Here is a 115,343-nt window from a genome sequence, read left to right as displayed (position 1 = left end):
TCAGAAAATACCGTAAAAAAGCATATACAAAATATTAAAAAATGTCTAAATATCAGTTCTTCTGGTAGTGAATTTGTGTTTGAGATGTTAAGAGAGATTGAAAAAGTTAACCAGGCGCCTACTCTAAGTAGATGATTTTATACTCTTTTTGGAGTATGTACGATGAAATTGTGCGGTGTTACGATTGTATTCAATGATAATGATAATCATTAATAGGAGCAAGAAGGAGGCGAAAAAGATTCTTAAATCACATGCACCAATAAATTCCTTATCTATAAAGTCATCGATATTGGAATGTATAGGAGATACTCCGCTTGTCAGACTAAACAGATTGTTTACTGATCCTGATATTGAAGTGCTAGCGAAGCTTGAATGTATGAATCCTGGTGGAAGTATGAAAGATCGACCAGCTAGATATATTATCGAGCAAGGACTCAAAAATGGGACTATTCAATCCAATTCTCATATCGTAGAGAGTACATCTGGAAATTTGGGAATTGCACTTGCGATGATGGGGAGATTATACGGTCTTGCTGTTACTTGTGTAGTAGATCCTAAAGTTTCAGCTGTTAATTTAAAAATTATGAAGCAAATGGGTGCCAATATTGAAATGGTTACGGAAGCTGATGAGCAAGGAGGATACCTACTTACTCGCATTGCCCATGTGCAATATTTGCTTGGCAGCATTCCAAATAGTGTGTGGATTAATCAATATGCAAATTCTAATAACTGGAAGTCTCATTTTGAAGGCACTGGAACAGAAATTGCAGATGCGCTGGATGATCTCGATGTATTAATAGCAGGAGTAAGTACTTCTGGAAGTATTATGGGTATTGCCAGACGTTTAAGAGAGAAGTTTCCAGCATTACATGTCGTTGGTGTAGATGCAGTAGGTTCGATTATATTTGGTGGACCACCGGGATCTAGAGATTTGCCTGGAATCGGCGCAAGCCGAATTCCCGAATTGTTAAACAAAAGTGAAATTGATTCTGTTTACCACATTAATGATTTGGACTCTGCAAACGGGTGCCGTGCATTGCTTCGATATGAGGGTATATTCGCTGGCGGCTCTTCAGGTTCAGTTGTTGCGGCTGCACAGCAAGTAGTTGCAAAGATGAGAAAACCTATTGGTCGTCCACTTCGTGTCGTTATTATTTTGCCTGATCGTGGTGAGCGGTACATGGACAAAGTTTACGACGATGATTGGTATGCAATGGTGGAAGCTAAATGGCTAGCAGTTGAGGGGGAAGTTGTTCATGAGTAATGTATCTTTACGTTCAGAAAAAACATCTGAAGCAGAAACAATAGATATAGGAACTAGACTATTGTACTTAAGTAGAAGTCATATACAACAGGCGGGAGGAGCTTCCTCCAATATATATGTACAAGCAATTGAAAATGCACTTAAATTGCATGCGGAGGGATTGTTTGTTCAACCGCTGAAACCATATTTAAGAACAGCAGAAAGTGAGGGTCATATTGCAGATCGTATTATTGCAATGCCTGCGCATCTGTCGGGAAGTGAACCAATATCTGGAATTAAGTGGATCGGGAGCAAACATGACAATCCGAAAGAAAGAGGCCTTGAACGGGCGAGTGGATTAATAGTGTTAAATGATCCTGTTAGCAACTATCCGATTGCTGTTATGGAAGCAGGTTTTATTAGCAGTATGCGAACAGCAGCTATTACAGTTGTAGCAGCGAAACATTTGGCTAAAGCCGGTTTTGAACGATTAACATGTATCGGTTGCGGCTATATTGCGAAGGCTCAGTTGCTCTCGATGCTTCAGCATTTTGATTCGGTTAAAGATGTATTTTTATACGATGTCAAAAAAGAAGCAGCGCATGAACTGGCTCTGTACTTAAAGGAGTTATTCCCTGCGGTGAAAATGAATATAGTCGAAACTGCACGTGCAGGTGTAGAGGCAGCGGATGTCATTATAACATGTACGGTAACGGATAAGCCGTATTTACCTTATGAGTGGATTCCAAAGGGTGCATTTGTAAGCAATGTTTCCATTATGGATGTTCACAAGGATGTATTTCTGAAGGCTGACAAAGTAGTAGTGGATGATTGGGATCAGTGCAATCGGGAGAAAAAAATTATTAATCAGCTTGTTCTAGAAGGAACTTTCTCTAGAGAACAACTTCATGCAGAGCTCGGTGAAATAGTGAGTGGCAAAATAGCAGGTCGTGAAAATGACCAAGAAATTATTGTACTTAATCCAATGGGTATGGCAATTGAAGATGTCGCTTGTGCACAGTATGTGTATGAGGCAGCACGGCGTAAAGGGCTTGGCGTCTGGTTGGATATGTACAGATGAATGGGGTGAAATTGACGTTGAATAGGACGGGATATGCCGATACGATGTCAGAACGATCACAACGCGATAGTGTAGAATCAGCAATTTGCGGACCACAATATAAAAAAGTAAGACAACGTATTTTGCGACAACTGATCGAAGCACTGTTATTCGAAAAGGTACTTCCAGCTCAAAAAGTTCCATTAGAAAATAAAACACAATTCATCCTTGGAGTTACCGACCATAGAGGTAAAGAGATTACTTATATATGCAGCGGAAGCGAACGATACACGTTTGGAAGAATTCGTTTGGATGAAGGTCCTGTGTTTCGTATAGAAGACGATAAGAGAGCTGAAGTAGACTCGTTATCCTTATTTCTACTCGACGCGGCGAGTACGATCGGCGGGGATCAATCTCTAGTAATTGCTTTTATTCATGAACTAGAGCAAACCCTATTAAACGATGTATTGGCACAACAGACCCGTATGGAGGAGAGCGAATTACTGTCTGAATGCAGCTATGATGAACTTGAGGGCGCAGTAATGGACGGTCATCTCTATCATCCGAGTTATAAATCGCGACTTGGCTTTGATTTTGAGGAGCAATATCGTTATGGACCTGAATTTCGAGCAGAGATAAAGCCGATTTGGCTAGCTGTTCATAAACATAATGTGACTCTCTCAAGTTCCGCCAATAAGTCTCCTGATTGGATAGTAGAGGAGCTTGGTAGCCAGCAATTAAAAGTATTTTACAACGTATTAGATAGCCGTGGTTTAAAGCCAGAAAATTATGCCTTAATGCCTGTACATCCATGGCAATGGAAACACCGCATCATACCCTATTACCACACTGACATTCATAATGAGCTTATTGTAAAGCTTGGAGAGTCAGAGGATGGATATCGTCCCCAGCAATCTATTCGAACGTTAACAAACACCACTCATCCAGAGAAAGCATACCTCAAACTATCTATGAACATCATTAATACTTCAACGGGGAGAGTATTGGCGCCTCATACTGTGGCTAATGCACCTCTCATCTCTGACTGGCTTTCTTCTATTGTGGAAAGTGATCGTTATTTACATGATGAGCTAAAACTATCAATTTTAGAAGAATATATTGGCGCTTCTTATCAATCAACTGAACGCTCGGACCAGCTTGCTTCATTTACTTATGGATCACTTGGCTGCATATGGCGGACGAGCCTGCATACGAAACTTAGGAGTGGAGAAGAGGCATGTGCATTTACTGCTCTATGTGCCCTTAGTGCGGACGGGACACCTTTTATTCAAAAGTGGATCGGTATGTATGGTATAGATGTTTGGGTACAGCAGCTGCTGGAGAAAAGTATTGTTCCTATTATTCATTTGTTGTACGGACATGGTATCGCATTTGAATCGCATGCCCAAAACTTGATCCTCATTCATGAAGCGGGATTGCCGACTAGAATTGCGATGAAAGATTTTCATGATGGAATACGCTTCTCAAGAAAGCATTTGGCGAACCCTGAGGGCTGTCCAAATCTTCATGTTACACCAGACGCTCATACAAGAGTGAACCGTAATTCATTTATTGAAACAGAAGATACCGAAAATATTAAGGATCTTGTTCTGGGTGCATTTTTCTTTATTAATCTTGGAGAAATTGCGATATTTCTTGCAGATAAATACGGCTATTCGGAGCAGAAATTTTGGAAGCAAGCGCGAGCAATTATAATCCGTTATCAGGAACAATTTCCTAAGTGGAATGATCGTTACAACACCTTTAATTTATTGTCGCCAACCAATGAGTTAGAACAGTTAGCCAAACGTCGTTTGTTTGCTGACTCGGAGCTAAGAGTTCATCAAGTGCGCAACTCATTGTCATATAAAGAGTGAAGGGAGTGTAGTTAATGGAGCATACTAATTCCTATTATTTAAATTCGCAATCGATGAGAGAATCTAACGCACGATCCTATCCTCGCAAAATTCCAATTGCGATCACACATGCTCAAGGTGTGATGATTAAGGATGCGGACGGAAAAAGTTATATTGATTGTTTGGCAGGTGCTGGAACATTAGCATTGGGACATAATCATCCCGTTATGGTAGAAGCGATTCATAACACAATAAACAGCGGTCTTCCGCTTCATACACTTGATCTGACAACGCCACTGAAGGAGCAATTCGTTGAGGAACTTCTCAGCAGCTTGCCGTATGAGTTTGCTTCAAGAGCAAAAATTCAATTTTGTGGACCGTCAGGGGCAGATGCTGTTGAAGCAGCGGTAAAGTTAGTTAAGACTGCAACGGGCCGGAGAGGCATGATGTCTTTCCATGGTGGTTATCATGGCATGACGAATGGTGCTCTCAGCTTGACGGGAAACTTGAATCCGAAAAGTAAAGTAGCAGGCCTCATGCCGGATGTGCAGTTTATGCCTTATCCCTACGCTTATCGTTGTCCTTTTGGTATAGGGGAACAAGGACATAAGATTTCAAGCCGCTATATCGATCACGTATTAAGTGACCCTGAGAGCGGGTGCCTTAAACCTGCAGGCATGATTATGGAGCTTGTTCAAGGTGAAGGTGGAGTTATTCCTGCCCCAATTGAATGGGTGCGAAACATTAGGGAAGTTGCGACAAGGCAAGATGTTCCTCTCATTATAGATGAAGTACAAACGGGTTTGGGTCGAACAGGCAAGCTTTATGCCCTTGAGCACGCCGGCATTATGCCGGATGTTGTTGTATTGTCCAAAGCGATTGGCGGAAGTCTTCCGCTAGCGGTCATCGTTTATGATGAACGCTTAGATAGCTGGGAACCGGGTGCACATGCGGGTACTTTCCGTGGTCATCAGCTAGGAATGGCAACGGGCCTAGCGACAATTCGATTTGTAAGGGAGAACAGGCTGGAAGAACATGCAGAAGTGATGGGGAGCTATTTTAAACGTAAGCTTGAAGCAATACAAGTGAGCACAAGCTGCATTGGTGAAGTGAGAGGGTTAGGGTTAATGTTGGGTGCCGAAATTGTGAATAAGGATGTAGCTCCAGATCAATTAGGCAGCTACATCGCATATCCAGAGTTGGCCAAAAGAATTCAGCTGGAATGTGTTAAGCGAGGGCTCATCGTAGAGCTAGGTGGAAGACATGGAAGTGTCGTTCGTTTCTTACCGCCATTAATTATAACTGAGGAGCATGTGGAACAAATTTGTGAAAGATTCCATGATGCTGTGCTTGAGGCTGAGGCAGTTGTAATGAGCAAGCCGCAGGAGGTGCTCACATAATGAGGACCGAGCCGCTATTCCTAACCAGGAAGAGCGAAAGCGAAAAAAAATTTCGTGATTCTGTTCGGATGGCACAAGAGGCTATCATTCGCAGCTTTTCTTCATTGGACAAGCCCTACAGCGGCTTGTCCCCTGAACAAATAAGCGAACTATGGAGGGAAAACAACACGGTTCCCGAGTATGGTCAAAGTCTGGAAGCAGTGATAGAACGTGTTGCTTCAAATGTGCTTAGCCATTCGGCGGTCGTGACACATCCGACTTGTATTGCACACCTCCATTGCCCGCCTTTTATAGCAGCGATAGCGGCAGAGCTATTAATTGCAGCAACAAACCAATCTATGGATTCTTGGGACCAAAGTATGGCCGCAACATTCGTAGAGGAGCAACTAATACGCTGGTTATGCGAGTTGTTTGGTTATACGGAGTCTAGCGATGGCGTATTTACAAGCGGTGGAACACAGTCGAATTTAATGGGTCTGTTGCTGGCAAGAGATGCCGCAATCGCTCACCGATTTAATTGGAATGTTCAGCAACAAGGTTTGCCCCCGGAGGGGGGCAAGCTTCGTATTTTGTGCTCAGAAGCTGCACATTTCAGTATTGCACAATCTGCTGCTCTGCTTGGTCTTGGCCAGCAGGCGGTTGTAGCTGTAAAAACCGACGAAACTTATCGTATGTGCACAGTCGATCTGGAGCGAACACTTGATTCTTTAAAAGACCAGGGCTTAATTCCCTTTTTACTCGTTGCGACAGCGGGAACGACGGACTATGGAAGTATTGATCCGTTGCTATCGCTTAGGGCAATAGCAGATACTCGGCAGTTATGGCTGCATGTTGATGCTGCCTATGGCGGAGCTCTGATGCTGAGTAAACAACATCAATCGAAGCTGGCAGGGATTGAGTTGGCTGATTCGATCACAGTAGATTTCCACAAGCTGTTCTATCAGCCAATAAGCTGCGGAGCATTTATGCTAAAAGAGCGGCACAATTTCCGTTGGATGAAACTTCATGCAGATTATTTGAACCCTCATGATGAAGCTGAACATATACCTAATTTAGTTGGCAAGTCGTTGCAGACGACAAGACGATTTGATTCTTTAAAGTTGTATATGTCATTGCAGCATATCGGAACAAATGTTTTCGGGGAAATAATCGATTACACAATCGAGCTATCGGAACAATTTGCAAGACGATTGGAAGAGCATCAACAGTTCGAACTACTGCATGAGCCAGAGATAAATGCGGTAGTGTTTCGCTATGTTCCTTCCTATATACCAGATCACTATGATGCTGACACTTGGTCCGATGAGTTGAATGCCTATTTACGAGAGGAACTGTTAGGACAAGGTGTTGCTGTATTAGCACGAACGCGGAATAAAGGGAGAGCTTGTCTTAAAGTTACCTTGTTAAACCCGGAAACAACGATTGCCGATTTGCAATTCATCATCGATCAGATTATTACGATCGGTAGACAATATCATTTAGAGGAGGTTCGTTAAAGGGATGATAGATGCAAAGAAACTAGCGGAGCAAGTCTCTATTCAAAGCTTTTTAAATTGTTATTTACGAGAAACGGGACAGTGTGAACCAAGTACAGAGTTATCAACAAATATAGTATTCAAACTAAAAGAAGTCGTAATGGCAGATTCATATTTCATTTGCCATTTAAACCATTTGAATATAACACTGTATGCGGGTATCCAATATTATTCTTTAACAGGCAGACATAAGTTCCATTTCCCGATTATCGCAAGCGCAGGTAACGGAGATGAGCCATTTGAAGTAGATTATTTGTTTCTAGTAACAATGATTGCAAAGGATTTATTACTAGAAGCCAAATCAGAGCTTAGTTACGACGATTTAGTATTACGAGTTATCCAGAGCTGTCAGCAGATCCAATGTTTTATTGAAGGGCGTGACGGGGATGAGGATGAACTATATGGTGAGGAGATCAGTTTTTTACAGGCAGAGCAATCGTTGTTATTAGGGCATCTTATTCATCCTACCCCTAAGAGCCGTCAGGGTATATCTGATGAAGAGAGTGCTATTTATTCTCCAGAGTTAAAAGGCAGCTTCGAGCTCCATTACTTCCGAGCACATCAATCGATCGTTAAAGAAGATTGTGCATTACCTGGGCGATCAGCAACTTCATGGATTAAAGAAGAACTTGCTGGTGATGGCGTAACTGATGGAGCGTTTATATCGCAGTATTGCATGGATGACAATTATACGCTAATTCCGCTCCACCCGCTCCAAGCAAAACACGTACTTAAATCACTCCCGATACAGCAACTAATGAAAGAAGGTTTGTTACAAGATATTGGTACCGCTGGACGAGCATACAGTGCTACTTCATCACTTCGATCGGTGTATGAACCAAATTCAAGTTTTATGGTTAAGGGCTCGATACCTGTTAAAATTACAAATTCATTGCGGGTCAATAAATACAAAGAACTTGAACGCGGCGTTGAAGTGAAGCGGCTGCTGGATACTGAAATTGGCGAGCGATTAGCGGAGGCGTATCCATCCTTTGAAATTTTGTCTGATCCCGCTTTTGTAACGGTACATCTTCATGATGCGGAGGAGTCTGGGTTTGAAACGATTATGCGTGATAATCCATTCCGTGGAATAGATGCGAAAGATACGAATGTGACGGCATCGTTATTCCAAGATGCTGTATATGGCAACAAAACTCGTATTGAAACAATCATACGTAAAATAGCGGCTGAAGAAAATCTGTCTGTTGCCGAGGTGAGCCTAAAGTGGTTCCGATCATATTTAGATGTTTCTCTTAAGCCGATGGTATGGCTTTATTTGAACTATGGTATTGCTCTGGAGGCTCATCAACAAAATAGCGTTGTACGATTAGTTAATGGATATCCTGCTCATTTCTATTATCGGGATAATCAAGGCTACTACTTCTGCCAATCGACCTTTGATCAGTTAAACGAGTTATTGCCAGGTGTCAGCAGCAGCAGCCATACCGTATGCGAGGATCATGTAGCGGATGAAAGGTTCCGATATTATTTAATTTTTAACCATATGTTTGGAGTTATTAATGGATTGGGCTCGGCTGCTCTAATTAGTGAACAAGTATTGCTCAGCGAGCTTCGATCAACGTTGGAATATTTTGTAGAAATGGATCGGAAACCTTCACAGTTTTTGAGCAGCTTGCTGCATTCGGAATCATTACCGTGCAAGGCAAATTTATTGACGCGTCTTTATGATATGGATGAATTGGTTGGCGCTATGGAATCACAGTCCATTTATGTTCCGATACGTAATCCCCTGTTGGCAGTGGAGAAGGTGACGTATGTCTGATCGGAATAGTGCATCCAGTACTACATCATCGCCGCTTAGTGAAACCTCTCAGAGAATCGTCTACGAAAAATATGACAGTCGCATTGAAGCCGTTATTAGCTTTCGCCGTGTTAACTATGACGAAGACTTCGATCGATTGTACGAATGGCATCAACAGCCGCATGTTTCGCAGTATTGGAACCTGCAAATTTCTCGTGAGGCTTATAGCAGGCATCTGAAAGCTTTTCTCGCGGATAAGCATCAGACGTTATATATCGGCTTATTAGATGGTATCCCAATGAGTTATTGGGAATGTTACTGGGCCGCAGATGATGTAATTGCGGCTTGTTATGAAGCTAAGTCTACTGATCAAGGCGTTCATCTTCTTATTGGACCAACCTCATATATCGGAAAGGGCTATGCATTGCCGCTTTTGCAAGCGATGACAGACTATATGTTTCAGCATGAGGAAACTGATAAAGTAGTGGCGGAGCCTGATGCGATGAATAACAAGATGTTGTACATCTTTGAAAAATGCGGCTATCAATTCCAGCATTATATAGATCTGCCTGATAAGCGAGCAGCATTGTTATTTTGTGATCGCAAGAGTTGGAGGAGAAGCTAATTGCTACAGAATAATAAGCAAGTGTCATCTGGTGAGATATACGATGTTATTGGAATAGGAATCGGCCCCTTTAATTTAGGACTAGCAGCGTTACTTGATGGGATTGATGAGCTTAAGGCGCTATTTATCGAGTCAAAGACGCATTTTCATTGGCATGAAGGTATGTTGATTGATGGTACGACATTGCAAGTTCCTTTTATGGCGGACTTAGTAACAATGATCGACCCAACTAGCCCGTATAGTTTCTTAAATTATTTGAAGGAGCAGGGAAGGCTTTATTCATTTTATTTTTTCGAGAAGTTTCATATTCCGCGCAAGGAGTATAACCATTATTGCCAGTGGGCAGCAAGTAAGCTGAATAGTTGTCAATTCGGTCAAACAGTTGTAGATATTACGTTAGCTTGGCAGGATGGGAAAAGCGTATATGAAGTTACAGTTGTAGAGAATGAGAGTGGAAATAGATGCGCTTATTTAGCGAGAGATATTGTTGTAGGTATTGGAACAACTCCCCATATGCCTAGCTCAGTGCAGAATATAGCATCGGATACGATCTTTCACTCTTCACGCTATATGGAGCGGAGCGGGCATTGTAAAAAATCATCGTCCATTACGGTTGTAGGTTCGGGTCAGAGCGCAGCAGAAATTTTTTATGATTTGCTTAAGTCACAACGCGAGTTCGGTTATGAGCTGAGCTGGATGACAAGGTCAAGAGGATTTTTCCCGATGGAGTACTCGAAGCTTGGATTAGAACACTTCTCACCAGACTATAGTACTTATTTCTACGGGCTTCCAAAAGCGAGCAAAGATAAAATACTGGACAGCCAGCATTTGCTGTATAAGGGGATCAGTGCTGTGACTATTGCTGATATTTATGATGAACTCTATCATTTAACGGCATGTGGTGCAGGCAAAGAGATCTCGATGCTGCCGCTAACAAAAGTTCAGGAGATACAGGTAGGGAAAAGTAGGGGTAGTGTAGATGGCATCGGGATGGAAAATGACGAAAATCATGTTAGACATACGCTGTCATGTTTGCAATGGGAGCAAGAAAAGCCATTTCAGCATAAGAGTGAAGTTGTTATTTTGGCTACGGGCTATAAATATAACGTTCCTGCCTTCTTAAAAGGTATTCATCACACGATTAAGTGGGATGAGCAAGGTCGTTATGAAGTAGCGGAAAACTATCGTCTGCAAATGGTGGAGGATACTCTCCCGTCTAATCGTATCTATGTTCAGAATGGTGAGTTGCATACACACGGCATCGGTGCACCTGATCTTGGCTTAGGTGCATATCGCAATGCTGTTATTATTAACGATTTGTTAGGCAGAACTAAGTATGCAATCGGCTCACGTAATGTGTTCCAACGATTTGGAGTTCAGTAAGTCGGATGGGGAGCCGTACAAGTGCGCTTACACGACCCGTTTTGTTAGGCTGTGTTTTTTTAAGTATTTTTGGCGAAGTACTTTTGTCACCATTTTATCCGCAATTTTTTGCTAAAGTGTTTGGTGTTGAAGATTTGACCTATACCGGTTTTTATATTCTAGTGTGTCGTTTAACAGTCGTTCTTATTTCTCCGTTATGGGGGCTGCTTTCTCGTAAGTTTGCAGTTCAGCATCTACTGCTTGTTGGACAAGCAGGGACAGCAATTTGTACCGCAATGATGGCACTCGCAGGTAGTGTTGAGCAGTTTCTAGTCATTACGATAGCTCTTCTTGTATTCAAAAGCAGTTATATGTTTGTATATCCCTTGTTAGTAGAAGCAGCTGGAGTAGGGAAGATGGCGCTGTCTACTGGCAGCTATCATGTTGCCTATCATATGGCCATTATTTTATCTAGTCTTGCTGGGGCAGCGATGTTCTCTATGGAGAAACCTCTGCTCCTCTTTTTTTGGATTGCTGCAACAGATGTGCTTCAATTTCTATTCTGTTGGTTTATATGGCGAGGGATTAGAAGAAAGCGGACAGGGAGAGACCTACTCTCAACTGCTGAAGTAGCCGCAACCTCCGAAAGTAATAGTGGAAGTGGGAAGCTGCGCCGGATGATCTTAATATTAGCTTCAACGCTGCTTGCATTCCATCTAGCAATTCATATGATAAGACCATACTTTACCGTATATGTCGAGCAACACTTACAGCTTACGCTGGTGGCTGGAACTGCTCTTTATCTCATTCCAAATGGGATGGCAGTTTTATGTTTTTTTGCCGTTCAGCGGCTTACTACAGAGCGACGTTTGAGTATGGTACTAACCTGTGCATTACCTTTGCTTGCAGTAAGCCTAGTGTTACAAGGGATAGATGGTGGACTGACACTTATGATTGTAAGTCGTTGTTTATTCGGAATTGGGCTTGCCATTGCTCAAGCAAGTATGGAATTGTTGTTATTTAAATCAAGCGAGACAGGGCGAATGCATGTTAATTACAGCATGGCGATGGTCTTTCAGAATGGTGGGCAGTTGCTCGCACCACTTACCGCATCACTTCTTCTTGTGCCATTTGGAGGAGAAACTCTGTTTTTTGTTAGTGCATCGATTTGTTTATTATGTTTACTGCTGTTATGGTTCGCGTTGTTTCGACGGAAAATGATTTGGAGACAACCTGTCGCAACAAGCAGTAAATAATTTGTCATTTTTAAGCCGATCACGGTGAGAGAAAGCGAAGACACAAATGGACAAATAATGACATGACAATGATACAAAAAGACAAATAAGTGGATATATACGGATATTGTAGGGAAAGGATCATTCCTTTAAGCTTAACCATGATAACAATTATCATTATCATAAATGGAAAGGGAGCGGAAATGAAAATGCTAGTTCAGAAACATCGTTTTAGCTTATTTTTATCTATTATTGTTGCAGTTTCTCTCATTTTGTCAGGTTGTGCTGCTGACAAGGGATCGAATAAAGAGGGAGCAAAAGAAGGGACAAAAGAAGGAGAAACATATACTGTTAAGCATGCGATGGGTGAAACGAAAATTCCTGGAACGCCAAAGCGTATCGTTGTATTGACGAATGAAGGAACAGAAGCGGTATTGTCCCTTGGTATTACACCAGTAGGAATCGTTAAGGCATGGGGACTTGATCCTGTCTATCAGCATCTGACAGAGCAGTTGAAAGATGTGCCACAGCTAGGTGACGAGAATCAACCGAATCTTGAACTGATAGCATCTCTAAAACCTGATCTTATATTGGGTAATAAGTTTCGCCAAGAAAAAATTTACACACAATTATCTGACATCGCACCTACCGTTTTCTCAGAGCGTATAAGCGGCGATTGGAAGATCAACTATAAGGTGTATGCGGAAGCGTTGAACTTGAAAGAAAAAGGCGAAACGAACTTGGGTGATTTCGACAAAAAAGTTGAAACTCTCAAAACTGAACTTGGAGATAAAGTGAACTCTAAAGTGTCTATCGTTCGTTTCAATCCAGGTGGTATCGTTCGTATGTATTATAATGATACCTTCTCCGGTGTTATATTGAAGCAAGTTGGTTTGCAGCGTCCTGCAACACAGGATAAAGCCGAGTTTTCCGAAGATGTAGGTAAAGAGCGTATTCCAGAAATGGATGGCGATGTATTGTTCTACTTTACTTATGATAATGAAAAAGGCGAAGCGGTTAAAGCAGAACAAGAATGGCAGCAAGAAGAGTTGTGGAAAAATCTTAACGTCGCGAAGAATGGCAAAGTTCATAAAGTTTATGACGGTGTTTGGAATTCATCCGGCGGAATCATTTCTGCAAATTTAGTATTGGATGAACTAAAAACATACCTTGTTAGCAAATAAGTAGTAAGTTTGCAAGCAGTCCGAATACATTCGGACTGCTTTAAGTTCTAGAACGGGAGCTTGAGACGATGCTTTATAATAAACTTTTGAAAGTGACAGGATTAGTACTTCTCGCATTTATGGGCATCGTTTTGTTTGTGGCTAGCATTGTACTGGGTTACACGGATACGTCTTGGCGGATTGTAAAGGAAGCACTGAGCGGTTTCGATGGTTCCAATGCTCATCTAATTGTCCGTGAATTACGAATACCCCGTGCCATAACAGCAACGTTAGTAGGCGCTGCACTTGCCGTTTCAGGTGCGGTGATGCAAGCACTTACTCGTAACCCGATGGCCTCACCAGGCATTCTTGGTGTGAATGCTGGAGCGGGCTTCTTTATTGTGGCCGGTATCTCTTTTTTTGGATTACAATCGTCTATGAACATGGTTTGGCTTTCATTTGCAGGTGCGATTGTCGCAGCGCTTTCTGTTTATGGATTTGCCGCAGTTGGGAGAGAAGGGATAACCCCGCTTAAGCTAACATTAGCTGGTGCAACCATTGCAGCTCTATTCACATCTTTTATAACTGCTTTACTAATCGGGGACGAACAAACATTGGATACTGTTTTGTTCTGGCTAGCAGGCTCTGTTCAAGGACGCAGCATGGAACAAATAATGACGGTTCTTCCTTTTTTGCTGGGAGGATATATTGTCGTTATGTTTATGGGAAGGACACTTAATGTATTTGCGGTAGGGGAAGATATCGCTAAAGGTTTGGGACAGCGTATTATTCAATTTCAATTGCTAGCTTTGCTTATTGTTGTTATACTCGCTGGCAGCTCAGTAGCGATTGCGGGGCCAATCGGATTCGTTGGACTCATCATTCCACACATTGCGCGAGCGCTTGTTGGAATCGATAATCGTTGGGTCATTCCCTATTGCTTACTTCTAGGTGCTATTCTACTACTTGCAGCAGATCTATCTGCTAGATTTATAGCGTTTCCGAAGGAAGTGCCGGTAGGCGTCATGACGGCGCTTGTTGGAGCACCTTTCTTCATCTATATGGCTAGAAGGGAGTTGATGACGAAGTGAGGCCAGTAACTGTCATTAACCGACCGCAAGTCAAGAAGCCCCACTCTGGTAGAAAAAAGATAGTAGCAATACTGCTGCTAGTTTGGCTCGTGTTAGCCATAGTCAGTATTGGCATTGGTTCGTTATCTGTCTCGCCTATCCAGACACTCGAAATATTATTATTTAGCGGGAGCAATTCCGCTGAAGGAATTGTTATATGGAGCCTACGCTTACCGAGGTTGCTATTGGCAAGTCTTGCGGGGGCAGCACTCGCAATGGCTGGTACAGTACTGCAAGGCGTCGTTCGTAATCCACTCGCTTCACCTGATATTATTGGAGTCACGAGTGGGGCTTCGATGATGGCTGTTTTTTATTTGGCCTTTTTTAATGAGTCGATAGGCATTAGCTTTTTGCCTTTCTTTGCATTTGCTGGTGCGGCGTTGGTATCATTTTTTATTTATATGCTTGCTTGGAAGCGTGGGGTCTCGCCATTACGCATGATATTGGTAGGTCTTGGTGTAACCGCATTAATGGAAGCGTGCAAAACGTTATTTCTTATTTTCAGTCCGATCTTCTTAACAAGTCAAGCGCAATTATGGATCACTGGCACGATCTACGGAGCTACGTGGAGTAACGTATATTCCTTACTCCCATGGCTATGTGTATTGCTGCCGTTCTTATTGTATATGGTTCGTCATCTTGATATACAAGCGCTCGGCGATGATTTGACCGTATCATTAGGGGGACGTATTCAATTGCAACGGCTTACCCTTATTGGAGCAGCAGCAGCTCTTGCAGGTGCAGCAATATCGTTCGTTGGCGGGATTGGCTTTATTGGGCTAATGGCTCCTCATATCGCTCGCAAGCTGGTAGGAAGCTCACACCGTATGCTCATTATTTGTTCAGCAATTGTTGGTGCAATATTGCTGGTAACAGCTGATTTCATTGGACGTACATTATTTTCACCGCGTGACGTGGCTGCGGGAGTATTTACAGCGGCTATAGGTGCTCCGTTTTTCTTGCTCCTGTTAATGAAGGCAAAAAAACGCGATGCATAAGTGAGTAGCCAATTGATAATAAGAAAGTGGCTTAATACGTTGGCAGCAGGTTCTACATTTATAATTGAATAGGTAATGGAAAATTAGTCATACTAAATGGATTGGGGTAGTAATGGTAATAATTGAAACGACCTTCGAATTTAAACGTATTAAATCATTATATTATCGAATGCAAATATACGGGGGTGAATCCCTCAAATTGAGGGAACTAGTTGGACTTAACCATCATGATTAACTTATTACTGGTATTATTATTAATTGTGTTTACAGCCTTTTTTGTCGCATCAGAGTTCGCAGTTGTCAAAGTCAGAATGTCACGTATTGATCAGCTAATATCAGAAGGCAACAAAAAAGCAATCGCAGCCAAAAAATTGGTGACCGAACTCGATTACTATTTATCCGCCTGTCAATTAGGTATTACGGTTACTGCTTTAGGACTTGGTGCGCTTGGTGAACCAACGATTGAAAAAATATTGCATCCAATCTTCCACGCATGGGGGATTTCGGATGGATGGGCTACGCCGATCTCTTATATACTTGCGTTGTCACTGATGACATTTCTACATGTCGTATTTGGTGAACTAGCGCCTAAAACACTTGCGATCCAATATGCAGAGCGTATGACATTGTTGCTGGCAAGACCTCTGGTCTTGTTTGGTAAAGTGTTGTTCCCTCTCATTTGGTTGCTAAACGGTTCGGCACGAGTATTTTTGCGAATATTCGGAGTGCAGCCAACAGGACATGAACAAGCCCATTCCGAGGAAGAACTAAAGATCATTATGACACAGAGTTATAATAGCGGCGAGATTAACCAGACTGAGCTTTCTTATATGCAAAACATATTTGCATTTGATCAGCGTGTCGCAAAAGATATTATGGTGCCTCGTATGCAAGTTGTTGCGCTGGATGAGCTAATGGAGAAGGACGATATTTTAGATATTATAGATGCCAATCGTTACACGCGATATCCTGTTACACAAGATGGCGATAAAGATAAAATAATTGGTTTTCTTAATGCGAAAGAGCTAGCAATTAATTTAGTCTTGAAGCGACCGATGCATATGGCAAGCCACATTCATGAAATTGATGCCATCCATGAAACAGCTCCGTTACAGGATGTACTACTCAAGATGCAAAAGAAGGGTACACCTATTTCTCTTGTCATCGACGAGTACGGTGGTACGGCCGGTATTATAACGATGGAAGACATACTTGAAGAAATCGTTGGAGAAATTCGTGATGAATTCGACAATGATGAGATTGCAGATATTGTGAAAATAAAAGACAACGTATATCACTTTAATGGACGTGTTTTGTTAAGTGATATCGAATCGCAATTTGGCTTAACCTTTGCAAACAGCTACAACGTTGACACGATCGGCGGATGGCTGCAAATTCAGCTCATTTCACTTGACGATGAGCCGGAGCCTATTCATCAAGGTGAGCATGTATGGCGGATTATTAAGATGGACAACCATCAGATTCTGCAAGCCTCACTTATAATGAATGTAGGTAGTAATGAAGAAAGCTCAGTGAATGAAGACGTTCGAACGTAGTTTGTTGTTATGAAGAATGCCCACCCACTTGGTAAAAAGACTCCAATGTCTTGTCATCATCCGACTATTGGAAGTGCATTTCACTAGTTGGGTGGGTTGAATTTTTTGTGATTCTAAATTTTTTTAAATTGAGGGTTGCACATCGGTTCAAAATCGTGTAATATAAGTTTTGTTGTTAAATAAGCGCGTATGGCGGAATTGGCAGACGCACTAGACTTAGGATCTAGCGGGCGACCGTGGGGGTTCAAGTCCCTCTACGCGCACCATACATGAAAAAACCCTTCTGATAGAAGGGTTTTTTGTTGTCTATAGGGATGGTTGGGTAATGGATCTGTACTAACCGTCAATTATTACGCATTAACTTACGTTGAAAGAAATATCCCGTTCTCTTTTTAGGGAAGACAGACTCGGCTGTAACTAATATTGTGGCAGATGGTCTTGCTACGAATACACAATATGCTACAGTCGCAATTACATATGAACGTGATGCAAAAGGTAACCAGTAGCGTGGTGAAATGGTGTTATTAGCTGCATTAACTAGTGAAGCGGGATCTTGATGTAAATAGTGGGTAAGAGTCAGTATATAAAGATTTCGCAAAAGAACTTGCAATGGTCGCCAGCGTATGGTATATTATAGATCTAAAGCTTTTCACGCGCGTATGGCGGAATTGGCAGACGCACTAGACTTAGGATCTAGCGGGCGACCGTGGGGGTTCAAGTCCCTCTACGCGCACCATACATGAAAAAACCCTTCTGATAGAAGGGTTTTTTGCTGTTTATTGAGCATCAGGATGAAGCTTTCTCCCCATATATCCGTCATTCCAGCCATGATAATGAGTAATTTGCTCTTCGCCTTCCTTCCAGCAGAGAAGTACTTCTTCACCATCCATAATTGCGGGAAAGTCCAGCAGAGCGGGATGAATCATTTTTAATAGGACACCCTTGCGCGTAATATTATTCATATACAAACTAAATTCCATTTGCATGAAATCAAGTTTTCCTTCCAATTCAAATAAGGGATCATGAGACCCAGCGACATAATTTGCTTTCACTTTACGGTAAGAAATATATTGTTCCTCAAGCTGATTAGACATAAGCTGGAGCTGCTGCAATTCTTGTTTGATCTGTGGCAGCAATGCATTAGCTTCTTCAAGTGTAAATCTTTTGTTAGACAACGTTCATCCACTCCTTGCTACCAAGTGTACTAAATCAAAGACCCAAATTTCAAATAAAGTGAAAATCACTCACGAGATGGTAAATAGACCCAATTTTGTATTCGATAAAGATGGTAAACAACAATGTAATAAAAATCAATAGATGAGTCTGATTATACTTGGGCATTTTATTAAAATAACGCTTGTAGTTTAATGAATGTTACAAATGGAAGTATTTATTTGATTTTCTACAATTAATGACGTATAAAAGGATCATTTTGATTGACAATATATCTGAGAACGATTATCATTAAAGTGGATTTGATAATCGTTATCACCATTCTAGGATATATAGTCTGCGGAAGCGCAGCAGGAGGAGCGTGCTAGTTACATGATTCGTTTGACAACTTCTGAACTCGATATTGCATATGATGACCGTCTCATTGTCCAAAATCTTAATATTGCTATTCCCCAAGGTAAAATCACAGCACTCGTGGGAGCAAATGGTTCTGGTAAATCCACGATTTTGAAAACGATGGCTCGGATTATGAATCCTACTAAGGGCAATGTTTTGTTGGATGGCAAGTCGATTCATAAGCAATCAACGAAGGAAGTGGCGAAACAGCTCGCAATTCTGCCGCAAAATCCGACAGCTCCAGATGGACTAACTGTAGCGGAACTTGTCTCTTATGGTCGTTTTCCTTACCAAAAGGGCTTCGGTTCGATGACAAAAGAGGATCGTAGCATCGTCCAATGGTCAATTGAAGCAACAGGGATGGGTGAGTTTGCTGATCGTCCAGTCGATCATCTCTCTGGCGGTCAACGCCAGCGTGCTTGGATCGCTATGGCACTTGCTCAAGAAACGGACATCTTGTTCCTGGATGAGCCAACTACTTTCTTAGATATGGCCCATCAGCTTGAAGTGCTTCATCTTTTGCAGAAACTTAATGAGTTAAACAATAGAACAATTGTTATGGTCGTACATGACTTAAACCATGCAACTCGTTACGCTCAACATATGATTGCCATTAAGAATGGCAAGGTGAGTGGAGAAGGTACTCCAGTTGAGGTTGTTACACCAGATATTATGCGTGAAGTATTTAATATAGAGGCAGATATTGTTCCAGATCCTAGAACCGGTGTTCCTTTATGCTTGCCATTTGCATTAGCTGGAGCTCCGGTTGCGGAAAAAGTACTGGCGAATGTACCTTCCAAGAAGAGAGAACTTGCTGCTGCATCAGGTGCATAAGCGGTTATTCTGGCATACCAAAACCCGTATTCTCTAGTGAGAATGCGGGTTTTAAAAAAAGTTTAATTATTTTTGAAAAAAGAGTTGCAATGTGTTTTGAAAGGTGATATATTATTACTTGTCGCCGCAACAAACGACGAAATGAACGACATAAGAAATAATATGCGGAAGTGGCTCAGCGGTAGAGCATCGCCTTGCCAAGGCGAGGGTCGCGGGTTCGATTCCCGTCTTCCGCTCCATAAATTGTGCGGCCTTAGCTCAGCTGGATAGAGCGTTTGACTACGAATCAAAAGGCCAGGAGTTCGAATCTCTTAGGCCGCGCCATTTTCTTATCGGATACTTATAGCACATTTTTATTTCGGGATGTAGCTCAGCTTGGTAGAGCACCTGGTTTGGGACCAGGGGGTCGCATGTTCAAATCGTGTCATCCCGACCATTTATATTTGCGGGTGTAGTTCAATGGTAGAACTTTAGCCTTCCAAGCTAATAGCGTGGGTTCGATTCCCATCACCCGCTCCAGTATCTTAAGAGCCAAAGCCTTGCAGCGCAAGGCTTTTTTTGTTTTCTTCTTTCGACAATTGTTTGACTCCGTCCATAGTTTGGGGCGAAGGTGTCGTGGGAAGAGATAATGAGGACAAATCAAATCGATAAATGAAAAATGGAGCTGTCTCAAAAGTATAAATACTTACTTCATGAAACAGCTCGCATGATGAAAAATGGGAGAAAATAAGGAAATGGCGGTGCTAGGGAGGTTATCCCTGCACCGCCATTTCTGGCTTTTGGTCTATTGCCGCCTTCTTGAGCAGATTGTGGGCGAGCGAAAGCCACCCGACCTCAAGGCTTACTTTCGGCAGGCCTCGAAGCAGAAAACGCCGGAATCCCCGGTTGTTTTTCAGTTGTCCAAATACGCTTTCCGGTTCGATCATTCTTCGAACCGACAGCGCATACCCTTCCTCGCTCTTGAGTTTCTCGCGTATTTGTTTCTTGTAACGCAGATACTTCAGGCTCACGCTGATTTCTCGGTTTCCTTTGGCTTTTGTACAAGCCTCTTTGAGCGGACAGCCTTCGCAGTTTTCGCTTCGGTAGTGGCGCTTCCGTAACTCATATCCGCTTTCTGTCGTTTCCTTACTTTCATAGCGAAATAGTAGGTTACGCCCAGCAGCGCACGTCCATATGTCTTCGGCTTCGTCATACTGCCAGTTATCCAACTTACTGATATCTTGCTTCCACTTCTTCGATTTTTCCTTGTGGTATGTGCTGTACTTCACCACTGTTTCTAGTTGTTCGTTTTCCAAGTAAGCGTAATTTTCTTCCCCGCCGTATCCTGCGTCCGCGATAACTGTTTTCGGTATATTTCCCAGAGTTGCTTTTACCTTCTCTAAGTGGGGCTTGAGGCAACGTGTGTCTGTCGGGCGCTGGTGCAAACTGTAGCCGATAATGAACTGGTTTTCCGTTCCGATCTGTACATTGTAGCCAGGTTTGAGCTGGCCATTACGCATGTGATCTTCTTTCATTCGCATGAAAGTAGCGTCGGTATCGGTCTTGCTGAAGCTATTACGATCTCCGAGAATCTCCTGCTGTACTTCGTATTTTTGCAAGCGGGGGAGGAGGTCTTTGCGGATTGCCCGAACTGTTTTTTTCAATGGCTTGTCCTTAGGTTTCTCTTGTAGTTGCTCCTCTAGCTGCTTTACAGCCTCTTCCAGCTTTTCGCTGGTGATCTGTGTGGACTCGCCGAGTTCAGGAAGATCCCATCCGTGATGTTCTTGCTCTTCCTGACGCTCAGATTCTTCAATGGTAGCGAACAAAGTCTGGACTTTCTCCTGCAGCCTCGCCTTCTGTTTCACCACCGCTTTGCCCCAGACAAACGTATAGCGATTGGCGTTAGCTTCAATCTTGGTTCCGTCGACAAAGTAATGTTCAAGCCGCACGTATTTCTCCTCAGCCAGAAATTGTAGAACGGCGGTGAAGACGGTCTCGAGCACCGTCTTCATACGTTCAGAACGGAAACGGTTGATGGTGCGAAAGTCCGGCTGTTGTCTGCCTGCAATCCACATAAACATGACGTTTTCACGGACCGCTTTAGCGATTTGTCGAGACGAGTAGATCCGCTGGGTGTAGGCATAAACAATAACTTTGGTGAGCATTTTGGGGTGGTAGCTATCTCGGCCGCCACCAGGGTATGCGGAGGCAAAGATCCTGTCGCTAAGTCGGTTCACAGCGGCATTTACAATACGCACGAGGTGATTTTGAGGAATGTCATCCTCCAAATCCATTGGCAGGGTAAGTTGGTCCATGGTATATTGAATGTACAAAGAAATCGCTCCTTTTGGAATGGTTGGGTGGTACCTCCATTTTACCAAAAAGCGATTTCTTTTTGTTTATTCAGAACAAAAAAAGCTGTCCCTCAGGTCACTTTATGACCTTTTGGGACAGCCCCATATTAAACTTCACAATCTATTTGGCAGTGATATCAATGCCTACCTCTTGTTTAGCTTCAATAATGTATGCCGTCCCGCGAAGGATGAAGTTATCGGACATTTCGATTTCGTCCTTAAACGTTGACATATGACTTGGTTTCTGATCATCTAAGTATTCCAGGACTGCTTCAAACGCTTTCTTTTTAGAGTAGAACGCTGTAGAAATTTCTGATCTACCGGATTCTAATGCTTTTTTGGCTTTTTTCGGAAGAGTATCAGGTACATCAACATTGCTTATTTTTAACCGCATAGTATTAGAAGCATCCCTTGCTTTCTCGGTGGCTTCGTAAGCGGTGAAAATATCAACAGATCCGTCTGCAAGCCCATTCAAAGCAGTGTAATAATTGTCCAAAGTTGGTTCTAAAGATTCTTCGAGTGTACTTATAGTTTTTTCAAATGCTAAGACATCAGATTGATTTTTCTTTATTCGTTCTTTTTCAGCTTTAGCTTTTTCTTGTTCATCAGCCTTTTTCTTTGCCTCAGAATCATCCACTTTTTTAGACTTATCGGGCTCGGATGTTTTAACAGTCTGAGCTGTTCCAGGACTCGTAGTTTGTAGATTCGTATCAGTTTCTACCCTACTTCCAATGAAAGCAATAAGTAAAATCACAACCCAAGTAGTCCCCAATGCTTTTCCTGGCTTTTTTAAATTTTTCCATGATACAAAAATCATGATATACGGGACAAAAATCCATCCAATTGCTTTTAAAACTTTCATTCTTTTAACCCCCTATAATATAATGCTTAATTACTACATATTACCTCATAATTAAATGTTTTTCGACAAATTTCTTCTATAAGATGGAGATGCAAGTAGTATATTTCCTGCTTTTTATTGTTCTATTCCAAATATAGGACGTTGTTCAGGGCGTGCATCGTGCTGACGAATCAATTTGTTAAGCAGACAATTGACAAGTAACAATCATGATGAAGCCCACCAACCGTAATGATTAGTGGGCTCCCCTATATCCGATATGTTAAAACAGATCTTCAACTTTCAATCTTTTTTCATAGCTGTTTTCGATGAGCTTTATTTGAACAAGACCAGTACAAGTCTAATTAATCTCATTCATTCAATAATAAAACAAAGAATGTTCCAGCTAACACAGACACATTTTTTGAAAGAAAGATATTGTTACTTTAGCTCATCAATTTCTACGTACATCTCTCGTTTTAGCTGACTTGCTAATTCTTCATTTTCCATAATGAAATTAGGTTCTCTCTTGTAGTAATTAATGATACAAATAGTTAATCATAACTCCTAAATTAAATGAGATAACGATACATGCAATACTTTGATCGATACGATCATTTTTAGAATTAAAATAGTCAGAATAATGTGAAGTATCGCACTGCAGGGCTTCAACGTGGTGGCTTTTTGTAGTATGATGGTAGGAGTGATTACGCCATTAACTGAAACTGAGAGTAACCTTACAAAGTTGAATTAGGCATATGCGTGAAGGATTAGCGGATGCTTTCAAAGTGAGTTTGCTGTACAGATCTGTAGGAGGAACGGTATGTCAGAACAATCTGTTTCATTAACAGCTGCTAGTCGAACAGGATCAAACAATTTGCTTAGACGAGATGTGCGTTTCCTAGGAAACATTTTAGGTGAAGTGTTGGTCCATCAGGGTGGACGCGAGCTGCTTGAAATTGTAGAACAAATTCGTGAACAGAGCAAGGCGTTGCGGGCTGAATTTGTGCCTGAATTATTCGAACAATTTAAGTCTACGGTATCATCTTTAAACCCTGATATTCGTCATCAAGTTATTCGTGCATTCGCGCTTTATTTCCAATTGGTTAACATTGCAGAGCAGAACCATCGGATTCGGCGGAAGCGGGATTACGAGGTTTCAACTGGTGAGGCTATTCAGCGTGGTTCGATCGAAAGCGCAATTCAAGATTTGAAGGAACGCCGAATCGATATTAATGATGTTCAAGACATTCTAGGCGGTATTTCGCTTGAGCTCGTTATGACTGCGCATCCAACGGAAGCAACACGCCGTGCGGTACTTGATATTCATAAAAGGATTGCAGAAGATGTTATGCTGCTCGACAACCCTACACTTACGTATCGTGAACGCGAGAAGTTGAAGGAAAAATTGATGAACGAAGTACTTATTCTTTGGCAGACGGATGAGCTTCGCGACCGGAAACCGACTGTTATCGACGAAGTTCGAAACGGCTTATATTATTTCGATGAAACTTTGTTTGAAGTATTGCCTAATGTCTATGAAGAGCTTGAGCGTTGCTTGAACAAATATTACCCGGCAGAGCACTGGCATGTGCCTGATTATCTTCGCTTTGGCTCATGGATTGGCGGTGACCGTGATGGTAATCCATCCGTTAAAGCTAATGTAACATGGGAAACGCTACAGCTTCATCGTCAACTAGCTTTGCGTAAATATGAAGAGAAGCTAAATGGTTTGATGGATCTGCTCAGCTTTAGTACTAATCTCGTTACTGTATCGGATGAATTGATTGAATCCATCCGTATAGATCGTGAGCATGTAGAGCTTAAGTGTGTGGAGCTATGGCGCAACACGAAGGAACCATACCGGATTAAGCTTGGATTTATGCTAGAGAAGCTTGCGAATACGCGCGATGAATCGCTTAAGGGCACACCGATGCGTTATAACAATCCGAATGAGCTGCGTGATGACTTGTTAGTTATTGATCGCAGTCTTCGCCATCACTATGCCAATTATGTAGCAGATACAGATTTGGCTAAGCTCGTTCGTCAGGTGGAGTTGTTCGGCTTCCATCTGATGGCGTTAGATATTCGCCAGCATAGTAAGGAACATGAGAATGCGATGGCTGAAATTTTGGCCAAAATGCATATTGTCGAAGATTATGCGTCTTTATCTGAGCCAGAGAAAACGGAGCTGCTTCACAAACTTCTTAATGATCCTCGTCCACTTACGTCGAGTCATTTGGATTACTCAGAAGCGACGCGTGAATGTTTGGATGTGTATCATACAATTTATCGTGCCCAAGGGGAGTTTGGCGAAAATTGTATTAACAGCTACCTGATTAGTATGACGCAAGCTGCAAGCGACTTGCTGGAAGTAATGGTATTCGCCAAAGAAGTAGGATTATTCCGCCAAGAAGCGAGTGGTACTGTTCGTTGCACGCTTCAATCTGTTCCGTTATTCGAAACAATTGACGATCTTCATGCAGCGCCCGGTATTATGACGGAGCTATTCGAGCTTCCTGTCTACCGCAAAGCTGTCGAAGCAAGAGGTGACTTGCATGAAATTATGCTTGGTTATTCCGACAGCAACAAAGACGGCGGTGTTGTGACTGCAAACTGGGAGCTGCGTGTAGCACTTAAGGAGATTACAGCTGCAGCTAAAGCATACGGTGTGAAGCTGAAGTTTTTCCATGGCCGCGGCGGAGCACTAGGTCGTGGCGGTATGCCGCTGAATCGTAGTATTCTTGCGCAGCCACCGCATACAATTGGCGGGGGAATCAAGATTACAGAGCAAGGTGAAGTACTTTCCTCTCGTTATTCCATGCAAGGTATTGCGTACCGCAGCTTGGAACAAGCGACATGGGCTCTTATTACCGCAGCTCGTATGGCAAAATATCCAGAGCAGGAGTCCGCATCGGAGGCAGAGTGGGATGCAATTGCACGTTCCATCTCAGAGACGGCACTGAATAAATATCAAGATTTAATCTTCCGTGATCCGGACTTTTTACAGTTCTTTAGAGAATCAACGCCGCTGCCTGAAGTTGGTGAGCTTAATATCGGCTCGCGTCCTTCAAAACGGAAAAATAGTGATCGCTTTGAAGATTTGCGAGCAATACCATGGGTATTCGCTTGGACACAAAGCCGCTATTTGCTTCCAGCATGGTATGCAGCTGGTACAGCACTTCAGCAGTACGTATTGGATCAGCCGGAGAAGATGGATACACTGAAAACGATGTATGAGCATTTCCCATTCTTTAGGTCGTTAATTGATAACCTGCAGATGGCGCTTGCCAAATCAGATTTGATCATCGCTAAGGAATATGCGACTATGATCAAGGATCAAAGCATCCGTGATCGAATCTTCTCACAGATTGAAGAAGAATATGCTTTAACATCGAAATTGATTTTGGATATTACGGGTCAAGAAGAAATTTTGGATAATGTACCAGTCATCCAAGAATCGATTCGCCTGCGGAATCCTTACGTCGATCCGCTCAGCTATATGCAAGTACAGTTGCTTACTGAGCTTCGTGAGCTTCGTGACAATGACCAAGATGATCCTGAGCTGCTTCGTGAGGTGCTGCTTACAATCAATGGTATTGCTGCGGGTCTTCGTAACACGGGCTAATAAACGAATTATCGATAGAAATAGGTCAGCCATGGATAATAATCCGCGGCTGACTTTTTTATTTGCATTTTTTCTCGAAAAATAACATTGTCTGCTTGTTTTATGTTTCTTTTACCCCAGCTTAAGTTTACTTTAAGGTACAGGCCCCATTATAGAGATATCAAATACATGACTTGATCATGCATGAGAGGATGTTGACAAATGAGCAACAACACACATGACTTTGGAACAGGAAATACACAAGAAGGCACGAATAGGAGCCAGCTACCGGCAGCACCGCAGTTCGAAGCTTATTATAAAGAAGTGGGGCAATCACGTCCTAAACGACCTAAAAGTAACCCACTAATCCCGATGTTTGCAGCATTTTTAACGGGGGCTCTCGTAATCGGAGGAGTAGCTTATACTGCGGACCGAGGCAACCTGTTCACGGGAGGCGTTAAGGAAGAACGTGCGGCAAGTGGAAGCTTGGCAAATGGTGTAGCAGGCAAGGATGCAGGGCTAACAACAGCTTCACTGAGCACAAGTGAAGATATTGCAACCATTTATGAAGAGGCTAGTCCAGCAGTCGTTAAAATTGAAAATTATAAGGAACCGCAGCAGCCTACCATGATGGGTGATGAGTGGCTACGTCACTTTATGGGAGGTCAAGGAGCTGAGAGTGGACGTAATGGAAATGAAGGGCAGCAAAGTGCTACTGGTGAGTTAGCGTTAAAGGGTGCAGGTACGGGATTCTTTTTTGACAAAGAAGGATACATTCTGACCAATGAACATGTTATCTCTGGTGCGTCTGAGGTAAGAGTTACAGTGAGTGGAAGTGGCGAGCCGCTTGTAGCACAGGTGCTTGGAACAAGCAAAGAGCTCGATTTAGCTGTACTGAAAGTGGCTAATGCGGATGGTAAAGACTTCCCTGCACTTAAGTTAGGCAACTCCAACGATACGAATATCGGTGATTGGGTAATCGCTATTGGTAACCCATACGGCTTCGATCAGTCGCTAACGATGGGTGTGCTGAGTGCGAAGGAACGACCGATTACGATTCAAGATGAACAAGGCGTGGAACGTTCCTTTGAACATTTGCTTCAGACAGATGCAGCTATAAACCCTGGTAACTCTGGCGGTCCGCTGCTTAATGCTGAAGGCGAGGTAATTGGGATCAATACCGCTGTTAACGCACAGGCACAAGGCATGGGGTTTGCAATTCCAACGACAACAATCGAAAAAGTACTTGATGGGCTGAAGTCGAACACCCTTTAATCGATGGGGAAATGATAGAAAAAAAAGGATTTGAACCTCTTTAGAGGATCAGATCCTTTTTTTGTGTAAAAATAACTTCTATTATTAAAGACTTCTTGCTCATTGTTCTTGCTTTTTAGGTGAAGGTCGATTACCATTTTTTTATGTAGCTTTTTACATGATTATTATTGTCGCAGATACGGCGATTATATATAGAAGGATGATAGGAACGTTTGGAGGAGTAAAAAAGTGAACGTGGTGGAGAACGGGCTTGCTCGATTAGCTCTTAAGGGCGATCAAGGGGCATTTGCTAAGCTGGTAGACATATATCAAGACAAGCTCTTTCATATGGCTTACCGAATGTTGAACAATCGACAGGAAGCAGAGGATGTCGTACAAGACACCTTTCTTCGAGTACACAAAAATTTAGACCGCTTTGATGAAGCATTGAAGTTTTCAACTTGGATTTACCGCATAGCTACGAATTTATGTATTGATCGTCTGAGGAAACGAAAACCAACGTATTCTCTTGATGCAGAATCTAATGATTATGATGGATTAGACGGTTATTCGATGATTCCAAGTGATAATCGGACTCCAGAGTCGGAGCTCATTCTTTCGGATACGCAGCGTATTATTCATCAAGCAATGGAATCGCTGCCCCCAAAATATAAAACCGTAATGATGCTTAGATACATACAGGACATGTCGTTACAAGAGGTTGGGGACATCTTAGATATGCCCGTGACGACGATTAAGACGCGTGTTCATCGCGGACGTGAGTTTTTGCGCAAGAAGTTGGAGCACCGTTTATAAAGGTCCAACAGTTGATTTAAAAAATTTGAAACATCCCTCATTCTATTACGTATCCTACTATTACGTACCCCAAAACGAGAATAATGCGAACGCACAAGCAACGGAAGAAAGGAATGGCTGCTATGGAATGTAAAGTCGCCATCGTCAAGATTCATGATTATCTAGACGGCGAGCTGCCACGTGAAGAAATATCTACATTACAAACGCATATGAACGCCTGCCCTGCTTGCCGCATTCGATTTGAACAGCTCGAGAAGACAGACGCTGCGGCGTTCGTCGCCTTAGAAGCGGTCAAGCCAACCGCGCGTTTTGACACTGCGGCTTCCCAGCAATTGAAGGAACGTATTATGTCGCAGCTACCGAAACAAAAGAGTAAAGAACGGAGTTCATTTGTTCGTTTCCTCTATCGCTATCCTGGTATAACAGCTGCAGCAGTATTCCTGCTCGTTATGATGGGCAGCTTCTTCGCTTCATGGGAAGAGGATGCCAAGATGATTGTATCTGGCGAGGATTTGCAGCATGTTGTTATTAACGGCGATACGGTCATCGTGCCAGCAGGAGTAGAGATCGTTGGTAATTTGACAGTTGAGAATGGAAAGCTTGAAGTACAAGGCTCCGTAGACGGTGATGTTACAGTCATCGATGGTACGATGGTTCTTGCTTCGACAGGTCATATTGCAGGGCAAAGTCGAACGATTGATCAAGCGCTCGATTGGTTCTGGTACAAGGTGACATCCACTTTCGGCGGTGTAGTTTCACAATAATCATAGCTGCTTCCCTCCCAAAGGGAAGCATTTTTTTTACTTTTTCTCAGCTTCTTAACTTTTTCTTAAAATATTTTTAAAATAAAGGATTTCCAATCCCATTTATAGAAAATAATAAAGTTGAAATGCGATTATAGAGATAGTACGTGATCTGCAGTTGGGGGTTGGCGCATGAGTTATTTTACAGATTCGACTTGGCAAGATTGGTTAAAGGATATTATTGATGTCGGTATCGTAAGTTATATTATTTACAAAATGATTCTGTTAGTGCGGGGCACGCGTGCGGTACAGCTGCTTAAAGGTATTTTCGTGCTGGTTGCAACTTGGGCTATTAGTACGTGGTTTAATTTATATACGCTCAAATGGCTTATGAATCAAATGTTCACATTTGGTATTGTAACGGTACTTATTATTTTCCAGCCTGAGCTTAGGCGTGTACTGGAACAATTGGGCCGTGGCAATCTGTTTTCTCGTACCTACTCACAAGAAAGAAATGCCGTTAGCGAGCAAATCGAGGAGGTTATTCGCGCGGTTCAAAATATGTCTAAGCGTAAAGTCGGCGCACTAATTGTGTTTGAGCGCAAGACTGGAATTACTGAACTGATCGAGTCTGGTATTGCGATGGAATCTCGGATTACGTCCGAACTGCTCATTAATATTTTCACACCAAATTCGCCGCTCCACGATGGAGCAGTTATTATAAGAAGTAATCAAATCATGGCAGCTGGCTGCTATTTGCCGCTCTCAGAAAATCCATTTATCAGCAAGGAGCTAGGAACTCGTCATCGTGCGGCAATTGGTGTTAGTGAGGTTAGTGATGCATTGTCGGTTGTTGTGTCTGAAGAGACAGGACAAGTATCCTTATCCATTAATGGCATGATCGTAAGAGATATTAACGAAGAATCGCTTATTTCCAAATTATTTGAAGAGCTGACTCTCAAAAGTAGTGGAAATGGCAAAGTCAAAAGCTCAAAGATTGCGTTTTGGAAGCGGAAGGGAGAATGACATGGATAAATGGCTGAGTCATCCTACTGCGCTAAAAATCATATCCGTCATTCTTGGATTGCTTCTATGGGCAGTTGTACATATTGATCCGCAAACATCACCACAGCAAATAACGTCAAATATTGATACGAAGGTTATCGAAGCTGCAACAATTGTTCCAATAGGACTTGATGAAAAAAAGTATGTGCTGACGGCTATGGAGCCAACAGTGGCACGTATTGTCGTGGAAGGTCGAATAACAAACTTATATGCAGCAACGAATGAAGATTATGTTGTAAATGTTGATTTAACTAACGCAAGAGCAGGTATACAAGTGATTCCACTTACTGTGAAGATGCCAAGAGGCATTAAAGAGGTCGAATTGTCTCCAAGGAAAGTGACTGTGCGATTAGAAGAAATCGTGAGCAAATCGTTTGACGTGCAGGTCATAACAGAGGGTAAGCCGGCACCGGGATATGTACTTGGAACGCCAGAGATTTTATCCGAGAACAGTGATGTTGTACAGGTGACATTGCCTAAGGATGATATGCTGAAGGTCGGTGTTGTGGCAGTTAAAGTAAATGTCGAAGGCGAAAATAAAACAATGTTGAACAAAAAGGCGAAAATAGTCGTCTATGATACTGAGGGGCAAGAAATTGAAAATGCGAAGGTAGAACCTTCGACTCTGCAGGTGGAGACGAAGATTACACTTCCATTCAAGCAAGTACCGCTGCAAGTAAGGTACACGGGTAGTTTGCCGCAAAATTTGGGTCTCGTCTCAGTGACGCCGGTGACGGATGAAGTTACTGTCTATGCTGAGCAAAATATATTGGACAACCTCCAAATCTTTGACGGGGTTGTACTTGATCTAACGAAAGTGAAGCAGTCGGGTAGGTTCAAGGTGAAGGCAAGTCCTATTGATGGCATTCAATCTGTAGCACCTGATGAAATTGAATTGGATGTCGTTGTGGAGACTGCTACTACACGAGTGTTGAAAGGTATTCCTATTCTCATAAATGGAACCACCGGAGGAATGAGCGCTCAAGTAGTGACTCCCGACACTGGAACGTTGGATCTTGAGATTAGTGGTGCATCGGCTGCTCTAGCCAAAGTGAAACTTACCGATATCACTATTGTTGCTCAAGTTGCGGGACTCGCAGCAGGTACGCATACAGTTCCTTTAGAACTGGAGCTGCCTCCACATGTTCAGCCGGTATTAACCGGTGGACAACCATTAACTGTTACGGTTGAAATAAAAGATGACTCTACTTCTACGGAGCAAGGCAATGGCGGAGAGGATACTGGGGTGGGCGGTACACCAACACCAACACCAACACCAACAGATCCTCCTGAAGGCAATACGGAACAAGGCGAGGGATCTGGCAACAACGGTGGGGCGTCGAATGGAGCTGAGAATGCGACTCCTAGCCCAAGCAATCAGAGCGGGAATGCAAGAAACAGCTCGTATCGTAACAATGCAATAACCATTTATGACATTAGGAATATGTTATATCCAATCATCTAATGCACTTATTTAATCAATCAATTTTTAACTATTTATATTAAAAGGGGATAATCGATTATGGGGAAATATTTCGGTACGGACGGTGTCCGTGGTGTTGCAAATAAGGAGCTTACGCCTGAGCTAGCATACAAAATTGGTCGCGCAGGAGGGTATGTACTAACTAGATCAGCAAGCAAGCCGAAAGTTGTTATCGGACTGGACACTCGTATATCAGGTCCAATGCTAGAAGCTTCGCTAATTGCTGGACTGCTATCAATTGGTGCAAGCGTTGTACGTCTTGGCGTAGTATCTACACCAGCTGTAGCTTATTTGACTAGAGAACTAGGGGCTGACGCAGGCGTCATGATATCAGCTTCTCACAACCCAGTTGAAGATAACGGCATTAAGTTCTTTGCCGGAGATGGATTCAAGCTATCTGATGATACAGAGCTTGAGATTGAAGCTCTTATTGATGCAGAAATAGACGAGTTGCCACGTCCAGTAGGCGGAGATATCGGTGTTGTATCGAGCTTTGCGGATGCGAAGAAGAAGTACTTAGACTATCTAAAAACAACAATTACTGGTCAATTTAGCGGTTTGAAAATCGTCTTGGATTGCGCGAACGGATCTGCTTATGAGCTTGCTCCGACAGTGTTCCGTGAGTTAGGCGCTGACATCATTACGGTAGGCGCTGAGCCGGACGGACGCAATATTAACGCTGGTGTGGGCTCTACACATCCAGAATATCTTCGCGAGAAGGTGTTGGAGCATGGCGCAGATTTGGGATTAAGCTTTGATGGCGATGCAGATCGTTTGATTGCGATAGATGAAAATGGTGAAGAGGTGGATGGAGACTTCATCCTCTGCATTATTGGTGACCGTATGAAGCGGGAAGGCAAGCTGAACCATGATACCGTTGTAACAACGGTTATGGCGAATATCGGCTTCTTTAAAGGTACGGAGAAGATTGGTTTGAAGACAGCACAAACAGCAGTAGGTGACCGTTACGTAATGGAAGAAATGCGTCGTGGCGGCTATAACCTGGGCGGAGAACAATCCGGACATGTTATTTTCCTAGACCATATTACGACTGGTGATGGCATATTGTCAGCGCTGCAACTCGTGGAAACTGTTGCTTTGTCAGGTAAGAAGCTGGGTGAGCTGAAGAAATTGATGCGCAAATACCCGCAAAAGCTTGTTAACGTTCGTGTAGCAGACAAAAGTTTGTATAACGGCAATGCAGCAATTGAACAGGCTGTTAAGCAAGTGGAAGAGGAGCTTGGCGATAACGGTCGTGTACTTGTACGTCCTTCCGGCACAGAATCTCTTATTCGCGTAATGGCAGAGGGACCAGAAAAAGAGCAAGTAGAAGCGTACGTAGATCAGATTGCTGCTGTAGTTAAACATGAACTAGGTTAATGGTAGGCGAGGTTAACTAATGAAATGGCTATACAGAGTGCTGTCATTCTGTATAGCTTTTTTTGCGTTATTTCGTACATACTTTGTTGATTTATGAGGGAATCTAACAAAATAGTTATCACATAAATCAAATTTCAACCATTTGTCCAAAGAGGTTGCATCGAGGGGTGAAAATGAATATGATAGGACATAGCATTCAAGAAGGAAAGCGAGGATAGAGGTTATACGAGATTCAAAAAGCGCCAGAGCTTGCGTGATGAATGGATGAATAGCAGCTTCTAATGTAGGGCTATTATTTGACATTCATACGGGAAGCTGACGAGGTGAAGGTGTTCGAAACATTCGGCGGGGACCTTCCGGTATTTAGCAAGCCATCCGTAAGCCGTTACGTAAATTGGTTGGGTGACCGATCGGACAATCGTACGGCAGGCTTCTGCAAAAGAATAACTCCCATATGTCCACGATGTCGCCTGAGGGGTTGGCACGGGGAGAAGGGTTACGTTTTTCGCAATAATAAGAATCATGTGACAACTTCATATTTGCTTGTGCTGCGCAGAGCTGACATTCGTATGGACGGGAAATACACCGTTGACGGAGGTCTATTACATTATGTGTGGAATTGTAGGATATATTGGTAAACGCGACTCACAGGACATTTTGCTAGAAGGATTGAAGAAGCTTGAGTACCGGGGATATGACTCCGCTGGTATTGCTGTATTTACAAATGATGGTCTTGAAGTTACGAAGTCTAAGGGGCGTCTTGCTGTACTTGCAGATAAGCTTAAAGATGAGCCGCTTACTGGTTTTGTCGGAATCGGTCATACACGCTGGGCAACACATGGCAAGCCATCTGACGTCAATTCGCATCCTCATACGGATAATTCAGCTAAGTTTTCGGTTGTACACAACGGTATTATCGAAAATTACTTGGATCTGAAGGATGAGCTTATCGCAAAAGGTCGTGTAATCGTATCGGAAACAGACACGGAGATCATCGCGCATCTTGTCGCTGACGAATACGACGGAGATATTGTCAAAGCTGTTCAAAAAGCTGTAAAACGTATGCGTGGTGCATTCGCACTTGGCGTATTGACGGAATACGAGCCAGAACGACTCGTAGCAGTACGTTTCGCTAGCCCGCTTGTTATCGGTGTTGGCGATGGTGAGAACTTTATTGGGTCGGATATTCCCGCTATTTTGGAGCACACGCGGGATGTGTATATATTGGACGACGGCGAAATGGCAGTCTTGACACGTAATGGTGTCGAACTAATGACGACCGACGGCGAAATTATTTCCAAGGAAATATTCCATGTCGATTGGGATCTAGTGACAGCAGAGAAGGCCGGATTTGATCATTTTATGCTGAAAGAAATTTACGAACAGCCGAAAGCTTATCGTGAAACGATGCTTGGACGCATCGCTGACGATGGGAAATCTGTAAAATTGAAGGAACTTACGATGACGGACGACTATATCCAGTCGATTCGTAAGGTGCATATTGTCGCATGTGGTACGGCGTATCATGCCGGACTTGTCGGCAAGTCGGTAATTGAATCATTGGCACGGATTCCAGTCGAAAATGATGTCGCTTCGGAGTACCGTTATCGTTCACCGATTATTACTCCGGATACACTTGTTATCGTTGTAAGCCAATCAGGTGAAACAGCAGATACGTTAGCAGCACTTCGTGAAGCAAGACGAAACGGCGCTCGCGTACTAGCGATCACAAATGTTGTCGGAAGCTCCGTAGCTCGTGAAGCTGATGATGTACTCGTTACTTGGGCAGGCCCAGAAATTGCTGTCGCTTCGACCAAGGCTTATACGTCGCAACTGATTGCGTTCTACTTGTTAGGCATGCATCTTGCACGTGTATTAGGCACACAAGAACAGTCGGCAGTAGAAGAGATGGTAGCTGGTCTTCTAGCGTTGCCTGAGCAAGTTGAAAGTATTTTGGAGCAATCCGCTGTACTTAAGCAAGTTGCAGAATCAATCTCACATCATAAGAGTTTGTTCTTCATTGGACGCGGCGTTGATTATGCAGTCGTTCAGGAAGGCTCGCTTAAGTTGAAAGAAATTTCGTATATCCATTCTGAAGCTTATGCAGCTGGGGAATTGAAACATGGCACATTGGCGCTTATCGAAGAAGGCGTGCCTGTTATTGCGCTAGTGACGCAGGAGGCGCTGTATGAGAAAACACTTAGCAACATTAAAGAAGTGAAGGCACGTGGCGCTCACGTCCTTGCAATCACTAACAACGGTTTAGAGGTTGAGGTTGCAAAGTCCGTCGACGAAATCTTCGCAATTCCGAAGACGTTGCCGATCCTCTCGCCAGCTCTTGCTGTCGTGCCGCTACAATTGCTGTCATACTACGCTTCACTGGCGCTAGGACACGATGTGGATAAGCCGAGGAACTTGGCGAAGAGTGTGACTGTGGAGTAGGGGATAGATGCGTTAGTGTTAGATTGTTCGGTGACATTAAAGTTGTTGACTAGACATTATAGTTGTTGATTTAACAATATAGTATGTGATTTTACATTATAGTTTGTGATCATGTTCTACTGAGCATGTCCAAAGCTGTAGTATAGAACCATTGATAAGTACTTCCTAACCGATTAAAGAGTCCCGATGATCAAGTATAAATCATCGGGATTTATTTTTAATTATATGGTTATCGACTTTGTAATGGCTGTCAGAAGAAAATAAAGTTCTAGATTGAAAAATAAAGTATTAGACTGTCAATGCTTTATCCTAACGGGCAGATATCTTTAACTATAAGTTAAGAGCCACAATTGGCCTTAACGAACAAAGATGAATAAATACACTTGACATTGGGGATTTTTTTAGAGACAGTGTAATATGTACATAAATTCTCTGCAGCATTGCTCATAGATGTTGGGCAGTGTATGATGCGTCAGAATTGAGATGTGTTCAAAATGATGAAAATATGCAAGGTACATCGATTGCGATGGTACCTTGCTATTTCAATATTTGACATTGACTCACTCTTCTGATGAATCAGAAGAGTTTTTTATGTGCAATTTAATCCGATTAAAGAGGAGAGAATGCACATGGTAGAAATGAATGTCAAGAAAGCGGTCATGGCAGTAAAAGGGAAGGGGAATCCCATTGTTTTTACGGGAACGACTAAGAGTGGCAAGACTACAGGAATGTCCGCATGTGCGAAGAATGAGGGGGTTCAAGAATTTCTAAGTTTACGTGAGGCCAATGGAAAAGGAGGAACATCTGAGGTTGAATTAATCGCCACTGATTGTATCGCGATTCCGGAAGATAGCCTAATAGTAAGTGCGAAGCTGGGGCTGCAGAAAATTTCTGATTGCAGTGATGACAACGAACTGTTAGGGAGTATTCTATATTCCGCGGCCAAAGATTTTTCAAAACAGCAGGATCCTGAAGGATTTAAAAATAAGATTCAAAAAACGCTTCAAAACACGTTGCAACATCCGTCTAATGACTCGCTAGGTTATAAAATCAAAGGAATTACGGAGCAACATATCAACCGAGTGCTCGAATTGTTAAATCAGTTTCCTATTGATGAAGTCATGAACGTATATAATGAAATGATTGCGAAAACCCCAAAAAAGGGCCAGCAGGGGATTCGGATTTTTATTGAACTAATTTCAAGTAAACCGAGTTTTTCGTATCTTATTGAGGCTTTTTGGAATTTGATAGTGGAGATTATCAACCAAGATGTGAAAGAGCTAAGGGACGATCTTGTGCAAAGCGGAGCAGACTTTGAGGCAGATGGCGAAGATTTCATCATTGTGTTAAATCAATCGAATAAAGACAACAAACTCGTTAAAACGCTATTACAAAGTGAAGATGGCTCCAAGGAATATCTCATATCTGAGTTCTCTTTGATTTTTAGAGGGGCTGAAGGCCTCTATCAAGGGTCAAACCGTCATCTATTGACGGTTGTAGAATATAACGGACAGAATATCAGATGCTTACGTCTTATTGACACACAAGGCCTCTTCCATGCGACAGGGGTGAAATCAAAGGAAGAATCTGAACGGATTATTGATATGCTATCGCAATATCACAGCAATAAACTTGTCATTGTCATAAATTCGCACATCACAGACACGGTAAAGGATGGATACGAAGCGATTCGTATGATGCTTCAGGAGACGAACCGCGAGATTGAAATATACCTTTTGTACACCCACTGGGATGAGTACCTCAAAACGTACAGTCAGCAAAGACGTGGAGCAGGTAAATTTGATAGGGGTCAAGAAACGGTAGACTGGGAACAAAAATTTAAAACTGCACTAGCTGATCAGGAAGAAATGATTGAAATGTTACGAGCAAGTTTGGAATTGAATCAAGCTAAGAAAAAACCTAAATTAATGGGGGTCTATCGTGCGGCCATTCTGACTGACCCAGATAATAAAATGGAGGATTTCTTAGAAGCTAAAGATTTCGTCTATCCAGAGGCACTGAATCGGCTGCTGAATGACCTGTTGAATGAACAAGCGAAGCATGGATCAAAACCGAAGGTAACTGAAGGGATCGAACGTTGTATTCAGGTAGATTTGAGTCAGGTATCCAAATCAAATATCAGCAGCTTGTATAACAACTTAGTTGTCGATTGTAAAGGATTAAAACTGTATGCATCCACAGTGAGAGCGTGCATTAGAAAGTGGTGTAAATCTGGAACGAAACATAAATCTAATGTAGTAGTACCCAATGATTATGGCTATGCGCATATCGAAACAGAATTCGTTCAAGAAATTCGAAATTACACGTTGAACATGTTGAAAAATCGATTTCAAATTGATGCAATTTCTTATATTCCTGATGAAACAGATCGGGAGAAATTTAGGGAAGAACTCACCAGATATCTATTTAATTCACAGGAAGTAGGTCGTGAGGTTGCGGAGTTGATCGGAAAAGAAGCTCATACTAATGGGTTCGAGAAAAATAAAGGGTTCGCTTATCAGTATGATCGGTTTAAGGATATGCTCCAGCACACACAGGATCAATATTTTAATAATCCTATTATTGATCCTACTCCAGCATTCGATTCCATTCTAAACCGAGCGTTACAAAATTGTGTGCGTCAATATGTCGATGCAAATTGCATAATGGTCTTTTGATGATGGTCATGGGCTAGGATTAATTGAATCAGAACCCACTTTAATGAAACACATAAGGCATGCATTCAGAATTGAGTGCATGCCTTCCCATATGCCTTACACCATCGAACAGATCTTAAACTAAAGGGCAGAAAAGTTTAACCGTTTAGCGAATGTTATTAACAGAATCAACTTGCTGAGTCGAAATCAAACAATTCGTGTTGACGGGAGAGAAATACATGATTAAACGTTTCTTCAAGGACGATAAAGGCTACGAGAATTGGTTCACGAAGAATCCAGACGGCTTCGTGTTGAACATGTATGAAGAAAACGCAACGTCGGACAAGATGCACTTGGCTAACTGTTTTTTTTCTTCGATCGGAGGGCGATGAGAGGCGCCGTACTAACTCATACGAAAAGGTTTGCTCCGACAGCCTTGAGGAATTGTCTGATGAAGCTGCCGAGGTCGGCAAGAAACGTAATAAAATTTGGGCATGGTGTCCGTTTTGCAAGAAGAAGGTTGACGAGAAGGAAACGAGATTCTAAACATTATATTATTGCACGTCTGTAAAAAATGATATTATGAGGGAAATTGTACATAGGAGTACGTTTCCTAACACACGGCGTTCTGTTCTTCTTCGTTGTCAGCCGCCTGAGCGTGACGTTCCCGCCTCACACGCAGCCTTTTTGTTCGCTGTCTCTTGAATTCTAAGGACATCAGAAGAAAGAGCCCGCTTCTGATGGAAGCGGGTCAAGTATCCGGAATTTATGAGTTCAGTGTAGATGGATAGTTTGTATTTACTTCTGGGGCAGCTGCTTCGGGGACTAAAGTTGCTGAAGCATTAGGAACTACAACCTGATCGGCACCACCAAGTAAGTTATCAATGAAACTGTAAATTAAAAGCGTGTTGGTCTTTCGGCCCAATGAATTTATCCCAAGCTGGATCTGCCCCCACGTATATTCGAAAGGATCTACCCCCGCTGGACAGACATCCATGTGAGCTTCTAAGAGAGCCTTAATCTCTGCCGCATTATGTGTCTCGACGTATTCTTTCATTAAGTCATCCTTTTCCTTCAGGCTCAAATTTCGAAGGTTAAAAACGACATGATCGGTGTTAGAAGACATAAAGAAATGGGCATATGGCAAATCTTTATTCGATATTGTTAATTTACTGATTTGAATCATTTTGCGGTGGTTTTCAGATTTATCTCGGTTTCGCTCCTCCATATGACCTTTCTGCGTATCATTAACTACGAGAATGTGTGTATCCGAATATCGCTTTTTTTCCGTTACGGATACTTCACCGTTTACAATAATATGGTCATCAGGAATGAAGGTTCCATCCGTATCCCCAATATGAACAATCCCAATAACATGAACTGGGCTTATCTGCTGCCGCTCTAACTCCCGCTTTACGAAATCCCGAATCTTTTCTCGAATATTTTTATCATGGCGCTCTTTAAAAAAGACGTCGCCTCTATACTGAAATATCTTTATTCCCTTTGGTTCATAATGATCCCGCAATGCGGCAGCAAATAAGTCTTCATCCGTTTGACCTTCGACGATCACAACAAGAGCCTTTAATTTCTTTTTACTCAAGTGATCGTCCCACCTTCCAAAAAGCCCTCTTAATTGTAGACTTATTAGTTTCGGTATAAACGGACTCACTCATGCCGCCTAATTGGATCGCCTCGTAGTATCTTCTACGAATATTATTGGTTGTGCTGGTATACTTCATCTGAATATAGCGCTTCTCTGGGTTTGTCGTTGTGAACCAGATATTTTGTACGGGTAAGACCTCGAGCGCACGAAGATTATGGGAAGTAAATATAAGTTGTCCCTTCCCTGTTTCGCTAAAGATGCTGAGAATCTCCCCCAGGAGGAACTCAAATACACCGGAGTCGAATTCGTCAATGACGACACATGTATTGGGATTGATATTAAATGCAATTAGCGCACTGGTAATCGCGAAAATTTTCAATGTGCCTGCTGACTCCGCCCGGAGCGGTAAGGACCGGCCCTCTTTTTTAATCAGCAACTCAATCCGCTTACCGGGTTCCCCATCATCTAATGATTCACTATGAAGCTCGTGTACAACAACTTCGGCGCCAGGTATTAAACATCTGAACACGATGTTTTTTAATTCGACGGCCTTTTTTAGTTCATCAAGAATATCAAGCGGAACCACAAATGAACGAAGCACATTAAAGTTATATTCTGCGATTCGCTTAGAAAACGGCATGAAATATTTTGAACTAAATTCTCCATGCTGAATGTTCGGGATTACAACGAGATTCTTAGCGAAGGTTTCCGTTATCAGGTGGAGGATCTTGCCTTCTTCGGAGCTTAGGATTTGCTTTAAGTGATTCTGAATCTCCTTATGAAAAACAACCGATTTCTCAGAGTGGATAGCGATGATTTTACTTGCAATGGCCTTCTGGTTTTTGCTCGTGAAGAAGATTTTCTTCCCCCGGTACAGCTCCTTGTCTCGGTAGTTCAGAAGATTCTTATATCTAACACCAGGAATATTCTCTTTATAGAATAGATTTTCACTAATGACCTTCATGTTCTCTTCGCCGTACGCAAGCTCTACGTCGTATTTGATTAGAAATGTCTTAGTGTCTGCTACCGCAGCGAATTCGAAAGATAACGTACAGGACAGTTGTCCATCCAAGATTAAGTTTTCCGATTTATTAGGCAGTGAGGCCTCTCTGCCCAGCAGACAGCCCAGAATTCGAAAAGATTCAAAAACAGCGGTCTTCCCCGATCCATTTTGACCATAGAAACCGAGGATGTCTGCGTTTAGATTTTTGTCATTCATGTATTGCTCAAGCTGCAGCTCAAACTCTTCCTTGAAGTTTCGTTTTGCCGACTCGTCACCCGAGGTTGGTTGGGGAGGCAAAACGCCGGCGATATTATCGTACATCTGATTTCCAGTGAATTCGCCAGCTTGGACATTCTTGATATTTTCAAGTCTCACCCGATTTATTCGAATGATTGATTGCATCACAGTCCCACCTTTCATTTCCATATTTATAGTATAACACGCATTATGATAATTAAAATGAATTTTTGAATAAAATATATGAAAATTTCATTTAAGATTACTGGAATTTAAAGTGTCCACATTGGAATCTCAATGAAGAGTCAGGCCGTAAACGAGGTAGCCATTACGCGCACTGGCTACTAGATAAGGGATTACATGTGGTCATGGTTAACCCGGCCACAACGAAGAGAAACAAAGAAAATCGAGATAATAGTCCATCAAAAAATGATCCCAAAGATGCCCTGGTCATCGCAGACGCGGTCAGTAGAGGCTTTTACACGAATATACGCGTCAGTCGCTTGTGTTCCAGCGATTACTGACGATGATGAGCGATCGAGAATTTTGGGTGTCGAATAGTGTACGGCTGCAGAATCGGATCGTGCGTTGGCTGGACATCCGCTTTCCCGAATATCCTTCAGTATTCAAAGACTGGACATGTAAGCGATCATTGGCGACCCTTAAAACGTTTCCTTGTCCGCAAGATCTGGAGAGTTATACCGTGACGGACGTAATCGATGCCTGGAGAGTCCATATGCAGCGCGCTGGAGGTTCTACGGGTACTGAGAAGGCTGCACTACTCATTGCCAGGGCAAAGAACAGTGTCGGGGAACGAGCGGCTGTTGAAGAAGAAAAGGCAGATTTGCAACGGCTTATTGAAGAATATGAGCGAGGGAGTATCATGCTTGAAGAAATTGAATCAACAATCGAGACTCTACTCTCTGAGATTCCAATGGCGGAACACCTTCGCACAATAAAGGGTCTCGGAAAGATCTTTACAGCGGCCATATTAGCCGGTACAGGAGACTTAAGACAGTACGCGCATGGACGTCAGGTATTGCGGAAAGCTGGCCTAAACTTGGCAGAAAGCACGTCAGGAAAGCGAAAAGGTCGAATTGTTCTTTCGAAGCGAGGAGACTAAGCTTTGCGAAAATATCTTTATCTGGCGACGGTTCAGCTCGTATGGAACAACCCAGTGTTCCGCCATCTTCATGAACATAATGTACAAGAAAAGAAGATGAAAAAGCAGCAATCCATATTTAAGTTAATAGGTAAGCTGGCACGAATTCTAGTTGGAATTGTACAACGGGGACAACAGTTCACACCAGAAAAAACAGTCCTTACATGGTCAGAAGCAGCTTAAGTTAGCAGCAATCACGTATACTGACTCATTCGCAGGATTTCCACAAAGAAATCACGGAGGACCGAGTTCGTCTCCCTTAAGAGCTCAGACCCGTCCGCTAAACGCTATCGGTCTCCACACCTTGGACAAGTATAACGAAGGAATGTAAGGGCAATGACCCGTTGAGTCGTGGGAGGGTGAACCCCAAGGAATTAGTGGAGTATGCGTGCAGTAGAGATGAATTTGGGGACTATTTCCTAACGATTCCTCTATTTCCGCATGCCCAACCGACTGCCTCAACCGGTATTGTCTACAGTCAGTTCTAAGATTTATCTGACCGAAGGTGATGGAATCCTGCGAATGAGTAAGTATATGTGAGATAATTCTTAAAAACGAGGGACGGAGACTATAGTTTAAACACCACAGCGGCTGTCTAAGACTTTATTTTTAAGTCTTGGTCCGCCGCTGTTTCTTTTAAGGATCACTCTAATTCTTATTTTCTAAATGCTACAGATCCTTCAATTCAGAAACCCAGGTAATTTAACGACTCCAGTCTAATACTTTATTTTCAACTGACAATAGTATAGTGCTATTCGTTTTTTTATTTTTAGGTGTTGAAAACACAAATGTAAGCGATCTTAAAATCGGACAGTGTTATTCCGACATATGATCAGTTTTCAGGTCATGTAACCGCTTTTATACTTAATACATCAGGAGGTGCTACAACATGAAAGAATTAACTACCGTCGGCCGAGCGAATGCCGCGGTGATGCTCAAGCGACAAACGCTAGGACGCAGATTCCGCAAACAGGTATCCCTTCAAACTTTCGTTTTGTTAGGAATGGCGTTCCTGCTGGTATTCTCATTTGCCCCACTATTTGGAATTCAGATGGCTTTCAAAGATTACACCATCAGTAGCGGCATAAAGGGGATCTTTACAAGTGAATGGGTGGGACTGCGTTATTTTCATGAGATGACAAACGACTATATGTTTCCGACCTTGGTGCGAAATACGATCGCCATCAGCTTGCTGAAGCTCGTTATTTCGTTCCCCGTTCCTATTCTTCTGGCGATCATGATTAATGAAGTTAGGCATTCATTCATGAAGAGGTTCGTGCAGACAGTCAGCTACTTACCCCATTTTATCTCGTGGGTCGTCGTGGTAGGTATGTCATATGCATTCTTCTCGACGGAATACGGGCTCGTCAACAATGCACTTATGTCTCTAGTCCCATATAAAAAAGATACATTTTAAAGCTTACGACCTATTCAATCGGAGTTAGGTTAATGTGGTTAAGGCCGTTTTGAAGACAGATTAGGACAAAGAGATGTAAAAAACAAGTTCAATGAAAGTTTCAATAGTGATGAGCCCGTCTTCGAACCGTTTGGAGTGGGAAGTGAAATCAGTAATGGTCTTACTGGCAAATATCTATAGCAAAGAAGTGACATAGCGAACCTTTTCGTATAGAACACCAACCCTATAGTAAGGGGAATGTTGGATGGAAGCTATTTTACTTACGCATAAGCATGTTAGATGATTGGTGCAAACTATCCGTATTAGAATAACGAGGGTCATATATGGATAAAATAGAAATACTATGGAATCATTGATAAAAGGATTAAAGCTTATACCCAATGAAAGGGATGGTAGCATGGTTTTTGAAATTACTGAATTAATGGAACAAAAAATAAAGGAATGGGATTCATGTACTGCAAGAGATGTTTCAGGAGCTCAATTTGCATACACGTTTATTCCAACGGGACTTGGATTAATCATTACAGTCAAATGCGATGTTTGTGAAAGAACTCTAGATCTAACCGAAGACTAGGGATAATAATTCAATTGATCAGAAATTCATTTGAAACCCTAAATATTTCATGTGAAATCAAAATTATATATATATTACGTCATATTATATGATGTGAGATGATAATATTTTAACTTTAAAACTCTTATTGACATACATAATGTGCTAATTTAACATTTTATATAAGAAGGGCATTAGATAGTGTTTTTGCTCATTTTTACGCAGGTGAAACTTGAATATTCCACTCAGGGAGGTGAGGAAATGTCTCTTAGAGGTTCGCGAATAACAAAGCTACATACGAATTATATCAAGAAAGGAAGAGGCCAAGGTTCTGGGAAAGATTATAAGCCATTCATACAAGCGCATGATAATAAGACGGCTTCAGAAGGATGGCTTACTCGACATAAAGGGTGGAAAACTGCGCGTATTCATCATACGTTATCTGAACATGAGAGGAAGTTTCTATACCTTTGTGAGTGGTCTGATAGGATAATAGACATCCGTGAGCAATGGCCACTGTTACCCATTCAAAAAACAATTGAAATCGCGGAACAACTTGGAATTACACATGCAAATGTGGATGGTACACCAGTAACAATGACTACAGATTTTAAATTAACTGTTCTTACTAAAAACGAGGCAGTTGATGAAATCGTAACGGTCAAGCCGAATTCGAAGCTCGATGAACGTACTCTTGAGCTTTTTGAAATTGAACGTAGATATTTTGCAGAACAAGGAACCGCCTGGAGAATCATCACGGAGGATGAAATTCCCGAGATATTGGTGACTAATGTCGAGTGGCTTGTAGAAGCAAAATATTTAAATACAAGACCTGGTATGGATGATGAAATACTATCACTAGTTTCGGAAGAGCTATATGCTTTCATCGTGTATGATGCTGGACAATCAGCAATAAGTAAATTATGCTTACGCGCGGATAAATCGTTTGGCTTACAGCAAGGGACAAGCTTATTTATACTACAACATATGCTTGCCAATAAGCGATGGGTAACAGATATGCATACAAAAAAGATTAAAGAGTTTGAACCACTAGTAATTCAACTAAATAGCCAAGTAATGACATCAACTAGCTCTATTCATTTTGCTTAGAGAAAGAGGTGTTTTTTTGCATATTATTATAAACTCTATCATTGAACGATTAAATGTGAGTCTTGAAACGGAAGCTCTATTACGAGTTCTTTGGATTTCTGATGATATGAAAAACGTTGTTGTTGTAAACGTTAATGACCATCGGAAAATGACACTCCCGTTTTTTCTTAATTATGAGGATATTTTAGAGGAATTAGAGCAAGGGATGACCAGAATACTAGAGCACGAGAGTGATATGCAACTCCTGTCTCCAGAAGATGGTTACCTCACTAAATATAAAGAAAACCGTAACCGAAGATGGGCAATTATTAAGGACATTGCACGAAGAGAACCTGAAATTTATATATCAGAGTTGAGGGGGAAACTCATCACGGAGGCTCATCTCAATTCTAAAGTCTCAAAGCAAATGATCAGAAGATACTTACAAAAATATTGGTTTCATGGTAAGTCCGTTAATGGACTACTTGATAATTATTTTGATTGTGGAGTTTCAAGTGAAAGGAGGAACTATAAAAAAAAATCAGGGCCTGTCTCCGATAACCGTTACCTCATTACGGATTCCGATAAAATAATCTTTAGTACGGCAATTAAGTTGTTTCATATACGCCAAGGGATGAATATAAGAACAACTCATGAACGAATGTGCGAAACGTATTATAAACGTGGTTTTTATAGGAAGTATGGAGTGAGAGTACCCATAGTAAACCCGGATTTTGCCCCAACTCTTCGTCAATTTAGATATTGGTATACTCAAAACTCAACCCTTTTTTCGAGATATTCAAACAAGCATGGAAAGCGACGGGCTTCAATTGACGTAAGATCGATGCATGGAAACTCTTCGGAAAGAGCATCTTGTGTAGGTGCTTTATTTGAGATTGATGCTACTCGCACGGATGTTTTACTTGTGTCATTTGATAGAAAGACAATTCTCGGAAAGCCTACTCTCTATATAGTAATTGATGTTTTTAGTAGATTGGTGGTCGGATATCATGTGAGTCTAGCTTCGGAATCGTGGCTAGAAGCGATGATTGCGATGGAGCATGCAGCAACTAGCAAAGTTGAAAACTGTAAAAAGTTTGGAATCGATATAGCCGAGGAAGAATGGCCATGTCATGCTTTGCCGAAATATTTAGTCGCAGATCGTGGTGAGCTAAAGGCGCAGTATACAGAGAGGTTTGTAAATTTAGAAGTGGATGTGTTGAATGCACCCTCCTATCGTGGTGATTTAAAACCATTTGTTGAATCACGATTTCATATTACGAATGAAACCATTCGACAATTATTGCCTGGATCCACAGAGGCTAATCCTAGAGTTAGAGGTGATCGTGATCCAGCACGGGATGCTGTTCTAACCATTGAAGAGTTTAATCGATTTTTAATTGTATTTTTTTTGACCTATAACAAAAGCGCGGTTAGCAATGATTTTAAGCCAACAAAAGAAATGTTCGAGGAGAAGGTAGAACTAACACCGCTAAAGATTTGGTCCTGGGGAAAAGGGAAGAGATTGCTACACGAAAAAACGAGAAGTGAGATTCGGTATAACTTATTGCCTCGTGAACAGGGGAAGGTAACACGATTTGGAATTGAGTTTAAATACATGTACTACACATGTGACATTGGTATAAAAGAAGGATGGTTTGAAGGAGAAGGAAGAATAAACGGTCAAAAGCACATTGAAGTTAGTTATGACCCAAGGAACTGCAGCACCATCTTTTTTAAATATAAGAAGGGACTGATTCAATGCAGATTGGTAGGTCAATCTATGGAATACGAAGGGCTTCACTTTGAGGAAATCGCTAAAATTATGGAGTACAGAAATGAAGAGATTAAACAAAAGGAAAAAAGCGAAAAACAACATAAAGCTGAACTGCATGCTTATGCACAACAACTGAATAAAGTAGCAATTGAGGAAACAGCAAAAGCCATTAACAATAAGAGTTTCTATTCTAGAAACCAAAATAAACGCCAAAAGCGACATGAAGATAGTCGAACCTGGGGTGCACAGAATGCATGGTCTAGTCCTGAGATAGACCTATCTGCAAATGGTGGGGAACCATCCCAAGTTATATCTTTTCCTAAGAGTGAAACTGAAGATCATTTGTTGACTGAACTACACGCTAATGATATTCAAGCATTGTTTTCAGCTAAAAATAAAGATCGAAGGAGGAAACCTAGAGATGATTGACTACTTTGCGACCCTAGAAGGCTCACATTGCATGGCCCAATATAAACAGCAGCTAATCCCCCAAAATCAAGGCAATCCCTTTATTGAAGCCATTCCGGATCGGGTAACGATTGAACAATTTATTGACCTCTTATCGAGTACACCATCTGTATTACCTGAGTATATGAAGTTACCGGTGGAAGACCGCTTAGAATTTGTACAGCAAATTAAACCTCATTTTTGGCTTACACTCCCCTCACACTTCGACAAATATAGAAATATATATTATATGATTAAAATTGGATATCAATCACGAAACCCTCTTAATGCCGCTTATAATAGACAATTTGCCATTGGAGTAGATAAGATCTTTCAAGGAGGTATTGATCAGAACGGTGCTAATATTGCAGGTGTAGTACAAACAGCCCAAAGCCATGTGGAGATCGCAATTAGTGGATGGGGGAAGTCTCAAGTTTATGAACGAATGTTGCTGAGATTGTTCCCGCAAGTCATTCACCATAGCGAATACAGTGGTAGGAAAATTCCTGTTACTCAAGTAACATGGTTAAAGGTTGAATGTCCCTTTAATAAGTCAGTCGGTGCCTTCTGTAAAAATGTTTATGCAGAAGTCGACCGAATATTGGGGACGGATTTCTATGAGAGATTCGGCGAAAAACCCGGTAAGCTCGATACACTTGCAAGAAGGCTAATCAAAGTGGTTGCTCAGATAAATTTAGGTGTCCTTGTAATTGATGAAATTCAAAAGATTCAAAAAGCATATTCCGGCGGTGCAGAGGATATGATCGACTTTATTACAGAGCTTGTAAATACAATTGGCATTCCAGTAGTAATGCTGGGCTCATATAAAGCACTGTACCTATTTAAAGATTCACTTGCGAATACACGCAGAGGAATTGCAAATGGATTTACTGAAAACATTTCGGGATATATGGTTGAAGATAGCTGGGAGTGGAACGAGTTTATTGATAACTTGTGGGATATTCAGTACACAAAGAAATACACAGAAATCACTGATGAAATTAAAAAAGCACTGTATGAGAATTCTCTTGGTATCCCTGATTTGGCTGTAAAATTATTTATGCACGCACAATCAAGCGCTATTGTAAGTGGTGGGGATGAAAAAATAACAGCTTTTCTTATTAAGGATGTAGCCAGTAAGAGTATGAAATTGGTACAGCCTATTTTCAAAAAAATGAAGTCTGGTGATACCGCAGCCTTTGCAGCATTGGATGACATAAAGCCTGATTGGGTTGCCTTAAACGGATATATTAGGGAAGCAGAGCACCGAGTTGCAATTAGTGGAAACTTAGCAGGGGACCATTCTAGAGCTTTGCAACAAAAGGATAAATACGCGATATTAAAGAAGCTAAATGATTTTGCCGCATGCTTAGGCATTTCGTCTACGAAAGCGGAGAGCCTTTCAAACCAGGTATATGATTCAAGTGGAGGAATGGGAGATTTAGAAAGTATGTTTGCCCAATTGGCCCAATTAGCCTTGGGAAATGCGACATTAAACTTTGGTGACCAAGAGCATAATACTGAAGGGCTATCAAAGAAGAGATATTCAAAAAAAGTTAAACCTGCATTAGAAGAACAGGACATTCGTTACATTGTCCAGATGGGCCATCGTCAGGGAGAAACAACGGGAGAAGCATTAAAGAAAAGTGGGCTCATTAGAGGAATTGATGACTTATTAGGGATTAGATAGGGGGATTTGATGACATCAATTATTAGTTTTCCGGAGCCGTTTCCAGATGAAGATTTTCGAAGTATTGTGTTTAGGTACCATTTACGATCGGCCAACAAAGAATTCAATGAGAGTCGACTCGAGTTGTTTGGTACACAGTCATATAAACTACCACTATTCCCTAAAAATTTAAATCATCTAGTTAATAAGCTTCCTAAAGGACATAGATTCTCTATAAATGGGTTGCTCTTTGATCACACATGGTTTGGGTTATACAAAGTGTTTTTGTCTGCTGATAGGCAAATGAGAGTATTTAGTAATATTCGATACGGTACGAACACCCAGCACGGGCACCCCCCAGTGAAAGAGTTGTCAGTTTTAACATTGACGATAAAATATTGTCCATTATGCATGCAAAACGACGAGTATGAATATGGTGAAGTTTTCATTCATCGAATGCATCAATTATCATTTCTTGAGGTATGTCCAAAGCATAAAGTAAGATTGTTATCTAATTGCCCAATTTGTAAGAATCATTTAACTAACCCTGACCAAGGTGTACTGCTTAAATTAATGGAATGCAATAATGGTCATAGATTACCTGTGGAATACATAGTCGAGAAAGAGGAGTTCGTTAAAACTCAAATTTCACTAGCAGAGGAATTAATTACGCTTCGAGATCGTCACTACGAATTATCTAATGAGATAATTCGTGATGAATTGTTAGCTCAGTTATATAGAAGAGGGTACATTACTCCGGCTGGTTTAATTCTAAAAAAGCAACTTTTTTCTGATTTTAACAGAAAAATATCTTCAGATATAAGAAACGCATTAAACTTAACCAATCATAGTTTATGGTTCATTAACAATATCTTTAAAAAGGAGTACATGGTTAGTTATATAGGATTCTACCTTCTCCTTACTCGATTACTTGGAAATACATTGGTGGATGTATTGAAACCAAACGCGCTGATAAGTGAAAAGATTTTTTTAAAACAAGAGCTTTCCCAGAGAAATCAAAATCAAAAAGAACTAGTTACTAAGGGAATGAGTGAAATTATACAAGCACGTCAACAAATTGGTGCATCAATAGAAATTGATGAAAAGAAGGATAAGATGCGACAAAGGATGAGCGTTTTATTATTAGATAATGATTTTAAAACTCGTTCAGAAATAAGAAGAAAAAAAGGTTATTTATTCAATTGGTTGCTTATAAATGATACTCAATGGTTGGAGGAAAGAATTCCACGAAAAATAGATTCAAAATGGAGAAAACTAGACTTTGAGGACATGGATGAGGATCTACAACAAAAAATTCATATAGCAGGCATTAGTATTGACTCAAATTATCCATTACCAATCAGACAATCGACACTTCTCCAATTATTAAATGCATATGATAGAAATCATTATAAGACTTATGTGAATGAGTTTTTGCCTAAGGCAAAAGAAGAAATTTCAAAATTTGTTGAAACCCCAAAGCAATTCTTAATTCGTAGCATTCCAAGAAATTATGAAAAATTATTACGCCAAGGGATGACCTCAACCACTGTCGTGAGATTTAAGAATGCTGCTTCAGTTTCATATTATTTAAATGGGGATGAGGAAGTTGATGAGCACATAGCGAATTTTTTGAGAGAAAAGGGTTCATTAATTGAATAGTAGTAAGTTGAATCGTTTAAAATTAACCTAGAAGGAAATAATAATCATATAGCCAAGTCACCTGAATTGGAGTGAGGCATATGATTTTTTTTCCTTCTTTATTTGAGGACGAGCTTTTCTATAGCGCTCAAGCTAGATATCACTTCTATACGGGGAACGAAAACCCTAGAATGTCCATGAAAGAAATGTTTGGCTCGTCAAATATTTGCGCCACACTATTATTCCCTTCACAGTTATCTAGTTTTTGCAGGCATTTACCTGTTGCCCACACTTATACAAGCAATGAGTTGATTCAAAATCATTCATTTCTTCCCTATTTTTCTCCCTTTATTCCTAAAGAAAGAACGATGAAATTGATAGATTTAATGAAGAATGGGAACGGCACTTCTATATATATGCTGTTAGGCTTAACAGCTAGTGAAATTAGAAGAGCTCCATTATTGAAATTTTGCCCTAAGTGTGTTGTTGAAGACGAGGATAGATTCGGAGAAGAGTATTGGCATAGATCTCATCAAGCCTTTGGGGTTAGCGTCTGTTATAAACATATGTGTGGATTAGTGGATTCTGATATTGAGGTTGATCAGAGGCATAAGCACGAAATGTTTACGTTGAATAATTATCTCAGAAGGAGGGGGTATTCGTTAAATACTGTTGTTGCTACGCCTGATATAAAGCAAGAATTTTTTATTGCTCAGCAGTCATACGTTCTACTAAATAATAGTTTTCTGTCACAGGGGATTGATCAGATTAGAAAATATTATGTAACCAGACTCCAGGCAAAGGGCTTAGCCACGGAATCCGGGCGAATTAGATGGTTAGAATTTCTTCCGCTTTTTAATCAATATTACGGTCGTGACTTCCTTTTGAAATTCTCTAGCTACGTTCAATCCGGTGATGAGGATACCTGGCTGCACAAGCTGCTACGCTCACCAAGAGTGACATGCCATCCTTTAAGGCATATTCTTTTTTTGGGCTTCGTAAATGAATCGGTAAGTTCTTTGTGTAGTGTTGAGAATTATAAAACTGAGCAGCCAGTTTTTTTAAAAGAGAACCGGTCTGATGCGAAGTTGGTATTAAAAAAAGAAATTTCGAATAATCGGATAAATTGGCCTCGTCGTGATATAGAGATTTCTGATGAAATACGGAAGGTTGCCAGTAATATTGTTGATAACGAGACAAAGTTGGTGAGGATTACCAGAACGAAAATAGGAAGAACGCTAAGGGTTCAATCACTGTTAATAAGAGCACATTCTAAATTACCGATGACACAGGAGGCTATGAATGAGGTAGTTGAATCCTTAGAGCAGTTTCAAATTAGGAGAATTAAATGGGCAGTACAACATTTAATGAAACAAAAAATGAATGTCCAAGCATGGGAAGTTTTTAAAGTTGCTGGGATTAAACAAAAATTCGAAGATAAGTATAGATCACTAATTGAGGAGGAGATAAACTGCTTTCAGTGAGTGGTAAGCAGTCTTCAAAATACTTGTTTTTTTATTCGGCTTATAGAATATAGCTTTTCAGGTTTATAAGTTTAGTAGGGTTATGTAGTATGTAACTACACTCCTTTACTTTTGGCGAATTACTCGGTGGGGGGACATTACTCCCACACACACCGAGACGTTTGAACTCCAAAACTTCCTAGCACAATGTCTTTTAAAGGAGCTTTGTTAGTGATTTGTTTTTTGGAAAAGCTGCGACGAGTATATTTACGTCTTCTTGGATCTATAAAGGTCAGCATTGCGGATATTGTGTAAAACTACGCTTCCCCGAATTCCGTTTTTCTCCCTTCGGCCCACGATGCATGTGAGGCTACACTTACAACCACGTTATGTAACTAGTAATTTATCTAAGAGAAATTCTAGGTAACCAGTTCAATTGGAATTGATTTAGACTTCCAATTAATTTTCTATCAGCGCACTCAAAGTCTGCCACTCATCAAAATAAGTTTGCCACTGAGCCGACCGATTTTCAGGATTTCCTCCGAATCTCGCTCGTTTTTTTCTCGCTCTCTTCTCCAAAAAAACTTTACTCTGGCTTTTCCTCAGGTTTTTCGTCCCAGGATTCAATTATTTTTCAGACATATTCTCGATTGTTTACCCGATTAATCATTTCCTAAGCCTAGCACTTCCCAAATGGTTTTCCCTACTATTCATCTCAGATTTATTTATCGCTTTTTCTCGGTTTATCCTCGAATATTTTGATTATCTCGGTTTTCATTTGGGTTTCAGCTCGAACTTAAATTGCTTTTGAAGGGCAGGATAAGATAGAGGAAAGGGTCGGAGGGCTTGTGGGAGTAAGGTGGAGCGGGGTTTTGATTAGGTGATGGGGAGTTGCAAACTCATTTGCTTGGGGACAGTTCCCTATATTCGGTTTTATTTTTATGAAGTATTGGATTATTAATAGCTGACAGACCGACAGAATGTTATAATTTACGACATATATTAACAAAAAAGGTGATTGTAAAATGTCTGGATATAAAAAGACAGCTAATGCAAGACCTGTTATAAATATCACCATACCGGAGGAACTGTTAGATAAAATTGAGGATTATCGTTATAATGAAATATTTTCCAATAGCTCCCAGGCGATATGCAACTTAATTGAATCTGGGCTCAAGATTAGTAGGAGAGAAAAAGAGGTAGACAAATATTGCATCTTTGTTTGTTAACCGTTATTAAAGATATAAAGGGCGTGAACATGTGGATGGCTATAAAAAAATGAGAAGTCTCATTGACGAGTATTTAAATTTTCGAAAAAAATTGGAGTTCTCTATTCTAGAGTTAGAAAGCCACATCCTAAATCATTATAGGAGTCTAAATGATTATCATGATGAAGGTGGATATGAGTTTATGTACTCGGTCATTTCAGATATGCATAAAGTCAATGAAATCAGTCCTCTAAAAGCGTTTACTAAACAAACAAATAATCGTAAACAAAACTCCTTACCGGTAAGGTGGAAAAAAGTAAAAACCAAAGTAGAATCTTTATGGAGTAAGGAGCAAATGTTCCAGGTATCCGACCGTTTAGATATCGGTTATTATATTGATCATCCGGAGTATCAAGATAATGCTACGTGGGAAAACATCTGCCGTATTTATGAATTTTTAGGTGATGCAGAAAAATGGGAATGGGAATCTAGAGCTACTCGTTCATATCAACTTTTCGATGATGAGAAATTCTTGTTAAATAAAGAGAACCAAGGAAATCGATTACTAGGACGGTTAAAACTAACAGAGGCTGACTTAAAGATCAAGCAATTCGGCGAACCCTTTTCCTATATTGTTAATCCTAAAATAGATGTCTTATCTAAAGTTAAAAATATTTTAATCATAGAGAACTTATCATTCTTTCATAGCTGTCGTCGTCTTTTTAGGTTGCAGCAAAGCATTCTGGGTATTTATTACGACATGATTATATATGCAGAAGGTACCCATATTGAATCAAGCATACAGTATCTCGAAGATGTGCTGGAGCAGAAATCCTTGGAAGTATATTACGTTGGCGATATGGACCCATCTGGTTATTCTATTTACGCACGTCTTAAGGTAAAGAACCCGCAGTACGATATAAAACTGGCTAAACACATTTATTACGAGATGACAGAGCAATGCAGAAAGCCTACCTCAATACCAAAAGAACAAACGAAGAACATAGAGCATTTTCTACTCATCATAAATGAATTAATTGAAAACGAAAATTTTAGGACAATTGCTACAAAACTTTGGGATGAAAACAAACGAATTCCTCAAGAAGTTCTTCCGATAGATGTCCTATTAAAAAGGGGCTGAAAGCGTGCTTAATCGAGATATATGGAATGATATAGATAAAAGAAAAAGGGCTTTGAATCCTATTTTCTTATTTGGTTCTGGAATGAATGTAGGTGATTCGTTACAACCTTACATACGAGATATATTACTTAGTGTTTTGTTAGAGGTATATTATCGTGAATTAAGAGATGATGAGGGCCGAACAAAAGAAGATGTTTTCCAAATAGTGAATGAGGTGTTAAATACCTTCAGCTTTGATTATAAAGAAGAAGATATCAATAGATTAGGAAATGGCTTATTTTACTCTGGTGATAGTAAGCGGATGGATTCATTTAAAGGATATTTTTATAATCCTAAAATGCATCTTTTCGAAGAACAACGTTTTTCGTATTTAGAACAAGATCGAGAATACACAAAGATTAGAAAAGGAATGGTCGTTTATAAATTAACAGATGAAAGTATTCGTATGATCTTGATGTCGCGCGAGTTTGAAGAAGAAATGGATATGAGTGTAGAACAATTATACACTTTGCAGCTAATCAAAGCTGGAAGAGTCAATCAAGCCATTAGTGTATTGGATGCTTTATCATTACGAATACGAAGAGTTTTACTTAAAGAGAAAGAGTATCGTTATGAACTAGAAAGAAATCCTAAAATCCTCTTGACCAACAGGGATGTAAGGAGAAGTTTGAAAGAAGATATTAGAAGGCAATCAGAAGAAGCACAAGAGTTATATCAGAGAATGCATGGGACATTAGCCATTATTGAAAAGGGAGACGAAATATCTCGTATAGAACATTTAGAACTTGAAAATAAAATTAATTCTACTTCACGATTGCATTTGCAATTGTCTGATGAAGTGTACAAAAACATTGCATTTGAGCTAGATATTCGCAAGAATAATCCGTTGGCACTCGTCTATCGGAAAACTGCTAATTTTTATGAAGAAATATGGAAGAAGGAGATTTTTCAGGAAGGTGTTCCGAGTGATGAGATTTATGATTTCGTACTTGGGCCTTTGTTCTCTCCAAAACAAGACGTGATTTTCCCTATGGATTGGATCTGGCAGGAGCAAGAACTTCAACAAGACCGAGAGTATGAAGAGACCCTATTATCTGATATTGAGGAAGAGGTATCCCAAAGGTACTACCATGAAATCAATTGGGAGAAAACGGTGGCAGACTGGCATCCTATATTCAAGGAATTAGCGATTCATGGTGTATATGAATTAAAGGATTTACAAGGGTTTGACCAATGGAAACGGGATTCTATTGATTTTTGGTCATTATTCACACAAGGCGAATTTGAAATCCACAAAACACAAGAAAACCTTAAATATAACGATGAAAGAATGACCTTTTTTCAGAAATTGATCAGTTTCGATAAAGAAATGTGCTTTTTTGAAGGGAAGACACTGATCGGAGCCCTTGATTCTAATGAACAAATTATATCAGAGAAAGTTCGAATGTCTTCCTTTACCCTGCGACTAAAAGGAGAATAATTTATGGCCTCAGAAAAAATAAAACAATCAACCGATATCTTTGCAAGATTAATGAGACTGAAGATAGTAGATCGAAACGAAAGTATGCTGAGAGCTTATTTTGAAGATACGCAAGTTTATGATTATGTTCATCAAATCGCGAGGAGTTTTGGAGCTATTATTTTAGATGGACACGAAAAAATCCAGCTCTTAGCCGATGGCAGGGAATCTGTATTCGCTACATCTTTCACACATTTGAAAGAGAAATATAGTGATATTGAAAATAAGAAAGAGTTTTATCTCTTGTGCAATATCCTAATGATTTATCTTAGTGAGATCGATGGAGAATTGTCTGTTCGTTCTCGCTATGAAATCCGAGGGATTACCTTTCATCAGTTGGAAGAGGTCATTACCAATGTGTATCAATACTGGAAGGATAAATTAGCAAAAGATGAAGAGTTTGAGAAGAAGTGGTCCATGAATGTACGAGAACAGATTGATTTTTGGTTAAGTAAAGACTTAAAGGATAATGGAAATAAATTATCACCATCTATGAGAAATAAATTTGGCATCATGAGAAAGGCACTGAACTTATTTGAACATGAAAACCTTCTTAATATTATATTAGAGGGTGATGAAAATACAGTGTATGCTTACCCTGAATTGTACGAACGAATTGAAGGGGTCTTTCATAATTACGAACGTTACACTATGTTGAGAGATTCGATTTCAGAAGCCAAAAAGATGAGGAGGTAAACCATTGGCCGCAATTAATAGATATCGTATTGTTGGAGCGAGATATAAACAGCAAACACGAATGTACACAGATAAGATGTTTGAATTCGGTTCGGATAACAAACCGCAAAATGGCATTATAACTGGTAAAAACACGTTCGGAAAAGGAGTGTTTTTACAAATTTTGTTCCAACCTCTAATTCCTCTGACAGCATGGAACCGAGGCAAGAACACAGTTAATCACTTTTTCTACGGAAAAAACTCGAACTTCCAACCTTATACGTTTTACAGCTGCATTGAATTTATTTTACCAGATGATCAATTTTTGTTAGTAGGTATTGCTTTAACATCGAAACTAAATGATAACAAAGAAAGCGAACCTGTGTATACTCTTTTCGTGCGTAAATACGGAATTAGTCTAATGGATGAATTTACAATTAATTCGCTAGAACTGTATGACAAAGAAAAAGAGCAGCCCATTCCATACTCAGTTTTTGAAAAATTCTTGAAAGATAATCAAAAAGAGTTTCTTACCTATACCAAAAATACACTAGCTAAGTTCTATCAACATTTGGAAAAAGATTATGGTATCATCAAGAAGGATTGGGAACAGCTTATTGATATTAATCAGTATGAAGGTGGAGTCTCCAATTACTTTGATGACAAAAATTCCACAACAAATAATGGCTTATTCTCCAATATGATCATCCCTGCTATTGAGGTGCGTCTAAGCGAAGAAGGAGAGGAAGAAAGTCTTATTACGTTATTCAAAAGCAGTGCTGCTATCGCTAGAAATCTACCGGAGTTAAAGAAGAACGTTTCCTCGTATCAGGAAATTAAAAACCATAATGTTGAAACATATTCTAAGTTATTAGAACTGATTAACGAAAAGGACAAGCATATTGAACACATTGAAAAGGGGCGTTCTATCCTTACCGCATTTTCTAATCATGTTAAGATGCTGGAAAAAGAAAGAAGCCAACATGAAGATGAACATGGTAAGTTGATGACCAATAAGAAGACGCTTGATTGGAAATTACAAAACCTTCAATATGTCGAAAAATATAACCAGTACCATAATTTGATTAAAGAGCTCAAGAACGGTGAAGCGGAATTAGAACAAAGGGGAATACAAAAAAAAGCTCTAAACGAAGAAACCGAACATGCAGAACTTCTATTACAACTTAAGATATGGCATGAACAAGATCATAAGATGGAAGGTGTACGCCAACAAATTAAGGTCTTAGAACAATCCAAAGAATTTCAGGATACTATGACAGAACAACAAAGAGTTAAAGATGGAATTCTGCTTGAATGGAAAAGTGTTACTGCTGCCATTGAGGATATATTAACTGCAAGTAACTCCTATGTAAAACACATTAAAACCAAGCAAAAAGGGATCACCGAAGAAATAGAAGAGTTCAAAGGAGAGCTGTTCAATAATGAAGTCGAAAGACGTACATTATTGAAATCCACCTCGACTTTTGAAGCTAGTCTTGAAGAAGGGAAACAGATTTACGGAGAAGCTTTTTATTATGAAATGGAAATTCTGTTGCAACAGAAGGAGCAAAAAATTAAAGAATCTATCGCCAACCACGATAAACTTGTGTCAGAACAGGATCTAAAGCAACAAGATAAATTCAACTTTTCCCTAGAAAAAGTTTCGATAGAACAAGAAATAAAAGCGCTGAATAGAGATCTAGTTAAGTTAAATCAGCAACTTCTAGACGAACAGGATAAGGAAACGGCTTTAGCAAATAAAGTTTGGAGCGTGCTTCGTGTGAAGCCTGCTGATATTCCGAACTTTAGAACATGGATTCCTGAGCAAAAGAACTTGCTAGAGAATAAAAAGGACGATTGGGAATTAAGTATAAATCTATTAAACCTACAATGGTATGAATTGGCCTTTGAAGTAAAACAAAAAGACGAGCCTTTTCTCATACCTAGCGAGGAAGTATATAAAGTTAAATCCCTGCTTACCGAGAGAGGGATTGCGGTTAGTTATGGTGATGAATATATTAAGCAACAAGAACCTGAAAAAAGAGTGGAGCTCAACCAAAGGCAACCGCTCCTTAAATACGGCTTAATCATTCCTGCTCATCATAAGTCCTACATGGCAGAAATCCAAAAGATCAATAAAGAGTACTTCCATACCCCGATACCGATCTTTTGGGTAGGTGAGTTAGAGAAGATAAACGAGATGCCCTTCATCCTTTTAGATAAGAAGGCAACCGATTTATCTATTCATGATGAAGAATTGATTCAATACAAAGAAGAGCTGTCAACCAAAGGCTTGCAGATTAAAACAGAAATAGATAGTACAAGCCGGTATATTGAAGAGCTTCGTTCAGTCATGGCTGCATTAGATTCCTTTGATGTTAGGGTAATTTCCAAAGAGCTAGAAGAGCAAGTAAGTCAACTGGAATCAAGCATCAAGATTAAAGAAAATGAGGAAAAGGCAATCCAGAAAAAAATGGATAGCGTTAATGTTGTTTTAAGAGAAATATCAGAAAATCTGAAAAGCGCCTCAGCAACCATGTTCTCTTTAGGAGAAGAGATCAAAAGGCTAGAAAATTGGATTGTAGCTAAGAAGAAGTATGGAGAAGAAACATCAAGGTTAACAGTGGTAAGCCATGAAATTGAAGTAAGGGTAAGAAAAATAAGCGCTAGAGGTAAGGAATTAGAAGAGATAGGAGATAGCTTTGGCCTATGGTTAGAATCTTATCGAGACTGGAGAAACAAGAAAGACGAACTCGTAAATGAAGTTCGTAAAGCGATTCCTCAAGCTCTAGATCCGGTTGAACAGTCTGTAGGCACAATGACTACTGAACAGCCTGTTCTCCAGTTAAACAAATCGAGTTTAACCCTTTGGTTGTATCAATGGGATGCTCTGCAGCAAGCAATCAACCAAAGGGATAGTAAATTGTTTGTACTGAAAAATGATTTGAAACACTATCGGGAATTGACGGATAAAGAAGAAGCGAAACTTAGAAAATTGAATCTTCAATGGAAGCAATTCGAAATACCGTCAGAATCCATTTTAATGTTAGAGGGCAAGTTTGAAATAAAGCAAAAGGAATTACAAAGAAATGAAAATCAGATCAGCGCTTTATCAGCCCTAATCAATATCTACAGTTCCCAGACCAAATCATCGGAACAAGAATTATCTCGATTAAAGACACAAGTTCACAATAATTTCTATAATGACCTTGGTAAAACAGTTGAGGTTTGGGAAGTAATCGATTTTGAGAAACTGAGGAGTGAAGCTGAGAAAGAACTAGAAGGTACGAATAAGGATATAACAGATACAAACGGGATTATTAACGATATAACCGACAAGTTGGGTCAATATGAGTTGTATACTCAAAATATGAAGGCGACACTAAATACTATTAATATTGTAGACGGTTCGATCCCTTCATTTTACATCCAAGAAATTGTAGAAAAAAATCCAAAAACAACATGGGAAGATTGGATAGGACTGTATAAGGAATTAGAGGGACTCGTCAACGAGAGGAAACGAATTCTTCAAAATGTTTATCGCAAGAAAAAAGAGGTTTTTGAAAAAAGTGAATGGGTACTAGAAATAAAAGATTTGGCCTTAAAAGTTTACAACGATATGGATTTCGATGAATTAGAAGAGATGAAAGCCTCCGTTGAAGGACTGGACCTGTTAGCAACTAGTCAAATAGCAGCTACAGAAGATGAGCGGAATGAAGCAGAAGAGGCAAAGAGAGAATGGGTGGATCACGCTTGCAAATATGCTCTACAAATCATAGAGCATTTACGGAAAATGATTAAGGCTATGAAGATCATTAATCGGAATAATATAACCTTCCCGCTTGTTAAACTGAAAAATGAAAATACTCTCCCTAAAGAAGCAGAACAAATCAGAGGGGGTATAGAGGATCTATATGACAAGGTGATTTCCGAATTATTCATTGACTATTCCAGCGTTGAACTTATCCCGAAAAAAGTGCTAAAAAACAAGAGTGGTACAAGAAATATTATTTTCGCAGCACTTAATAATAAATATCCTACGCTTATGTTATACCGATTGCATGAGGAAAATAGTTTCTTGTACGAGCCTCCTAAGGCAGAATTCTATACGGAATGGGAAACTATCAACGAGGCTTCTAAAACGGATCCTACCGGAAGTGGCGGACAAGTCTTTAGTGCAAGAACCTTAATCTTGATGATGCTCATTTCATTCAAACGAACAAATGAGGATAGAAGTAATTGGAAGCCGTTAATAACGGATAATCCATTTAGCGTTGCCGTAAGTGAACATATTGTAGACCCTATATTGGCGATTGCCGAGGAATTGAAATTCCAATGGATAGTTGTTACACCCCCCGAATTGGTAATGAACGTTGGGTTGCTACAAAAATTTGATGTCTATTATCAATTAAGTGCTGAAAATACTAAACATGGAAGGGACACTGTTGTGTCTGAAGTTCAATATGGTTATAGAAATTATAAAAAATCAAATCATATCATGAAATCAGAATAAGTCGGTTCAGAATGACGAATTTGCATACATGGTCGCGAACTATAATCCAAACCTTCATAAACAGAACGGGGAAAATGAATTGAAGCGGAAGCGAACAAATAATTATGAAGGATATAAAAATCAGACTACAGTTCATGAAAAACGATTAATGCATTGGAAATCAGCCAGACAAGCCTTTGATAAAATGATCAAAGATTTTCTGCCATTGCAAATCAAGTAGATAGAAAGAGAAAGTTAAACAATATGGAGACTTTTATAGTTAAAATACTAGTAGGGGAGTTGAAGGAATTATGACATTGATAAATGATCATTCAACTGAAAATCATCCATTGTCCATATCACTTACATCTTCCGACGAAAATGCAGCGAGTGATATTTTACATAGATGTTTAATAGAAAATGAAAACTATGATATTTTTCTTGACTATATGACACGGGCATTACAAGATCATCATATTAGTCCTCATGCATTAGAACGTCGTAAAGATTTAATCAAATCGTTACAAATAGTTAATGCGCCAATGCCCCTGTCTCCATATCCAAAGAGTCTCACAACTCAAAAGGGGAATTTTGCTGAAGTTTTTCTGGCAGAGTATTTGTACATGACGACTGAGGTGGAGCTCCCTGTATACAGATTAAGATATAATCCAAACGTAGAACAATCAATGAAAGGTGACGATGTGTTGCTTTTTGATCTGGATTCTGATCCAGTACGAATCATCGTTGGGGAATCAAAGTTTAGAGGAACTCCCAATAAACAAGCAGTAACCGAAATAATCGATGGACTCGTACGTTCAAACAAAGCAGGATTGCCTATTTCATTAATGTTTGTTGCAGAGCGCTTGTTTGAAGCTGGTGATTCTGAATTGGCTGAGAAGGTTCAGAATTGCGCTATATTATTTGCTACGAATAAATTGCAGATAGATTATGTTGGTTTACTGATGAGTACGCACAGGGCTAAAGAGATTATTAATGAGCACGCTTCAAGTGAGTTGCGTAATTTATTAATGATATCCTTAGGCTTTCAATCACCAGAAATGATTGTCCAACAAGCGTTTGCACAATTGGAGAGGATTAGATGAGCATCCCTACAGATTATGCAATATCTTTGCTTAAGAGTTTAGAGCAAGATCGAATTGAAAACCTTGTAACTCAAGCTGATGCACGGAGAATTTTGCAAGAGGTTAAAGAAAGTCCCGAAAACTATCCTAGTTTTGATTCTACGCTTACAGAAAAGGCAACACATATAGGATACACTTTGATTTCTTGTGGTTGTTCATTGGTTGAAAATGACGACGCAGAAACTGCCGAGGGATTGGTAGTACTAGAAAAAGCCGGAAAGATATTGTCGGATGCGTTTAAGTTTAATCATGATGAAATAGATACGATAAACTACAACCTTTTAATTGCTGGCATGTCGTTATATGCAGCTAAGCAATATTCACGTGCATTTATTGTCCTCCACGATATCGATGTTGATTTTACGGTAGGTCAAATAATCATTCATTTTATAAAAAAAGACTTTGAATCCATGCTCCGAATTGTAGGTGATGTTCTATTCACTCAATCACCAGAACATTTGAATCTTCGTGATTTTGATGAATGGGTAATATCACATGAAATTGCACGCTGTTTTTTATTGGTTATGGACTTCATTCACACAGGTAATCAAGAGAACTTTACAGCTATAAAAGGTATTCTAGAAAAGCTATTGGCTATTTCTTCCGAAAGTGCTTTGACGTTATACTGGCTTGTTATTCGACTACTAAGAATTATCTTTTCTACTTTTCAAGGTTCATCTCTTTGGTCTACCTTGCCACCGTATCTTCCGGCAAAGTATATCACTGAAAAATATATACGTTTACTCAGTGGATTTAGATCTCCAGTTACTGAAATGTGGCCATCTCAAACAGCGGCGTTGCCGCTTGCCATTGGCGATAATAGTGGCGCTGTCATTAACCTACGTACAAGCGGTGGAAAGACAAGAATAGCAGAGATAGCGATTCTCAAAACCTTATCTACTCATATATTATCAAAAGTTTTGTATCTTGCACCATTCCGTTCCTTAGCTTTTGAAATTGAGCAAAGTTTAAGTAATACATTTGGACCACTGGGTATTACTGTTTCTCAGTTGTATGGTGGTTCGACTGCCAATGTTACAGACTTTGAACTAATCAATGAATCTCAAGTCATCATTGCCACACCTGAAAAGGCAAAGGCACTTATTCGTTGCGGATCAGGACTTGAAAAAGAAATCAAGTTAATTGTTGTTGATGAAGGGCACTTGTTGGGTGTAGAAGAAAGACATATCAAAAATGAAATATTTCTTACGCATATCAAGGAGTTCGCTTACAGAAACCAAATAAGAATGTTACTTTTATCTGCTGTATTGCCAAATGCAGACGATTTAGCTCAATGGATCACAAGCGACTCGGATCTAGTGGCAAAGTCGGAATGGAAGCCTGCTCTGGAGAGGTTGGGCTTATTACTTTGGAACGGCAATCGCGTTAGGTTAGAGTGGAAAAGCGAAGGTGAACCATTTAACCCAAACTTTATCCAAAAAGGGCCTTTAGGATTTGGACGTAGGAGAAATCACTTCCCGAATAATAAAAACGAGGCTGTAGCTGCAACAGCAGTTCGATTAGCGCAAAACGGGACAGTCATGATATATTCCGCAAGGGCTAATTCAATTAATGGGTTGGCAGAGAGCGTACTTCTAGCACTAGGAGAGCATCCAGTAGATTATCAGTGGGATAATTCTCTATGGAATGTTTTTGAAAGTGTTTGTAGTGAGGAACTCGGCAATGACGATATTGTTTTAACAGCCGCAAGAAAAGGGGTCATTTGTCACAATAATCGATTGCCTACGCTTGTTCGTATTGCTATTGAAAGGCTGATGCGTTCTAAAGCTCCACGAGTAATCATTGCTTCCTCAACACTTGGGCAAGGAGTTAATGTTGGTATTTCAACTGTGATTGTGTCAACACCATATTATAGTGAGAAAGCAATCAGCAATAGAGACTTTTGGAATATTTGTGGAAGAGCAGGGCGTGCATTTTCCGATGTTGAAGGGAAAATACTCTATGCAATTGATACAACGAGAGCACCATGGCAAGTTAATAATGATAGACGACTTGCCCGGAATTATTTTGATAATCTACAAATGGAGGAAGTGCGAAGTGGTTTACTTGCTGCGTTAAAGGCTATATGCAGAAATGCAAACCGTACCGGCATTGATTTCACATTGCTTGTTGAAACAATAGCAAATGACCTTATTGAAGTTAATATTCGTGACGATTTTTCTAAGTGGTTAAACCGTATTTTTGACTTTATAGATGATGGGCTTCTCGCAATGCATGAAGATTTTAGTACAGATGATGCCGATATAAACTGGATTGACGATGTCTTTAGAAATTCACTAGCACTTATTCAGGCAGAAAGTGAGAATGAAGAATCTTACCTAGCTCTTTTAAAAGCACGTACCACTGCTTTGTTGCACAGAATACCAAATAGGACGGATAGAAAAAAGTTGATTTCTTCGGGCGTTCCGCTGTCAGTATCCCAATCTATGTTAAAGGATATTGATTTTTTTAGAAATCTTGCATTGGCATTCATTCAATCTTCTGTTAGCGAACATCGTGATATTGAATTGATAGATAATATTATCCGGGAACTAGAAATTTGGAGCAATCTAAAAGCCTGTAACTTAATGAAATCTGTACCAGAGCATGTTGTTCTAGATAATATTCGTCGCCCATGGATAAGTGGGGATGCGCTCGCTACAATAATGGCAATTGAACAAGGTGTTGTTGAAATTTCGAAAGACTATTACGGCTTTACGTTACCATGGATTATACACGCTGTTTCCCAATTATTTGATCATGAAACAGAAGATAATGTAGTTCAGTTATATACTTCACTTGCTATGATTGTTGAGCTGGGTCTTCCCAACAAGCTAGCAACGAACATATATATGGCAGGTGTGCGTTCGAGAAGCTCAGCCTTAGAGTTGTCCACTTTTGACATTTTTAAAAACAAGAGTATCTCTGAAATCAAGCAGGTACTTTTGGACTTTTCAGCATGGGAACACGCCCTTTCGGATAGCTCAAGAGTATGGATAGAATTGCTAACAGGATCAGCAAAAACACATGCATCTAAGAAAGTATCTTTTCCTAATTTTACATGGGCAAAGCATAATCTTCCTGATAAGTTACACCTACGAATGGTTAATGGGGAGTATTTTCTTACTTCAAGCGATGGATACTTTTATGAAAAGGTTGAATCAACAGATGGTTTACCCTTTTCAAATATAGCAAATATTACTGGGTTGTTCTTTGTATATGAAAATGATCAGTGGCAATTACGTTCTTATAATCCGCGAATAGTTGTAAATGATATAAATTAGATTATCATCTGATCAATTAAACACGACGATAGCTACATTTAATAATTTTTAGAAAGGAGAGACATTCAAACAAATGAATATCATAAGTGAGATAACTAAACGTGATATTTTTGATTTGTTTAAACATGGAATGGATATACCTGAGCTTTGGGAAATGCAAAGAGTACATTACAATTATTTTGGGCGAGTAGAAGAAATCGACTTTCTCAAGAGGGTATACGATTTGAAGGGAATGCCAAGTTTAGATAAAAGATACCAAAATGCTGAGGAAGATATTTGGCAACATACAATAAACAATGATGATTATCCATTTTGTTGGGTTTTTGAGGACGAACGCTTCCCATTAAAAAATGGAATTGATGAAACGTATTTGAAATTTATCTGTGAAATTTTTCATCCCACTGTAAGAAATGAAAAAGGATATCGGAAAGAGTTCCTTGCTGAAGTTAACAAATTGCTACGAAACGATGGATATGAAATTTATCCAGCAGAGAAATTATCCAACCGAGATGTCTATAATTGGAGAATTTTTGATTCGGCAGAAAACAAACTATTTATCCCATTTTCTCAAAGAAATCAAAAGGGAATTAAAGAGAAGAGAATGTCGCTTCCAATCAAAAAGAACACTAGAATACAAATATATCAACTTTTCGAAAAATATAATGATGTATATCGAAAAACAGATAAGATTACTGGTTGGGATTATGATTCTACAACGAATGAAGAGGTCATCGGTGATATCCGGCAATTTTACATACCTAAATGCTATAATGAGCAGGGTCAGTATGTGGAAACTGATAACTTAAGAGATTTTGTGTTTTCAAGTTCACCCTATTGTGTAATCGATGCAATAGAGTTTTTTGAAAAATATAGCCCAAATACTGATTTCGAGGCAGAAGTTAATGCATTTTTGAAATTTGGATGGGGTTCCCCTCAAGCTGAATAATGGTAAAGTTGAAAGTATATTTAATATACAAATAAAGGATAGTACATTAATACCGATTCAGGAAGCCGGTCTTAAAGAATTGCTCCAAGAAGCAGCTAACTATTATGATAATGATAATCTTAAAATTGCTGTTGAAAAACTGTGGGATGCTTTTGAGAGGCTTAAAACATATTATTCTCCTACTTTGGACAAGAAAAAATCTGTAATTAGAATCATTGGAGATATAAGCGGTCAAAAGGCCCATTATAAAGACCTCTTTGAAAAAGAATTTCTTGAGCTTACGCAAATTGGGAATGACTTTAGAATTCGCCATCATGAAACAACAAAAATAAATATTGAGGATCATAGACACTATGATTATTTTTATAAGCGGTGTCTATCGCTAATTTCAGTTTCGATTCAATATTTAGGTTAAGGTAGACATGGCATCCCTAGACGTAAATATAACCGCAAATTTAATAAGAGAAGGGAGTGGATCTATGTGTCTTTACTTTTTAATATAACAAGTTTTGAAGGCTCACTTCATTTTTTGAAAGATTATTTGGAGATAGATCCTAAGAGTGTGATTGAGTACGTAAAATCAGATGACAATGATGTTGATATAGATGATTTTATTGATAAATTTAAAATTTCATTAGATAAGTTAGAACATGAGAATATAGAAGCCGTAGCGCTCCATGTAACTTCTAATGATGACGATTGTAAGTCTATTAAAAGTACCGGTTTACTAAATTTACAACAGGCATTAACAATGAATACACCAATAAAGAAGTACCTAAGAGAATTTCAAATTGAATTTGATGTGTCTAATAAAATATTGTGGGTTAAGGGTAACCAGTTAGATATTACTTATAACAGCAGTTGGTCTAATGATAAGGATGAAAGATTAGACAGTGTTGCTAGAAAAGTATACTTCGATCACCAAATAAACGGCTTTTTTAGCATACAAGATGCTAAAGATTATGATGGCAGAGTTCATGAAAGGCCAGAAATATTGCATAATCTGAAAGAATTATTTAAAGCTGGTGTTTTAGAAGATCGATGGAAACAGACTTGTAAACCATACGTTATTAAGTATAAAGCACCATTAGACTACTTTACTTATTACTCTTTTTATTCAGAAAAGTACGAGTATGAGGAAGACTATGAAGAAAAAAGAGCTTTGAAAGTCTGGTTAATTAATAATGCGCTTTATGTTGTTTGGAATATGGTTCACAAAAGAATGATGCCAGAAATATTCGCTTACATGAAGCCAGAGGTGAGCATTATTCCGGAAAAAATTTTAGAGATTATTCCACTTGATGTTTGTATTTAAATGGTTAAGTTTATAAACCAGGTTTTTTTAAGTAAAGTTAATAACGATTGATAGCTATTGAAATTGCTAAATCCGGCTGCAGGATATTTTGATACAATTGCATTAGAAGTGATAATAATTTTATTGCGTTACTGCAGATTTTATCGATATAGTTACTTTATTTAAAAACGCTTGTCTCATCTCTTCGACATCCCTGAAACGTTCATTTTTATTCGGTGATGTGGCTTTTAAGACGAAGGATTTGAGCTCATTATTTCTTTCACGATTATAATGTCCTTTACGCCCAGTAAGTATGAAATAAATGACTTTTCCAAGGGCGAACGTTTCGTGGCGGATTTCATAATTTTCAAATCCTACATTATCGAGATCGTTATAATCGTTGATTGAACCTTTTATTTCAGTTCCCTGTCTTGTAAGCTGACTGTCGGGCTGTTTAACTAATCCAAAGTCTGACACTTTTAACCAACTAGAATCATCATCATGATGCTTTACTAAAATATTTGCATAGCTAATGTCTCTGTGTAAGATTCTTTTCGAATGAATGTATTCGAATGCATTAAACAATTGGATAACTAGAGCTCTTCTCTTGGCATAAGGTAGTCTAGTATTATTTCTAGTGATGAAAGTGTCTAATGTCTCATCGGCCAATTCCATTACGTATTCATTTTTGTCATCGTCGTACCGATAGGTTTTAATGATAAATGGAGAGTCTAATTTCTTCATTTCATTATATTCTTTCTTAAATCTTTCGAGCTCATCAGAACGTAAATTTGCATCTGCTCTTTTTACAGCGAAACCGCATCCGTAGTAAGCATCATCGAACTTATAGACGGTGGCATATGATCCCTTGCCTATAGGCCGCATTTTTGCTGTCTGGCTTTTAGTTGCATGAACAGTCGTCAATGTAGTGGCAAGCTTAAAGATTGGCTCAGATTCTTCTATTTCTATCATTGGGAAATCTTGAGGGATAGAGCTACCACGATAATATGCTAAAAATATTTTGCATTGGGCGATCATTTTACTGTAATAAGGGGTGATATCAAAGCTATACTCCCCTTTAAGCGTTTTTTGAACGTTTCTTATCATGTTAATTACTTCGATAAGTTCTCTGCTATCGGAAGCATTATAATGTCCGCCTTCTCCTGGGGTGTTTTTTTGATTCATAAAGGAAAATAGGTTATTAATTTTTGCATGCATTATTGAAAATAGTTCCTTTAAATTTGAATTAGATATATCACCGTAAAAAAGCCGATAGATAGATGTGTTTTGGGGAAGAGGCTCTTGGCTAATTTCGTCTATTTTTAATTGTACATATGCATCTAAATTCATCGTAATTCATCCCAATCTTCAGTAATACTTGGTAATAATATAGTACCATATTATAAGTCCCGATGGACTTCAATTAATACGAACCTCCCCGTAAATTCGTAAGAGACCAGCGAGGAAAAGTTACCCGCAACATGGCTTGAATGAATTATTGAAGAGCTAAAGAAGCGTTTGTTTGCGAAATGAGTTGGTATTGAACAAGGGGACAACTATGTCTGTCCTTACTAACTATAATGTAATTTATAGACGCTAACTTTAATGTGATTGAGTTTTAAAGGGGCATTTTGGAGACACAAACCATAATGTAATTCTAAGAACGAACTGAAAGACAAAAAAACCTTGATTTCACGGGATTTCTTAATCACTAACTATAATGTCACTAGACAAGATTTGTTAGAAGAAAATAAAGTATTAGACTGAGAAAATAAAGTTAGACTGACATGAACGGACATACTGCTACTAGCGGCTCTTCTACAGTCTTAGAATCGACATCAAGAATAACAACATGACTCTTTAATTAGGGCTACCTTCGGGTAGCCCTATTTTTTTTGTTAGGAGAGTGGTTCTTAGTGGCTAGACCACTTTTCTATTTTTAAGCATAATAAAAAGGCCACCCTTAGCCATAAATCGACCAGAGGAACAAACTATATTTTAACTAGTGTCCAGAGAAAAAATAGTATTAGACTGAAAATAAAGTTTTAAACTGAGGGTAGTTGGAGAAAACTTTAATAATGTTACAATATTAAAAAGATAAACTTTGGAGGCGCACCACTGCAATAAGACTTATAACGAAATTAAGTTCTTGATATATCCCATCAGGGACATATTATGAAACAGTGCTTTAATTAAGGAGTTGTAAAAAATGAATGAATATAAAGGTACAGAAATAAAACGTTCTTCAAAAACAGAAAACATTCTATCTCAGATCAACAGTAAAACTAAGCTAGGCGACTTACGAAAAATCGCAAAGGACATTAAAAAAGATCACGAACTAGCTATGGAACTTTGGACAACCGAACAGTTTTTTCCCAGATTATTAGCAATCTTAATTATGGATAAAAAACTTCTTTCACAAGAAGTACTAAATAAGCTTGATAAGGATATGCAGACTCACACTTTTGATGAGCGAAATAACTTAATGGATTGGTTAATGGCTAATCAGCTCACTAAAGACAAGAAGACAATTGCATTGATGGAGTCATGGAGAAATAGCCCTTCTGCTCTTCAAAGGCGAGCTTTCTGGTATTATCAAGCTCGATTGAGATGGACTGGACAAACACCGCCTGATAACACTGAAGACTTACTATCTACATTAGAAGCTAATATTACGCAGGAAGAACCGGAAGTTCAATGGGCTATGAATTTCACCGCAGGCTGGATAGGCATTTATGATCAAAAGAAACGAGCACGTTGTATTAAACTTGGTGAGAGAACGGGTCTTTATAAAGATGAAATGGTATCAAAGGGCTGTACTCCCGACTATTTGCCGGAGTTCATTGCGATTGAAGTTAACAAACGAAATAATAATTAGTTACCTTTGAAAAATTTATTAAGGATTAATGTGAAAAATAAAGAAATTCAAATCCTTAATTATAAAAAATGTAATAGGCTTGGACCGAAAAATAAAGAAAACAACGCGTTATGGCAGCTAGTTAGCGAAATATGCAAGGAAGATGTAATGATTAGCTCACTATCTCTTTTTGATCTGTAGGGGCGCTTATCTTTAAGAAGAACACATTCCAGCTGCGCAGTACAATAATACTATTCAAAAGACTAATGTGATGTTCAACCATCGGGTAACGTTAGTTCAGCTTTTCATAGAATTCCTTTTGCTTTAACGTTACTTATGTTAGAGTTCAAGTTATTGCGACTACGGTAATCATATATCTTTTTAAAATTAAAAGTATATATAACCAAATATAGTAGGTGTTATTATGAAAATTTCAATCGAAGAAATAAATAGGGATCTGGAAGAAGAGATTCTCATCAGATGCCATGAGGTGGATGAGGAGATTTACGAGATCGTTAACATTTTGAAATCAGAATCCCTCATCTTGCTCGGATACTATAATGATCGTGTTCATCGTATTAAGCTTAGCGATGTCTTTTACTTTGAGGCAGTTGAAGGAAAGGTGTTTATTTACTGTAAGGACAAGGTTTTTGAGATAAAACAGAAACTTTATGAACTAGAGGAACTATGCAGGGAGAAGAAGTTTTTTCGTGCGTCAAAATCAACGATACTGAACATAGCTATCATTTCATATATTCATCCATCCATAAGCGGTAGATTTGAAGCGGTGCTTGATAACGGAGAACGTGTTGTTATATCTAGGCAATATGTGCCTGTCCTTAAAAGTATGCTTGGATTATAAATGGAGGGGCAATTATGAAATTTTCTGAATTTATAAAAGAGATGATTCGAGATTTCTTTATCATCTTTGGATCCATCATCATTATAATTACGATTTTGCGACAATTTGTTCAACCCGATTTACCCTTTGATTTGAAGTCGATTTATACGATTATGACATTTTCCGCTATTGGTGCATTGACGGGATTTATTATGTATTCTCGCAATGATCTAAGTGAGAAGCAAATGCGTATAAGACTTGCTATTCACTTTTTTGCTTTAGAAATCATTCTGATTTCTCTTGCAGTTTTCATTGGTATCATAAACAGTACATTAAGTGCAATTATTCTTGCATTACAAATAGCAGTAGTCTACATCATCGTTCGTTTGCTGGCATGGCAAAATGATAAAAAAGTTTCTAAAAGCATCAATGAAAAATTAAAGTCTTTTAAGGAAAATAATTAAGAGCAGCGATTAGCTAAACAGCTTATCGCTCTTTTTTTTGCAACTTATTGCCCTGTAGCTACAGCTTATTGCTTTTTTATATACATCCTTTCAGCAGCTTTATAAGATGAAATCACAAATCATTAGAAACTGAGAGGGGTAATTATTATGGGATTGTTAGTATTGTTTGTCACATTAATTATCGAATTTATGTTAGCAATATATTGCGTCACAACTAAGCAAATCCACTCGAAACTCAGAAGCTGGATTCGAATTGCGTTATTTACAACATTTGTCCTTCTTACACTTTCGTCAGTTATCGTTTGGGATTTCCGCTGGGTAATGCTTGCCATACTTCTTTTCATACTAGCTGTAATCGGCACGGTTTCGCTCATACGCAACAAAGCGAATACCAAAGAATACAAAAGTTCTCGTATGATTGGAAAAGCAATGTTGATGACATTTGCGCTCTTATTTGTATGTATACCAGCTCTTGTCTTTCCCCAATACAAATTGCCGAAAGTTACAGGTGAATACAATGTCGCAACAGCCACTTACACATATACAGATGAAAACCATATTGAGCAATTTACCGACACCGGCGAAAACAGATTTGTTAATGTACAATTTTGGTATCCTGAAAACGCCGACGGAACCTATCCACTCCTGATATTCTCACACGGTGCATACGGTATTAAGGATAGCAACACTTCTACTTATACTGAGCTTGCAAGCAACGGTTATGTAGTCGTTTCGATTGATCATCCCTATCATTCCTTTTATACGGTTTCAGATGACGGGACAACTACTTTAGTCAATAAAGAATATATGCGGGAAATCAGTAATTTAAACACAGAGGGCATTTACACACCAGAGGAAGTCTATGGACTCATTCAAAAATGGATGAAGCTGCGTACAGACGATATAAATTTTGTAATCGATACGATTCTTCATAAATCCGAAAATGATAACAACCCCATTTATCAACTTATTGATACTAGTAAAATAGGTGTTTTCGGACATTCGATGGGTGGTGCAGCAAGTGTTTGGGTGGGCAAAGAGCGTGATGATATAAGTGCAGTTGTCAATATTGACGCTCCGTTGTTTAGTGAACTTATTTACAATACAGAGATAGATAATTTTGCAGCTAGTAGCGAAGTCTATACGACCCCGCTTCTTAATATTTATTCTGACGATGTTTGGGTACAGCTTGAAACTATTCCCGTTTATGCAGCAAACAAGACTATTGAAAGTAAATCCACAGAGGCATATACGGTCCATTTTAAAGGTGCAAAACATTTAAGTCTGACAGATTTGCCTTTATTCGCTCCTGTATTTGCAAATATTCTACAAGGTGGAAGAAAAGCACATATTGATAAATACTACTGTATTGAAACTCAAAACGAACTGATTCTGAAATTTTTTAACTATAAATTAAAAGGTACTGGTAGTTTTGAATTCGAAGAAACATATTGATGTCCATTTTCAAAAAAATGTTTAAGGATCTGACTTCTTAAGCTCTTTCGCTTTTTTAATCAGCTCCTTATTCTTCGGACAAGTAGGGGGAGTACCAGCATAACTGACAATATTCACAAACTGATGGAATTAATGGGGTCTTATTTATGGCCTTGTTATATTCATTTTGTGTGTCGGTAGTCGCACACTTTCTTCTTATTTATCGAATCCACTCGTATGGCCAGTAGTTCTTTGAAAGTCTTGAGAAATGGAACAATGCGGTCTTTGCTACCCTTTTCTTTATTTTTTAGTCAATAGATTGTATTTTTAAAATAGCAGTGCAAGAAGTCCTGACAGCAACATGGGTATAATGCTCCTTGAAATACACAATTCCTGGATGTTACATTTTGTTAGGGTAGTATAGTCACTACTAAAAATGGAAAGAAGGTCAAGAACATGGGAATGCGTGGATATTACTTTGCTATGGATGATAATCTGGTGCAGCAAATCGCAGCAGGCGACATTGCATTGAGGAGTTTGAAAATAGACGATTATCCCGGACTGGACATTGATAGATCCTGGGAGGCGATTCACTACTTGCTTTGTGGAAATATTTCCGATGGAGATGCCCCTCTTGGCTATGTTGTTCCGCTGACGTCAGACAAAGGCATTGATTTTGGCTCATTCGGGGCGTTTTCCTTACGAGCTGGACAAGTTGCAGAAGCGCTTCAGGCTATGTCTGAGCTGGATGAAGCGCAGCTCCGATTGCGGTATGATTTCCCGGCCATGGTCAAGGATGAGGTATATCCTCTTGAGCCTGACACTGTTTCAGACAAGGATGAGGATGCGTTGTTTGCCTACATGCTTCAGCATTTTAATGAAATCCGGCGTTTCTACAGCCAAACTGTAGCCAAGGGCAAAGGTCTCATCTTCTATATTTTTTAATTCTAAGCATTTGAATCAATCAGGGACCGATATAACAAAAAGTGCTGAACTAACGAGTAGGATAGCGTGGTTGTAGAATACCTCAATTGAAGAGTTGAAGCCTTAGATGAAATGGGCGCAGGAAAAGCATACCGAGTATAATTCAGAACTTGGGGTAAGAGAAGCTCATATTAAATTTCTAAGTAGAGAAAACTTAAGGTTACTTGTATTTTTGAAGGATACTGGACAATTTATGGAAGCAAGTTAAGGGACACGAATATATATGCAAAAGTAAAATATTCATCATGCACTGCAATTTATTAACATAGTTGTGCGTTTCCTTTAAAGTTATCGACATTAATCAAAGTCTGCCACTCAACACTTCAAGTTTGACGCAAGCCGACCGATTTTCAGGTATTCAACCCTGATATCGCGCGGCTTTTCTTTTTCCCCTGCTCTTACGTCAAACTTTAAGACAAATTGACAAAAGGAGCAACCTTTCGATTACTCCTAAAGAAGTACGGGGATTTAATTACATTTCTTTATAGTACTTGAAACGGTAATAAGTGTTATATCCAAGGATAAACATATAGACAAAAACCAATTGCAATAACATTATTAAATCTATACCCATCAAGGAAAATGCTAAAATTAAGGCTCCAAACACATAAACCATCATGTCATATGCTTTCGCTTTTGCCCGATTAGCGATTGCCAAATTACGCTCATCTTTCCTTTCAATTTCTAGTTGCTTTGCGGCGGCGGGATTATTATTCATAGCGTGACGGAGAATTATTTCTCCTATACCGTGACCGAAAACAACACAGCCAATCCCAACACAGATATAAGGCAACGCTCGCAGCATACCTTGTGGATCTTCAATTGTTTTGATGAAGTACACACCAATTACTAGTAGTCCTACGCCTACAACGGTAAGAAAATAAATCGGAATAATTTTTTTCATATATGTTCATCCTCCTCATAAATAAAGATTTCTTCGATACTCATATCGAAAAAACGAGCTATCTTGAACGCTAAAAGGATCGATGGGTTATAACGTCCGTTTTCCAGCGAACCGATAGTTTGCCTTGACACTTCAAGAGCCGTTGCTAATTCTTCTTGTTTAATCCCACGTTGCCTGCGGATTTCTTCTAAACGGTTATTCATGTCACCCTCCTTATGGAAAGTTGACTTTCCATAAGGGGAGTATATCGTGCAATGTCAGAAATGTAAAGCTTGCTTTCCATTTTAATAAAACTTTTAAACTTCAGAGGGGACGGCAACTGCTGGATACCTATTTTGATGATTGACAAAACATTTCGGGGTAAAGGCATTGGAAAGGCAGCTATTGTGATGCTAACGGGTACGTTATAATAAACCAGCGACAGACTAATACTTTATTTTCTGCTGGCATTTAACAAACTATAATTTATAATGAATGAAATTTTAACAGAAAACCAAGGTTCTCAGATCACTCAGTTCTAAAATTATCAAGTTTTATTCTTAAGCTACAGTTGTGTAAATTTGAAATAAAGTTGCAACGTTTTACCCCTTTAGATATGATTATCTAAAGGTTTTTTATGTTAAAAAGAAAAAGAACATTTGATGTTGAATAGTGGATTAAACAAGGTCGAGGGATCAGTATTGGAGTAGATTATAACCTTGGCTAAAGACTCAAGATATATTTTCAAAGGGCCGTTCAACTCGTTTAACAGGAATAAAAACAATCAGACAGCGTGAGTTTCTTATCTCGGTGAGGTGAGTGAACGAATGATGAGAGGGATGGGGAAATGAGCGATACAAGGTCCAAGTTGATGCTAGATTTGCAAAGAATTGAGAAGGATGAATATCAGTTACGCGAAGGTGAGCAGCATCAGGATTTCTTACCTCTGTTACTTCAATATATTGGAGATGCTCAGCCAGAATTACGTGATAACTTGATTTATCCGATGTTTTATATGTGGATTAAGGAAGAAAATAGGTTCAGTGGAGAGGAGTTGCGTAACCTCTTATCTGTTCTGATTGATGAGAACCATTTGTTCTATAATATTGGCAGCGAGGAAGATCAGTCGGTTTTTACAAGGACGTTCTCTGCCTTGCCTATCGCATTGATTGTGCAACGCCATAGACAGAATCCATTCCTCAATCAAACGGAAATTGAGCAATTAATGCAAGCAATGCTCCGTTATTATAAAGAGGAGAAGGATCTGCGAGGTTATCAACCAGTAGGAGGCTGGGCTCACAGTGCGTCTCACGGTGCGGATGTTTTTGTCGAGCTGGTGCAGTGCAAGGAGAGTAGCGTCGCAATGCTGCATGAGGTTCTTGTCGCTATTTCTAGCATGCTTCAAAATGGTAGACACATTTTTAGCGATGAAGACGATGAGCGGATGGTCAACATCGTGGATACGATGATTGACAAAGAGTTACTTCCACATCAAGAAATCGCTGCTTGGATTAGCAGCTTGGCGCAATGCTGCGATTTGCCGAGAAGTCGCACTCAGGTGATTGCTCGTGTGAATAGCAAAAACTTTGTGCGTAGTCTCTATTTCAGAAGGGGACAAGATAGCCGAGGGAATGAACTAAACACTGTCATGCTTAGTACTGAGGCAAAATTAAACAGGTTTTCTATCAGTTAAAGGATTAGAGGGGCAGTTCCAAGAGCCATGGAAAATTGGCTGAGGGTTTGAAAATCATTTATATCCAGACACTGGAGATTGAATCAATTAAAAACAGCAAATTAATCTACAGTAAAACTGACTTTACTAAGCATGAATTGCTACTAGAGATTTTTTAGTGATGAGAGTGGTTCATAATAGCTAAGCGGAAAAGAGATCTATATATGAACTGGATTTCTTATTTCGAGATTGTGCGACAAAACCTCAACGAAAACAGGAGGTTTTTTCTATGCAGTTTGTCCGCATTTGCTCTGAAAAGACAACAAAAGAGCCAAATAGAAAAGTTTTGTTGCAGGTGTCTGCGTAAGGTTTTTATCGACCTCTCATTTACGCCATGACTTCCTTTATTCGTATCGACACGTGCGAGTGCCAAAGCATATTGACCCGTGACAATACTTGCTTGATCATTCGAGGTACGCTCTTTGCTTAGATGTTTTCTTCACTTTATGCCGCTGATAGACTGAGGTCTTCTCAGTGCAATCGTATATTCACCGCTACTTTCCTGAAATAAGTTCTTTCGGATTGTCGCCTCCACCATCCGGGACTAGAACGCTACAGTTAGCATCCATACTGACCATACTTATAAAAAAGGCTACCGAGTTGTCGGCAACCTTTTCACTATTTCCTATATTAAATACTAGCAGGACTCGCTTCAACCATCCGGTCAAATGGATCAGCAATTTTGCCCATTTGAATGCCAGTCAATATGTCATATAGCATCATTGATTACGCCTGTTCGGACATTGTTGATGAGAAGTATATCAACCTGCCAGCTAAGTTCACCAATTAGGGAAATCACAGCAGCGGTCCTAATAAAATAGCTAGACTCGTTTACAAAGCCATTGGAAGCATCTCAGTACGGTTAGATCGCATTCAAATGTTTCAGATCGAGGTAGAGAATTTGATAACAAACTGCTGACAACATTGATGGAGGTAGATCCCTTTACATCGAGTATGTTAGTCTACAACTTTATTTTCTCAGAACAACAGTTGTCTCAATAGGATGAATTCTCAGACGGGAAAATTTAAAATGTAGACTGGTAACGGACGTTAAACTAAAGGGCAGAATAGTACCCAATATGAGGTGTTTTATTTTTGCTCCATTGCCAACAGTATGGAAAACGGTCGTACGGGAACCTAGTCCCAAACGACCGTTAACTTTTTCAAGCTTCATTGTTTTCTCAATTAGTGACTGAATAATCGAAGTGCAATCAATAAGAATAAATTCCGGTTACAGTACCATTCGTGAATGTGATATATTGAATACCATATCTCCAAGTTTCTATTGTAATATTTTTTTGTATTAATTTAGAATTATCATTCGGCGGTCCCCAAGAAAGTTCCACCTGAGCTTTGTTCATTCCGATGGCAACTTTAGAAGCTTTGATTTTTTCCCACATGGTAGAAGACCACTTAAACTTTTTGTATGGATCGTACGTTAGGAACTTGTATGGGTCATCTAGTAGATTAGGGATGACTGTCTTGTATATTATTTCGGTTCTAAGCTGCGTTCCATCTGATTTTTTAAAGACAATCTCAAAATTATCATTCCCTACGGGTACGACATCTGAGATGGTAACCTTAATAAATCTATCCCAGTTGTTATATTGATTAACCCAATAAACTTTTCCAATGTAATTGACTAAGTTCCCCTGGGCATCCTGCTTCTTAATTTTTGGAGTGTCTGTTGACTCGATGATCATGGTTGCTTTGCCGAGTGATACTTTCATCTGTTTGAGCTTCTCATTCCACTGCGTCTTTGCTCCCAATAATTTGGTTAACAAAGAGGAAGGGAAAAGTGCTATTCCTTTTTCTTCACGAACGGCCTGATCGAGTGTGACGTCCTTCTCATCTACTTTTATTTTTTTCTGTCCGACTTTTAACTGAATAGATGTGCTACCGAGTTTGATGTCGTACGTTTTATTCGATGCGGTAAAAGTAACTGTAGCACCAAGAGATTTGAATACCGTTTGAATAGGTAAATAAGCGATAGAGTTTGAATACATGGCGCCGGTTAAATTTCCCCCCAAACTTGCTGAAATGACAAGAGTTTTGCTAATTCCTCCAGCGGTAACGGTTACTTTGGATTCTCCGACTCCTAACACTTTATAGGAGCCATCCTTCATCGCTTGAAGTAGGTGGGGCTTATCTACCGTGAGTGGAGCAGTCACTCTATCTAGCGTCTCTTTATATCCGTTGTTATAGTTTTGAACCACCTTGAAATAAAGAAGGTTACCAACTACAGGTTTTGCATTGTTCGTTGTAAATGTAATGTCTTTGATCTGTGGTGGATTTAGCGGTACAAAATCATCGTCATTGTGAAACTTCCAGTTCCCATCCTTGTGTTGGACTAATAATACCGAATCAAAAGAATCAAAGTTGTCATTGTCTGACTGTTTTGGGTTGTCTAATAGACCGATTGGAGAGTAGGGAATGGCCTTTTCGGCATTTTTAATGGCTTCTAATTGAGTAGCTTCATAATTTCCCCAAAGTGCTACTGACCACACGGTTCCATTTTTTTTGGTTGCGAGGAGTTTGTCTTTATTAATAAGCTCGATATGAACGGCGTCTTCCATTATTACTTTTGGTAAATATGTAAAGGTCCTGTTATCTTCATTGTAATCTCTGACACTGCTACTATACACCGTAATTTTACCTGTGTTATCTAAGTAGGCCAAACTATCGTCGCCTAAGGCCTTTAGGGAAACGATTGATGATGTATTTTCGATTTTGTCAATTCTTTCGGTTAAATTGCTCCAAGCTGTATGAAAGATCTCTCCTTCTTGATTAATATATGTAAAATATCTGTAATCATAATCGGCAAAAAGAACGTCTTTTACGTTTTTTAATGGTTTACCGTCATAATACCAAACTGTTCCATCCGTTTTTAAATAATAATTGTTAAACAGTTTCTTAATGTTGGTTTGTGTTTTGTCTACAATAGGTAGAGAATTGTTACCCCAAGAGATAAGCTCTCCTTTGCTATTGAGTGCATATCCGCTATTTAGACCAGCTTGGATCTCAACGGCATCAATATTAATATATTCATAGCCTGAAGATGTCCAAAGTCTCTTTATCCAGATAGTACCATCGCTCAATAATATAGTATTTTCTTGAACATCCACAATTTTAGGAGTTTCTGTGGCAGCAAACGTTACTTGCGATGGGGGAAATACTCCAGCTATAAGACAAAATGCGATAAAACATAAGACGATTTTCCTCATATGTAATCAATCTCCTTTTCTTTAATAGGAAAATTGTACCATATATATAGTGCTAATAGAATAGGCCGGGTTGGAATTGCAATGATAACAACAAAACGACTTATCAAAAGAGGATTGTATAGATTTAATCAGGACCGATCAGCTGTGGCGGATAGGTTTTCTGCGACCAAGGGAGCTTCGACAAGGCTGTCTCAAACTACAGGCACGACGGATAGCCCTTCTGGAATAACGATTGATACTCTATTCCCAATTGCTAAGCTTGTCTACCAAGAAGTTTAACCTTGGAGGCAGGCTTTTTAACTTTCAGGGATCAAAGGATTAGTTACTCACTGACATACTGTAATGAACTCCCTCATCTACATCATCCATCTTATCCATCCCATTCATTCCATCCCATTCATTCATCCTTAGTTATCAATGTTAAATCTGCGTTATATCAACCCGAGCCAAAATCAATTACGCTAGGAATACAGCAAGAGGACATTTTTGACAGCGCTTTCTAGGGTAGCGAGTTCAATTACAAATGGGAGGGATATACTCATGAAATTGTCGTTCAGAAGGATAATGAGCGCCGCAATTGTAACCGTGATGTCAGCAACACTGCTAAGTGCATGTAGCACGTCAGAACCTGCGAAACCTGCGGCAGGAACTACTGAAGCAACAAGTTCGAGCACCAAACCGTTCGCAGGTCAGAAGCTTTCTATTATTACAGCCAACCACCCTTGGGGAGACGCAGTCAAAACGTTGGTTCCACAATTTGAAGAAAAAACGGGTATCAAGGTAGATATTCAAAGCTTCTTCGAAGATCAGCTCACCCAAAAGCTGACTGTACAATTCACTGCAGGTTCAAATACTCCGGATGTGTTCATGTTCCGTCCGATGCAGGATATTAAACTATTTTACAAAAATGGCTGGGTCCAAGCTTTAGACGATTACGCGAAAAGGGATGCGAGCTACGATTTAGCTGACTTCTCGAAAACATCAATCAGCTCTACTACTGTCGACGGAAAACTTGCAGGTATTCCGATTATTACGGAGCAGCATATTCTCTACTATCGTAAGGACCTGCTGGAGCAGGCTAATATCCAAGTACCGAAGACGATGGATGAGCTAAGAGAAGCGGCTAAGAAGCTGCACGATCCAAAAAATGAAATGTACGGTTTCGTTTCTCGTGGTCAGCGCTCTCCGTTAGTCGGACAAATTTCCTCGTTTATTTATTCCGAAGGCGGCGATTTCACGAGCGGTGACAAGGCTACTGTGAATACGCCTGAAGCGATTAAAGGGATGACGAATTACGCTAACTTGCTTAAAGATTTCGCACCGCCAGGAGTACTGAATATGTCTTGGCCACAAGCAATCGGTATATTTGCACAAGGTAAAGTTGCTTTCTTTGCAGATGCCAATTCTATTTATCAAAATGCGATTGATCCTGAGAAATCAAAAATAGCGGATAAAGTTGGATACGCTCAGTTCCCAGCTGGAAGCGCAGGTTCCAAACCTTTTAACATCACCTCGTGGGGTATAGCGATGAATGCTAAGTCAGAAGCCAAAGATGCTGCATGGGAATTCATGCAATGGGCTACTAGCAAAGAGATTGTACTCGCTACGCAGAAAAAAGGTAACCCAGGTCCTCGATTATCCGTGTGGGGAGATCCAGAAGGCATTACCGCTTATCCTCAGCAGCTCGCGGAAGTTACAAGAGAAACGCAGAAGGGCGGAGTCGATCACTCCCTGCCACAAATCAAAAGCGTTACTGAAGCTCGTGATATCGTAGGCTCAATCATACAAAAAGCGATTAGCGGCGAAGATATTAAAGCAGCAGCCGATCAAGCCAATCGAGAGTTACAAACGTTAATGGACAAAGATAACGGGAAATAACCAAACCTCAATCAAGCGGGGGGCTGTCCCAAAACAGTTTTGCTGGCTAGAACAAACGGAGTAAGACATATGCTGGAGAAGCGATAGCGTTCGCCTTTGTATCCGAATTCCACCCATAACCCATTCATTTAGGGAATTTGGATACAACAGCGATCGGAAGCATATGTCTTGCGCAGTTTGGATTTTGCCATACGAGCTTATGGGACAGCCCCTCTATATTTTGAGAGATACCTACACCTATGAGAAAGGATTTGATCAGCAATGGCGACCAACTGGTTCGATCGCAATTTGAAATGGATTTATACCCTTCCCGCGGTTTTGTTCGTTCTGCTTATGATGGTGTTTCCAATTCTGTACACAGTAAGAATCAGCTTCTTTGAATGGAGTATGTCGGCAACGTCACCGCCGAAATGGGTAGGATTAGCCAACTACATCACGTTGCTGACAGAAGAACGCTTCTGGAAATCCGTCCAAAGCACATTTACGTTCACGTTTGGTGCAATCATTATTGAAACCTTTTTAGGTGTTGCAATTGCCTTGCTGTTATTCAGAAACTTCCGCGGTAAAAATATTGCAAAAACGATCTTTTTACTTCCAATGGTAGCGACACCTGTCGCAATGGGGCTCGTATGGCTGCTTATTTATGAACCAACCATTGGTGCTGCCAACACCCTATTGAAATTGATAGGATTAGATCCGCAGTTGTGGATTGCCTCCCCTACTCAGGCACTGCCTTCCTTGATTTTGATTGACGTTTGGCAATGGACACCGATGATTTCATTAATCGTAATGGCCGGCTTATCTACATTGCCTTCGGAACCTTACGAAGCAGCGGATGTCGATGGCGCATCGAAGTGGCAGAAGCTAATTCATATCACCTTGCCCTTGCTGAAGCAAACGATTATCGTAGCGATGATGCTGCGACTTATCGACGTAATGAAAACATTCGATATTATTTATGCGACGACACAAGGCGGACCAAACAATGTATCCGAGACGCTCAATATTTATGGTTACACCCTTGGCTTCCAATACTTTAAATTAGGTACAGCTTCATCACTTTTGGTTATTTTCTTCGCTTTAGTCATGGGCGCCACACTTCTTATGATCTGGATTCGTAAACGTATGGAGGCGTCGTCATGAAACAACAAAAGAGAATATATGCGATTATTTTTGCGCTCACTACGTTGATCGTACTGCTAGCCTTCTCGTTCCCATTTATTTGGATGCTGCTCGCATCGTTTAAGACGCAAGCTCAAATTATGTCCACGGAACAGTTTTTTGTGTTCAAGCCTACGTTTAACAACTATATCAATGTATTTCAGGAATATGACTTCATGAAATACGTAATCAATAGTTTTGTTGTCGCTGCAGGTTCAACGATTGGCTCGCTTATTCTAGGACTCCCAGCCGCTTATGCCATCGCTCGTTATCGACTGCACAGCTTGGGTTTAATTATATTGGTTGCCCGCATTGTACCCGGGATTTCATTCTTGATTCCTTGGTTTATCATCTTTTCAAAAGTGGGGCTTGTGGATACGTATACTGCACTTATTCTGAGCCACATGCTTGTAGGTCTGCCTTTTATTATTTGGGTGATGATTTCCTTCTTCGAAGGACTGCCACATGAAATTGAGGAAGCTGGTCTCATCGACGGATGTACACGTTCGGGTGTGTTCACACGTATTGTATTGCCAATATCTGTTCCCGGAATTATTACTTCATCCCTATTATCGTTCATTTTCTCTTGGAACAACTTTATGTTTTCGGTCATTCTGGCGGGAGACAAAACAAAAACGTTGCCAATAGCTGTATTTAATTTTTTATCTTATTCGGAAATCAACTGGGGAGCTTTGATGGCGGCAGCTTGTATCATAACTTTACCCGTTCTTATTATCGCCTTGCTCGCTCAACGATATATTGTAAGCGGTCTTGCGTCCGGTGCAGTGAAGGGATAAGCTAATCCTAATAGACCACTGGGATAAGAGGCGGTAACGATGATGGCTGGAAGACTGACGATCTTTAGTAAAATCATTATGTTAATTGTAGTGTTGGTCACTCCCGTACTTATTCTTTATATTTATACGAATAGGGTCAGTGTGGACGTTGTTCAAGATGAAATTCAGTCTTCGAACCTCAGTCAGCTGTCCTTTTTCCTACAACAATTCGATACAACCGTAGAGCAGCTTGCTATGTTTCCAGGTATTTTAGGTTCAGATCCTTATTTGCGCGATTTTTTGGAAAAACGTTCCGACAAGCCATTTGACCGAATTACTGAACAGACCCGAATTACCGAAAAGTTAAGTCTGCAGAGCGTTTCTAGCGCTTGGACGAATGATCTCACGGTCTATATGCCTAAGGAAAAACAAGCAGTATCCTCTAATTTGCTGATGAGCTATAACGAAGAGGATATAAGAACCTTTGCTCCTCTGCTAGGCTGGACCTATGACTCTAGCAAACGTGAAGAAGCAAGGCAGCCGGGAGCACGCTTCGTTCGGCAAATCGTCGAGCCCTATGGAGCTACATCCATCTCCCAAATCCGTACGATGATCCAAGTAAGCTTCTCGGACAGCAATTTAACAGCCATGCTGGATCAGGTCAAGTCAGGAGATAAGGGAGACCCTTTCTTTTATCGCTTTGGCAAGCCGCCTATTGGAAGCAGCACGAAGAACAACGATAGAATAGAGGAGCTGCTTCCATTCTTAAATACCCAGCATTTGGAGGAGACGGGGAGCTTATTTACGAAGCTAGAAGGTAAACGGCATGCCGTCTTTTATGTGAAATCCGCCCAACTAGACTGGTATTTAATTAATTACGTTCCTGTACAAGATATATTAGCTCCTATCAAACAAACAAACATACTGTTCTATACAACAATCGTATTGCTTCTCGCAATGAGCTTCCTAGTCGCTTATTTCTTATATCGCAACGTTCAGCGACCGATCCGAAAACTAGTGCAAGGTGTTCAGCGCCTGAAGAAAGGCGATTTATCCGCAAGGCTCCGTTTCAGGCCGCATAATGAATTTGATTTTCTATTTGAACGTTTCAATGAAATGGCGGAACAGATTCAAGATCTGATTGAGCGCGTATACGCAGAGAAACTTAGGCTGCACGAAGCAACCGTTAAGCAGCTTCAAGCGCAAATTAATCCGCATTTTTTGTACAACAGTTTATTTTTTGTCATCAATACTGCCAAACTTGGAGACACTCCCGCCGTTGTAGCTATGGCTCAGAATTTAGCTGAATATTATCGATACTCCACTCGTATGGAATTGCAAACTGCATCTTTTCGCGAAGAAATCAAACTCATTGAAAATTATTTAACGATCCACAATTTACGGATGCAAAGGCTTCATTATGAACTTCATATTCCAGCATATATGTTGGATGTTCAGGTTCCTCGCTTATTAATACAGCCAATCGTTGAGAACGCAATTGTACATGGTGTAGAAAAAAAACCGGGTGAAGGCATTATTCTAATTACAGGAGATCAACAAGGTGACTACTATACGATTACGATAGAAGATAACGGTCGTGGTATGGAGCCTGTTGATCTGCATGAATTGGAAAAACAATTGACTAGACCGATGGATACCGAAGTTAGTTGCGGAGTATGGAATGTACATAAACGCCTTCGCTACATGTTCGGGGACGGAGATGGTGGTGGAATTACGCTTGCTCCAAGCAAGCTAGGTGGACTAAAAGTAACATTGAGATGGAGGAGGTGCGAACAAGATGTCACAGCTCTTAATCGTGGATGATGAAGCACATGTCGTAGAACGATTAGCGGAACTTGTACCTTGGGAGCAAGTCGGAGTTGTTACCGTGCACAAAGCCTATTCCGCTTATGAAGCTATCGAAAAGCTGCATGAGCATCCGATTGATGTTGTCATTACCGATATTCACATGCCTGGCATGACTGGTCTTGAACTATCCGCTTTGATCAGAATGAAATGGAAGAAGATCCAATGCATCTTGCTGTCGGGACATGCTGATTTTGAGTACGCCAAGAAAGCGATCAATCAAGGTGCTTGGAGTTATTTGTTAAAACCGGTTACCGACGAAGAGTTGCTCGTCACTGTCTCCCAAGCTTTGCAGAAAATTCAGGCCGAGTGGGAGCAAGTCCTCTCTAGCGGTAAGGTCTCGCGTACTCTGCGAGAAAACTTACCTCAACTGCGTGCTAACTTGCTCAATGAGCTGTTGCAGGGCAGAAGACTTAGTGATTCCGAGCTACAGGATAGACTCAGCATGTTGCAGTTGCCGGACTTTCATGGAGATGTGTTTTGGTCCATGCTAGTGCGGCTTGAAGAACCATTTTATGGCTATGATTCCCGGAGTCTTGCACTGGTAGAGTATGCGGTTGGAAATATTGCCGAGGAGTTATTTGCCCCACAATTTGAGTTATGGCACGGGAAAGATTGGCATGATTATCTCGTTTTCCTAGTAAAGCCTAGGAGCCAAGATATGGACATCGTAATGACTCCTATAGATGAGGCTGCTTCTTTACATGTTATGGAGCTCATCGCTACACAGTTGCAGAGCGTGATTCATACCCATTTAAAAGGTTCTGCGTCAATTCTAATAAGTCGTAACGGGATTTTTCCGGATGATTTATCCGAACTTTACAACAGCACACTTACGACACTTAGAAAGCGGATTGGCACGGAGCAGGACTTAATTGTGACCTTTGCGGAGGAACAAGCGGAAAGTATAGAGATGCGATCAATTCCTTCGCTTTATGAGATGCCTACGCTCGCACAATTATTGGAAGCGGGACAGTGGACGGCAGCACATAACCGACTAGAGCTCATTATGAGGGAGCTTAAAGACAAACGAGTGGAGCTGCAGGAGCATCTGCTGGAAGTGTTTGTTTCGATTGCCTCAGCCGCTACCTATTTTTCACACAAAAATGGTCGCCCCTTATCTGAGTTAATCGGTAAGAGCTACAATAAGCTCGTTCAAGGCACTCCGCACCGCTCCTTTCAACAGCTTTATGAATGGTCATTTGATGTACTAAATTGTCTGCGTTCTGGTAATGAGGTTGAGGTGCGGGATTCTAGAGCGAAGCTGATTGCTGAAGTGAACCAATTCGTAGAACAGCATTTATCGAGCGACGTATCTTTAACGGCGATCTCGGAGCATGTGTTTATGCATCCTGTATATATTTCTAAAATTTACAAGTTAGAAACGGGCGAAAATTTAAGCGACTATGTGTATCGAATCCGCATTGAAAAAGCTGCTCATATGCTCTTATCCTCATCGGACAAAGTGTATGAAATTGCAGCGCAAATTGGTTATCAGCGAGCTCACTCCTTTATTAATGTGTTCAAAAAGCATACCGGCTTAACTCCACAGGAGTATCGAGATACTTATGGTTAAATTTATGATGCCTTTTCGAAAATGGAAAAAACCAGCTGATCCTATAGATTTCTATCGTTCAACCGCTTCATCCGATAATCTCGATATTTGTACTTCTTTCAAAACAGTTAACTTGTCTTTAAAGTCAGTCTCAATTAAGGTAGATGCCTTTTTTGTGTTACCCGTTGATAGGGCATTTAATACCTCATTGAGGGACTCGATTGAAGCCGAGGATCCAGATAAATCTTTTAAAGTGTTTTTAACTTTTTTTGTTTTCTTTATTAATTCAATTACGTCATCTTCATCGAAGCCGTTAGTCGATAAATGGATGTAATCAGAAATTAAATGATCCCCCTCTTTTAATTGAGAAAAAGTAGTTCCTATTTCTTTTGCCATAAAATTTGTCGTAGTTTTACTATTTTCACTTTCATAATGCTTGTACATAATGAAGACTGAAAGAATAAAACAAAGAACCAATAGTGCTTGAATAAAGAGTAGCTTTTTCACTTTATCACCTCTTTAAGAAAGTTGGGGAATACTGGACATGAAATAGTACCATCTAAAGGAGTATGAACCTAATCTCATACTCCTTTATCCCAATTTATTACTTTATTTTCATCTTACAACAACTATTAGAAGAAAATAAAGTGTTAGACTATGGCAATCGATAAGAAACAACATCATTTGTAGTAACGTAGAATAAAAGTAGATTAAAAAATTGATTCGTCTAGCGTGACAATCGCTCTGATCATGAAGGAGGAACATATTAGTGACCGAGAAGAATGCTTCCTTTGCTCCACACGATCCATCCAAGCCGGATCCTGCGCTCACTCGTTTGAATGTGTTTATAGGCAAATGGAATACAGAAGGACAGATTAAGGTGAGTCCATCCGGTCCGGCTGCCAAGCTGAAGGCAACTGATACTTATGAATGGCTGCCTGGAGGATTTTTTCTTATCCACCACGTGGATGGCTATATGGGGGACGAAGAGGTTAAGACCGTCGAGATCATAGGTTATGATACTATAAGTCAGACATACTTTACGCACTCTTATGATAACCGAGGCAATGTAGGTACGTACCAAGCGAATCTGCTTGATGCCGTCTGGACCATTACAGGAAAATCGGAACGCTTCACAGGTATGTTTAGTGATGACAGCAACACCTTAGCCGGCAGTTGGGAGCTTTCAGGCGATGACGGCATTTGGGTACCTTGGATGGATATCAAGTTGACAAAAGTCGGTTAGTTAAAAATCATCCTAAATTAAACATAAACAAGTAAGGTTCTGAAGTTCCTTGCTTATATCGTTAGATTAACAGGAAATCTAGATTATCTGTTTGTAGGTGACCTCAAGCTGAACCTGGCGTAGTATATTTGTTAGTAGTAAATAAGACACACGAAGGAGCGGACCAGGATGAGGTATGAAGAAAAAATCTTGCAAGAGTTAGAAGATTGGGAACACAGTTTTTACAAGACTCCTGGCCTGTTAGAGAATGCATCGAAGAAGGTCGGAAACAAAATTAATTCCATCGTTCCAGCCAAAGTGCAGAACACGATAACGGGTACCGTTAAAGTTATTGTCCGCACGACGCTATTCGGAGCAGAGTATACACCGAAGAGAACCGTTGAAAGTTCGCTTACATTGGAACAGGCCGATGATCTTGCCAGACAAGTCATTTCCCTGTATCAAAAGATCGCCACAGCCGAGGGAGCCGGTACAGGCGCTGGGGGAATTCTGTTTAGTGCGGTCGATTTCCCAGCTCTTATCGCGATCAAGATGAAGATGCTTTTCGAGCTTGCACATGTGTACGGCTATTCGACCAAGACTTTCTCCGAACGAATCTTCATCCTAACGCTATTCCAGTTGACATACTCGGAGAACAAGAAGCGCAGACAGATTCTGATACAGATTCGGGACTGGAACAAAGAAAAGATTCAATGGTCGTCGGATTCAGAATATTATAAAGAGTTGAACTGGGAAAACTTCCAGAAGGAATACAGGGATGCGATCGACTTCCGCAAAATGCTGCAGATGGTGCCTGGTATCGGTGCTGTTGCAGGAGCATGGGCCAACTACAGCATCGTCGAGGAATTGGGGAAATTCGCAATAAACAGCTTTCGGACAAGGAGATTGTCTGATAACGCCAATAGCTCCACAGCATGGTTGTGACTCGATAGGAACTTCTCTTTCTGATTTATTCATTATAAGCAAGAACACTAGTGGCTGACGTGAGAATAACTCAATAATATAGTTACTGTAATTCACATTTTAATTCTGTCACTCAACACTTAACGTGCACCACTCATCAAAATTAGATTGCTACTGAGCCGATCTATTTTCGGGATTTCTCCTGATTATCAATCGGCTTTTTCGTCTTTACCTAGTGGGGAAGCTTTGCACAAAGTCGCTCAGAAGTTGCTTCTCAATTCATTAGTATCGGAGTCCAGTCTTCAGAAGAATTGATACTAAAAGCTAAAGAGCTTGAAGAGAATGTTCGTAGTTTGAAAAACGAAATGTTGGGTGCTGTTAAAAGTAAGAACTTAGATAAAGTAAAACAATTGCTTGAAGTCGACGAAGAATTAATAGATGCCAAATCCGAGGATGATCAGACTGCACTATTATTAGCTGCGTATTACCATACTCATGAAGTAAAGGAATTGCTCCTCGCAAAAGGAGCGAATCTTAACTTGTATGAAGCAGCAGCAGTCGGTAACACAGCTAGAATACAAGAGATTTTAAGAGAAACTCCGAATTTGATCAACAGTCATAGTTTTGACGGATATACGCCGCTGGGACTTGCTGCTCACTTTGGACATGAAGAAGCCGCTGCTTATTTATTGGATAACGGGACTGATATAAACCTTAAAGGAAGAGATAAAACGATTTTGATAGGTATGCGGAGATACATTGTGTCGCCTCCGGAATATCCGCAGCTCATAAGCATCACTTCTTGGACAATAACATTGGTTTGCTGAACAGACCCGGTTGGAAATTATTTTTGGCATTTTTGAATGATATCCCGGCTGCAGTGGCTGCAATGCATATTGATAACAATATAGCTTCCTGTGCTCTTGCTGCTACTATCCCTGAATTCAGAAACAATGGCTTGAAAACAGGACTGCTACATAGACGAATATACGAAGCATATAATGCTAATTGTGAAATCGTTGTTGCACAGGCGGATTTTGGAGCCTCAAGTCAAAACATTATGGAACGAGTCGGTATGCAAATGGCTTGGACCCGAGCGGTTTGGGTACCGCGTAAATAGGCATTGTTAAACACCTTATAAACTGCGAGATAATAAACATGAATTATTGAAGAAATGGGAGGAAATATGGATAGTATTTTACATGAGATAGCGAATTTGAGTAGACGTGAGGATAAAAAATACATTATTGGGATTTCGGGTCATGGTGCATCTGGAAAGACAACGTTCGCCCATAATCTTTTAAAGCTTTTGGGACATGACGATGTTAATTATATCAATACGGACCCCTATATTATCGGTTCTGATCTTCGGAAGTACACTTTAATCAATTATGAATACAAGAATGAACACCATCAAGAAAAAATGACAGCTTGTCATTCTGCTGCTCATAATATATTGGCTTTAGAGAGAGACATTCATATGATGAGAGATGGTTTGGATTTTTATACTATTGGCACGAACTATGCAAAGAGTATGTTGATTACTTCACAAAATAAAATAAATATTGTAGAAGGTATGTCCGTTGCCTTTACAGATCCCAATTTGTATGACTTGAAAGTTTACTTATATACAGATGGGGAAACGGAGCTCATGAGAAGGGGTATTCGTGATGTTACTGAAAGAGGAACAGATATAAATTATTTAAGGAAATCCCATGAAGAACGCAGAATTCAATATGATTTATTTATGCATCCTCAACATGGCAATTTTGATTTAGTTTTAAAAAATTCCAATGAAAACTATAGTATTGAAAAAGGGTTATAGTAGTTGAAAGGAAAGCACTCTCAACGTTGTGGGAGTTTATTTTCTTTTTTCATGGGCATTTGCTTGAACGGAAATGCAGGTATTGTGCTAACGGGTAACTATAAGTTTATTAAGACAGCGTCAGTCCAGGATTTTATTGTCTGTTGACATGAACGGACATTTTGCTACTAGCAAACTCTTCTACAGACTTAGGATCGAAATTCAAAATGACAGTAAAACTTCTCTTTTCGGGGCTACTTTTGGGTAGCCTCATTTTTATTTTGCTAGAGATACATAGTTAAATATGGGGCAAAATAACAGATGCGACTAGGCGGATATTGTAGTTAAGGATGTGAACTAATTTCTTAAAGAACATCGATAGCTTCAAATCTCTTTATGAAGCGGCTAATACAACTAACCTTTATCCATACAGATTTTTCATACATTAGCATGACGTTGGATAAGGTTCAATGCTTATAAGTCTTTATAAATGCTTATAAATGTTCTTTACAAGACAATAGAAAAGATGATCCTTCACCCTAAGTGACTATCATCACAGCGCCAAGCAACTATTCGTGGTGTAATGAAATAAAGTCAAGGATACTCATAATGAAATGAGGAGTGTTGACCATGCAATTCGAACATCTTCATCCTGTAGATCAAATCAATCTGATGATGGGACGGATCTACGACTACGATATGACCATACCTTCAAGAGGGGAAGCGCAGGGCTATCTTTTGCAAGCAGGTGTAGTTTTAGGGGGAGATATCCATGGGATCAACAAAGCTAGACCAATTCGCCATAATAACGATCGAGAATGGGATTAAGGAAGCAAATAGACCGTGACTATGCCAATTAGAGCCGAGGTTCGCGTCAGGGGTTTTTATTGATAAGGTTTTTTACTAAGATACCTTCATAGATATTCGACAATAGCTGTTTTGGATCTTTTTATGATCTGAGATGGCTTTTTTAATTATATTGTGGCATCCGCAAAGATATATGTGAATTTTTTCACAAAACTTTCTGAAATGTGATGTACATCACATTCAGGGAATGTATTCTCCTTCATACTGAAGGTGCAGATAAAAACAAACACAGTGTTGGAGGGAGATGACCACCATGGTCATGAAATGGTTTAGAGAAAATGTATGGGTTGCTGTAGCGATAACATTACTTAGGATTTATGTAGGTTGGGATTGGATGGTACACGGATGGGAGAAGCTGACTGGCGGATTCGACGCTACAGGCTTCCTAAAATATGCGATAGGAAAGCCAGTAGCTGACAAAGCAACACAAGAAGCATTGTTTCCTACTTATAACTACTTTCTAGAAAATTTCGCATTACCAAATGTGAAACTAATCAATTTTCTTATCCCGCTTGGAGAATTCCTGATCGGAGTTGGACTTATAGTAGGCGGATTGACATTGACTGCCACATTCTTCGGGATGATGCTCAACTTTATGTTCCTCTTCGCCGGAACTGTAAGCACGAACCCTTGGTTGCTCTTGCTCTTAGTCATTATCTTCACTGCTGGAACCAATGCTGGTCGATTCGGACTAGATGCTTATCTCACACCATTGCTTCGTAAAGGCTGGGCGAAGACGACTGAGAAATATGGTAAAAAGAAAATAAGCGAGCAACGTTAATACAGGAGGGATTAATATGTTCTATCATCACATCTTAGTAGCATTCGATGGTTCGAAAGCATCGGAGAAAGCTTTGCAACATGCCATTAAGATTATTGAGGACAATCCGGGCAGCAGACTTACGGTTGCTCATGCTGATTACCGCCCGACGTTCGCGATTGCAGGATTAGGGTGGATTACCCCCGAAGGCTATCATGAGCAGCTACAGGAGTATGAAGATGCACTTCTACAGCATGCTAAAGATTTAATTGCTGAGCTACCTTTTGCCGATCTTGTCGTATTAACTGGCGATCCAGCTACAGTCATTCTGGAGCATGCTGAAAAGAGTAATAGCAATCTTATCGTCATGGGCAGTAGAGGTCTTGGAGCTTTTAAAGAATGGATGCTCGGTAGTGTGAGTCATCATGTCGTCCAACAATCCAAAATACCTGTTTTAATTGTAAAATAATTTGTAACATAGGGGAGCCGAATTGATTTCAGGTATGTCATCCTGATTTCAATCGGCTTTTTTATCTCTCTAATTGTTTTCTGATACACTATTTCGAAAATGGGTACAATTTACATGATAAGGAAATTTGTTGTTGCGACTAAAAGACTGATCTTCTTTATTCGTAATTTCTCCGGTTTATAAGAAACCGGCTTAGGGGAAGTCTATGTTTGGACCTTAGTCTAGACAGTAAATTAGACTACTTGAGGGTCTGTACTTTACAGGTTATAAATTTCGAAAGAACATCGGTTGGATTACTCCTCAGCCTCTGATACAATATGACTTTACTAACTAGTCCAAGGAGGGCACCATGACATTCGGAGCTCGCATGCTCAAGACTGGAATTGCAGTCACGCTTGCCCTGTACATCAGTACATGGCTTCAATTTTCTCCGCCGGTAATTGCCGCAGTGGCCGCTATTTTCGCACTGCAGCCATCGATATATCGATCTTGGCGATATTTCCTCGAGCAAGTACAAACAAACACGCTCGGTGCCGCAATTGCGCTACTGGCGGGGACGTATTTCTCGAATGAACCAATCGCTATTGGCGTCGTTTGTATTCTTGTTATTATGCTCTGTATGAAGCTTAAGATGGGGGAATCTATCGGCCTGACGTTGGTTACGGTCGTAGCTGTAATGGAGGCTTCTGGAGAGTGGGAATTTGCACTCAATCGCTTTTTACTCAGTATGATTGGAATTGTAGCAGCATTTTTGATTAATATTGTGTTCGTACCACCGGATCCGAGGAAACAGTTCAACAAGCAAATCCATTTGGTGTTCAATCAGCTTTCTTTACTCTTACGCACCGCGATATCCGACGAGATGAAGGAAAAAGTGTTCCGGGAACAAAAGCAGGAGCTGGAAGATGGCCTGCTATCGCTAATGGAAAAGTATAAGCTTCTAGAAGAGGAACTGAAGAAACTGAAGCGTGTGAAGTACCGACAGACACGCCAAATCGTCGTATACAAGCAGTTGCTGCACAACCTGCAGAAAGGTTTCGAGGTGCTGGAAGCAGTGCACGAGCACTATTTTCAATCGGACCGGACGCCGGATATCAACATGAACTATGATAGACATCTGGAGAAATTGATTAAGTTTAATGAACATGTGCTGCTCAAATTCGAAGAAAAGGTGAAGCCAGAAAGTTGGAGATCCGATTCGATTGAGGAAGCAAACGATGCTTTTATGAAGGATACTTCAAATTACTGCAGCGAAAAGAGGGACGGCTCACTACGACTTTTTATCGTAGCAGCCGCAATATATGATTACGGGCATCAGACGATCCGATCTAATCGCCTCGTTGAACGAACGGAAATGGATGAGCACGAGCAAGTGGCTTCGGGCGAATAAAGATGAATTAGAGAAATAAGAAGTACAGTGGATTGTCACAATAAGCCGATTTGATTTTGGGTATTTTCTCCTAATTTCAGTCGGTTTTTTTCGTATATAACATTCGAACGGAGAGGTGCTGTAAAGGCGAGCTGTTTTGTAGGATAGCGGTATAAGTCAAAAGTCCTTTTTTGTGTATTTATTGACAATATTTTACGATTGAAGTAATATTACTCGTAGGTAACGTTACTTGTTGATAATGTTACCACGCAGTAAGATGCGAATGATATCGCTTTTTGTAAATCTGTGCTTCAAAATCACGAGAAAAGGAGTCAGAATGAGTTGCAAACAAATAAAGGTGGGAAAGGGCTGAAGAGTCGAGCACGTATAATGGGTGCCGCAGCGTATGAATTTTCGAATCATGGCTTTCATGATACGAAAGTCAGTTCAATTGTTTCTCGGGCAGGATTAACGCAACCCGCATTTTATCTTTATTTTGAAAGCAAAGAAGCCATTTTTGATGAATTAGTTACAGATTTTCGTATGAGATTGCTCACGATGACAAAGGACCTGCGATTATCAATTGGATTGCAAAGTGGAGAACTGAAACAACAGGTATTGGAAGCGATTACAACTTTGTTTCGTTTCTTAGCGGAAAATCCGGATTTATCTCGGATCGGTTTGTTTTTGGCTCACGATGCCGAACAATTTAAGGAGCAAGCAATTAAATTAGTGGCAGGAAATTTATCTGCTGAACAAAAAGCTGGATATTATCGTTCGGAATTGAGTATGGATATTGTTGCCGCCTCTATTCTCGGTGCGATTGAAAGATTAACATTATCTCGATTATTACCAAAAATTTCGACTCCGGAAGCAATAGCACAGGAGATTGTGGATTTGCTTATGAACGGTATGATGAATTAACTTATTGGCTGATTACTTAATAAGTTATCATTCGAGGAGATAGGTTTATGGAAACGGCAATCGTCCGCGAACACTCACTTCCCAAGCAGAAGAAACGATTATTCCTTGCTTTATTTGCATTATCACTTGTTGCATTCACAATAGGTACGACGGAATTTGTAATTTTGGGATTGCTCCCGGATGTAGCACAAGATTTGAATGTTTCATTATCTGATGCTGGCTTGCTGGTAAGCGGGTATGCGCTGGGAATCGTCATTGGTGCGCCAGGTATTACAGTACTAACAAGAAGGATACCGCGTAAAACGTTATTGTTATGGTTGACGGGCATTTTTATAGTAGGAGTCGTGTTGTCAGCACTCAGTTATGACTATTCGCTATTGATGATTGCTCGAATTATTGCAGCACTTTGCCAAGGAGCTATTACGGGCATAGCGGTGGTTGTTGTTTCCCAACTTGCCCCGCCCGATAAACAGGGAAGTGCACTCGCTATGGTAATGGTTGGTTCTGTACTTGCCAATGTTGCAGGTGTTCCGATAGGCACTTACTTAGGTCAATGGATGGGTTGGCAATTTCCGTTTTGGGTGATCGCTTTTTTAGCTGTAGTTAGTTTTGTATCTGTTGCAATGTGGGTTCCTAGAGTTAGCAATAGTCATAATCTTGGTCTCTTTGCGGAATTTTCTGTTTTGATTCGCCCAAGAGTAGTATTGATCCTCATCATGACAGTCTTCAGTTTCGGTAGTGTGTTTGCCGTATTTACTTTTATTGTCCCTCTCCTCCAGCAAGTTTCCGGTTTCAGTCCAAGTCAAACCAGTCTGATGTTAGTTTTGTTTGGAATAGGCACTATATTTGGAGGGGTGGTCGGTGGAAAAGTAGCGGATCGGGCGTTACTGCCTTCATTAATGATGTTTCAAGTGGGTCTAATTATTGTGTTTCTTGTATTTTTCGTAACTTTTCAGTATCAGTTATTTGCAATAATAGGTCTTTTTCTTTTTGGATTCACTGCATTTGGAATAGCACCAGGATTACAAGTATTGATTCTCCGTGAAGCTACAGATGCACGAGGACTTGCATCTTCCTTTAATATTGCAGCGTTTAATTTAGGTGCTGCAGGTGGTTCTTTTCTGGGCAGTATGACGGTAGATAGTAGTGTAGGAACTACATTTTTGTTTGTGGTCGGAGCGGTAACAGCGTTTATCGGTTTACTGGTGGCTATATCCCTTTTTCTAAGCAAGAAGAAACAAGAAAGTATAACAACTCAAGTTTGATTTTCATGAAGAAAAAGCACGAAAAATGATAAGGGGGAATACGAAATGAAAATAGCAATGATAGTCATCCAATCTGTATTGGCTTTGTTTATTGGTTTGGGGGGAATTATAAAAATAATTAGAGTTCCATTTCAGGTTGAGCACTGGAGTCACTATAGCTATCCTTTGTGGTTTTTGACGGTCGTCGGAGTTTTGGAATTACTTTCAGCAATAGGACTGGTTGCGGGTTTTTGGAATCGAACTTTTGCCATTGGAGCTTCTCTAGTCATTATTTTCCTCATGCTCGGTGCAATGTATACACATTTATTCAAAGCCAATCATTCCTTTGATATGCTAATTCCATCCCTAATTTGTTTGATCTTTTCTGTTATTGTCATTGTTCGAAATATGAAATGATTCGTTTCTTTTAATACTCGGATAAAGAGGTGATTTATGTTAAGTCATTTAACCAAATGCTGCATTGTAGGAGGAGGACCTGGCGGAGCTATACTAGCTTTACTGCTAGCTCGGCAAGGGATTGAAGTCACTTTGTTGGAACAGCATTCGTCATTCGATCGTGATTTTCGTGGAGATGTGTTTCATTCTTCCGTAATGGAAATCGTAGATCAACTTGGATTGATTGATAGTCTTTTTCAAATTCCACATACTAAAATTTATTCGGCCGTAGTAGATTCCCCTGCAGGAACCATCACCCTTGATTTTGGAATGATACGTTCTAAATTCCCTCACCTGACGACCATAAACCAATCGCATTTTTTAGAATTTATTATTACCGAAGCTTCCCGATATAAGCATTTCAGACATATTATGAATGCTAAAGTTATCAGTCTAGTAGAAGAAAATGATCAGGTCTGCGGTGTTCGATTCCGTAAGGATCAAGCCCAGTATGAGGTTAGATCCGAAATAACCGTTGCTGCGGATGGACGTTACTCAACGATGAGGAAATTAGCGGGTATGGAGCCAGTTGCCCTAACCCGCCCAATAGACGTCATTTGGTTTCGGATACCACGTCAAACTACTGATCCGGAACACTTGTTTAATCGATCTAAAAATTCCAGTATGTTAGCTTGTGTCAACAGGGGAGAGCACTGGCAGATGGGAATGTTTATTCAGAAAGGCACATATCCAGAAATTCAAAGGCAAGGTATACATTCATTTCAGCAAACGTTGAGTGAACTCGTACCAGAATTTTCAGAGCGGTTCGCGCTGCTCACGGACTGGAAGCAGATATCTATATTATCTGCATCTTCTAGTAGACTCAAGAAGTGGTATATGCCGGGACTTATGTTTATTGGCGATGCGGCTCATACGATGTCGCCGCTGGGAGCAGTAGGCATTAACTATGCGATTCAAGATGCTGTCGTTACCGCCAATGTTCTTGCCCGTCCTTTAAGAGAAGGAAATGTTTCTTTGAAGCATCTTGCTTCTATACAAAAGCAGAGGGAGCTGTCGACAAAGATCATTCAAGGTTATCAGAGCTTAATGCAAAAACAAATTATAGATCCAGTTCTGAAAAACAAAAACTCAACGGTGGGGTTTAAACTTGTGAAACGCTTCAGATGGCTTCGCAAAATTATGGTCATTTTAGTTGGATCAGGTTTCAAGCGAGTTCGCATACAAGAAAAACCGATGTAAGTTTGGGACAAGGAGGGAAACATTATGGTTTCGGGTAAAATTATAAATAACTTGGACAAATATCCATTGTCAAATGTCCAAAAAAAGCTTTTTGTACATCACCAGTTTTATCCGCAAGATCCCTCTTATAATCTCAGCTATTGCTACAAAGTGGAGGGGGATATAGATCGAAGCAGATTCACCGCTGTTTGGGAAATGCTTTTTAACAACGCAGGCGTATTTAAAGTTCATTTCGGGCATGGCGACGAGGGTCCATATCAGGTATATGACTCTTCAAGAAAAGTGAAATTGGAAGTGGAATATCTTCCACAGCCAATGATAGAAGACCATTGTGATCATTTTGTGCGGGATGCCATGACTATTGCCTCTCAAACGTACCTCGATCTGGGACAGTGGCCAATAAGCTGTTTAAAGGCGTACTATGGAGAAAAATTTAATTATTTCACCTTAAACATACCTCATATTATTTTTGACGGGTACAGTTCATATAACTTATTCAATGAGTTTAGTCGACTGTATAATAGCGAAAAAAGTTTAGATGAAATTGATTTGGAGCTTAGAGGAAGTAGTAATGAAGTATCGTATTTCGAGGAAACGAAAGAAGAGCAGGTAACCGTTAATGAAAAGGCCATTGCCTACTTTCGGGACGAGTTTCTTAATATTGAATCATTGAACATAGCAGAGTTGGAACAAAATCGAGATGAGCAGGGAAGATTGTTAGGTCAGGACAAATGTTTTGATTTGACGCCTGCCTTGTCTGAAGAGGTTAGAAGTTATATTGAACGACATCAGTTAACTGATTTTAGTTTGTTTTTAGCAGTGCATGTTGTGTTACTTCATAAATTATTTAGTCAAAACAAAGTGATTGTAGGTATTCCGCTCCCTAACCGTTCAAAGCAAAGTAAAACAACGTACGGTTACTATGTTAACAGTTTGCCGATGGTCGTCGATGTTCAATCAGTAGATACATTTCGAGAGCTTTGCCGAACGATCAAACGAAAAACGATGAACTTGATCCGGTACCAAAACTTCGATTATCGCGCGCACGTTTCCGAAATTTTTCCCATTAAAAACGATGCAAGCTCGAGTAATTTTAACACGCTGTTTACTTACTATTTACAAATGCTATCATTTAGCATTGATCAATGCAAAGTGACACAAATTCCTGTCGCATCAAAATATTTGAATTTTCCGTTAACTTCCTCAGTACAGCGATTGGATGATACTTATCGAGTTAAAATTGAGTATGGTACGTATTTGAAGCAAGCGGATTTGGAATCTATTTATTTGACTATCTTACAAAGCATTCTAAGTGAAGATGATCGACAAATTAAAACTATACCTTTAATGCAAAAAGAGGAAGCGAATTGGCTGGAAAAGATCCTTCAACCGAGCCAACAATTCAGAGCGAACGGTACGCTTCATAGCAGGTTCGAAGAACAAGCCCGCAATTATCCGCAGCAAGTAGCTGTCCAATTCGGAGATGAGAAGTGGACTTATCAACAGTTGGATGAACGATCCAATCAGATTGCACATTTTATTAACAAACATATGCCGTTAATGGCAGATAAAATAGTCATTTCAATGCAACGTGACACCGTCTTAATTGCAATTATTTTGGGGGTACTTAAATCGGGACGAGCCTATGTACCTGTAGATCCGATTATGCCAGCAGGTCGATTGAATTATATTTTGTCCGACCTAAATGATCCGCCTTGCTTAACACAATTAGATTGTTTAGATAAGTTAAGTGAGGCTCGGAATGTTTATGTGTGGGAAAATATCGTTAGAGAAATAGATGTCATGAAACAAACAACGCTTAATAGAAATGAAGATTCAGAGGAATTGGCATACGTTATTTATACATCCGGTTCTACGGGAAATCCCAAGGGAGTAATGGTAACACATCAGAACGTGTTGCGATCATTCAAGGCTTCCGAACAGGAATTTAATTTTCAACATGAGGATACGTGGTTGTTATACCATTCGTATGGTTTCGATCCTTCTCTATGGGAGATTTTCGGTGCATTGTTATATGGAGGTAAAGTAGTTGTAGTTGATGAAAGGCGCAGAAAAGCTCCAGATGAAATTTATAAATTGCTTATCAATGAAAAAGTTACGATGCTGCAAATGACACCCTCCGCATTGCAGCAATTGATTGACATCGTTCGGAGGCAGGGAAATATAGAAGATATGGCGTTAAAGTGTATGATGATCGGTGGAGAAACGTTACACTTCTCTATTCTTAAACCATGGATAGACCGTTACGGGGATTGTCACCCTCGTCTATATAATGTATATGGTCCCACAGAAACGACAATTGTAGCAACATACTATCGAATTATTAGCAACGATGTAGAACACGAAGTTAAAAGTATAATTGGAAGACCATTGCTAGACGTGAAGCTGTATATAAAAAATAAATTTATGGATAATCTACCAACAGGTGTACCAGGAGAACTATTTATAGGTGGAGGTGGAGTTTCGAAAGGATACTATAATAGGGGGGATATTACAGAAGAGCGTTTTTTATCCGGTATTTCTCAAGACGGTAAAGTATATCGAACAGGCGATCAAGTAAAGATGCTGCCTAACGGAAACTTGGAATTTATGGAGCGAATTGATAATCAAGTTCAAATAAGAGGGTATCGAGTGGAATTAGGAGAAATTGAAGCTGTTCTTCTGAAATACCCTTATTGTAATAAAAGTGTCGTGACCCTTAATGAACAGTTCGGTAAACGATTGGTCGTTTACATGGTTATGGAAGTTGGACATCATGCTGATGAACAAGATATGAAAACGTTTTTGAGAACACAATTACCTGAATATATGATTCCATCTATATGGATTCAAGTTCCTAATATCCCGATGACTGTAAACGGGAAAGTAGATTACAAGTCTCTAGCAGCTCCGGTGCTGGCACAAAGTACGAATATTTTGGAAGGGGATAGTGCTCAGCAAAAGATTATTGCGATCTGGAAACAAGTTTTAAAAACAGATGATGTACAAGCTGATAATAATTTCTTTGATATTGGAGGGACGTCGCTACTAGTCACTGAAGTCTATTATAAGTTGATTGATACATTTCATTTTGAAAAGCAACTGTCGATGATTGAACTGTTCGATTATACTACCCCGCGTGCCTTAGCTGCTTATCTCAATCAATTAGTAGATCAAAGTAACGCTGTAACGGCTGAAACACAACCGAACAAACGAAAAGCAGCCTTACTGCGCAGAAGGTCAGCAACATAACAATAAAATCGTATTGGAGTGAAGAAGATGGTTGCGGGATTCGATGCTGAATTTACTGATATCGCTATTATTGGGATGTCTGGGAGATTCCCAGAAGCCGATACGATACGAGAACTATGGGAAAATCTTATTGCAGGAGAGGAAAAAATCCGCGCGTTTGATGAAAAGGAGCTGATAGATTCCGGGATTAGCAGTTCTTTGTACCGTAGCGATGGGTATGTTGCACGTGGAGGCGTATTGAACGGAATTGAAAATTTCGACGCTGATTTTTTTGAATTTACCCCAAACGATGCCAAGTTGACAGACCCACAGCAAAGGCTTTTCCTTGAATGTGCATGGGAGGCCTTAGAAAGTGCCGGATATCCACCAACTTCTGATCCTAGAAATATCGGAGTATATGGGAGTATGAGCTTAAGCACCTACTTGTTGCATCACATAGCGAAGAGCAAAAAGTATGGTGAGGAAGTGCTTAGTTATCCAGTCATAATTGGCAATGATAAAGACTTTTTAAGTACACGGGTATCCTATAAATTGAATTTAAGCGGCCCAAGTATTTCCATACAAACAGCGTGTTCTTCTTCGCTGGTAGCCATTCATGTCGCTTGCCAAAGTTTGATAAACGGCGAATGTGAGATGGCGCTTGCGGGGGGAGTAAGTATAACGGTTCCGCAACATACCGGATATCTATATAAAGATGGAGGCACGTTATCTAAAGATGGCCGATGCATGGCATTTGACGATAAAGCATCTGGCACGGTTAAAGGAAACGGTTGTGGTATCGTACTCTTAAAGCCGCTTGAGCAGGCATTATTAGATCGCGATACAGTCTATGCAGTGATTAAGAGTACAGCCTTGAATAACGATGGACGGTTAAAAATAGGATTTACAGCTCCAAGTGCGGCAGGTCAGACAAAAGCAATCCGGGATGCGATTTCTATGGCGGGTATATCAGCGGAAGATATTAGCTATGTCGAAGCCCACGGAACTGGAACGGGCTTGGGCGATCCTATTGAAATGAAAGCCTTGATTGATGCCTTTTCCACAACCAAGAAACAATATTGCGCTATAGGCTCAATTAAGCCGAACATTGGTCATTTAGACGCAGCCGCTGGGGTTGCTAATTTGATTAAAGCAGCGCTGGTGGTAAAAGAAGATGTCATTCCTAGCAGCCTTCATTATGGAAGGCCCAATCGAAATATTAGCTTTGAGAATAGCCCATTTTATGTGAATGAGTCGCTCCAAAGACGAAGCGAAAATGATTCGATTGAATACGTTGGTGTTAGTTCACTGGGTATGGGTGGGACAAATGCATTTGCTGTGTTGAAAAAAGGACCTAAGGTGCTCACTGAATCGCAGCAAGGGCCACATTTATTTATTCTTTCGGGGAAATCGGAAAAGGCAGTACATCAAATGATAGAGCAGTTAAATCTACATTTGGATATACATCAAGAGCAGAGCTTATCCGATATGGCATTTACATTGGCAATTGGAAGAAAACCATTTGATATCCGTGCCTATTTTGTTTGTCAGGACAGGAAGGAACTATTGTCTAAGACAACATATAATCAAAATTGTTCTATACTTAAAGTTACAAATACTGATCAATGTCCGATTGCGTTTAAACTAAGTACGATATCTAGTTTAGACCAATATCGTGAACTGTATGATGCTTTGCCTATCTATCAAACAAAGATTGAACAACTTATAGCATTGATACAACAGCCAACAGGTACCCTAATACGATCATGGTTTCTTAACACGAAACAGGACTCAGCAGCAGACGAGATTGTCATTCAATTTATAAGTCTTCATGCGCTTGTTTCATTGCTTATTGATCTCGGAATAAAGCCAGCCAACTATTATAGTGACGATATAGTGGCCGAATATGTGGTAGCATCAATTACTGGAAAATATGAATTAGGTGCGGCTATCGATCTACTCAAAGATGAACGGAGTGGCAGTCGAGAAGTACATGGCAGGCACAACTATCACGAAGGTATAAACGTGATTGAGGTTCCGTTTAGTGACACAGGAACTTCCCCGCTTGATGGCTTGTTAAACTGTATTGGAAAGGCTTGGGCAACAGGAACCGATATTGATTGGATGTTATTGTACCAAGGTTACGAGGCTGGACGTGTTCCAATGCCGACCTATCCATTTGAGAGAAAAAGATATTGGATTGACTTGGAACATAAGGACGAGAATACGAAGTCTCAGGTGCAGGATAGAATACCCGAAGCTGCATTATCCATTGAACAGATATTCACTGATATATGGAAGAAACATCTCGACATCGAAGAAATAAAGTCAACCGATGATTTTTTTCATGACCTTGGAGGGGATTCATTAAGCTCAGTTGAAATCGTATCTGATATTAACAAAATACTAAGTATTAAATTGTCTTTACAGGATTTTATGGAATACTCTACGATCAGTAGCTTGGTTAAGTATGTACAGAAAGGGCTGCCACATCAGCTGAATTCTGATCAGGTCGTGTTCAAGATCAAAGAGGGAACATTACCGGGAGCAGTGTTCCTCATCCATCCAGCAGGCGGCACAATTATGGTCTATCACCAACTGGCCGCTCATATGAAAAGTCATCCTACAATTTACGGCATTAAGTTTCCAACAAAATTATTGAACACACCGAACTTATCGATGCAACGATTAGCAGAGTTTTATATGTCTGAAATTCGCAAAGTGCAGCCAAACGGCCCGTATGTACTTGGTGGGTATTCGTTCGGTGGCAATGCCGCACTGGAAATTTCATTGCAGTTCCAAAGAGCAGGAGAAATCGTCACAGACCTGATTATGTTCGATAGTTTTGTACCTTCTGCCTATCATGGTCAGTTTATTAGCAGGGAACAATTTCTTAAGGCATTTCCAGCTATGGTGAACTCTTTTTTCAAGCCTGAAGTGAAGCTTGAATATGAAGTGCTTACTAGAATTCAATCCATGGATTTATCAGGAATGGTATCTGAGTTACATGCAATGAATATTATTCCGCAAGGATTTGCAGCCAGTGATATGATGCAATTGTTTGAGATATGGTGTCTGAACATTCAAATGCTCCAAGAGCATAAACCAACGGAGCGCTTCCTCGGAAGGGCACTCATATTTGATGCGGTCGACACGAGAACAGTTTTGAATGAACTGATGGTATACTTGGGGCAATTAAATACAAGTAAATTGGATTGGAGAAACATTATTGAAGGGGACGTCCATATCAGCCCAATTGCAGCTAATCACTACTCCCTATTTAATTCTAATGTATATTTACAGGCAATGGCTTTCGAAATAGAACAGAAGTACTTCATTGTTACTGTATAAGCACTGCTCAATAAACGGGATATGTAAGTTAAAAAACATCGGCAGTCATGGAGTTTATTAATCGCTCCAAGGCTGTCGATGTTTGCATAATCGAGAAAACTGAATTTTTCAAGAAAGTTCCGTTATACAATAGGCAGTGCTTTTTATTATAATATTGGCGGCTCGTAACCAACAACGGGATGAAGCCGAGTAATAAACAATTTATTTACGGCTACTCGAAAAGCCGTATTTCTTATCGTTAGCGCCATCGGCGATTCAAGCTGCATAAGCCGTCCCATAAGACGTGATTGGTGGACGATCTTACGGATACGAGGTATGCGCACGTTCTCAAATTGTTTTAAGGCCTCGGTTAAAGCTTCGCCTGTTGGTTTATCTCTAAGCAGATTAGCAAGAATGATTGCATCCTCCATCGCTTGTGCCCCGCCCTGACCCAGGTTTGGGAGCATCGGGTGTGCCGCATCACCTATCAGCGTTATTCGGCCCTTACTCCACTTTCTTAACGGTACTAGGTCATAGATGGAATGGGTTAAAATATCGGAGGGAGGAGTTGCTTCTATTACTGCCGGGACCGGTGAATACCAGTTCCGGAACTTTTGCAGAGCGTGTTTTTTGATTTCCTCAGGTGTAAGGAAAGTTCCCTGTCCTTCCGGCTCATTAATTGCCGCGAACCAGAATATACGTCCTTTGCCAAGGTGGGAAAATCCAAATCGAGTGCCTTTGCCAAGTGCCTCAAATCCTCCTCCAGCCGCAAGTGGATAGCGCGGGTCTTCAAAGTTGCCTATACCTCGTATAGCTCTATAGCCCGAGTATCGTAGCGAACTGTGACCAAACAGCCCATCGCGGACTTTTGAACGGTATCCATCGGCAGCCACAAGGAGATCACTTTTTGCAGTTGTTCCATCCGTGAAACGTACTTCGGCACCTTCATTACTGTCAATCAATCCGGTATACTTTTTACCTAATTGGACGGTCACACCGATATCAAGAGCGTGCGAATACAGAATGGAGTGCAAGCTGCCGCGGTGAATGAGATAACTCGGTGTACTGTAACGCATAGCCTGTTTCTCGACTGGCAATCGTGTCAAGAGACTACCTTTCCACGTTCTGAGCTCCGCAACTCCGACCGGCGTTCCCTCTCCCTGGACACGATCCGCCACATCGAGAACCTTGAGTGCTTTTATTGCATTTGCTGCGAGTACAATACCTGCGCCGGTTTCTGTCAGATTTTCGTTCTGTTCAAATACTGTGACATCCCAGCCAACCTTTCGTAGTGCGATGGCACAGCTCAAACCGCCTATTCCGCCACCGATTATAATTGCCTTCATATACTCCCCCCAATTATTACGATGTACGGTTATTTAGGGTAACTAAATACCGAGCCAGAGCCAGAACAAGTTTTTCTATAGGCTTATTAATTACTGCTGATTATTCACTTTGGAACTGTAAATTTATAGTACTATCAATCTACAAACTCTATCATAATGTCCGAAGGTTATAAAGTTGTAGACTCATTTTTTAAGTTGAACACTATCGGTAACCAGAAACATTCGCTGGTTTACCTGCTTCTTGCACTTCTACGAGATACCGCCAGCAGTCAGGCTGAGAGCCGTCAATATCGTAAAAGCCGTACACTTTCGCAAGTTCACCACTTGAAACGGAATGAGCATTCCATTTGGCAACCTCGGGATCTCCGGCTAATGCAGCAATGGCACGTCCTACATAACGAGGAGACTCTGAGATGATAAAATGAGGCTCCTTCTCCGTAGCATCCTGCCAGTTTTCCTCTTTAACACCAAAGTGATCAAGCATAATTTCAGAACGCATCCAACCCGGAGTTAATGCTACTGCTGTACAATGATGAGGTGAAAGTTCATGGGCTAAAGATTTAGCCATACGAATGACCGAAGACTTAGCTAAATCGTAAAATAGTGATAAACGGTAGTTCTTGTCGTTGTATTCTGCCGTTCCGTCCGTCATTTCAATAACAAGTCCATTCTTGTTTTGAATTAACAGTGGTAATGCAAAGTGACTTGTAATAATATGTGTATCAATCGCAAGCCGGAGCATACGGAAGCCCTGCTCAAGGGATTGCTCCCAAAGGGGCTCGTTCCACTGTATTAAATTCTCGCCTCCCCATATATCATTGACCAGGATGTCCAGACGCCCTTGCTCATTTTCAATACGAGCAATTAATGCCTGCACCTGATCTGGATCTAGATGGTCTACTTGGACTGCTACTCCATGGCCACCCGCGTTATTGACAAGTTCAGCAGTTTCTTCGATCGTTTCTGGACGATTGTACTCGGAGCGTTGTATTCGACTTGTGCGTCCTGTTACATAAACAGTGGCCCCAGCCGCTCCTAATTCGATAGCTATTCCTCTACCAGCACCGCGTGTCGCGCCTGCCACTAAAGCGACTTTTCCGCTTAAAGGTTTCATAAGATTTCACTCCATTCATTAATATACTGTCTATTATAGATCTTAAATATGTCATCTTAAGTCATATTAGAAACAGTGAGTTTCTTTAATTTTGTTGACCAGTGGCTAAAAGAACCTGACAATTGAAATAGATTAAATCAAGAAGCTGATATCATTTGAGGTATGCTTAATAAACAAGAAACTTAAAAAGTCCGCCCGATATTATAATCGGACGGACTTTTACACTAACTCTTATATTTAGGCAGTCGGCCCAGCAGTAGTAATCATCCACATTACGCCGTATTTGTCTTCAATATGTCCGAATAAGGAGCCCCAGAATGCCGGAGCAAGTGGGCACTTTACATTACCACCTTCAGCTAAATTATCGAAGGCTTCACGTGCTTCGGCTTCTGTTGTAAACTCGATACCCTGATGTATGGCGTTCCCCCGAATGATTGGCTCAAATACAGAGTCGGACATTAGGAAGTGAATTCCTCCGGCTATTAAACTTAAGTTAATAACCTTGTTCTTGAGTTCTTCCCTTGCTTCAGGCAGTTGCCCATGTGTCATGACGGACAAAATTTCTCCCCCGAGTGCATTTGTGTAGAACTCAGCTTGAGCTCTTGCGTCCTCCGATATAATATAAGTTGTGTGTTTTGCCATTTTACAACATCCTCTCATCCATTGGTTTGGACTGGCTTCGTTAAAAACAACCGATTTTCTCAGTCTCTATTAAGACAACGAATGAGGAAATACAAAATCGACAGCTACTTAAAAACTTTTTTGAATATTTTTTATCATGCTGATTTTGTTTACATTGTTCTAAAAGCAATGAGTGATGGTGTTGCAGCTCCTCCGGCATTAGATACTGTAATAACACGATTAATCGTTTGATTGTTAGCTATGGATACGCTAGCGATTTCAACAGCATCTTGATTGGCACCTGTTCCTGCGGCAAGAGCCGGTACTTTGTATGTTGCTCCTTCACCACTCCACAATACGGCACCAGTGTATGGATGTGTACCGCCAGCAGCCATATAAATCTTCACCGTTTTTGTACTACCAGTTGTATTGGTAAGTGATACTTTCAGGTTATATTTCACACCATAATGCCCTTTATTACTGGAGGCAGGCCCTTGTGATGCGGGAGCGCCTGCAATTTTATAGGAATTTTCTGAGGTCATGATATTATCATAGGATGTAAAACCTGCACTCATCTTATAGTGTTTCCATCCCGCACCAGAAGTGGCTGCCGTATAAGTTGCCGAGCTTGAAATATCAGCAAAATCCCAAGAGCCGCGAGGATGGGTCGACCCGCCAGTGCCAACAAAGTAATTAACTACAGGATTTTGATTTAAACGTAGATTTGAAGAAGGATTGGATGCAATTACAGAGCGAACCCTGTAGGTCATGGGTGCTCCTGCAGCTTGGTTGCTAATTGAGAATTCGATGACGCCGCCTATAAGAGTATTGTTCGGCACAGTCCATTCTTTCACTACACTAAGATCTCCAGGAGCAACAGTAGCATCTGTAGGTGAAATACTATCCATTGTTTCACCTACTAATGCAGCAGCTGCACATTTACCAATCTCCCCGAAATTAGCTTCATTTGAAATGGCGCTCCTTACATTGTGAATGGAGTAGGTAGAAGAACCAGCGTTGCCTACGGTAATCCCGAATTTGAAAGGTGCACCGGTTTTATTGAGATGCCATATAAACATGCGATATCGAACAGTAGCTTTACCTGTAGTAGTATCGCTCCACATCGTTGCGTACCCGTTTGTAAAAGTTGTTGTGTTTGAATCGACTGTTTCTGGATTGTCAGAAATAAATAGTCGAGTTCCAATATTATCCTGAGAACCTACCAAAATGGTAGGAGCGGGATTGGCTGGTGGAACAGGAATAGAAACTTTTGTTTTACTAGGTTGAGTACAAGACATATATTTTCCTCTTTTCAATTATAGTATTTAAGCTGTAACGTTGGTTTCACAATACGCGTCTTGTGAAGTTACGTTTTGTCTCATGTACTCTTATGTTGGCTTTTCTAAGCTGTTTGTGACGCACTTTAAATATAGCCACAGTACTGCACCATTAGGTGTTTGCTGTGGCTATTATATGTTTTTAAGAAAAAACAGTAAGTAAAGAAAAGTCGAATATTGTGGATTGACCATAACTAGTGGAGATGATAAATTAATAATCAGTCACGAACATACGTTCTCATTCGACATTAGTAAATAACTACATGAATGGGAGGAATACATATATATGGAGTGTAATATTAATGGAGTTCATATAAATAAACTAGCATTTGATTTTGCACAAAATCAAAATCAAGGGGCTTTTAGCCAGCTTTATAGGGAGTTATATCCGTTCATTCTTGTAAAGGCTGATCGTGCATGTCAGAGGGCTATCCGAACAGGAGTCAATATTCCAAGGGAAGATTTTATTTCTTTCTTCAGCCAAGGATTATTTCAAGCAACAAGTGGTTATGACATTAACATTGGAGACTTTATGCCTCGATACCAGGTGAATCTTAGGTTAAGAGAAGCGGATGCTTGGAGATGTTATGAAACACGGGGGACAAAACACGCGGAACGTAGGTATGAAAAAGCACGGTTCATCTCTTTGGATACACCTAGATCGAACCGAGGAGAGGATACACTTTTTTCATACTCAGATGCAATAATGACACCCGTTCCTTCAAGTGAACAAATAGTTATGGAGAGAGAACATGTAAAGGGAATACTAAAAGAATTTGAGATTATGAACCGTAAATATGCACAAGTTATTAAACTTATTGATATAGGCTGCACTATGCAAGAGATTGCAGGACAATTAGGGGAGAATGGTTACAACCCGAAAATGAGGAAGTTAATACAACGATCGAAACAAAAGTTTGCGAAGTTCCTTCAATATCAAATAAAATAAAAAGTTTTATATGGATACATTCATAAAATATTATCCAGTTGGATAAGTTTGTTTCAAGAAGGACAAGAAGTTCTGAAACGAATGTGATTTTTGAATAAGAAAGGGGGAAGAATCCCCCTTGTTTGCAAAGCTCTATAACATGGAGTTGTTTGTTTATGAGGAGCGTAATGTTGTGATTGATGTCCCGCGCTCACGTTCCACATATGCGATTATCTCATTAATTGTATCATCTAAGGGGCTGAAACTAGCTTTTATCGTTGTGCTACGATCTCGATACGACGAATCCGACAGTACTTGTTGAACCGCCTCCTGCAGCTCGTTCGCACTTGGAACCATACTTCGTATGTAAATGCCTATACCGGCTCGCTCTACCATTACGGCGCCCATAAACTCATCGAATGCTTGCGGTATGACCACTTGCGGCACTTCGAAACAGATGCTTTCATACACACTATTCGTGCCTGCATGATTAATAAACACAGTTGCTCGTTTCAGAATATCAAGCTGTGGTACGTAGTTGCGAACAATAAAATTGTCGGGGATGCCTTTAAGGTCTTCCACCTTCAGGTGGTAGCCAACCGACATCACCACTTGTACATCCGAATGTCCAAAGGCCTCAAAGCAGTTAAGGAATAAATCTTCTAGTTCATTTAAGATAGTTCCGAACGAAATATAAATTAATGGTCTGTCGTCAAGCTGCTCGAACGGAAATTCCACTGTCTCCTTACGTGGAGTAATCGAATAACCGGCAAATAAGTAGCTCTCGTCGAACGAATCCGGGAATATATAAAACGATTTCGAGCTATATAAAATATTTAGTTTCTCTTTGCTGCCCAAAATATCGTTTATAACATTAACCTTATTAAGCCCGTATTTAGACTCGATTGTTTTGGAGGACATCTTCACTAATCTCTGGTAAAGATCAGCACTTTTAAATTTATTATAGACCGGATGATCTCCAATCCGAATAATATTGGACATAAAGAAGTCAGGGTCAAAATTAGCCATCTCGTCGATATATGCGAATGTAGCAAATGCCGAAATGCCAGGAACACTAAGCAATTGAGCAAATTCTTTTCCCCAATATGCAAATGCATCATGAATGATGTAATCAGGATTCCATGCCGTAACCTCATCTTTAAATCGTTCTACAAGTTCGTGGCTTTTATCCAAAATGTAATGGGAGAATAGGAGGAACGTATCGACGCGATCCCCCTCACGCATTTCGAATCCACCCATATCTCCGTAGTTCCGAAACTGAGCGCCGGTTGCCTCAATTTTTTCACGGAACACGTCACTAGAGTAGTAAAGCACTTCCTCGCCCTTCTCAACGAGCGCCCGTATTAACCCCAATGAAACATTGATATGTCCGTGCAAATCGATTCCAAAATAAATTAGTTTAGACACTATTCTCCTCCTTTACTAATTCGCAAACTAGGCTATTCATTCAAACTAAGGCAACCAAAAAACAGGAAAGTGCGATCTCAAAGGACGCATATTCCTGTCTTTTGTAATGATGTGGACATTTTTCTACATAGTATCATTGAATGTCATTTCTTAATATGGTTCTAAAGTACAGATCATGCGACAAATGATAGTATAAAACTCGATTTTTGTAGAAAGGAATGAAAACTATACATCGTTTTTTTCTATTTTAGTATCTCAAAACGTATAAAAATTTTTGTAATCACATGATTTTTTTGGAGTTTAACACGATTTAAATATCCTCAATTTCATTTCTTATAGTAACTTCGCCATTAGGATACTGTTGCTTTATATAATCCCCACCCCAATCATAAAGGTCTCTCAAAGCTTCCTTTAACGATTCCCCAAACTCTGTAAGTGAGTATTCAACCTTGGGAGGAACTTGATTGTATGTTTTTCTAGAAACTAGACCATCTCGTTCCAACTCTCTTAATACCCCTTTAAACAATCTATAGGCACTTTTTCGTATCTATATTACAAAAAAGTACGTACTTTTCATTTTATTTGTACTATACCATAATAGGATTTGTCAGCAACGTAGCAATTTATGTGGGTTACACGGAAAACCACCTGTTTATATTAAATAGTATTTTTTAAATAAAAAAAATGTGGGGTAATGAAAGTATGGAAAAAGAAAATCGCAGTGCTAATTTTTATGACGTAATTCGTGAGCGTCGCTCGGCTCGTAGTTATGATCCTTCAATTAAGATTACTGAGGAAGAAATTAAAGAGCTTCTTGAAGAGGCGATGCTCGCACCAAGCAGAACCAATTTAAACCCTTGGAGGTTTATGGTCTTCACTAATCCTGCTGAAAAAGCGAAGCTTCTGCCAATCGCATTCGGACAACAGCAAGTAGTGGATGCATCAGCAGTTATTGTCGTATTAGGAGATATGGAAGCTTATACAGCGGCAAATGATGATCATATTAATCAACGGGCTGTCGATGCTGGTTTTATGACAAACGAGATTAAAGATATTCTTAGCAATAGTGTAAAAGGTTATTATGAATCTGCAAGTGAACAATCCAAAAAAGAATCGCAAATGTTAGATGGTGGCCTAGTAGCTATGCAACTCATGTTAGCTGCAAAAGCAAGAGGATATGATACAGTACCAATGCTTGGTTATAGCGTTGAACAATTCCGTAAGGAATTTAATGTTCCTGAAAACTTAGTTAACATCCTCATGATTGCTGTTGGTAAAGCAAACGGACCCGCATACCCAACAGTTAGACGAGGTGTAGATGAAGTAATTTATTGGAATGGAACGTGGATTACGGCAAATAATTAACGATTGAGGATGAATTTATAACTTCATACGCAATTATTGACGCTAGCCGATCGATAATGGGATTTTATATCTGCATTAGCTTATATTTCCCCATGAACTTTTATGTTAATCGTTATAATTTGATTAAGCGGATGGTATACTCACCGTAACGGAATAATTTCATGAGGGATTGGAATGAGGATATGGTTAAATCAGTCGAGTAGACCTCCTAAAATGAAAAATGCAATAATTTTAGGAGGTCATAATACATGGTTTTTAATCCAATAGACATTAACAGCTTGAGTAGAAAACGCTATTTTGAACATTATTTAAACAACGTCAGATGCACCTATAGTATGACGGCAAATATTGACATTACCTGTCTGCTGTCAGAACTTAAGAATAATGGGATTAAGCTGTACCCAGCATTAATCCACATGATAACTACAGTGGTAAACACCCACGTTGAATTTCGTACATGTTTTGATGCTGAAGGTAATCTAGGTTATTGGGATAGTTTGTCTCCTAGCTATACGATTTTCCATGATGATGATAAAACCTTTTCAAGCATCTGGACGTTGTATGGTGAAAAATTTAGTGATTTTTACAGTCGATATCTTAACGATATGAAAATGTATGGCAGTGTTAAACAGTTTGCTGCTAAAGCAAACGAACCGTCAAACACTTTCCCTATTTCTAGCATTCCTTGGGTCAACTTCACTGGGTTTAACTTGAACGTGTACAACGAAGGTACCTATTTGCTACCGATCTTTACAATGGGGAAATATGTTCAGCATGACGGAAAAATACTGTTGCCATTATCGGGTCAATTCCACCATGCCGTTTGTGATGGTTATCACGCTGGCGTGTTGTATAATGAACTCCAATTACGTGCAAATACCTGTAAGGAATGGTTACTAACCAATTAATTAGCCATCATATTTTGCTAACGGGACACGATAGCTAAAAAATAAACGGTAGTCTAGGACTTTATTTTCTCGTCCAGGGCTACCGTTTTTTCTATTATAGCGGTCAGTCTAAAATTCTTTGCTGTGCTCGAACTAGACATCCGAGAATACTAGTGGCCGGTTTGCTCTGAACCTATAATAATAGATGGATTCGACATAGGAAATCTTTTTTATCTGCAATACAAATGTAATAAATTTACATTATTAAAGCATACTTAATAGTTGACTGTGATGTAAATCACTTTGTTTCATTTTTATTGCCACTTTAATTCTTTTTGAATATAAGAAAACTAAGATATTCATAAAAAAAACGTAGTACTTTAGTTGTGATTTTAAAAACAGGCAATAAATCCTAATCATAGACAATAATTCGTCTTTTTATGAGTATAAAGACCCATTTACTTCAACGATATAATTTTCAAGTAACCATCTGATATCTCTTAGTAAGGTTCAATAAGTTGTTTGGCTAGTCAATTAGAAGGTAACCTACTTTTGAAAAACAGTTGTATTTATCAATTACCATTTTGGGATTTATGCATATTTGAAATGATAATAGTAGTAGGTAAAGGGGTTCTTCGTCAAAGATATGCTTGAAATAAAATATTGGAATTCAGAAAAATGTAGTAGTAATTGATAGTGGAAGGTCTTTATTATGCTCCGTCTGCTATTTTGACAAATTGTAATATTATTCGACGCGTATGAAATGGAGCAAATTTGAAACACTCCATTAGCCGTATTGACTTATTCTGGCTAAAATTGATACATTTACACTACTTAACCAGTTTTATATCATTTGAAAGTATAAACCCATTCGTAGAAAACTATCGATATTATAAATTATTCATATGATGTTGCAAATGTCTGACAGGAATTGATAGAGGTCGAAAGTTCGCTTCAGGTGATGCGCCGGGAACGCATGCTAAGCGGATACTTTGTGCTATACGCTCTTTTAAAGCGATTAATCTCCAAGAGAATAGTGGCTTTTGTTGTTGTACTATCAATTGGCTTTATATCCACTTAAGTATTCGAATTATCTATTTACTCTTGCAGCTACAAGAGCATCCTCCACCTAGAATGAACTCCAGTATACA

88 protein-coding genes, 6 tRNA genes and 2 pseudogenes (1 of these 96 running past the window's edge) are annotated in these 115,343 nt (G+C 40.0%); 80 read left to right on the top strand and 16 right to left on the bottom strand.

What is annotated here, in order from left to right; translation table 11 throughout:
* The 16 genes from MFF31_RS05410 to MFF31_RS05335 all read left to right on the top strand — a co-directional run.
* Nucleotides 1–135 carry the end of a response regulator transcription factor gene (locus MFF31_RS05410; RefSeq protein ID WP_238187078.1) on the top strand. It extends 285 nt beyond the left edge of the window, so 135 of the gene's 420 nt are visible here — the last part of the coding sequence; its start codon lies off the left edge, out of view; it ends in the stop codon at nt 133–135.
* A gap of 64 nt (nt 136–199) precedes the next feature.
* On the top strand, nt 200–1,264 hold the full coding sequence (sbnA, locus tag MFF31_RS05405; RefSeq protein WP_248565405.1) for a 2,3-diaminopropionate biosynthesis protein SbnA: 1,065 nt from the start codon (nt 200–202) through the stop codon (nt 1,262–1,264).
* Nucleotides 1,265–1,310: 46 nt separating this feature from the next.
* Entirely contained in the window at nt 1,311–2,324 is a 1,014-nt protein-coding gene (gene sbnB, locus MFF31_RS05400; RefSeq protein ID WP_238188496.1) for a 2,3-diaminopropionate biosynthesis protein SbnB, read from the top strand.
* Nucleotides 2,321–4,180: an IucA/IucC family protein gene (locus tag MFF31_RS05395; RefSeq protein ID WP_248565404.1), complete on the top strand. Its 1,860-nt coding sequence runs from the start codon at nt 2,321–2,323 to the stop codon at nt 4,178–4,180. Before sbnB ends, MFF31_RS05395 begins: the two co-directional genes overlap by 4 nt.
* A 14-nt stretch (nt 4,181–4,194) precedes the next feature.
* Nucleotides 4,195–5,559 (top strand): diaminobutyrate--2-oxoglutarate transaminase, encoded by a 1,365-nt coding sequence (locus MFF31_RS05390; RefSeq protein WP_238187075.1) that lies wholly within the window; start codon nt 4,195–4,197, stop codon nt 5,557–5,559.
* Nucleotides 5,559–7,055 (top strand): pyridoxal phosphate-dependent decarboxylase family protein, encoded by a 1,497-nt coding sequence (locus MFF31_RS05385; RefSeq protein ID WP_238187074.1) that lies wholly within the window; start codon nt 5,559–5,561, stop codon nt 7,053–7,055. The genes MFF31_RS05390 and MFF31_RS05385 overlap by 1 nt, the downstream gene beginning before the upstream one ends.
* Before the next feature lie 4 nt (nt 7,056–7,059).
* A complete protein-coding gene (locus MFF31_RS05380; RefSeq protein ID WP_238187073.1) occupies nt 7,060–8,877 on the top strand; it encodes an IucA/IucC family protein in 1,818 nt (605 codons plus the stop codon).
* The gene (locus MFF31_RS05375) at nt 8,870–9,481 is read left to right on the top strand and encodes a GNAT family N-acetyltransferase (protein WP_238187072.1); all 612 of its coding nucleotides are present in this window, start codon (nt 8,870–8,872) and stop codon (nt 9,479–9,481) included. The genes MFF31_RS05380 and MFF31_RS05375 overlap by 8 nt, the downstream gene beginning before the upstream one ends.
* Nucleotides 9,482–10,864 carry a lysine N(6)-hydroxylase/L-ornithine N(5)-oxygenase family protein gene (locus MFF31_RS05370; protein WP_238187071.1) on the top strand — a complete coding sequence of 461 codons (1,383 nt, stop codon included), beginning with the start codon at nt 9,482–9,484 and terminating at the stop codon, nt 10,862–10,864. It begins immediately after the preceding gene.
* Between the two features lie 5 nt (nt 10,865–10,869).
* Nucleotides 10,870–12,099: an MFS transporter gene (locus tag MFF31_RS05365; RefSeq protein WP_238187070.1), complete on the top strand. Its 1,230-nt coding sequence runs from the start codon at nt 10,870–10,872 to the stop codon at nt 12,097–12,099.
* 188 nt (nt 12,100–12,287) lie between these two features.
* Nucleotides 12,288–13,262, top strand: coding sequence for an ABC transporter substrate-binding protein (locus tag MFF31_RS05360; protein ID WP_375541301.1), 975 nt, complete (start codon nt 12,288–12,290; stop codon nt 13,260–13,262).
* 68 nt (nt 13,263–13,330) lie between these two features.
* Nucleotides 13,331–14,332 (top strand): FecCD family ABC transporter permease, encoded by a 1,002-nt coding sequence (locus MFF31_RS05355; RefSeq protein WP_238187068.1) that lies wholly within the window; start codon nt 13,331–13,333, stop codon nt 14,330–14,332.
* Nucleotides 14,329–15,369 carry a FecCD family ABC transporter permease gene (locus tag MFF31_RS05350; RefSeq protein WP_238187067.1) on the top strand — a complete coding sequence of 347 codons (1,041 nt, stop codon included), beginning with the start codon at nt 14,329–14,331 and terminating at the stop codon, nt 15,367–15,369. The genes MFF31_RS05355 and MFF31_RS05350 overlap by 4 nt, the downstream gene beginning before the upstream one ends.
* A 212-nt stretch (nt 15,370–15,581) precedes the next feature.
* On the top strand, nt 15,582–16,925 hold the full coding sequence (locus tag MFF31_RS05345) for a hemolysin family protein (protein ID WP_238187066.1): 1,344 nt from the start codon (nt 15,582–15,584) through the stop codon (nt 16,923–16,925).
* A 183-nt stretch (nt 16,926–17,108) separates the two neighbouring features.
* Nucleotides 17,109–17,191 (top strand) — tRNA-Leu (locus MFF31_RS05340).
* 387 nt (nt 17,192–17,578) lie between these two features.
* Nucleotides 17,579–17,661 (top strand) — tRNA-Leu (locus tag MFF31_RS05335).
* Nucleotides 17,662–17,701: 40 nt separating this feature from the next.
* On the opposite strand, the gene MFF31_RS05330 is transcribed toward MFF31_RS05335, so the two are convergent.
* Nucleotides 17,702–18,100, bottom strand: a complete 399-nt coding sequence (locus MFF31_RS05330; protein ID WP_238187065.1) for a DUF2203 domain-containing protein — start codon at nt 18,098–18,100, stop codon at nt 17,702–17,704.
* Nucleotides 18,101–18,470: 370 nt separating this feature from the next.
* Here MFF31_RS05330 and MFF31_RS05325 point away from each other — a divergent pair, with 370 nt between their 5' ends.
* The 5 genes from MFF31_RS05325 (at nt 18,471) to MFF31_RS05305 (ending at nt 19,847) form a co-directional block, all read left to right on the top strand.
* The gene (locus MFF31_RS05325) at nt 18,471–19,328 is read left to right on the top strand and encodes an ABC transporter ATP-binding protein (protein ID WP_238187064.1); all 858 of its coding nucleotides are present in this window, start codon (nt 18,471–18,473) and stop codon (nt 19,326–19,328) included.
* Nucleotides 19,329–19,492: 164 nt separating this feature from the next.
* A tRNA-Gly gene (locus MFF31_RS05320) sits at nt 19,493–19,567 on the top strand.
* Between the two features lie 8 nt (nt 19,568–19,575).
* Nucleotides 19,576–19,652, top strand: a tRNA-Arg gene (locus MFF31_RS05315).
* A 35-nt stretch (nt 19,653–19,687) separates the two neighbouring features.
* A tRNA-Pro gene (locus MFF31_RS05310) sits at nt 19,688–19,764 on the top strand.
* Between the two features lie 9 nt (nt 19,765–19,773).
* Nucleotides 19,774–19,847 (top strand) — tRNA-Gly (locus tag MFF31_RS05305).
* A gap of 233 nt (nt 19,848–20,080) precedes the next feature.
* On the opposite strand, the gene MFF31_RS05300 is transcribed toward MFF31_RS05305, so the two are convergent.
* Complete coding sequence (locus MFF31_RS05300) at nt 20,081–21,640, bottom strand: IS1182 family transposase (protein ID WP_238187063.1); 1,560 nt, start codon at nt 21,638–21,640, stop codon at nt 20,081–20,083.
* Between the two features lie 142 nt (nt 21,641–21,782).
* A complete protein-coding gene (locus tag MFF31_RS05295) occupies nt 21,783–22,523 on the bottom strand; it encodes a hypothetical protein (RefSeq protein WP_238187062.1) in 741 nt (246 codons plus the stop codon).
* Between the two features lie 799 nt (nt 22,524–23,322).
* Here MFF31_RS05295 and ppc point away from each other — a divergent pair.
* The 10 genes from ppc to MFF31_RS05245 all read left to right on the top strand — a co-directional run bounded on the left by ppc (nt 23,323) and on the right by MFF31_RS05245 (nt 38,492).
* Complete coding sequence (ppc, locus tag MFF31_RS05290) at nt 23,323–26,127, top strand: phosphoenolpyruvate carboxylase (protein WP_238187061.1); 2,805 nt, start codon at nt 23,323–23,325, stop codon at nt 26,125–26,127.
* 201 nt (nt 26,128–26,328) lie between these two features.
* Nucleotides 26,329–27,381 (top strand): S1C family serine protease, encoded by a 1,053-nt coding sequence (locus MFF31_RS05285; RefSeq protein WP_238187060.1) that lies wholly within the window; start codon nt 26,329–26,331, stop codon nt 27,379–27,381.
* Nucleotides 27,382–27,609: 228 nt separating this feature from the next.
* Nucleotides 27,610–28,176, top strand: a complete 567-nt coding sequence (gene sigW, locus MFF31_RS05280) for an RNA polymerase sigma factor SigW (protein ID WP_238187059.1) — start codon at nt 27,610–27,612, stop codon at nt 28,174–28,176.
* Nucleotides 28,177–28,298: 122 nt separating this feature from the next.
* Complete coding sequence (locus MFF31_RS05275; RefSeq protein ID WP_238187058.1) at nt 28,299–28,940, top strand: zf-HC2 domain-containing protein; 642 nt, start codon at nt 28,299–28,301, stop codon at nt 28,938–28,940.
* Nucleotides 28,941–29,111: 171 nt separating this feature from the next.
* A complete protein-coding gene (gene cdaA, locus MFF31_RS05270; protein WP_238187057.1) occupies nt 29,112–29,945 on the top strand; it encodes a diadenylate cyclase CdaA in 834 nt (277 codons plus the stop codon).
* Between the two features lies 1 nt (nt 29,946).
* Nucleotides 29,947–31,449, top strand: a complete 1,503-nt coding sequence (locus MFF31_RS05265; RefSeq protein ID WP_238187056.1) for a CdaR family protein — start codon at nt 29,947–29,949, stop codon at nt 31,447–31,449.
* A 57-nt stretch (nt 31,450–31,506) separates the two neighbouring features.
* Nucleotides 31,507–32,847, top strand: a complete 1,341-nt coding sequence (gene glmM / locus MFF31_RS05260; protein ID WP_238187055.1) for a phosphoglucosamine mutase — start codon at nt 31,507–31,509, stop codon at nt 32,845–32,847.
* Nucleotides 32,848–33,456: 609 nt separating this feature from the next.
* Nucleotides 33,457–35,289: a glutamine--fructose-6-phosphate transaminase (isomerizing) gene (glmS, locus tag MFF31_RS05255; protein ID WP_238187054.1), complete on the top strand. Its 1,833-nt coding sequence runs from the start codon at nt 33,457–33,459 to the stop codon at nt 35,287–35,289.
* Nucleotides 35,290–35,918: 629 nt separating this feature from the next.
* Entirely contained in the window at nt 35,919–37,967 is a 2,049-nt protein-coding gene (locus tag MFF31_RS05250) for a hypothetical protein (RefSeq protein ID WP_238187053.1), read from the top strand.
* Between the two features lie 300 nt (nt 37,968–38,267).
* Nucleotides 38,268–38,492 (top strand): hypothetical protein, encoded by a 225-nt coding sequence (locus tag MFF31_RS05245; RefSeq protein ID WP_248565403.1) that lies wholly within the window; start codon nt 38,268–38,270, stop codon nt 38,490–38,492.
* A gap of 220 nt (nt 38,493–38,712) precedes the next feature.
* Here MFF31_RS05245 and MFF31_RS05240 read toward each other — a convergent pair whose 3' ends face one another.
* Both MFF31_RS05240 and MFF31_RS05235 read right to left on the bottom strand, forming a co-directional pair.
* Complete coding sequence (locus MFF31_RS05240; protein ID WP_238187051.1) at nt 38,713–39,546, bottom strand: hypothetical protein; 834 nt, start codon at nt 39,544–39,546, stop codon at nt 38,713–38,715.
* Entirely contained in the window at nt 39,539–40,954 is a 1,416-nt protein-coding gene (locus MFF31_RS05235; RefSeq protein WP_238187050.1) for an AAA family ATPase, read from the bottom strand. The genes MFF31_RS05240 and MFF31_RS05235 overlap by 8 nt, the downstream gene beginning before the upstream one ends.
* Nucleotides 40,955–41,157: 203 nt before the next feature.
* Between MFF31_RS05235 and MFF31_RS05230 the strand changes: the two genes are divergently transcribed.
* From MFF31_RS05230 to MFF31_RS05140, 18 genes and pseudogenes are all read left to right on the top strand, one after another.
* On the top strand, nt 41,158–41,313 hold the full coding sequence (locus tag MFF31_RS05230) for a transposase (protein ID WP_238187049.1): 156 nt from the start codon (nt 41,158–41,160) through the stop codon (nt 41,311–41,313).
* 2 nt (nt 41,314–41,315) lie between these two features.
* Entirely contained in the window at nt 41,316–41,912 is a 597-nt protein-coding gene (locus MFF31_RS05225; protein WP_248565402.1) for a transposase, read from the top strand.
* Nucleotides 41,913–41,915: 3 nt separating this feature from the next.
* Nucleotides 41,916–42,134, top strand: coding sequence for a hypothetical protein (locus MFF31_RS05220; RefSeq protein ID WP_238187047.1), 219 nt, complete (start codon nt 41,916–41,918; stop codon nt 42,132–42,134).
* Between the two features lie 706 nt (nt 42,135–42,840).
* A complete protein-coding gene (locus tag MFF31_RS05215; protein ID WP_309296660.1) occupies nt 42,841–43,368 on the top strand; it encodes a hypothetical protein in 528 nt (175 codons plus the stop codon).
* Nucleotides 43,369–43,711: 343 nt separating this feature from the next.
* On the top strand, nt 43,712–43,942 hold the full coding sequence (locus MFF31_RS05210) for a hypothetical protein (RefSeq protein WP_238187046.1): 231 nt from the start codon (nt 43,712–43,714) through the stop codon (nt 43,940–43,942).
* A gap of 240 nt (nt 43,943–44,182) precedes the next feature.
* The gene (locus tag MFF31_RS05205; protein WP_238187045.1) at nt 44,183–45,031 is read left to right on the top strand and encodes a TnsA endonuclease N-terminal domain-containing protein; all 849 of its coding nucleotides are present in this window, start codon (nt 44,183–44,185) and stop codon (nt 45,029–45,031) included.
* A gap of 16 nt (nt 45,032–45,047) precedes the next feature.
* Complete coding sequence (locus MFF31_RS05200; RefSeq protein ID WP_238187044.1) at nt 45,048–47,216, top strand: Mu transposase C-terminal domain-containing protein; 2,169 nt, start codon at nt 45,048–45,050, stop codon at nt 47,214–47,216.
* 31 nt (nt 47,217–47,247) lie between these two features.
* A complete protein-coding gene (locus MFF31_RS05195) occupies nt 47,248–48,924 on the top strand; it encodes an AAA family ATPase (protein ID WP_248565401.1) in 1,677 nt (558 codons plus the stop codon).
* Between the two features lie 9 nt (nt 48,925–48,933).
* A complete protein-coding gene (locus MFF31_RS05190) occupies nt 48,934–50,565 on the top strand; it encodes a TniQ family protein (protein ID WP_238187042.1) in 1,632 nt (543 codons plus the stop codon).
* Nucleotides 50,566–50,645: 80 nt separating this feature from the next.
* Nucleotides 50,646–52,028 carry a TnsD family Tn7-like transposition protein gene (locus tag MFF31_RS05185; RefSeq protein ID WP_238187041.1) on the top strand — a complete coding sequence of 461 codons (1,383 nt, stop codon included), beginning with the start codon at nt 50,646–50,648 and terminating at the stop codon, nt 52,026–52,028.
* A gap of 1,239 nt (nt 52,029–53,267) precedes the next feature.
* Nucleotides 53,268–54,356 (top strand): Wadjet anti-phage system protein JetD domain-containing protein, encoded by a 1,089-nt coding sequence (locus tag MFF31_RS05180; RefSeq protein WP_238187040.1) that lies wholly within the window; start codon nt 53,268–53,270, stop codon nt 54,354–54,356.
* A 4-nt stretch (nt 54,357–54,360) separates the two neighbouring features.
* On the top strand, nt 54,361–55,836 hold the full coding sequence (locus MFF31_RS05175; RefSeq protein ID WP_238187039.1) for a hypothetical protein: 1,476 nt from the start codon (nt 54,361–54,363) through the stop codon (nt 55,834–55,836).
* 3 nt (nt 55,837–55,839) lie between these two features.
* Nucleotides 55,840–56,571 (top strand): DUF6063 family protein, encoded by a 732-nt coding sequence (locus tag MFF31_RS05170; protein WP_238187038.1) that lies wholly within the window; start codon nt 55,840–55,842, stop codon nt 56,569–56,571.
* 4 nt (nt 56,572–56,575) lie between these two features.
* Nucleotides 56,576–61,063 (top strand): CCDC158 family protein, encoded by a 4,488-nt coding sequence (locus MFF31_RS05165; protein WP_238187037.1) that lies wholly within the window; start codon nt 56,576–56,578, stop codon nt 61,061–61,063.
* Nucleotides 61,064–61,353: 290 nt separating this feature from the next.
* Nucleotides 61,354–62,145: a Hachiman antiphage defense system protein HamA gene (locus tag MFF31_RS05160; RefSeq protein ID WP_238187036.1), complete on the top strand. Its 792-nt coding sequence runs from the start codon at nt 61,354–61,356 to the stop codon at nt 62,143–62,145.
* On the top strand, nt 62,142–65,468 hold the full coding sequence (locus MFF31_RS05155; RefSeq protein WP_238187035.1) for a DEAD/DEAH box helicase: 3,327 nt from the start codon (nt 62,142–62,144) through the stop codon (nt 65,466–65,468). Before MFF31_RS05160 ends, MFF31_RS05155 begins: the two co-directional genes overlap by 4 nt.
* 73 nt (nt 65,469–65,541) lie before the next feature.
* Nucleotides 65,542–66,829, top strand: a pseudogene (locus MFF31_RS05150) (AbiJ-related protein).
* Nucleotides 66,830–66,895: 66 nt separating this feature from the next.
* Nucleotides 66,896–67,729 (top strand): hypothetical protein, encoded by an 834-nt coding sequence (locus MFF31_RS05140; protein WP_238187032.1) that lies wholly within the window; start codon nt 66,896–66,898, stop codon nt 67,727–67,729.
* A 120-nt stretch (nt 67,730–67,849) separates the two neighbouring features.
* On the opposite strand, the gene MFF31_RS05135 is transcribed toward MFF31_RS05140, so the two are convergent.
* Nucleotides 67,850–69,058, bottom strand: a complete 1,209-nt coding sequence (locus MFF31_RS05135; RefSeq protein WP_238187031.1) for a protein kinase domain-containing protein — start codon at nt 69,056–69,058, stop codon at nt 67,850–67,852.
* Between the two features lie 859 nt (nt 69,059–69,917).
* Here MFF31_RS05135 and MFF31_RS05130 point away from each other — a divergent pair.
* The 6 genes from MFF31_RS05130 (at nt 69,918) to MFF31_RS05105 (ending at nt 74,496) form a co-directional block, all read left to right on the top strand.
* Nucleotides 69,918–70,586, top strand: a complete 669-nt coding sequence (locus tag MFF31_RS05130; protein WP_238187030.1) for a DNA alkylation repair protein — start codon at nt 69,918–69,920, stop codon at nt 70,584–70,586.
* Between the two features lie 403 nt (nt 70,587–70,989).
* Nucleotides 70,990–71,427: a LytTR family DNA-binding domain-containing protein gene (locus tag MFF31_RS05125; protein ID WP_238187029.1), complete on the top strand. Its 438-nt coding sequence runs from the start codon at nt 70,990–70,992 to the stop codon at nt 71,425–71,427.
* A gap of 14 nt (nt 71,428–71,441) precedes the next feature.
* Nucleotides 71,442–71,870, top strand: coding sequence for a DUF3021 family protein (locus MFF31_RS05120; RefSeq protein WP_238187028.1), 429 nt, complete (start codon nt 71,442–71,444; stop codon nt 71,868–71,870).
* A 147-nt stretch (nt 71,871–72,017) separates the two neighbouring features.
* Nucleotides 72,018–73,325 carry an alpha/beta hydrolase family protein gene (locus tag MFF31_RS05115; RefSeq protein ID WP_238187027.1) on the top strand — a complete coding sequence of 436 codons (1,308 nt, stop codon included), beginning with the start codon at nt 72,018–72,020 and terminating at the stop codon, nt 73,323–73,325.
* 435 nt (nt 73,326–73,760) lie between these two features.
* Complete coding sequence (locus MFF31_RS05110) at nt 73,761–74,249, top strand: YfbM family protein (protein ID WP_238187026.1); 489 nt, start codon at nt 73,761–73,763, stop codon at nt 74,247–74,249.
* A 106-nt stretch (nt 74,250–74,355) separates the two neighbouring features.
* The gene (locus MFF31_RS05105; RefSeq protein WP_238187025.1) at nt 74,356–74,496 is read left to right on the top strand and encodes a hypothetical protein; all 141 of its coding nucleotides are present in this window, start codon (nt 74,356–74,358) and stop codon (nt 74,494–74,496) included.
* Nucleotides 74,497–74,760: 264 nt separating this feature from the next.
* On the opposite strand, the gene MFF31_RS05100 is transcribed toward MFF31_RS05105, so the two are convergent.
* Both MFF31_RS05100 and MFF31_RS05095 read right to left on the bottom strand, forming a co-directional pair.
* Entirely contained in the window at nt 74,761–75,192 is a 432-nt protein-coding gene (locus tag MFF31_RS05100; RefSeq protein ID WP_238187024.1) for a hypothetical protein, read from the bottom strand.
* Nucleotides 75,189–75,395: a helix-turn-helix transcriptional regulator gene (locus MFF31_RS05095; RefSeq protein ID WP_238187023.1), complete on the bottom strand. Its 207-nt coding sequence runs from the start codon at nt 75,393–75,395 to the stop codon at nt 75,189–75,191. Before MFF31_RS05095 ends, MFF31_RS05100 begins: the two co-directional genes overlap by 4 nt.
* 623 nt (nt 75,396–76,018) lie before the next feature.
* Between MFF31_RS05095 and MFF31_RS05090 the strand changes: the two genes are divergently transcribed.
* A complete protein-coding gene (locus MFF31_RS05090) occupies nt 76,019–76,864 on the top strand; it encodes a DUF2785 domain-containing protein (protein ID WP_238187022.1) in 846 nt (281 codons plus the stop codon).
* A gap of 1,250 nt (nt 76,865–78,114) precedes the next feature.
* Here the strand turns inward: MFF31_RS05090 and MFF31_RS05085 are convergent.
* Nucleotides 78,115–80,127, bottom strand: a complete 2,013-nt coding sequence (locus MFF31_RS05085; RefSeq protein ID WP_238187021.1) for a copper amine oxidase N-terminal domain-containing protein — start codon at nt 80,125–80,127, stop codon at nt 78,115–78,117.
* A gap of 81 nt (nt 80,128–80,208) precedes the next feature.
* On the opposite strand from MFF31_RS05085, the gene MFF31_RS05080 reads away from it, so the two are divergent.
* The 6 genes from MFF31_RS05080 to MFF31_RS05055 all read left to right on the top strand — a co-directional run bounded on the left by MFF31_RS05080 (nt 80,209) and on the right by MFF31_RS05055 (nt 87,384).
* On the top strand, nt 80,209–80,406 hold the full coding sequence (locus tag MFF31_RS05080) for a hypothetical protein (RefSeq protein WP_238187020.1): 198 nt from the start codon (nt 80,209–80,211) through the stop codon (nt 80,404–80,406).
* 261 nt (nt 80,407–80,667) lie between these two features.
* On the top strand, nt 80,668–82,005 hold the full coding sequence (locus MFF31_RS05075) for an ABC transporter substrate-binding protein (RefSeq protein ID WP_238187019.1): 1,338 nt from the start codon (nt 80,668–80,670) through the stop codon (nt 82,003–82,005).
* A gap of 261 nt (nt 82,006–82,266) precedes the next feature.
* Nucleotides 82,267–83,148, top strand: coding sequence for a carbohydrate ABC transporter permease (locus tag MFF31_RS05070; RefSeq protein ID WP_238187018.1), 882 nt, complete (start codon nt 82,267–82,269; stop codon nt 83,146–83,148).
* A complete protein-coding gene (locus MFF31_RS05065; protein ID WP_238187017.1) occupies nt 83,145–83,963 on the top strand; it encodes a carbohydrate ABC transporter permease in 819 nt (272 codons plus the stop codon). The genes MFF31_RS05070 and MFF31_RS05065 overlap by 4 nt, the downstream gene beginning before the upstream one ends.
* A 39-nt stretch (nt 83,964–84,002) precedes the next feature.
* Nucleotides 84,003–85,766: a sensor histidine kinase gene (locus tag MFF31_RS05060; RefSeq protein ID WP_238187016.1), complete on the top strand. Its 1,764-nt coding sequence runs from the start codon at nt 84,003–84,005 to the stop codon at nt 85,764–85,766.
* Complete coding sequence (locus MFF31_RS05055; protein WP_238187015.1) at nt 85,741–87,384, top strand: response regulator; 1,644 nt, start codon at nt 85,741–85,743, stop codon at nt 87,382–87,384. Before MFF31_RS05060 ends, MFF31_RS05055 begins: the two co-directional genes overlap by 26 nt.
* A 51-nt stretch (nt 87,385–87,435) precedes the next feature.
* On the opposite strand, the gene MFF31_RS05050 is transcribed toward MFF31_RS05055, so the two are convergent.
* Nucleotides 87,436–87,870 carry a hypothetical protein gene (locus MFF31_RS05050; protein ID WP_238187014.1) on the bottom strand — a complete coding sequence of 145 codons (435 nt, stop codon included), beginning with the start codon at nt 87,868–87,870 and terminating at the stop codon, nt 87,436–87,438.
* Between the two features lie 262 nt (nt 87,871–88,132).
* Here MFF31_RS05050 and MFF31_RS05045 point away from each other — a divergent pair, with 262 nt between their 5' ends.
* The 15 genes from MFF31_RS05045 (at nt 88,133) to MFF31_RS04975 (ending at nt 105,187) form a co-directional block, all read left to right on the top strand.
* Nucleotides 88,133–88,609 carry a DUF1579 family protein gene (locus MFF31_RS05045; protein WP_238187013.1) on the top strand — a complete coding sequence of 159 codons (477 nt, stop codon included), beginning with the start codon at nt 88,133–88,135 and terminating at the stop codon, nt 88,607–88,609.
* Nucleotides 88,610–88,777: 168 nt separating this feature from the next.
* Nucleotides 88,778–89,533: an EcsC family protein gene (locus MFF31_RS05040; protein ID WP_238187012.1), complete on the top strand. Its 756-nt coding sequence runs from the start codon at nt 88,778–88,780 to the stop codon at nt 89,531–89,533.
* A gap of 332 nt (nt 89,534–89,865) precedes the next feature.
* Nucleotides 89,866–90,339: an ankyrin repeat domain-containing protein gene (locus MFF31_RS05035; RefSeq protein WP_238187011.1), complete on the top strand. Its 474-nt coding sequence runs from the start codon at nt 89,866–89,868 to the stop codon at nt 90,337–90,339.
* Complete coding sequence (locus MFF31_RS05030; RefSeq protein WP_238188595.1) at nt 90,315–90,632, top strand: hypothetical protein; 318 nt, start codon at nt 90,315–90,317, stop codon at nt 90,630–90,632. The genes MFF31_RS05035 and MFF31_RS05030 overlap by 25 nt, the downstream gene beginning before the upstream one ends.
* A 66-nt stretch (nt 90,633–90,698) precedes the next feature.
* The gene (locus MFF31_RS05025; protein ID WP_238187010.1) at nt 90,699–91,337 is read left to right on the top strand and encodes a uridine kinase family protein; all 639 of its coding nucleotides are present in this window, start codon (nt 90,699–90,701) and stop codon (nt 91,335–91,337) included.
* 609 nt (nt 91,338–91,946) lie between these two features.
* A complete protein-coding gene (locus MFF31_RS05020) occupies nt 91,947–92,144 on the top strand; it encodes a hypothetical protein (RefSeq protein ID WP_238187009.1) in 198 nt (65 codons plus the stop codon).
* A 292-nt stretch (nt 92,145–92,436) separates the two neighbouring features.
* Entirely contained in the window at nt 92,437–92,964 is a 528-nt protein-coding gene (locus MFF31_RS05015; RefSeq protein WP_238187008.1) for a DoxX family protein, read from the top strand.
* Between the two features lie 16 nt (nt 92,965–92,980).
* Nucleotides 92,981–93,412 (top strand): universal stress protein, encoded by a 432-nt coding sequence (locus tag MFF31_RS05010; protein ID WP_238187007.1) that lies wholly within the window; start codon nt 92,981–92,983, stop codon nt 93,410–93,412.
* A gap of 349 nt (nt 93,413–93,761) precedes the next feature.
* Entirely contained in the window at nt 93,762–94,802 is a 1,041-nt protein-coding gene (locus MFF31_RS05005) for an FUSC family protein (RefSeq protein WP_238187006.1), read from the top strand.
* 321 nt (nt 94,803–95,123) lie between these two features.
* Nucleotides 95,124–95,705, top strand: coding sequence for a TetR/AcrR family transcriptional regulator (locus tag MFF31_RS05000; RefSeq protein WP_238187005.1), 582 nt, complete (start codon nt 95,124–95,126; stop codon nt 95,703–95,705).
* A 47-nt stretch (nt 95,706–95,752) separates the two neighbouring features.
* Nucleotides 95,753–96,970, top strand: a complete 1,218-nt coding sequence (locus MFF31_RS04995; RefSeq protein WP_238187004.1) for an MFS transporter — start codon at nt 95,753–95,755, stop codon at nt 96,968–96,970.
* A gap of 45 nt (nt 96,971–97,015) precedes the next feature.
* Complete coding sequence (locus MFF31_RS04990; protein ID WP_375541271.1) at nt 97,016–97,366, top strand: DoxX family protein; 351 nt, start codon at nt 97,016–97,018, stop codon at nt 97,364–97,366.
* Nucleotides 97,367–97,402: 36 nt separating this feature from the next.
* Complete coding sequence (locus tag MFF31_RS04985) at nt 97,403–98,605, top strand: FAD-dependent oxidoreductase (RefSeq protein ID WP_238187003.1); 1,203 nt, start codon at nt 97,403–97,405, stop codon at nt 98,603–98,605.
* Nucleotides 98,606–98,629: 24 nt separating this feature from the next.
* Entirely contained in the window at nt 98,630–101,857 is a 3,228-nt protein-coding gene (locus MFF31_RS04980; protein WP_238187002.1) for a non-ribosomal peptide synthetase, read from the top strand.
* Between the two features lie 27 nt (nt 101,858–101,884).
* Nucleotides 101,885–105,187, top strand: a complete 3,303-nt coding sequence (locus tag MFF31_RS04975; protein ID WP_238187001.1) for a type I polyketide synthase — start codon at nt 101,885–101,887, stop codon at nt 105,185–105,187.
* 146 nt (nt 105,188–105,333) lie between these two features.
* Here the strand turns inward: MFF31_RS04975 and MFF31_RS04970 are convergent, their stop codons facing one another.
* The 4 genes from MFF31_RS04970 to MFF31_RS04955 all read right to left on the bottom strand — a co-directional run bounded on the left by MFF31_RS04970 (nt 105,334) and on the right by MFF31_RS04955 (nt 109,545).
* Nucleotides 105,334–106,512, bottom strand: coding sequence for an FAD-dependent oxidoreductase (locus MFF31_RS04970; RefSeq protein ID WP_238187000.1), 1,179 nt, complete (start codon nt 106,510–106,512; stop codon nt 105,334–105,336).
* Between the two features lie 202 nt (nt 106,513–106,714).
* Nucleotides 106,715–107,626 carry an SDR family oxidoreductase gene (locus tag MFF31_RS04965; RefSeq protein WP_238186999.1) on the bottom strand — a complete coding sequence of 304 codons (912 nt, stop codon included), beginning with the start codon at nt 107,624–107,626 and terminating at the stop codon, nt 106,715–106,717.
* 237 nt (nt 107,627–107,863) lie between these two features.
* A complete protein-coding gene (locus MFF31_RS04960) occupies nt 107,864–108,268 on the bottom strand; it encodes a VOC family protein (RefSeq protein ID WP_238186998.1) in 405 nt (134 codons plus the stop codon).
* 149 nt (nt 108,269–108,417) lie between these two features.
* Nucleotides 108,418–109,545 (bottom strand): hypothetical protein, encoded by a 1,128-nt coding sequence (locus tag MFF31_RS04955; protein WP_238186997.1) that lies wholly within the window; start codon nt 109,543–109,545, stop codon nt 108,418–108,420.
* 325 nt (nt 109,546–109,870) lie between these two features.
* Between MFF31_RS04955 and MFF31_RS04950 the strand changes: the two genes are divergently transcribed.
* Nucleotides 109,871–110,533 carry a sigma-70 RNA polymerase sigma factor region 4 domain-containing protein gene (locus tag MFF31_RS04950; protein ID WP_238186996.1) on the top strand — a complete coding sequence of 221 codons (663 nt, stop codon included), beginning with the start codon at nt 109,871–109,873 and terminating at the stop codon, nt 110,531–110,533.
* A gap of 153 nt (nt 110,534–110,686) precedes the next feature.
* Here MFF31_RS04950 and MFF31_RS04945 read toward each other — a convergent pair whose 3' ends face one another.
* Nucleotides 110,687–111,940 (bottom strand): macrolide family glycosyltransferase, encoded by a 1,254-nt coding sequence (locus MFF31_RS04945; protein WP_238186995.1) that lies wholly within the window; start codon nt 111,938–111,940, stop codon nt 110,687–110,689.
* Between the two features lie 310 nt (nt 111,941–112,250).
* Nucleotides 112,251–112,451: pseudogene (locus MFF31_RS04940) on the bottom strand (winged helix-turn-helix transcriptional regulator); the annotation flags it as partial.
* 191 nt (nt 112,452–112,642) lie between these two features.
* Here MFF31_RS04940 and MFF31_RS04935 point away from each other — a divergent pair.
* Together MFF31_RS04935 and catA are read left to right on the top strand one after the other, a co-directional pair.
* A complete protein-coding gene (locus MFF31_RS04935; RefSeq protein WP_238186994.1) occupies nt 112,643–113,305 on the top strand; it encodes a nitroreductase family protein in 663 nt (220 codons plus the stop codon).
* Nucleotides 113,306–113,553: 248 nt separating this feature from the next.
* Nucleotides 113,554–114,213 (top strand): type A chloramphenicol O-acetyltransferase, encoded by a 660-nt coding sequence (catA, locus tag MFF31_RS04930; protein WP_238186993.1) that lies wholly within the window; start codon nt 113,554–113,556, stop codon nt 114,211–114,213.
* Nucleotides 114,214–115,343 lie beyond the last annotated feature (1,130 nt).

Origin of the sequence: Paenibacillus sp. L3-i20, assembly GCF_022180385.2 — a bacterium.
Lineage (GTDB): Bacteria > Bacillota > Bacilli > Paenibacillales > Paenibacillaceae > Pristimantibacillus.
This window is presented reverse-complemented; position numbering and strand designations above follow the sequence as displayed.

What these genes read in the sequence shown, in the direction of transcription:
- MFF31_RS05285 (WP_238187060.1), top strand. Translation starts at nt 26,329, where the DNA reads ATGAGCAACAACACACATGACTTTGGAACAGGAAATACACAAGAAGGC.
- MFF31_RS05160 (WP_238187036.1), top strand. Translation starts at nt 61,354, where the DNA reads ATGACATTGATAAATGATCATTCAACTGAAAATCATCCATTGTCCATA.
- MFF31_RS05235 (WP_238187050.1), bottom strand. Translation starts at nt 40,954, where the DNA reads ATGCAATCAATCATTCGAATAAATCGGGTGAGACTTGAAAATATCAAG.
- MFF31_RS05215 (WP_309296660.1), top strand. Translation starts at nt 42,841, where the DNA reads ATGAAAGAATTAACTACCGTCGGCCGAGCGAATGCCGCGGTGATGCTC.
- MFF31_RS05055 (WP_238187015.1), top strand. Translation starts at nt 85,741, where the DNA reads ATGTCACAGCTCTTAATCGTGGATGATGAAGCACATGTCGTAGAACGA.
- MFF31_RS05080 (WP_238187020.1), top strand. Translation starts at nt 80,209, where the DNA reads ATGATAACAACAAAACGACTTATCAAAAGAGGATTGTATAGATTTAAT.
- MFF31_RS05110 (WP_238187026.1), top strand. Translation starts at nt 73,761, where the DNA reads ATGGGAATGCGTGGATATTACTTTGCTATGGATGATAATCTGGTGCAG.
- MFF31_RS05205 (WP_238187045.1), top strand. Translation starts at nt 44,183, where the DNA reads ATGTCTCTTAGAGGTTCGCGAATAACAAAGCTACATACGAATTATATC.
- glmM (WP_238187055.1), top strand. Translation starts at nt 31,507, where the DNA reads ATGGGGAAATATTTCGGTACGGACGGTGTCCGTGGTGTTGCAAATAAG.
- MFF31_RS05375 (WP_238187072.1), top strand. Translation starts at nt 8,870, where the DNA reads ATGTCTGATCGGAATAGTGCATCCAGTACTACATCATCGCCGCTTAGT.
- MFF31_RS04950 (WP_238186996.1), top strand. Translation starts at nt 109,871, where the DNA reads ATGGAGTGTAATATTAATGGAGTTCATATAAATAAACTAGCATTTGAT.
- MFF31_RS05155 (WP_238187035.1), top strand. Translation starts at nt 62,142, where the DNA reads ATGAGCATCCCTACAGATTATGCAATATCTTTGCTTAAGAGTTTAGAG.
- MFF31_RS05245 (WP_248565403.1), top strand. Translation starts at nt 38,268, where the DNA reads ATGAAGAAAACGCAACGTCGGACAAGATGCACTTGGCTAACTGTTTTT.
- MFF31_RS05120 (WP_238187028.1), top strand. Translation starts at nt 71,442, where the DNA reads ATGAAATTTTCTGAATTTATAAAAGAGATGATTCGAGATTTCTTTATC.
- MFF31_RS05230 (WP_238187049.1), top strand. Translation starts at nt 41,158, where the DNA reads ATGGTTAACCCGGCCACAACGAAGAGAAACAAAGAAAATCGAGATAAT.
- MFF31_RS04965 (WP_238186999.1), bottom strand. Translation starts at nt 107,626, where the DNA reads ATGAAACCTTTAAGCGGAAAAGTCGCTTTAGTGGCAGGCGCGACACGC.
- MFF31_RS05225 (WP_248565402.1), top strand. Translation starts at nt 41,316, where the DNA reads ATGATGAGCGATCGAGAATTTTGGGTGTCGAATAGTGTACGGCTGCAG.
- MFF31_RS05105 (WP_238187025.1), top strand. Translation starts at nt 74,356, where the DNA reads ATGAAATGGGCGCAGGAAAAGCATACCGAGTATAATTCAGAACTTGGG.
- MFF31_RS05135 (WP_238187031.1), bottom strand. Translation starts at nt 69,058, where the DNA reads ATGAATTTAGATGCATATGTACAATTAAAAATAGACGAAATTAGCCAA.
- MFF31_RS04975 (WP_238187001.1), top strand. Translation starts at nt 101,885, where the DNA reads ATGGTTGCGGGATTCGATGCTGAATTTACTGATATCGCTATTATTGGG.
- MFF31_RS05040 (WP_238187012.1), top strand. Translation starts at nt 88,778, where the DNA reads ATGAGGTATGAAGAAAAAATCTTGCAAGAGTTAGAAGATTGGGAACAC.
- MFF31_RS04980 (WP_238187002.1), top strand. Translation starts at nt 98,630, where the DNA reads ATGGTTTCGGGTAAAATTATAAATAACTTGGACAAATATCCATTGTCA.
- MFF31_RS05210 (WP_238187046.1), top strand. Translation starts at nt 43,712, where the DNA reads ATGGAATCATTGATAAAAGGATTAAAGCTTATACCCAATGAAAGGGAT.
- MFF31_RS05060 (WP_238187016.1), top strand. Translation starts at nt 84,003, where the DNA reads ATGATGGCTGGAAGACTGACGATCTTTAGTAAAATCATTATGTTAATT.
- MFF31_RS05365 (WP_238187070.1), top strand. Translation starts at nt 10,870, where the DNA reads ATGGGGAGCCGTACAAGTGCGCTTACACGACCCGTTTTGTTAGGCTGT.
- MFF31_RS05065 (WP_238187017.1), top strand. Translation starts at nt 83,145, where the DNA reads ATGAAACAACAAAAGAGAATATATGCGATTATTTTTGCGCTCACTACG.
- MFF31_RS04960 (WP_238186998.1), bottom strand. Translation starts at nt 108,268, where the DNA reads ATGGCAAAACACACAACTTATATTATATCGGAGGACGCAAGAGCTCAA.
- MFF31_RS04935 (WP_238186994.1), top strand. Translation starts at nt 112,643, where the DNA reads ATGGAAAAAGAAAATCGCAGTGCTAATTTTTATGACGTAATTCGTGAG.
- MFF31_RS05265 (WP_238187056.1), top strand. Translation starts at nt 29,947, where the DNA reads ATGGATAAATGGCTGAGTCATCCTACTGCGCTAAAAATCATATCCGTC.
- MFF31_RS05075 (WP_238187019.1), top strand. Translation starts at nt 80,668, where the DNA reads ATGAAATTGTCGTTCAGAAGGATAATGAGCGCCGCAATTGTAACCGTG.
- MFF31_RS05275 (WP_238187058.1), top strand. Translation starts at nt 28,299, where the DNA reads ATGGAATGTAAAGTCGCCATCGTCAAGATTCATGATTATCTAGACGGC.
- MFF31_RS05070 (WP_238187018.1), top strand. Translation starts at nt 82,267, where the DNA reads ATGGCGACCAACTGGTTCGATCGCAATTTGAAATGGATTTATACCCTT.
- MFF31_RS05325 (WP_238187064.1), top strand. Translation starts at nt 18,471, where the DNA reads ATGATTCGTTTGACAACTTCTGAACTCGATATTGCATATGATGACCGT.
- MFF31_RS05250 (WP_238187053.1), top strand. Translation starts at nt 35,919, where the DNA reads ATGGTAGAAATGAATGTCAAGAAAGCGGTCATGGCAGTAAAAGGGAAG.
- MFF31_RS05125 (WP_238187029.1), top strand. Translation starts at nt 70,990, where the DNA reads ATGAAAATTTCAATCGAAGAAATAAATAGGGATCTGGAAGAAGAGATT.
- MFF31_RS05005 (WP_238187006.1), top strand. Translation starts at nt 93,762, where the DNA reads ATGACATTCGGAGCTCGCATGCTCAAGACTGGAATTGCAGTCACGCTT.
- MFF31_RS04955 (WP_238186997.1), bottom strand. Translation starts at nt 109,545, where the DNA reads ATGTCTTGTACTCAACCTAGTAAAACAAAAGTTTCTATTCCTGTTCCA.
- MFF31_RS05090 (WP_238187022.1), top strand. Translation starts at nt 76,019, where the DNA reads ATGAGCGATACAAGGTCCAAGTTGATGCTAGATTTGCAAAGAATTGAG.
- MFF31_RS05020 (WP_238187009.1), top strand. Translation starts at nt 91,947, where the DNA reads ATGCAATTCGAACATCTTCATCCTGTAGATCAAATCAATCTGATGATG.
- catA (WP_238186993.1), top strand. Translation starts at nt 113,554, where the DNA reads ATGGTTTTTAATCCAATAGACATTAACAGCTTGAGTAGAAAACGCTAT.
- MFF31_RS05355 (WP_238187068.1), top strand. Translation starts at nt 13,331, where the DNA reads ATGCTTTATAATAAACTTTTGAAAGTGACAGGATTAGTACTTCTCGCA.
- MFF31_RS05195 (WP_248565401.1), top strand. Translation starts at nt 47,248, where the DNA reads ATGGCCCAATATAAACAGCAGCTAATCCCCCAAAATCAAGGCAATCCC.
- MFF31_RS05295 (WP_238187062.1), bottom strand. Translation starts at nt 22,523, where the DNA reads ATGAAAGTTTTAAAAGCAATTGGATGGATTTTTGTCCCGTATATCATG.
- MFF31_RS05385 (WP_238187074.1), top strand. Translation starts at nt 5,559, where the DNA reads ATGAGGACCGAGCCGCTATTCCTAACCAGGAAGAGCGAAAGCGAAAAA.
- glmS (WP_238187054.1), top strand. Translation starts at nt 33,457, where the DNA reads ATGTGTGGAATTGTAGGATATATTGGTAAACGCGACTCACAGGACATT.
- MFF31_RS05380 (WP_238187073.1), top strand. Translation starts at nt 7,060, where the DNA reads ATGATAGATGCAAAGAAACTAGCGGAGCAAGTCTCTATTCAAAGCTTT.
- MFF31_RS04995 (WP_238187004.1), top strand. Translation starts at nt 95,753, where the DNA reads ATGGAAACGGCAATCGTCCGCGAACACTCACTTCCCAAGCAGAAGAAA.
- MFF31_RS05010 (WP_238187007.1), top strand. Translation starts at nt 92,981, where the DNA reads ATGTTCTATCATCACATCTTAGTAGCATTCGATGGTTCGAAAGCATCG.
- MFF31_RS04985 (WP_238187003.1), top strand. Translation starts at nt 97,403, where the DNA reads ATGTTAAGTCATTTAACCAAATGCTGCATTGTAGGAGGAGGACCTGGC.
- MFF31_RS05185 (WP_238187041.1), top strand. Translation starts at nt 50,646, where the DNA reads ATGATTTTTTTTCCTTCTTTATTTGAGGACGAGCTTTTCTATAGCGCT.
- MFF31_RS05190 (WP_238187042.1), top strand. Translation starts at nt 48,934, where the DNA reads ATGACATCAATTATTAGTTTTCCGGAGCCGTTTCCAGATGAAGATTTT.
- MFF31_RS04990 (WP_375541271.1), top strand. Translation starts at nt 97,016, where the DNA reads ATGAAAATAGCAATGATAGTCATCCAATCTGTATTGGCTTTGTTTATT.
- MFF31_RS04970 (WP_238187000.1), bottom strand. Translation starts at nt 106,512, where the DNA reads ATGAAGGCAATTATAATCGGTGGCGGAATAGGCGGTTTGAGCTGTGCC.
- MFF31_RS05095 (WP_238187023.1), bottom strand. Translation starts at nt 75,395, where the DNA reads ATGAATAACCGTTTAGAAGAAATCCGCAGGCAACGTGGGATTAAACAA.
- MFF31_RS05015 (WP_238187008.1), top strand. Translation starts at nt 92,437, where the DNA reads ATGGTCATGAAATGGTTTAGAGAAAATGTATGGGTTGCTGTAGCGATA.
- cdaA (WP_238187057.1), top strand. Translation starts at nt 29,112, where the DNA reads ATGAGTTATTTTACAGATTCGACTTGGCAAGATTGGTTAAAGGATATT.
- MFF31_RS05115 (WP_238187027.1), top strand. Translation starts at nt 72,018, where the DNA reads ATGGGATTGTTAGTATTGTTTGTCACATTAATTATCGAATTTATGTTA.
- MFF31_RS05025 (WP_238187010.1), top strand. Translation starts at nt 90,699, where the DNA reads ATGGATAGTATTTTACATGAGATAGCGAATTTGAGTAGACGTGAGGAT.
- MFF31_RS05170 (WP_238187038.1), top strand. Translation starts at nt 55,840, where the DNA reads ATGGCCTCAGAAAAAATAAAACAATCAACCGATATCTTTGCAAGATTA.
- MFF31_RS05100 (WP_238187024.1), bottom strand. Translation starts at nt 75,192, where the DNA reads ATGAAAAAAATTATTCCGATTTATTTTCTTACCGTTGTAGGCGTAGGA.
- MFF31_RS05360 (WP_375541301.1), top strand. Translation starts at nt 12,288, where the DNA reads ATGCTAGTTCAGAAACATCGTTTTAGCTTATTTTTATCTATTATTGTT.
- MFF31_RS05130 (WP_238187030.1), top strand. Translation starts at nt 69,918, where the DNA reads ATGAATGAATATAAAGGTACAGAAATAAAACGTTCTTCAAAAACAGAA.
- MFF31_RS05395 (WP_248565404.1), top strand. Translation starts at nt 2,321, where the DNA reads ATGAATGGGGTGAAATTGACGTTGAATAGGACGGGATATGCCGATACG.
- sbnA (WP_248565405.1), top strand. Translation starts at nt 200, where the DNA reads ATGATAATCATTAATAGGAGCAAGAAGGAGGCGAAAAAGATTCTTAAA.
- ppc (WP_238187061.1), top strand. Translation starts at nt 23,323, where the DNA reads ATGTCAGAACAATCTGTTTCATTAACAGCTGCTAGTCGAACAGGATCA.
- MFF31_RS05390 (WP_238187075.1), top strand. Translation starts at nt 4,195, where the DNA reads ATGGAGCATACTAATTCCTATTATTTAAATTCGCAATCGATGAGAGAA.
- MFF31_RS05085 (WP_238187021.1), bottom strand. Translation starts at nt 80,127, where the DNA reads ATGAGGAAAATCGTCTTATGTTTTATCGCATTTTGTCTTATAGCTGGA.